At 46.2% G+C, this 112413-nt stretch carries 125 protein-coding genes and 1 other RNA gene (2 of these 126 cut by a window edge); 71 read left to right on the top strand and 55 right to left on the bottom strand.

Going from position 1 to position 112413, the window contains the following annotated elements:
- Positions 1-792: the final stretch of a glutamine-hydrolyzing GMP synthase gene (guaA, locus tag ICN15_RS03755; protein WP_216201296.1), read on the top strand. Its footprint begins 816 nt before the window's first position; the window shows 792 of its 1608 coding nt (coding positions 817-1608); the start codon falls outside the window, past its left edge; its stop codon occupies positions 790-792.
- An 88-nt stretch (positions 793-880) separates the two neighbouring features.
- A complete protein-coding gene (locus ICN15_RS03760) occupies positions 881-1819 on the top strand; it encodes a ChaN family lipoprotein (RefSeq protein ID WP_216201297.1) in 939 nt (312 codons plus the stop codon).
- 22 nt (positions 1820-1841) lie between these two features.
- On the opposite strand, the gene ICN15_RS03765 is transcribed toward ICN15_RS03760, so the two are convergent.
- Complete coding sequence (locus ICN15_RS03765) at positions 1842-2747, bottom strand: LysR family transcriptional regulator (protein ID WP_216201298.1); 906 nt, start codon at positions 2745-2747, stop codon at positions 1842-1844.
- Between the two features lie 181 nt (positions 2748-2928).
- Between ICN15_RS03765 and ICN15_RS03770 the strand changes: the two genes are divergently transcribed.
- The 14 genes from ICN15_RS03770 to ICN15_RS03835 all read left to right on the top strand — a co-directional run bounded on the left by ICN15_RS03770 (position 2929) and on the right by ICN15_RS03835 (position 14364).
- Positions 2929-3954, top strand: coding sequence for a metallophosphoesterase (locus tag ICN15_RS03770; RefSeq protein ID WP_216201299.1), 1026 nt, complete (start codon positions 2929-2931; stop codon positions 3952-3954).
- A 5-nt stretch (positions 3955-3959) separates the two neighbouring features.
- Positions 3960-4460: a c-type cytochrome gene (locus tag ICN15_RS03775; protein ID WP_216201300.1), complete on the top strand. Its 501-nt coding sequence runs from the start codon at positions 3960-3962 to the stop codon at positions 4458-4460.
- A complete protein-coding gene (locus ICN15_RS03780) occupies positions 4460-4987 on the top strand; it encodes a DUF1566 domain-containing protein (RefSeq protein WP_216201301.1) in 528 nt (175 codons plus the stop codon). The genes ICN15_RS03775 and ICN15_RS03780 overlap by 1 nt, the downstream gene beginning before the upstream one ends.
- A 44-nt stretch (positions 4988-5031) precedes the next feature.
- A complete protein-coding gene (locus tag ICN15_RS03785; protein ID WP_216201302.1) occupies positions 5032-5349 on the top strand; it encodes a high-potential iron-sulfur protein in 318 nt (105 codons plus the stop codon).
- A gap of 107 nt (positions 5350-5456) precedes the next feature.
- The gene (gene pufC / locus ICN15_RS03790) at positions 5457-6569 is read left to right on the top strand and encodes a photosynthetic reaction center cytochrome PufC (RefSeq protein ID WP_216201303.1); all 1113 of its coding nucleotides are present in this window, start codon (positions 5457-5459) and stop codon (positions 6567-6569) included.
- Positions 6570-6918: 349 nt separating this feature from the next.
- Positions 6919-7731, top strand: a complete 813-nt coding sequence (locus tag ICN15_RS03795; protein ID WP_216201304.1) for a ferritin-like domain-containing protein — start codon at positions 6919-6921, stop codon at positions 7729-7731.
- An 8-nt stretch (positions 7732-7739) separates the two neighbouring features.
- Positions 7740-9635 carry a radical SAM protein gene (locus ICN15_RS03800; RefSeq protein WP_216201305.1) on the top strand — a complete coding sequence of 632 codons (1896 nt, stop codon included), beginning with the start codon at positions 7740-7742 and terminating at the stop codon, positions 9633-9635.
- 56 nt (positions 9636-9691) lie between these two features.
- Positions 9692-10390 carry a hypothetical protein gene (locus tag ICN15_RS03805; RefSeq protein WP_216201306.1) on the top strand — a complete coding sequence of 233 codons (699 nt, stop codon included), beginning with the start codon at positions 9692-9694 and terminating at the stop codon, positions 10388-10390.
- On the top strand, positions 10366-11094 hold the full coding sequence (locus ICN15_RS03810; protein ID WP_216201307.1) for a hypothetical protein: 729 nt from the start codon (positions 10366-10368) through the stop codon (positions 11092-11094). The genes ICN15_RS03805 and ICN15_RS03810 overlap by 25 nt, the downstream gene beginning before the upstream one ends.
- 28 nt (positions 11095-11122) lie before the next feature.
- On the top strand, positions 11123-11776 hold the full coding sequence (gene queE / locus ICN15_RS03815; RefSeq protein ID WP_216201308.1) for a 7-carboxy-7-deazaguanine synthase: 654 nt from the start codon (positions 11123-11125) through the stop codon (positions 11774-11776).
- A 48-nt stretch (positions 11777-11824) separates the two neighbouring features.
- Entirely contained in the window at positions 11825-12289 is a 465-nt protein-coding gene (queD, locus tag ICN15_RS03820; RefSeq protein WP_216201309.1) for a 6-carboxytetrahydropterin synthase QueD, read from the top strand.
- An 8-nt stretch (positions 12290-12297) separates the two neighbouring features.
- A complete protein-coding gene (tadA, locus tag ICN15_RS03825) occupies positions 12298-12753 on the top strand; it encodes a tRNA adenosine(34) deaminase TadA (RefSeq protein ID WP_216201310.1) in 456 nt (151 codons plus the stop codon).
- The gene (locus ICN15_RS03830; RefSeq protein ID WP_216201311.1) at positions 12750-13691 is read left to right on the top strand and encodes an LD-carboxypeptidase; all 942 of its coding nucleotides are present in this window, start codon (positions 12750-12752) and stop codon (positions 13689-13691) included. Before tadA ends, ICN15_RS03830 begins: the two co-directional genes overlap by 4 nt.
- A 19-nt stretch (positions 13692-13710) precedes the next feature.
- On the top strand, positions 13711-14364 hold the full coding sequence (locus tag ICN15_RS03835; protein WP_255532850.1) for a heme-binding protein: 654 nt from the start codon (positions 13711-13713) through the stop codon (positions 14362-14364).
- On the opposite strand, the gene ICN15_RS03840 is transcribed toward ICN15_RS03835, so the two are convergent.
- The 5 genes from ICN15_RS03840 to ICN15_RS03860 form a co-directional block, all read right to left on the bottom strand.
- Positions 14361-15227, bottom strand: coding sequence for a 23S rRNA (adenine(2030)-N(6))-methyltransferase RlmJ (locus ICN15_RS03840; protein ID WP_216201312.1), 867 nt, complete (start codon positions 15225-15227; stop codon positions 14361-14363). The genes ICN15_RS03835 and ICN15_RS03840 overlap by 4 nt on opposite strands.
- 2 nt (positions 15228-15229) lie before the next feature.
- Positions 15230-16027, bottom strand: a complete 798-nt coding sequence (locus ICN15_RS03845) for a phosphatase PAP2 family protein (protein ID WP_216201313.1) — start codon at positions 16025-16027, stop codon at positions 15230-15232.
- 5 nt (positions 16028-16032) lie between these two features.
- Positions 16033-17292 carry a glycosyltransferase family 9 protein gene (locus tag ICN15_RS03850; protein WP_216201314.1) on the bottom strand — a complete coding sequence of 420 codons (1260 nt, stop codon included), beginning with the start codon at positions 17290-17292 and terminating at the stop codon, positions 16033-16035.
- 18 nt (positions 17293-17310) lie between these two features.
- Positions 17311-18354, bottom strand: coding sequence for a lysylphosphatidylglycerol synthase transmembrane domain-containing protein (locus ICN15_RS03855; RefSeq protein ID WP_216201315.1), 1044 nt, complete (start codon positions 18352-18354; stop codon positions 17311-17313).
- A gap of 82 nt (positions 18355-18436) precedes the next feature.
- Positions 18437-19933 (bottom strand): glycosyltransferase family 39 protein, encoded by a 1497-nt coding sequence (locus ICN15_RS03860; RefSeq protein ID WP_216201316.1) that lies wholly within the window; start codon positions 19931-19933, stop codon positions 18437-18439.
- Between ICN15_RS03860 and ICN15_RS03865 the strand changes: the two genes are divergently transcribed.
- Entirely contained in the window at positions 19925-20788 is an 864-nt protein-coding gene (locus ICN15_RS03865) for a DUF3047 domain-containing protein (protein WP_255532851.1), read from the top strand. The genes ICN15_RS03860 and ICN15_RS03865 overlap by 9 nt on opposite strands.
- Positions 20789-20819: 31 nt before the next feature.
- Here ICN15_RS03865 and ICN15_RS03870 read toward each other — a convergent pair whose 3' ends face one another.
- Positions 20820-23132 (bottom strand): cation-translocating P-type ATPase, encoded by a 2313-nt coding sequence (locus ICN15_RS03870; protein WP_216201317.1) that lies wholly within the window; start codon positions 23130-23132, stop codon positions 20820-20822.
- Positions 23133-23205: 73 nt separating this feature from the next.
- Between ICN15_RS03870 and ICN15_RS03875 the strand changes: the two genes are divergently transcribed.
- Both ICN15_RS03875 and apbC read left to right on the top strand, forming a co-directional pair.
- Positions 23206-23400 carry a heavy-metal-associated domain-containing protein gene (locus tag ICN15_RS03875; protein WP_216201318.1) on the top strand — a complete coding sequence of 65 codons (195 nt, stop codon included), beginning with the start codon at positions 23206-23208 and terminating at the stop codon, positions 23398-23400.
- Between the two features lie 109 nt (positions 23401-23509).
- Positions 23510-24598, top strand: a complete 1089-nt coding sequence (apbC, locus tag ICN15_RS03880) for an iron-sulfur cluster carrier protein ApbC (protein ID WP_216201319.1) — start codon at positions 23510-23512, stop codon at positions 24596-24598.
- A gap of 49 nt (positions 24599-24647) precedes the next feature.
- Here the strand turns inward: apbC and ICN15_RS03885 are convergent, their stop codons facing one another.
- Together ICN15_RS03885 and ICN15_RS03890 are read right to left on the bottom strand one after the other, a co-directional pair.
- Positions 24648-25358 carry an ATP-binding cassette domain-containing protein gene (locus tag ICN15_RS03885; RefSeq protein ID WP_216201320.1) on the bottom strand — a complete coding sequence of 237 codons (711 nt, stop codon included), beginning with the start codon at positions 25356-25358 and terminating at the stop codon, positions 24648-24650.
- Positions 25351-26046, bottom strand: a complete 696-nt coding sequence (locus ICN15_RS03890; protein WP_216201321.1) for an ABC transporter permease — start codon at positions 26044-26046, stop codon at positions 25351-25353. The genes ICN15_RS03885 and ICN15_RS03890 overlap by 8 nt, the downstream gene beginning before the upstream one ends.
- Positions 26047-26112: 66 nt before the next feature.
- Between ICN15_RS03890 and ICN15_RS03895 the strand changes: the two genes are divergently transcribed.
- The 3 genes from ICN15_RS03895 to cls are packed head-to-tail and all read left to right on the top strand — an operon-like array spanning position 26113 to position 28540.
- Positions 26113-26316, top strand: coding sequence for a hypothetical protein (locus tag ICN15_RS03895; protein ID WP_216201322.1), 204 nt, complete (start codon positions 26113-26115; stop codon positions 26314-26316).
- A complete protein-coding gene (locus ICN15_RS03900) occupies positions 26313-27065 on the top strand; it encodes an endonuclease/exonuclease/phosphatase family protein (protein WP_216201323.1) in 753 nt (250 codons plus the stop codon). The genes ICN15_RS03895 and ICN15_RS03900 overlap by 4 nt, the downstream gene beginning before the upstream one ends.
- Entirely contained in the window at positions 27062-28540 is a 1479-nt protein-coding gene (gene cls / locus ICN15_RS03905; protein WP_216201324.1) for a cardiolipin synthase, read from the top strand. Before ICN15_RS03900 ends, cls begins: the two co-directional genes overlap by 4 nt.
- On the opposite strand, the gene ICN15_RS03910 is transcribed toward cls, so the two are convergent.
- Positions 28537-29727, bottom strand: a complete 1191-nt coding sequence (locus tag ICN15_RS03910; RefSeq protein WP_216201325.1) for a CaiB/BaiF CoA-transferase family protein — start codon at positions 29725-29727, stop codon at positions 28537-28539. The two genes, cls and ICN15_RS03910, sit on opposite strands and share 4 nt — an antisense overlap.
- A gap of 11 nt (positions 29728-29738) precedes the next feature.
- The gene (locus ICN15_RS03915; RefSeq protein ID WP_216201326.1) at positions 29739-30908 is read right to left on the bottom strand and encodes an acyl-CoA dehydrogenase family protein; all 1170 of its coding nucleotides are present in this window, start codon (positions 30906-30908) and stop codon (positions 29739-29741) included.
- A gap of 154 nt (positions 30909-31062) precedes the next feature.
- Between ICN15_RS03915 and ICN15_RS03920 the strand changes: the two genes are divergently transcribed.
- Positions 31063-31566 carry a YqaA family protein gene (locus tag ICN15_RS03920; protein WP_216201327.1) on the top strand — a complete coding sequence of 168 codons (504 nt, stop codon included), beginning with the start codon at positions 31063-31065 and terminating at the stop codon, positions 31564-31566.
- Between the two features lie 30 nt (positions 31567-31596).
- On the opposite strand, the gene ICN15_RS03925 is transcribed toward ICN15_RS03920, so the two are convergent.
- The 8 genes from ICN15_RS03925 to ICN15_RS03960 all read right to left on the bottom strand — a co-directional run bounded on the left by ICN15_RS03925 (position 31597) and on the right by ICN15_RS03960 (position 38764).
- Positions 31597-32301: an ABC transporter ATP-binding protein gene (locus ICN15_RS03925; RefSeq protein WP_216201328.1), complete on the bottom strand. Its 705-nt coding sequence runs from the start codon at positions 32299-32301 to the stop codon at positions 31597-31599.
- Between the two features lie 13 nt (positions 32302-32314).
- On the bottom strand, positions 32315-33070 hold the full coding sequence (locus ICN15_RS03930) for an ABC transporter ATP-binding protein (RefSeq protein ID WP_216201329.1): 756 nt from the start codon (positions 33068-33070) through the stop codon (positions 32315-32317).
- Positions 33067-34029, bottom strand: a complete 963-nt coding sequence (locus ICN15_RS03935; RefSeq protein WP_216201330.1) for a branched-chain amino acid ABC transporter permease — start codon at positions 34027-34029, stop codon at positions 33067-33069. The genes ICN15_RS03930 and ICN15_RS03935 overlap by 4 nt, the downstream gene beginning before the upstream one ends.
- A 12-nt stretch (positions 34030-34041) precedes the next feature.
- On the bottom strand, positions 34042-34926 hold the full coding sequence (locus tag ICN15_RS03940; protein WP_216201331.1) for a branched-chain amino acid ABC transporter permease: 885 nt from the start codon (positions 34924-34926) through the stop codon (positions 34042-34044).
- Between the two features lie 88 nt (positions 34927-35014).
- A complete protein-coding gene (locus ICN15_RS03945; protein WP_255532852.1) occupies positions 35015-36250 on the bottom strand; it encodes an ABC transporter substrate-binding protein in 1236 nt (411 codons plus the stop codon).
- Between the two features lie 104 nt (positions 36251-36354).
- Complete coding sequence (locus tag ICN15_RS03950; protein WP_216201332.1) at positions 36355-37593, bottom strand: FAD binding domain-containing protein; 1239 nt, start codon at positions 37591-37593, stop codon at positions 36355-36357.
- 6 nt (positions 37594-37599) lie between these two features.
- On the bottom strand, positions 37600-38058 hold the full coding sequence (locus ICN15_RS03955) for a VOC family protein (protein ID WP_216201333.1): 459 nt from the start codon (positions 38056-38058) through the stop codon (positions 37600-37602).
- A gap of 1 nt (position 38059) precedes the next feature.
- The gene (locus ICN15_RS03960) at positions 38060-38764 is read right to left on the bottom strand and encodes a TetR/AcrR family transcriptional regulator (protein ID WP_216201334.1); all 705 of its coding nucleotides are present in this window, start codon (positions 38762-38764) and stop codon (positions 38060-38062) included.
- Between the two features lie 111 nt (positions 38765-38875).
- Here ICN15_RS03960 and ICN15_RS03965 point away from each other — a divergent pair, with 111 nt between their 5' ends.
- The 6 genes from ICN15_RS03965 (at position 38876) to ICN15_RS03990 (ending at position 44783) form a co-directional block, all read left to right on the top strand.
- On the top strand, positions 38876-39343 hold the full coding sequence (locus ICN15_RS03965) for a CoxG family protein (protein WP_216201335.1): 468 nt from the start codon (positions 38876-38878) through the stop codon (positions 39341-39343).
- Between the two features lie 49 nt (positions 39344-39392).
- A complete protein-coding gene (locus tag ICN15_RS03970) occupies positions 39393-40247 on the top strand; it encodes a xanthine dehydrogenase family protein subunit M (protein WP_216201336.1) in 855 nt (284 codons plus the stop codon).
- Positions 40248-40301: 54 nt separating this feature from the next.
- Positions 40302-40811: a (2Fe-2S)-binding protein gene (locus tag ICN15_RS03975; RefSeq protein WP_216201337.1), complete on the top strand. Its 510-nt coding sequence runs from the start codon at positions 40302-40304 to the stop codon at positions 40809-40811.
- Positions 40812-40828: 17 nt separating this feature from the next.
- Positions 40829-43225 (top strand): xanthine dehydrogenase family protein molybdopterin-binding subunit, encoded by a 2397-nt coding sequence (locus ICN15_RS03980; RefSeq protein WP_216201338.1) that lies wholly within the window; start codon positions 40829-40831, stop codon positions 43223-43225.
- A 105-nt stretch (positions 43226-43330) separates the two neighbouring features.
- Complete coding sequence (locus tag ICN15_RS03985; protein WP_216201339.1) at positions 43331-44107, top strand: 3-hydroxybutyrate dehydrogenase; 777 nt, start codon at positions 43331-43333, stop codon at positions 44105-44107.
- 82 nt (positions 44108-44189) lie between these two features.
- On the top strand, positions 44190-44783 hold the full coding sequence (locus ICN15_RS03990; RefSeq protein WP_216201340.1) for a urate hydroxylase PuuD: 594 nt from the start codon (positions 44190-44192) through the stop codon (positions 44781-44783).
- A 100-nt stretch (positions 44784-44883) separates the two neighbouring features.
- Here ICN15_RS03990 and ICN15_RS03995 read toward each other — a convergent pair whose 3' ends face one another.
- Both ICN15_RS03995 and ICN15_RS04000 read right to left on the bottom strand, forming a co-directional pair.
- Positions 44884-46059: an NAD(P)/FAD-dependent oxidoreductase gene (locus ICN15_RS03995; RefSeq protein ID WP_216201341.1), complete on the bottom strand. Its 1176-nt coding sequence runs from the start codon at positions 46057-46059 to the stop codon at positions 44884-44886.
- A 97-nt stretch (positions 46060-46156) separates the two neighbouring features.
- Complete coding sequence (locus ICN15_RS04000) at positions 46157-46324, bottom strand: rubredoxin (protein WP_216201342.1); 168 nt, start codon at positions 46322-46324, stop codon at positions 46157-46159.
- 204 nt (positions 46325-46528) lie between these two features.
- Here ICN15_RS04000 and ICN15_RS04005 point away from each other — a divergent pair, with 204 nt between their 5' ends.
- On the top strand, positions 46529-47476 hold the full coding sequence (locus ICN15_RS04005; protein WP_216201343.1) for a hydrogen peroxide-inducible genes activator: 948 nt from the start codon (positions 46529-46531) through the stop codon (positions 47474-47476).
- Between the two features lie 77 nt (positions 47477-47553).
- Positions 47554-48654, top strand: a complete 1101-nt coding sequence (locus ICN15_RS04010) for an alkene reductase (protein WP_216201344.1) — start codon at positions 47554-47556, stop codon at positions 48652-48654.
- A 63-nt stretch (positions 48655-48717) separates the two neighbouring features.
- Here ICN15_RS04010 and ICN15_RS04015 read toward each other — a convergent pair whose 3' ends face one another.
- The 4 genes from ICN15_RS04015 to ICN15_RS04030 all read right to left on the bottom strand — a co-directional run bounded on the left by ICN15_RS04015 (position 48718) and on the right by ICN15_RS04030 (position 51064).
- Positions 48718-48894, bottom strand: coding sequence for a hypothetical protein (locus tag ICN15_RS04015; RefSeq protein WP_216201345.1), 177 nt, complete (start codon positions 48892-48894; stop codon positions 48718-48720).
- A gap of 34 nt (positions 48895-48928) precedes the next feature.
- The gene (locus ICN15_RS04020) at positions 48929-49120 is read right to left on the bottom strand and encodes a hypothetical protein (RefSeq protein ID WP_216201346.1); all 192 of its coding nucleotides are present in this window, start codon (positions 49118-49120) and stop codon (positions 48929-48931) included.
- The gene (locus ICN15_RS04025) at positions 49117-49851 is read right to left on the bottom strand and encodes a hypothetical protein (RefSeq protein WP_370625396.1); all 735 of its coding nucleotides are present in this window, start codon (positions 49849-49851) and stop codon (positions 49117-49119) included. Before ICN15_RS04025 ends, ICN15_RS04020 begins: the two co-directional genes overlap by 4 nt.
- Before the next feature lie 67 nt (positions 49852-49918).
- The gene (locus ICN15_RS04030) at positions 49919-51064 is read right to left on the bottom strand and encodes an L-lactate dehydrogenase (RefSeq protein ID WP_216201347.1); all 1146 of its coding nucleotides are present in this window, start codon (positions 51062-51064) and stop codon (positions 49919-49921) included.
- A gap of 145 nt (positions 51065-51209) precedes the next feature.
- Here ICN15_RS04030 and ICN15_RS04035 point away from each other — a divergent pair, with 145 nt between their 5' ends.
- A complete protein-coding gene (locus ICN15_RS04035) occupies positions 51210-52115 on the top strand; it encodes a DMT family transporter (RefSeq protein ID WP_216201348.1) in 906 nt (301 codons plus the stop codon).
- Between the two features lie 10 nt (positions 52116-52125).
- Here the strand turns inward: ICN15_RS04035 and ICN15_RS04040 are convergent, their stop codons facing one another.
- The gene (locus tag ICN15_RS04040) at positions 52126-53079 is read right to left on the bottom strand and encodes a dihydrodipicolinate synthase family protein (RefSeq protein ID WP_216201349.1); all 954 of its coding nucleotides are present in this window, start codon (positions 53077-53079) and stop codon (positions 52126-52128) included.
- A 306-nt stretch (positions 53080-53385) separates the two neighbouring features.
- On the opposite strand from ICN15_RS04040, the gene ICN15_RS04045 reads away from it, so the two are divergent.
- Complete coding sequence (locus tag ICN15_RS04045; RefSeq protein ID WP_216201350.1) at positions 53386-54294, top strand: tripartite tricarboxylate transporter substrate binding protein; 909 nt, start codon at positions 53386-53388, stop codon at positions 54292-54294.
- Here the strand turns inward: ICN15_RS04045 and ICN15_RS04050 are convergent.
- Positions 54291-55253: a tripartite tricarboxylate transporter substrate binding protein gene (locus ICN15_RS04050; RefSeq protein WP_216201351.1), complete on the bottom strand. Its 963-nt coding sequence runs from the start codon at positions 55251-55253 to the stop codon at positions 54291-54293. The genes ICN15_RS04045 and ICN15_RS04050 overlap by 4 nt on opposite strands.
- Before the next feature lie 91 nt (positions 55254-55344).
- Between ICN15_RS04050 and ICN15_RS04055 the strand changes: the two genes are divergently transcribed.
- From ICN15_RS04055 to ICN15_RS04065, 3 genes are all read left to right on the top strand, one after another.
- Complete coding sequence (locus tag ICN15_RS04055; RefSeq protein ID WP_216201352.1) at positions 55345-56283, top strand: fumarylacetoacetate hydrolase family protein; 939 nt, start codon at positions 55345-55347, stop codon at positions 56281-56283.
- A gap of 115 nt (positions 56284-56398) precedes the next feature.
- Positions 56399-57241, top strand: coding sequence for a tripartite tricarboxylate transporter substrate binding protein (locus ICN15_RS04060; protein ID WP_216201353.1), 843 nt, complete (start codon positions 56399-56401; stop codon positions 57239-57241).
- Positions 57242-57295: 54 nt separating this feature from the next.
- On the top strand, positions 57296-58444 hold the full coding sequence (locus ICN15_RS04065; RefSeq protein WP_216201354.1) for an aminotransferase class V-fold PLP-dependent enzyme: 1149 nt from the start codon (positions 57296-57298) through the stop codon (positions 58442-58444).
- Between the two features lie 58 nt (positions 58445-58502).
- Here ICN15_RS04065 and ICN15_RS04070 read toward each other — a convergent pair whose 3' ends face one another.
- The 4 genes from ICN15_RS04070 to ICN15_RS04085 all read right to left on the bottom strand — a co-directional run bounded on the left by ICN15_RS04070 (position 58503) and on the right by ICN15_RS04085 (position 61542).
- On the bottom strand, positions 58503-59483 hold the full coding sequence (locus tag ICN15_RS04070; protein WP_216201355.1) for a DMT family transporter: 981 nt from the start codon (positions 59481-59483) through the stop codon (positions 58503-58505).
- A 6-nt stretch (positions 59484-59489) separates the two neighbouring features.
- Entirely contained in the window at positions 59490-60371 is an 882-nt protein-coding gene (locus tag ICN15_RS04075; RefSeq protein WP_216201356.1) for an NAD(P)H-hydrate dehydratase, read from the bottom strand.
- Positions 60372-60450: 79 nt separating this feature from the next.
- Positions 60451-61257: an ABC transporter substrate-binding protein gene (locus tag ICN15_RS04080; protein ID WP_216201357.1), complete on the bottom strand. Its 807-nt coding sequence runs from the start codon at positions 61255-61257 to the stop codon at positions 60451-60453.
- Between the two features lie 66 nt (positions 61258-61323).
- Positions 61324-61542 carry a hypothetical protein gene (locus tag ICN15_RS04085; protein ID WP_216201358.1) on the bottom strand — a complete coding sequence of 73 codons (219 nt, stop codon included), beginning with the start codon at positions 61540-61542 and terminating at the stop codon, positions 61324-61326.
- A gap of 156 nt (positions 61543-61698) precedes the next feature.
- Here ICN15_RS04085 and ICN15_RS04090 point away from each other — a divergent pair, with 156 nt between their 5' ends.
- From ICN15_RS04090 to ICN15_RS04110, 5 genes are all read left to right on the top strand, one after another.
- Positions 61699-62556, top strand: coding sequence for an LOG family protein (locus ICN15_RS04090; protein ID WP_216201359.1), 858 nt, complete (start codon positions 61699-61701; stop codon positions 62554-62556).
- Between the two features lie 41 nt (positions 62557-62597).
- Entirely contained in the window at positions 62598-63113 is a 516-nt protein-coding gene (locus tag ICN15_RS04095) for an ion channel (RefSeq protein ID WP_216201360.1), read from the top strand.
- A gap of 2 nt (positions 63114-63115) precedes the next feature.
- The gene (locus ICN15_RS04100) at positions 63116-64336 is read left to right on the top strand and encodes an aminoacetone oxidase family FAD-binding enzyme (RefSeq protein ID WP_216201361.1); all 1221 of its coding nucleotides are present in this window, start codon (positions 63116-63118) and stop codon (positions 64334-64336) included.
- A gap of 32 nt (positions 64337-64368) precedes the next feature.
- Entirely contained in the window at positions 64369-65346 is a 978-nt protein-coding gene (locus ICN15_RS04105; protein ID WP_216201538.1) for a tripartite tricarboxylate transporter substrate binding protein, read from the top strand.
- A 149-nt stretch (positions 65347-65495) separates the two neighbouring features.
- The gene (locus tag ICN15_RS04110; protein ID WP_216201362.1) at positions 65496-66023 is read left to right on the top strand and encodes a phasin family protein; all 528 of its coding nucleotides are present in this window, start codon (positions 65496-65498) and stop codon (positions 66021-66023) included.
- Between the two features lie 88 nt (positions 66024-66111).
- On the opposite strand, the gene ICN15_RS04115 is transcribed toward ICN15_RS04110, so the two are convergent.
- The 4 genes from ICN15_RS04115 to ICN15_RS04130 are packed head-to-tail and all read right to left on the bottom strand — an operon-like array spanning position 66112 to position 69251.
- Positions 66112-66348 carry a TIGR02450 family Trp-rich protein gene (locus tag ICN15_RS04115; RefSeq protein WP_216201363.1) on the bottom strand — a complete coding sequence of 79 codons (237 nt, stop codon included), beginning with the start codon at positions 66346-66348 and terminating at the stop codon, positions 66112-66114.
- Positions 66338-66628 carry a hypothetical protein gene (locus ICN15_RS04120; protein WP_216201364.1) on the bottom strand — a complete coding sequence of 97 codons (291 nt, stop codon included), beginning with the start codon at positions 66626-66628 and terminating at the stop codon, positions 66338-66340. The genes ICN15_RS04115 and ICN15_RS04120 overlap by 11 nt, the downstream gene beginning before the upstream one ends.
- A gap of 22 nt (positions 66629-66650) precedes the next feature.
- Positions 66651-68234 carry a rhodanese homology domain-containing protein gene (locus ICN15_RS04125; protein WP_216201365.1) on the bottom strand — a complete coding sequence of 528 codons (1584 nt, stop codon included), beginning with the start codon at positions 68232-68234 and terminating at the stop codon, positions 66651-66653.
- A 39-nt stretch (positions 68235-68273) separates the two neighbouring features.
- The gene (locus tag ICN15_RS04130; RefSeq protein ID WP_216201366.1) at positions 68274-69251 is read right to left on the bottom strand and encodes a tripartite tricarboxylate transporter substrate binding protein; all 978 of its coding nucleotides are present in this window, start codon (positions 69249-69251) and stop codon (positions 68274-68276) included.
- Between the two features lie 159 nt (positions 69252-69410).
- On the opposite strand from ICN15_RS04130, the gene ICN15_RS04135 reads away from it, so the two are divergent.
- On the top strand, positions 69411-69599 hold the full coding sequence (locus ICN15_RS04135) for a hypothetical protein (protein ID WP_216201367.1): 189 nt from the start codon (positions 69411-69413) through the stop codon (positions 69597-69599).
- A 53-nt stretch (positions 69600-69652) separates the two neighbouring features.
- Here ICN15_RS04135 and ICN15_RS04140 read toward each other — a convergent pair whose 3' ends face one another.
- Positions 69653-69946 carry a DUF1330 domain-containing protein gene (locus ICN15_RS04140; protein ID WP_216201368.1) on the bottom strand — a complete coding sequence of 98 codons (294 nt, stop codon included), beginning with the start codon at positions 69944-69946 and terminating at the stop codon, positions 69653-69655.
- Between the two features lie 103 nt (positions 69947-70049).
- Between ICN15_RS04140 and mmsB the strand changes: the two genes are divergently transcribed.
- Positions 70050-70943, top strand: coding sequence for a 3-hydroxyisobutyrate dehydrogenase (gene mmsB, locus ICN15_RS04145; RefSeq protein WP_216201369.1), 894 nt, complete (start codon positions 70050-70052; stop codon positions 70941-70943).
- On the opposite strand, the gene selD is transcribed toward mmsB, so the two are convergent.
- The 5 genes from selD to ICN15_RS04170 all read right to left on the bottom strand — a co-directional run bounded on the left by selD (position 70940) and on the right by ICN15_RS04170 (position 74933).
- A complete protein-coding gene (gene selD / locus ICN15_RS04150; RefSeq protein WP_216201370.1) occupies positions 70940-72019 on the bottom strand; it encodes a selenide, water dikinase SelD in 1080 nt (359 codons plus the stop codon). The two genes, mmsB and selD, sit on opposite strands and share 4 nt — an antisense overlap.
- Before the next feature lie 11 nt (positions 72020-72030).
- Complete coding sequence (locus ICN15_RS04155; RefSeq protein WP_216201371.1) at positions 72031-73320, bottom strand: DEAD/DEAH box helicase; 1290 nt, start codon at positions 73318-73320, stop codon at positions 72031-72033.
- 107 nt (positions 73321-73427) lie between these two features.
- Positions 73428-74018, bottom strand: coding sequence for a hypothetical protein (locus ICN15_RS04160; protein WP_216201372.1), 591 nt, complete (start codon positions 74016-74018; stop codon positions 73428-73430).
- Entirely contained in the window at positions 74019-74459 is a 441-nt protein-coding gene (locus tag ICN15_RS04165; protein ID WP_216201373.1) for a YbgC/FadM family acyl-CoA thioesterase, read from the bottom strand.
- Between the two features lie 27 nt (positions 74460-74486).
- Complete coding sequence (locus ICN15_RS04170) at positions 74487-74933, bottom strand: GNAT family N-acetyltransferase (protein ID WP_255532854.1); 447 nt, start codon at positions 74931-74933, stop codon at positions 74487-74489.
- A gap of 150 nt (positions 74934-75083) precedes the next feature.
- On the opposite strand from ICN15_RS04170, the gene ICN15_RS04175 reads away from it, so the two are divergent.
- Positions 75084-75668, top strand: coding sequence for a hypothetical protein (locus tag ICN15_RS04175; protein ID WP_255532855.1), 585 nt, complete (start codon positions 75084-75086; stop codon positions 75666-75668).
- A 93-nt stretch (positions 75669-75761) separates the two neighbouring features.
- Here ICN15_RS04175 and ICN15_RS04180 read toward each other — a convergent pair whose 3' ends face one another.
- The gene (locus tag ICN15_RS04180) at positions 75762-76586 is read right to left on the bottom strand and encodes a substrate-binding domain-containing protein (protein ID WP_216201374.1); all 825 of its coding nucleotides are present in this window, start codon (positions 76584-76586) and stop codon (positions 75762-75764) included.
- A 220-nt stretch (positions 76587-76806) separates the two neighbouring features.
- On the opposite strand from ICN15_RS04180, the gene modA reads away from it, so the two are divergent.
- The 12 genes from modA (at position 76807) to ICN15_RS04240 (ending at position 85866) form a co-directional block, all read left to right on the top strand.
- Positions 76807-77616: a molybdate ABC transporter substrate-binding protein gene (gene modA / locus ICN15_RS04185; RefSeq protein ID WP_216201375.1), complete on the top strand. Its 810-nt coding sequence runs from the start codon at positions 76807-76809 to the stop codon at positions 77614-77616.
- 56 nt (positions 77617-77672) lie between these two features.
- Positions 77673-77912, top strand: a complete 240-nt coding sequence (locus ICN15_RS04190) for a FeoA domain-containing protein (protein WP_216201376.1) — start codon at positions 77673-77675, stop codon at positions 77910-77912.
- A gap of 2 nt (positions 77913-77914) precedes the next feature.
- Entirely contained in the window at positions 77915-79828 is a 1914-nt protein-coding gene (locus ICN15_RS04195) for a ferrous iron transporter B (RefSeq protein WP_216201377.1), read from the top strand.
- Positions 79829-79836: 8 nt separating this feature from the next.
- The gene (locus ICN15_RS04200) at positions 79837-80613 is read left to right on the top strand and encodes a hypothetical protein (RefSeq protein ID WP_216201378.1); all 777 of its coding nucleotides are present in this window, start codon (positions 79837-79839) and stop codon (positions 80611-80613) included.
- A gap of 24 nt (positions 80614-80637) precedes the next feature.
- On the top strand, positions 80638-80925 hold the full coding sequence (locus ICN15_RS04205) for a SemiSWEET transporter (RefSeq protein WP_216201379.1): 288 nt from the start codon (positions 80638-80640) through the stop codon (positions 80923-80925).
- 60 nt (positions 80926-80985) lie between these two features.
- Positions 80986-81678 carry a fumarylacetoacetate hydrolase family protein gene (locus ICN15_RS04210; protein ID WP_216201380.1) on the top strand — a complete coding sequence of 231 codons (693 nt, stop codon included), beginning with the start codon at positions 80986-80988 and terminating at the stop codon, positions 81676-81678.
- A gap of 57 nt (positions 81679-81735) precedes the next feature.
- A complete protein-coding gene (locus ICN15_RS04215; protein WP_216201381.1) occupies positions 81736-82773 on the top strand; it encodes an alpha/beta fold hydrolase in 1038 nt (345 codons plus the stop codon).
- 182 nt (positions 82774-82955) lie between these two features.
- Positions 82956-83114, top strand: a complete 159-nt coding sequence (locus tag ICN15_RS04220) for a DUF5993 family protein (RefSeq protein ID WP_216201382.1) — start codon at positions 82956-82958, stop codon at positions 83112-83114.
- A gap of 16 nt (positions 83115-83130) precedes the next feature.
- Positions 83131-83694, top strand: a complete 564-nt coding sequence (locus ICN15_RS04225) for a disulfide bond formation protein B (RefSeq protein ID WP_216201383.1) — start codon at positions 83131-83133, stop codon at positions 83692-83694.
- A gap of 18 nt (positions 83695-83712) precedes the next feature.
- Positions 83713-84714 carry a tripartite tricarboxylate transporter substrate binding protein gene (locus ICN15_RS04230; protein ID WP_216201384.1) on the top strand — a complete coding sequence of 334 codons (1002 nt, stop codon included), beginning with the start codon at positions 83713-83715 and terminating at the stop codon, positions 84712-84714.
- A gap of 109 nt (positions 84715-84823) precedes the next feature.
- Entirely contained in the window at positions 84824-85345 is a 522-nt protein-coding gene (locus ICN15_RS04235) for a hypothetical protein (protein WP_216201385.1), read from the top strand.
- Between the two features lie 23 nt (positions 85346-85368).
- Entirely contained in the window at positions 85369-85866 is a 498-nt protein-coding gene (locus tag ICN15_RS04240) for a glycine zipper family protein (RefSeq protein WP_216201386.1), read from the top strand.
- Positions 85867-85881: 15 nt separating this feature from the next.
- Here ICN15_RS04240 and ICN15_RS04245 read toward each other — a convergent pair whose 3' ends face one another.
- The 5 genes from ICN15_RS04245 to trxA all read right to left on the bottom strand — a co-directional run bounded on the left by ICN15_RS04245 (position 85882) and on the right by trxA (position 91452).
- Complete coding sequence (locus ICN15_RS04245; RefSeq protein ID WP_216201387.1) at positions 85882-87273, bottom strand: MATE family efflux transporter; 1392 nt, start codon at positions 87271-87273, stop codon at positions 85882-85884.
- A 3-nt stretch (positions 87274-87276) separates the two neighbouring features.
- Positions 87277-89004, bottom strand: a complete 1728-nt coding sequence (locus ICN15_RS04250) for a glycosyltransferase family 39 protein (protein WP_216201388.1) — start codon at positions 89002-89004, stop codon at positions 87277-87279.
- A 127-nt stretch (positions 89005-89131) separates the two neighbouring features.
- Positions 89132-89482 carry a type B 50S ribosomal protein L31 gene (locus ICN15_RS04255; RefSeq protein WP_216201389.1) on the bottom strand — a complete coding sequence of 117 codons (351 nt, stop codon included), beginning with the start codon at positions 89480-89482 and terminating at the stop codon, positions 89132-89134.
- A 158-nt stretch (positions 89483-89640) separates the two neighbouring features.
- On the bottom strand, positions 89641-90903 hold the full coding sequence (gene rho, locus ICN15_RS04260; protein ID WP_216201390.1) for a transcription termination factor Rho: 1263 nt from the start codon (positions 90901-90903) through the stop codon (positions 89641-89643).
- Positions 90904-91125: 222 nt separating this feature from the next.
- Positions 91126-91452 carry a thioredoxin TrxA gene (gene trxA / locus ICN15_RS04265; protein WP_216201391.1) on the bottom strand — a complete coding sequence of 109 codons (327 nt, stop codon included), beginning with the start codon at positions 91450-91452 and terminating at the stop codon, positions 91126-91128.
- A gap of 120 nt (positions 91453-91572) precedes the next feature.
- Here trxA and ICN15_RS04270 point away from each other — a divergent pair, with 120 nt between their 5' ends.
- The 3 genes from ICN15_RS04270 to ICN15_RS04280 all read left to right on the top strand — a co-directional run bounded on the left by ICN15_RS04270 (position 91573) and on the right by ICN15_RS04280 (position 99056).
- Positions 91573-94590 carry a PD-(D/E)XK nuclease family protein gene (locus ICN15_RS04270; RefSeq protein ID WP_216201392.1) on the top strand — a complete coding sequence of 1006 codons (3018 nt, stop codon included), beginning with the start codon at positions 91573-91575 and terminating at the stop codon, positions 94588-94590.
- On the top strand, positions 94587-98105 hold the full coding sequence (locus tag ICN15_RS04275) for a UvrD-helicase domain-containing protein (RefSeq protein ID WP_370625398.1): 3519 nt from the start codon (positions 94587-94589) through the stop codon (positions 98103-98105). The genes ICN15_RS04270 and ICN15_RS04275 overlap by 4 nt, the downstream gene beginning before the upstream one ends.
- Positions 98106-98216: 111 nt before the next feature.
- Positions 98217-99056 (top strand): tetratricopeptide repeat protein, encoded by an 840-nt coding sequence (locus ICN15_RS04280; RefSeq protein WP_216201394.1) that lies wholly within the window; start codon positions 98217-98219, stop codon positions 99054-99056.
- A 95-nt stretch (positions 99057-99151) separates the two neighbouring features.
- On the opposite strand, the gene ICN15_RS04285 is transcribed toward ICN15_RS04280, so the two are convergent.
- A complete protein-coding gene (locus ICN15_RS04285) occupies positions 99152-100102 on the bottom strand; it encodes a tripartite tricarboxylate transporter substrate binding protein (protein ID WP_216201395.1) in 951 nt (316 codons plus the stop codon).
- Complete coding sequence (locus ICN15_RS04290) at positions 100099-101166, bottom strand: tartrate dehydrogenase (protein ID WP_216201396.1); 1068 nt, start codon at positions 101164-101166, stop codon at positions 100099-100101. The genes ICN15_RS04285 and ICN15_RS04290 overlap by 4 nt, the downstream gene beginning before the upstream one ends.
- Positions 101167-101357: 191 nt before the next feature.
- Here ICN15_RS04290 and ICN15_RS04295 point away from each other — a divergent pair, with 191 nt between their 5' ends.
- The 4 genes from ICN15_RS04295 (at position 101358) to ICN15_RS04310 (ending at position 104166) form a co-directional block, all read left to right on the top strand.
- Positions 101358-101852: a LexA family transcriptional regulator gene (locus tag ICN15_RS04295; protein WP_216201397.1), complete on the top strand. Its 495-nt coding sequence runs from the start codon at positions 101358-101360 to the stop codon at positions 101850-101852.
- On the top strand, positions 101849-103186 hold the full coding sequence (locus ICN15_RS04300; protein WP_216201398.1) for a Y-family DNA polymerase: 1338 nt from the start codon (positions 101849-101851) through the stop codon (positions 103184-103186). The genes ICN15_RS04295 and ICN15_RS04300 overlap by 4 nt, the downstream gene beginning before the upstream one ends.
- A 128-nt stretch (positions 103187-103314) precedes the next feature.
- Positions 103315-103458 carry a hypothetical protein gene (locus ICN15_RS04305; RefSeq protein ID WP_216201399.1) on the top strand — a complete coding sequence of 48 codons (144 nt, stop codon included), beginning with the start codon at positions 103315-103317 and terminating at the stop codon, positions 103456-103458.
- A gap of 165 nt (positions 103459-103623) precedes the next feature.
- Positions 103624-104166, top strand: a complete 543-nt coding sequence (locus ICN15_RS04310; protein WP_216201400.1) for a TIGR00645 family protein — start codon at positions 103624-103626, stop codon at positions 104164-104166.
- 23 nt (positions 104167-104189) lie between these two features.
- Here ICN15_RS04310 and ICN15_RS04315 read toward each other — a convergent pair whose 3' ends face one another.
- The gene (locus ICN15_RS04315) at positions 104190-104846 is read right to left on the bottom strand and encodes a putative quorum-sensing-regulated virulence factor (RefSeq protein ID WP_216201401.1); all 657 of its coding nucleotides are present in this window, start codon (positions 104844-104846) and stop codon (positions 104190-104192) included.
- Between the two features lie 134 nt (positions 104847-104980).
- Here ICN15_RS04315 and ICN15_RS04320 point away from each other — a divergent pair, with 134 nt between their 5' ends.
- Complete coding sequence (locus ICN15_RS04320; RefSeq protein WP_216201402.1) at positions 104981-105343, top strand: hypothetical protein; 363 nt, start codon at positions 104981-104983, stop codon at positions 105341-105343.
- A 61-nt stretch (positions 105344-105404) separates the two neighbouring features.
- Here the strand turns inward: ICN15_RS04320 and ICN15_RS04325 are convergent, their stop codons facing one another.
- The 4 genes from ICN15_RS04325 to ICN15_RS04340 form a co-directional block, all read right to left on the bottom strand.
- Positions 105405-105707 (bottom strand): HigA family addiction module antitoxin, encoded by a 303-nt coding sequence (locus ICN15_RS04325; RefSeq protein WP_216201403.1) that lies wholly within the window; start codon positions 105705-105707, stop codon positions 105405-105407.
- A 55-nt stretch (positions 105708-105762) separates the two neighbouring features.
- Positions 105763-106731 carry a YafY family protein gene (locus tag ICN15_RS04330; RefSeq protein WP_216201404.1) on the bottom strand — a complete coding sequence of 323 codons (969 nt, stop codon included), beginning with the start codon at positions 106729-106731 and terminating at the stop codon, positions 105763-105765.
- A 156-nt stretch (positions 106732-106887) separates the two neighbouring features.
- Positions 106888-107169: a hypothetical protein gene (locus ICN15_RS04335; RefSeq protein ID WP_216201405.1), complete on the bottom strand. Its 282-nt coding sequence runs from the start codon at positions 107167-107169 to the stop codon at positions 106888-106890.
- Between the two features lie 13 nt (positions 107170-107182).
- Positions 107183-107485, bottom strand: coding sequence for a hypothetical protein (locus ICN15_RS04340; protein WP_216201406.1), 303 nt, complete (start codon positions 107483-107485; stop codon positions 107183-107185).
- A gap of 110 nt (positions 107486-107595) precedes the next feature.
- Here ICN15_RS04340 and ICN15_RS04345 point away from each other — a divergent pair, with 110 nt between their 5' ends.
- The 4 genes from ICN15_RS04345 to ICN15_RS04360 all read left to right on the top strand — a co-directional run bounded on the left by ICN15_RS04345 (position 107596) and on the right by ICN15_RS04360 (position 109547).
- Positions 107596-107883 carry a hypothetical protein gene (locus tag ICN15_RS04345; RefSeq protein ID WP_216201407.1) on the top strand — a complete coding sequence of 96 codons (288 nt, stop codon included), beginning with the start codon at positions 107596-107598 and terminating at the stop codon, positions 107881-107883.
- A gap of 301 nt (positions 107884-108184) precedes the next feature.
- Positions 108185-108667 (top strand): helix-turn-helix transcriptional regulator, encoded by a 483-nt coding sequence (locus tag ICN15_RS04350; protein WP_216201408.1) that lies wholly within the window; start codon positions 108185-108187, stop codon positions 108665-108667.
- A complete protein-coding gene (locus ICN15_RS04355) occupies positions 108625-109347 on the top strand; it encodes a nucleotidyl transferase AbiEii/AbiGii toxin family protein (RefSeq protein WP_370625399.1) in 723 nt (240 codons plus the stop codon). The genes ICN15_RS04350 and ICN15_RS04355 overlap by 43 nt, the downstream gene beginning before the upstream one ends.
- Positions 109344-109547, top strand: a complete 204-nt coding sequence (locus tag ICN15_RS04360; protein WP_216201409.1) for a hypothetical protein — start codon at positions 109344-109346, stop codon at positions 109545-109547. Before ICN15_RS04355 ends, ICN15_RS04360 begins: the two co-directional genes overlap by 4 nt.
- Positions 109548-109703: 156 nt before the next feature.
- Here ICN15_RS04360 and ffs read toward each other — a convergent pair.
- Positions 109704-109801: signal recognition particle sRNA small type (gene ffs / locus ICN15_RS04365), an RNA gene on the bottom strand.
- 32 nt (positions 109802-109833) lie between these two features.
- Here ffs and dnaX point away from each other — a divergent pair.
- The 3 genes in view from dnaX to recR are tightly spaced (at most 58 nt apart) and all read left to right on the top strand, a layout consistent with a single transcriptional unit that may run on beyond the window.
- Positions 109834-111516 (top strand): DNA polymerase III subunit gamma/tau, encoded by a 1683-nt coding sequence (gene dnaX / locus ICN15_RS04370; protein ID WP_216201410.1) that lies wholly within the window; start codon positions 109834-109836, stop codon positions 111514-111516.
- A gap of 58 nt (positions 111517-111574) precedes the next feature.
- The gene (locus tag ICN15_RS04375; RefSeq protein WP_046330302.1) at positions 111575-111898 is read left to right on the top strand and encodes a YbaB/EbfC family nucleoid-associated protein; all 324 of its coding nucleotides are present in this window, start codon (positions 111575-111577) and stop codon (positions 111896-111898) included.
- Between the two features lie 25 nt (positions 111899-111923).
- Positions 111924-112413 carry the 5' portion of a recombination mediator RecR gene (gene recR, locus ICN15_RS04380; RefSeq protein WP_216201411.1) on the top strand. It continues 134 nt past the right edge of the window, so 490 of the gene's 624 nt are visible here — the first part of the coding sequence; the start codon lies at positions 111924-111926; its stop codon lies off the right edge, out of view.

Raw genomic sequence — 112413 nt, forward strand, 5'->3', positions numbered from 1 at the left:
GGCGATATGGTCATGGAGATGTTTGCTCGCAATCTCGGTGTCAAAGTAATTCGAGTGGATGCCAAAGACAAATTTATGTCTGAGCTGGCAGGTGTTGCTGACCCTGAAGCCAAGCGCAAAATTATCGGCAAAGAATTTGTAGAAATCTTTCAAACTGAATCAAAAAAAATTAAGAATGCCCAGTGGTTAGCACAAGGCACAATTTATCCCGACGTCATTGAATCTGCCGGCAAAGGGAAGAAGGGCGCGCATACGATTAAGAGTCACCACAACGTCGGCGGCTTACCCGAAGATATGCATCTCAAGTTACTCGAGCCCCTGCGTGAATTGTTTAAAGATGAAGTGCGCGAACTTGGCGTTGCATTAGGTTTACCGAGGGAGATGGTCTATCGCCATCCGTTCCCGGGACCTGGGCTTGGTGTTCGTATTCTCGGTGAAGTAAAAGCAGAATTTGCTAGCTTGCTACAACGTGCTGATGCAATCTTTATTGAAGAGCTGCGCAACACGATCGATGAGGCAAGTCAAAAGTCTTGGTATGACCTAACTAGTCAGGCTTTTGTCGTATTCCTACCCGTCAAATCCGTTGGTGTCATGGGTGACGGCAGAACCTATGAATACGTTGTCGCTCTCAGAGCGGTTCAAACACAAGACTTTATGACGGCGCATTGGGCTCATCTACCTCACGACTTATTAGGCAAAGTTTCCAACCGCATCATCAATGAAGTGCGAGGCATTAATCGGGTGGTCTATGACATCAGTGGAAAACCGCCGGCCACAATCGAGTGGGAATGAAAAACCTCCTCAATGATGATGAGGATTTTTTAGCATTACTCTAATTAAGGGTTCTGCGGCTTCTTTGGTCTATTGATATAGTTCATCAATGATGATCAATATCCTCCCCTTTAGATTTCTTCAAGTATTGCTCGCTTTCCTCTTTACCTTCCATGCCCCTGTATCTTGGGCTGACAAAGTGATGGTCAAAAGTGAGCCGCCAATATTTTCCCTGACTAGTCTTAAGGCGATTTCTAAAGGGGCATTGATAGCGCAACTATCACAAAAAGACGTCATCATTTTGGGTGAGGTTCATGATAACGTGGAGCATCATCGTATCCATGGACAATTAATTAATGAGATTAGTGATTTCCGGAAGGTCGCAAGTGGTGGCAAGAAAGACCAAGTATTCACTAGCATCATCGTAGAGCATTTAGATGCTGGTAATGCAGTTCAATTCGATGCTTCTTTGGAGAGATCACTCACCAATGCAGGCTTTAACCCCCAGTCCTGGGTTTGGCCTACTCATGAACCTTTATTTTCAGCAATTGCTTCATCGGGTCTATCGCTGAGGGGTGGGAGCTTAAGTTCGAGCGCTGGTAAGGAAATCTATAGTAGCAATGGCGCTTCTGCTCCAGCGCATTTAAAGTTATTACTAGAGCGGGCAACCTTATCTGATGCATCTCAAAAAAAACTTCACAAAGAAATACAGGATGGGCACTGCGGGCTTTTTCCTGAAAATAAAATTCCTCAAATGGCGCAAGTACAGCGAGCTCGTGATGCCAGCTTGGCATATGAAGCTATTCAATATGCCCCGTCTATTTTGATTGTTGGCAATGGCCATGCTTGGAATGATATTGGTGTGCCACAAGTAATTAGAGCGAACTATCCGAAGGTATCGCTTGCCAGCGTGATTTATATTGAGGATGAGGGTATTAGCGATCCCCAGAAATTATTAGTGAAAGCCAAACAGCTGTCGAAGAAGGCAGACTATGTCTGGTTTACCTCCACAATGGACAGAAAAGATCCCTGTGAAAAATTGCGTTGATATTGATGGGCTTGATAGAGGACTATTGATTAACTAGGTCTTCTGCTTTTTCCATGATGAAGTGTTTAAAAATTTCCGTCGACGGCGATAATTTTTTTTCAGTTCGATGCATGATGTACCAGTGCCCTACATAAGGTAGTCCCTCTACATTAATGAGTTTGAGTAAGCCCGCCTCTAGCTCTCGACGAACCGCTCTGAGTGAGATAAAGGTCAAACCCATATTGGCTAATATCAATTGCTTAATCATTTCATTGCTATCAATACTCATAAAGACTTCAGGCTTGACTCCTTGATCCCCAAAGATTTTTTCCATCAGCAGTCGTGTGCCCGATCCCTCTTCGCGGGCAATGAATTTTTCATGCTTTAAATCCTCTAGGGTGTATTGAGGCCTGCTTTTGATTGGATATTTCTCGCCTGAGACAATGCCTAAGGGATTGGTGATAAATGAAATGGCGTCATATTCAATCTTATTAGGCGGTCTTCCCATAATTACGAGATCAACTAAATTATTTCTCAGCGAATGGATCATCGTCTCTCGATTGGCAATTTTTAGATCAAAAGTGATGTCCGGGTAATCCTTCTTAAATTCCATGATGAGCATTGGTACAAAATATTTTGTAGTACTCACTATCCCAAGGCGGATATGGCCTTGTTGTAGATTGACCAGGCTAGCCATCGAACTTTCCATCTCACTTAGGCTAGCTATTACCCGTTCGCTGAGAGCAAAAAATATTTTTCCTGACTCTGTGAGCTGAATGGTTCTGCCAAAGGGCTCAATCAGGGGTAGGCCAAAAGCCTCCTCTAATTGTTGGATCTGTTGAGTTACTGCCGGTTGAGTAACAAATAGTGAACTTGCTGCTTTCGAAATCGATTGCAGTGTTGCTACCCGATGAAAAGTCTTAATTTGCTTTAATGTGTACGCAGTCATAGATATATTAGTTAGAACTTATATGAATAACATAACATATTATTAATTTTAATGGTTTATCACTATATTTATTAGCGCCTTCCCCAAGAAAAATACAAATATAGAAAGATAGCTATTTAAGTGCTGCAGAGCAGCATTTAAAGATTTAAATTTTAATGTAATCCTAATAGGGGTAACAAAGATGAGTGATTTTAAAAACAGTAATAACGATAGACGTAATTTCCTAGGATTGACTGGTAAAGCCGGTCTATCTACTTTAGTTGCTAGTGCAGCAGGCATCAATTTAGGTGTTTTTGATTTGGTTCATGCCCAATCAAATACCCAGCCTTTCCGCTTCGCACACATTACTGATTCGCACCTCTATAGCGGTGTGGATCACAAATTTGATCGACAGTTAGAAGATGCTGTTGACCAAGTCAACAGTATGAGAGTCATGCCTGACTTCGTTGTTTTCGGCGGCGATATTGCCCAAAACGGCACTGAAGATCAGATCGTTAAGGGTAAGCAAATCCTATCCAAGTTAAAGCCAAAATTGATCTCTATTCCTGGAGAGCATGATTGGTATGTGGATATGGGTAAAGTCTGGAAAGGCGTGATGGGTCATGATGGTAAGGATTATTGGTCCTTCAATCACAAGGGCGTTCATTTCATTGGCATGAACTCGATTTTAGTTCCTGATTTCTGGACTGCAAAACAGATGTCAGCAAGAGAGCGTATGGAAGCGATGGAGATGTTAGAAGGTCCTATCGGCGGCCTGTGGGGTGTTGGTCCTCAGCAGCTAGAGTGGCTCAAAAAAGACGTCGCCAATTTGCCATCGAATACACCAGTAGTCGTGTTTACTCACTCACCGCTATGGGATTACTACCCACGTTGGAATTTCCAAACAGTAGATGGACCACAGATTCGTGAAATCTTGGGTAAATTTGCTAATGTGACATCGATTCACGGTCACGTGCATCAGACTGTTTACAACAAGATTGGCAATATGACCTCGATTGGCGCGATGAGTACTTCATGGCCATGGCCTTACCCACCAGTTGCCCTCAAATATCCTGAGAGCCAGCAGTATCGTGCTGACCCAGGTAATGAGCAAGATGGTATGGGATCATTATCTGTGGAAGTGCAGGGTGGAAATAAGCCTAAGATCATCACTTATCAGCCATTCGCTGATTCATTGACACCTTTCTTGAAAAATATGAAAGCCTAAACATAATGAATAAATCGATTACTAAGTATGCTTTATCGTCGATTCTTATATCAGCGATTTCAATTGGATCTGCAATCGCTCGAGAGCCCTTTACTAAACAAGAGTTGGAGCAGCAAAATGCCGCTCGTCTGAAGCTGGTTGAGGAAGGTTACAACCTCTGGCATGGAAGTAATCCAACGATGCAGGCAAACGGGCTGGCTTGTGGAAATTGCCACCCTGATGCTGCTGCTTCTAATCCACAAACTTTTCCTAAGTGGAATTCAAGCATGAATAGAGTGGTGACATGGCAACAGATGTCTAACTGGTGCATTCAAAATCCACAAGCAGGCAAAGCATTGAATCCAGATGGAGATGAGATGTTGGCAATGATGGCCTACGCGTTTGAAATGCATCGCGGTAAGCCAGTTGCTCCAGGTTTAGCAACGGCGCAAACTACTCCGATTGCAGTCAAGTACGGAAAAGGTTTCCCATCTAAGCCCTCTGGAATTGGATTTGATACTAAGTGATGAGATCAAAAGAGTGGTTAATCCCACTCTTTTGTTTTGTATTCGTCACGCCTGTCTATGCTCAACAAGTTTGCAATCAACCCACCCCGCAATTTTCAAGTCAATACTTTGAAGACCAAGAGGATGGCACAGTTGTTGATAAAAGAGCGAAGTTAATTTGGATGCGCTGTGCTTTAGGGCAGAGTTGGAAAAATGGAATCTGTGTAGGCAATCCGGAAAAATTGAATTGGGAGAATGCAAAACAAGCAGTGCAAAAAGTAAATCAAGATCCGCAATACTTCTATAACGATTGGCGTTTGCCATCACTAAAAGAAATTGCCATGATCGTTGATCTGCGCTGCAAAAATCCCAGGATTAACTTAAGTGCTTTTCCAGATACAGCACCAAGCGCTTTTTGGACATCGTCTTCTAAGTTAGTTGATGGTCCGGAATTAAAGGCTTATGCGATGGATTTTGGCAGTGGAGGCCTAGTTTTATCGAATGTCAATGCACGGCATTATGTGCGTTTAGTAAAAACAGCAGACTGATCATTAATCAGCTCAAATTTATAGTGAATGAGGAGACAGTAGTAATGGAACAAAAACGTAGAGTATTTATTATGCAAGTAGTAGCAGGTTTAGGAACCTTAACATTGGGCTCCCAATCGTCTTTTGCTGCTTATGAAAAGCTCACTGAAAGTGATAGCTATGGCAAATCTATGGGCTTTCGTTTGAAATCAGAAGATGTTGATTCAGCTAAATACAAGCGCTGGACGGCTGAACAGAAATGCAGTAGCTGCCAATTATGGTCTGGTAAAGGCGACCTATCTTATGGCGATTGTTCTTTCTTTGAGAGATCAGTGCCTTCTACCGGTTGGTGTAAGAACTTTAAGGCTAAAAAAGCGGCTTAATTTCTTACACGCTATTTTTTTTGAATTTCAATTGGTTGACGGAGATCATTTCTGACCATATCGGTGGAAATGATTTTCTTTTTTTAAAGGCTTAGAAAGACGCATCCATGGGAATGATCAAAGTCTTTATTGTTATTGCGGGCATTTTTTTTGGTGCGCTATTTGTAGGATCATTCTTTAATGAAAGCCCCGATACGGTACAGCGCGGCTATCGCGGCACTTCCATGGTACAAATTTACAAAGCATCTGAGCTCGCTGCAGTAAAAGATCTCCATGCAATTCCTGACGCAGATCCCATTGATGATCCAGACCCAAGTTTACCGACGGTTCGAAGCAAATATAAAAATGTACAAGTTTTAGATGATCTAACTGTCCTCGAGTTCTCTCGTTTAATGGGGGCCTTATCAGAATGGATTGCTCCGGAAGAGGGATGTACTTATTGCCACAATACGAACAATATGGCATCGGATGAAAAGTACACCAAGATAGTAGCCCGTCAAATGTTGATCATGACACGTCGTATTAATAACGACTGGAAAAGCCATGTGGGGAACACCGGGGTTACTTGTTGGACTTGCCACCGCGGTCAAGCAGTGCCCTCTGGCGATTGGTATTCTCGAATTAATGAAAAAGAAGTGCCTAAATTTTTGGGGCATAAACGTAATCAAAATACCCCTGGTATTGCGACGAACGCAAACACGTCTTTACCTTACGATCCGTTGTCTGAGTACCTTATTAGAGAAAATCCAATCCGGGTTCAAGGCACTACTCCGTTACCAAGCGGTAATAAAAATGGCGTTCCTAAAGCAGAGCAGACTTATGCCCTGATGATCTATATGGCCAAGTCTTTAGGGGTAAATTGCACTTACTGTCACCATGCGCAAGCTTTTGGAAGCTGGGACCTCAGCCCTCCTCAAAGAACAACTGCTTGGTATGGTATTCGGATGGTACGTGACTTAAACCAGCACTTTTTAATTCCTATTGGTGAGCTGCTGCCAGATAATCGGTTGGGAGAGTTTGGTGATGGTCCAAAAGTTGGTTGTGCAACTTGTCACAAAGGCGCCTATAAACCTTTGTATGGTGTCAGCATGCAAGAAGAATATCCTGAGCTATGGCGTAAGGGCGGACCTTTGGTTAAATCTAAATTTATTTCGCCACCACCAGTTGAAGTCATTAATCCGACCATCCCACCTGCACAATTGATGAATGGAAAGTATTAGGCCCTTGGTGGTCTCATGACCAGGATGGTTTGGTTTTGGTTCAGCGATTGAAGGGTTCGCGCATGACCTTAAGACTGGCAAAAGACTGTTCATGCCATAAATAGCATTGTGAAAAAGAATGTTCGTCTAGCTAAAAATCTATATCTAGCTCGATCGATCAAACATCCCTTTCCTTTTATTGACCTCTTGCATCATTTACAGCTTGAGTTGGTGTAACGCTATCCTACAAATGAGCGGGATAGGGTGCGCTGATTAGCCCTGTGATTAGATCAGCAATACCTGCGTACAATATTGATTTATATGGATTTAATTTATTCGCCTCAATCTCACTCCCTCAATCTCTGTCTCCATGCTTGAGTTGCGGGAAACGACCCTTGGAATACTGGCAAATACGGATCCTCGGTTCAAGGTAAGTCAGCTACATCATTTGTTTGATGAGTATCAGCATCAACGGGTTGCCCTAAATGTTTCTGCAGTATTGGATTGTCAAAGTCTAGAGCTACCTGGTCGCCCAGCCAAACCAGAATTAGTTCCACCTTTGCAGGCCCCCAAGAGAAGAATGGATACAGTTGAAGGCAGGGCAATGCTTTGGCACTCCCTTGCGCATATTGAATTTAATGCCATGAACCTAGCTTTGGATGCAATCTGGCGTTTCCCGAACATGCCCCAGGAATACTATGAAGATTGGTTAAAGGTTGCTAAAGAAGAGTCTTATCATTTCAGCTTAGTCAATGAACATATTCAGTCTTTTGGATTTAGCTATGGTGATTTTCCAGCACACAATAGCTTGTGGGAAATGGTGGAGAGAACCACAGATTCAGTAATTGCCAGAATGGCCTTAGTCCCAAGGACTATGGAGGCCAGAGGCCTCGATGCCGTTCCAGGAATTAGAGATCGATTCAAGCAAATTAAAGATGACCGCGCTGTAGAAATTTTAGAAATTATTCTCCATGATGAAATTGGCCATGTGCTCATCGGTAATCGTTGGTTCAATTACTTGTGCGCTGGCAATGAGGTATCGCCAATTATTGCTTATAGAGAATTAGCCAGAAAATATCATGCGCCAACATTAAGGGGGCCATTTAATCTTGAAGCCCGTCAGCAAGCAGGATTTACCTCTGAAGAATTGAGTTTGCTGGAATCTCACGGCGAGAAACGTTAAAAAACAGCATGAAGATTCTCAGCCTGATTCCGCCGATGACGCAGCTCAATACGCCATATCCCTCTACTGCGTATCTCACGGGTTTTTTGCGCTCACAAGACTTTGATGCGGTTCAGGAGGACTTAGCCCTAGCCCTTGTCCTTGGGTTCTTTACGCCAGAAGGTTTAGCAGAGATTCAGAATACTGCATTACAGTTGCCTGAGGAGAATCGTAGTGCTAGCGTGAACTTCTTTCTGGATTATTTTTCTGATTACCAAAATAGCATTGCATTGGCTATTAGATTTTTACAGGGGCGAGATAGCACTCTGGCCCATCGCATTAATAGTCGCGCCTTATTGCCAGAGGGGCCGCGCTTTGCATCCTTAGATGCCTATGATGAAGAAGAGGGTGGGGATTCATTGGCATGGGCCTTTGGTGCATTAGGTTCTCAGGATCGGGCACGCCATCTGGCAACTCTTTACCTTAACGATTTATCCGATGTCTTACGAGATGCTGTGGACGAGCGCTTTGAGTTTGTGCGTTATGCAGAATCCTTAGCGGGTAGCCAGCCCACCTTTACCCCATTAGCAGACGCCTTAGCTGTAAGTCCAACCTTAATGGACTCGCATCTTCAAGCGTTGACGCAATTAGTGATAGATAAGCATCAACCCAGCTTAGTATTGTTATCAGTGCCATTTCCAGGTGCAATGTATGCTGCTTTGAGAATTGCTCAAACCATCAAACTACATTACCCCGCTATCAAGATTGGCTTGGGTGGCGGGTACGTCAATACTGAGTTGCGTGAGCTCACAGAGCCCCGCATCTTTGATTTTGTGGATTACATCACTCTTGATTCCGGTGAGCGACCCTTGCTTGCTCTGATCGAGCATTTGAATGGCAAGCGTTCGGCTGAAAGGCTGGTGCGGACATTTATCCGCAATGCCAACACAGTAGTACGCTACATAAATTGGCAAGAGCCCGATGTGCCGTTTGAAAATGTGGGCACTGCTACCTGGGATGGTCTTCCACTCAATTCATATTTGTCTCTCTTGGATATGCTCAATCCAATGCATCGCCTGTGGAGTGATGGACGCTGGAATAAGCTTACCGTTGCTCATGGCTGCTATTGGAAAAAATGTAGTTTCTGTGACGTGAGCCTGGACTACATTGCGCGTTATGAGACCGCTTCAGCGAGCCTATTGGTTGATCGAATTGAAGCCATCGTTGCAGAGACTGGCCAGACGGGATTTCATTTTGTGGATGAGGCAGCACCTCCGAAGATTCTGAAAGCCCTTGCTGAAGAGTTGATCCGTCGCAAGGTGATTATTTCTTGGTGGGGCAATATCCGTTTTGAAAAAACCTTTACCCCAGAGCTATCTGAGTTGTTGGCGCAAAGTGGCTGTATTGCTATGTCGGGTGGCCTAGAGGTTGCTTCTGACAGATTGCTTGATCTCATGAAAAAGGGTGTTTCAGTAGAGCAGGTAGCACAAGTGACTAAGGGCTTTTCAGATGCGGGGATTTTGGTACATGCCTACTTGATGTATGGCTTCCCAACGCAAACAGTCCAAGAGACTGTGGATGCCTTGGAATACGTTCGCCAGTTCTTTGAGAATGGCTGTATTCAGAGTGGCTTCTTCCATCGCTTTACTTGTACAGTGCACTCACCAGTGGGCAAAGATCCACGGGACTACGGCATCTCTTTAGTACCGTTGCCAGAAATTAGTTTTGCTAAGAATGATGTGGCATTTATAGATCCGAGTGGCGTAGATCATGATCTTCTGGGGCTGGGCCTCAAGAAAGCCATTTACAACTTTATGCATGGTGTTGGCTTTGAGCAAGAGGTCGATACTTGGTTTGAGATGCCTGATATTCCCAAGGCGACAGTCCCCCGCAATAAAATAGGCAAAATCTTGCGGCTTATTTAAACTTGAATTAATGTTGAATTGCTGTTGAATTTCATTGAATGACTATGGGTAACAATATGAATTTATCTCGCCGTACTTTCATCGCATCCGCTGCCTTGGCGCCTGTGGCCTGTGGCAGTCTTTCTTATGAACACGGCATCCCGGTTGCTCAACCAAAGCCACTTCCTATAGTACGGCCCCCTCGAGTGGGTCAAGAGTGGACCTATATTAAGAAAAATATCTTTGATGGAAAAACGCTAGGTGTGATTAATGAGCGTGTTGCCAGCATTGGCTCGACAATTGTGATCGAGCGTATGAGCAATGACGGTGCTAGATTACCCAGTGAAATTCAGACTTCTTGGGGCATGGTCTCTACCGATACCCAGTGGTCACGTCTATTGAACTTCAGCCCCTCTTTACCACTTTGGCCAGAACAATTGTCCACCTCATGGGCAAAGCAGTTCAATACCAAGTACAGCGTTGCTGGCTACTCCGACTCCAAATTGAATTGGCAGGAATATATGAGCGTGCAAGGCTGGGAAAAAATCACGGTTCCCGCTGGAGAGTTTGTTGTACTCCGCTTTCAGACCTTGATCAATTATGAAAGCGATGATCCGAATAAAGTAGATTGCATTCGTAAAGAAACGGTGTGGTTTGCGCCGCAGATTGGTCGTTGGGTGGCGCGTGAGGCCTCGGGTTCCTATCAAATTCAAGGACAAATTGGGGGAGTGATATTAGAGGGTAGCTATCAATGGCAACTCAGCGCTTACAAATAAACCTCACCCGCAGATTTCTTTTACTGCTGTCGCCACTGTTGCTAGTGGCTTGTATTGCTTCGCAGCCTTACCCTGTCTCAACCCCCTTACCTCAACCCATTAGTCCACCTCAGGTGAGGGCGCCACAAGTGGGTCAGCAGTGGGTTTATAACGTGCGCAATGTTTTTAACCAAGAGTTAGTGGACATTGTTACTGAGAGAGTTGTTTCAGTTGGACCGCAGATTCGGATTGAGCGAAGCGGACTCAAAGCAGGACCACTTCCCGATGAAATTCAGGAGCCTTGGGGTTATGTCCTTCAGGATCCCCATTGGAATCCCCCGCAACGATTTGTCCAGCCTATTCCCTTATGGCCAGAACAGCTGGTTCCTAGCTGGTCTGGTTTTTACCGCACGCGTTATCAGGTTGTTGGCTATCCCGATAGCAGTTATTACTGGGGGTTAAATGTAACGGCGCTGCAGTGGGAGGGCGTCACTGTTCCCGCTGGCCAATTCTCCACATTGAAATACCAAAATGAGGCACCTTATTTCACAAGTAACGACTTTTCTCGGGTAGCCAATATGCGCAATGAAGTTGCCTGGTTTTCACCAGAAATCGGGCGGTGGGTCATTAGGAGAAGCTCAGGGCGGTACTTATGGGCTGGCATATATTGGAATGATGCGCTATGGGAGGACTATTTGGAGTGGGAGCTCGTGTCCTGGAAGTAGGCAAAGGGCTTAAAATCAGTTCTTAGTTATGTACACCGTAAAAGAACTCTTTCCAACCCTTCAAGGCGAGGGCGCCCATGCCGGTCGCGCAGCTGTCTTTTGCCGTTTTGCAGGTTGTAATCTTTGGAGTGGCCGCGAGGAAGATCGTGCTTCTGCAGCTTGCCAATTTTGCGATACCGACTTTGTTGGTAGCGATGGTGATGGGGGTGGTAAGTTTGAAACGGCCACGCAGCTTGCTGATGCTATTGAAGTGGCTTGGAATAGTACCTCTGCTGGACCGCAGCAACGGTATGTTGTGTTTACTGGGGGTGAACCTCTACTGCAACTCGACACTGCTTTAATTGAAGCTTTGCACGAAAAAGGCTTTTCCGTCGCGATTGAGACCAACGGCACAATCAAAGTACCCAAGGGTGTTGATTGGGTTTGCGTCAGCCCTAAAGCGGGGTCTGATCTGATTGTGTTGCAGGCTGATGAGATGAAGCTAGTTATTCCTCAAGTAGGTCATCACTCCCTAGAAACGCTGCTAGCCCGATTTGAGAAGATGGATTACCGTAATCGTTTCTTACAGGCGATGGACGGCCCCAATCTTGCGCAAAACAGTGCATTGGCAGTTCGCCTCTGTCAAAAGCGGCCATTATGGCGTTTGAGTGTTCAGACCCATAAAATGATCGGCATCCGTTAATCCCTTTATTAAGTAATTTTTCCGTAATTCAGTATTTAGAAAAGTAAAATGACCGCCAAGCAAGAAGTAATTTCCATTACCCGACGACTCGAGTTTGACTCTGGCCATCGCATTCCTAATCATGACGGGCAGTGCCGTCATTTGCATGGTCATCGCTATGCTATTGAAGTGACCTTGACCGGTGATGTTAGTAATCATCGCGGTAAAGCAGATGATGGGATGGTCTTGGATTTTGGAGATATCAAGCGTCTCACTAATCAATATGTCGTGGAACCTTGGGATCATGCATTCTTAGTAGCTCAAGAAGACGCGGGATTGGTCGCCTATTTAAATTCGATTCCCAATCACAAGACGGTGGTGATGGAGCAGGTTCCTACGGTTGAGAACTTGGCCAGCGCTGCATTTAAACTACTCCAACCCGTTTTTGAAAAAGCGTTCGATGGACGACTAAAACTCGCTTCTATCCGTCTTTATGAAACTCCCAATTGCTGGGCTGATGTTTCTCATTCATAAGAAGCAATATGCAAGCTGAGCTTGATCGCCAATTTATGCAACAAGCCTTGGAGCAAGCCGAGCTTGCTTCAATCGCTGGTGAGGTTCCGGTGGGTGCTGTGTTAGTGAGAGATGGTCAGGTCATTGCCAGGGGCTTTAACCAACCCATTAGCAATCACGATCCTAGTGCTCATGCTGAGATGATGACCTTGCGAGTCGCAGCCCAAGCTGAATTAAATTACCGTCTTCCAGGTGCCACCCTTTATGTCACATTAGAGCCTTGTACGATGTGTGCTGGAGCAATGCTCCATGCGAGAGTAGGGCGCGTAGTATTTGGTGCTGCGGATCCCAAAACAGGAGCCGCAGGTAGTGTGCTTAATGTCTTTGCAGAAAAGCAGATTAACCACCAGACCCAAGTGGAGGGTGGCATCATGGGCGATGAGTGCGGTCGGGTACTGCGTGATTTTTTTAAGGAGCGGCGTTGAAGCAAATTCATTTAATTGCTCCTTCCGGGGCTAGTTTAGATGCTCACAGTCCTTTGGCTGGCATCGAGTGGCTCAAGCAACAGGGCTTTGAAGTGCAGAATACTGCGTGCGTTAGCCGAGTAGAGCAACGATTCGCTGGAACCGACGCAGAGCGTTTAGCTGAAATCAATCAACTCGCTAATTTATCTCCTGAAACCATCGTTGTAGCGATGCGAGGTGGTTACGGATTACATCGTTTACTTCCGGAGATTGAGTGGAATGCCATAGCCCAAGCGATTAAGAATGGCCTACAAATTTGTGGACACAGTGATTTCACAGTCTTTCAGTTGGCTTTATTGGCAAAGACTGGTGCGATTACCCTGGCTGGGCCCATGCTCAATTTTGATTTTGCTTGTCAAGGCGAGCAAGGTAATGACATTGCCCCCAATGCTTTCATGTGGAAGCACTTTCAACAAGCAATCAACGAGCGCAAACTGGATGCCACTATCAACGCACCACAGCTTTATTTAAGAGCGCCATCTGCTCAAACTAGAGGAATGCTTTGGGGTGGAAACTTGACAGTCTTAACGGGCTTAGTGGGCACTCCTTATTTACCGAGTCAGAAACAGACAGAGGGCGGTATTTTATTTCTGGAGGATGTGAATGAGCATCCTTATCGAATTGAGCGCATGCTGATGCAATTATTGGATGCAGGCGTCCTAGACGATCAAAGCGCAATTCTGTTGGGTGGGTTCTCGGCGTATCGTCTTTACGATAACGATCGTGGATACACTCTAGAAAGTGCCATTAAAGCGATCAGCAAGCGTCTTCCTCAGAATATTCCGGTATTAACTGGCCTGCCGTTTGGGCATCAAGCAGAAAAGCTGACCTTGCCAGTAGGTGCCCAAGCGCACATTCAATATGATGCAGCAGGCTTTACCATTCACTCTGAATGGTGAAAATGGTGAGGAAATCGTCATGAAGAATACTTACCTACAGGTATCAGTATTTTTAATCAGCCTATTGATTGCGAGCGTTGCAATGGCAACTGAAGAGCCTAAGTATGTTCTCTTAGAAAAATCGGAGCCCTTTGAGTTGCGCGCCTATTCACCGCGGATCGTCGCAGAAGTCAAGGTTGAGGGTGATTTAGATACAGCCTCTAGTTCGGGCTTCCGCATTTTGGCTGCTTATATCTTTGGAAAAAATCAGGTAAGCGAAAAAATTGCAATGACTGCTCCCGTCGGAATCGAGTCTAGTGATCAAAGTAAGAGCACTAAGATTGCAATGACTGCCCCAGTAATGATTGAGGGTAACAAGTCATCGGATAAGACTAGCAATAACCAATGGACGGTTTCATTTTTGATGCCGGCAGGATCCACTCTCGATAACTTGCCTAAACCTTTGGATTCTCAAGTCAGGATTAGAGAGCTACCCTCAGAAAAGCGGGCAGTCATCACTTTTTCTGGTTTTTACAATGAAGAGAAAGTGCAAGAAAAAACGCAGTCATTGCGGGAATGGATTAAAACCAAGAATCTGAAGCCCACTGGTGAACCCCAGTTTGCTCGCTACAACCCGCCTTGGACTTTACCCTTTATGCGGCGTAACGAGATTTTGATCCAAGTGTTGGACTAGGCCTCAAAACTCTTTAATACAAATCCAGCATTGCTGTCTTGTCCCAATGCTTTCACTAGGATTGGCAGACTTTCAGCAAGCTGCTTTTCTAATGTCCACGGTGGATTGATGATGAATATCCCGCTGGCCTGAAGGCGACGTTCCTTAGGCGCATTCTCAATCCGTAACTCAGCCTGTAGCCAGGAGCGCTTATGGGTTGCCGCAATCTTTTTCATTCGATCGGGTAGTGCAGCAGCTTCGCGTCTAGAGAGGACTGGGTACCAGATTGCATAGCACCCGGTAGCAAAGCGATGCAGGGCTTCTTCCATTGCCGTTTCAAGATAACGATAGTCTTGCTTATCTTCGTAGGAGGGATCAATTAAGACTAAGCCACGTCTACTAGGCGGCGGCACCAATCCCTTGAGCCTTGCAAAACTATCCTCTGCATAAATATCAATTTGTTTTGCCTGTTTAAGCTCGCTGATGTTATGGCGCAAGATATCAATTTCTTTTGGATGAAGCTCAAAGAGTTTTAGGCGATCTTGAGGTCTGAGTAAGCGTGCCAAGATAAAGGGCGAGCCAGGATATACCGTGGTTTGATCTTCGCCGTTCTCAGCCTGAATGTACTCAAGATAATTAGCAATTCCCGGACTTAAAGGATGACTTTCTGCAAATTTCTGTAAGCGAAAAATACCCTCATCCGCTTCTTTGCTAACAGTAGCAAACCCATCTATTAGGCTGTAGATACCAGCACCTGCATGGGTATCCACCATCGTGAGTGCACCCGGTTTTTCTTGAAGGTATTCCACTAAATGAATCAGAATCAGATGCTTCAGAATATCCGCATGACTGCCAGCATGAAAAGCATGGCGATAACTAAACATCTTTAAATAGCCTTTGGTTTTTGTGCTTTGATAAACAAAGCTAAAGTGATGCTCACTAATACTACACAGGCGTATTGCAAGGATTGATTTAATGGGGAGTCTAAAGTCTGGGTTAGCAAGACGTAGATAGCACCTAAACCACCTAAAGCCAGCAAGCGAGGGCCAATTTTATTAGGAGATAGTTGAGTGTCAGGAATAAGGTTCGCTAATATGGCTCCAAGCATCCCTGACCATATTCCAATAGCAGAGCCTACCAAGACATCGGTCAACCAGTGGGCGCCAAGGGCATTGCGTGATAGTCCCGCTAACCCCGCCACAACGAATACCCACCAAAGAGATGATCTTTTCAGTCTATCGCTAGCAAAGTAGATTCCGGCAATCACTGCAAAAGCAGTAATCGTATGGCCAGAGGGCATCGCTCGGTATAACAAGGGTTCCCCAACAATATAAAAGTCCCCTAATGAGAGAACGCTGGCTGGCCTTGGCATTTGCAGTGAGGATTTAATCAGGAGGCTCACTAGCCCGCCCAACAGGGATGCGAATAATCCAGCGCTCAGTAGTCGAGGTGATAACAATAGCAAGGGAAAGCAGATTGCAAAAATACCCCAACCATTACCCAGAAAAGTGAACCAAGCCCAGAGCGTATCTGGAAGCATTTGGGTATAGCGATTAATGAATAAAAACGTCGAAGTTTGTAGTCCGCCAAAGTAAAGTGCCAATGCTAAACCCAGCGGTATGAGCGGGATACACCAAACCCATAGCGACGCAATTGCAACAGCCGATTTGCGCTGCTCAGCCATCGGAATTAGCGTGCCCGCTCTTGATCGGCTTCATGTAATTGATCAGCCATCCTCTCTAATACTTGAGGAACGGTAATGGCTTGCATACAGACATTGTCATGACATGGTGTTTTGCGGTGATTGGCGGCGCTAACACAGGGAGAGCATGCGAGATTGGCTGTAATGGCAATCGACTTCCCGATGGACCCATAGAGGGCTGGAGTTTCAGGTCCAAACAGAACCACTGTTCTTAATGGCGTTACTGCGGAGAAATGACCAGGACCAGAGTCATTGGTCACCATGACATCGGATAGCGTGTAGAGCGGAGGCAGTTCAGCAAAGCTCACCTGCCCAGCAAAGTTGAGAGCCTGTTTCACATTGGCAACTTTGCGTACTTTTTCTACGTACTCAAATTCGGCAGGGGAGCCCGTGATGAGAATCAGATCACTAGGGTAGTGCCGATTGAGGCCTTGAATCAACTCTGAGAAACGCTGCTGAGCCCAGCGTCTTTGTGGCAACAAATCACTTGCATTTGGATTAACCAAAATGAGGCGTTGCTTCCCTTGAGTAAATTCGATGCCAGCATCTGCACTGAGCTTTTCAATCCGCTTGCGAACGGTCATTAATACTGTGGGATCAATCACTGCTTGCTCTAAAAGAACCTCTGAATCTGCAATCTGGATTTTACTAAAAGGCACTTCAATCTCTTTAGCAAAAGCCGCATGAATCAAGGATAAAAAATTCTTCGTAATATGAATATGCGGGTTGTAATGTACCTTGCGAGTCAACATAAAACCACGCCATAAACCTTCACCATGAAAGATGTGATAACCAACACGACGACGTGCACCACACAGACCTGTCAGCAGTGCAGTAAAGCGGGAAAATAATTCTAAGTCAATCACGGTATCGATACGGTGCTTCCGCGCTACTAAAAGAAATTTAAGCGTATCTTTGATTAACCCACCAAGGCTAGATGAATCAATCGTAAAAATATTTTCAGGCTTGACGGTATTTAACAAAGTTAAGCTGGCGCGATTACTCTTAAAGATCAGGAAAAATAATTCAGCACCGCGAGCTTGTGCATTACGCATCGCTGGATCAACCAAAATAGCACTACCCATTTCTGATAACTCAATAAAAAGCAATTTACGTGGCTCGTCTGGGCTGCGACTAAAAATATTTTTTACGCCATCCATCAGCGCAACTAGCGGGCTTGCGATTGCGCAGAGTGGCACACCGACCCAGTGGTCGATGGCGCGCATGATGTTGACGCTAATACTCATAGTAGGACTTTAAAAGAATTATTTCCGTTTTAATAAAAAGTAAGCGCCCGGCAATACTGAGATCACAGTAATGGCTCCGTAGCTGATGGATGCCAAGACTGTCATTGATGGGTTAACGCCCCACAATGCCAATACAGAAGAGAGTGTGGCTTCACGTAAGCCCCAACCAGAGATGCTGATGGGCAGCATCAAAAGTAGGCTCAGTGCAGGTAGGCCAATCATCAGCGCTTCAATAGGAGCGTCTACCCCATAGGCCTTAAGACAAAACAAGAGCGTTAGAATCGTCAGCGCATGAATACCAATTGCGAAGGCCGCTTGAGCTAGATTCATGGGCCAGGAAAAAGCCAGCTTGATGCCCGGCAGTGCGTGATTCATTTGGAGGCGGTCAAGCAACTTTTGTAAGAGATTACAGGAGGGCCCCCAAGCCAAAATGACTGCAGTCAAGAGACCTGCAAAAATCATGAGGCCGGTGACGGCATAACCCAGATCTTGACCCCAGGCAGCCAAAGTGGCGCCGCCTAGAATGAGGCCAATGCCACCTAAGAGATTGTTTCCTGCTAAACCAAGCAGGCGGTCTACTAAGACCATCGAAAAGCTGAGGCGCAGTTTTGGGTTTGCGTGCTCCAGGTCAAGCGAATGATGAAGCTCTGCGTCTAATTCTTTCTCTGCAGTGAGCTTGCCGCTGCTATTGAGATGAGTGGCAGTAATCGCACGATAGCTATCCCCACCAAGAGTGCTTGGCAATCCTTGGTTAATCAGTCCGCCAGCAAAATAGAGTGCCACAAAGTTGGTGAGACTGCCCTGAAACCCAACCTTGCGCATCAGAAATCCCCAGCGTAATCCGCCACAAATAAAGGCGCTCAGCATAGTTAATCCAGCAGCTAAAAACCACCAAGGTTGCATTTGAATCTGAGAATCGAGTAGCGTGTGCCAATCAATCCCGCTAGTGGCTTTCCAGAGCAGTGCCACGGAAAGCACAATGCGAATCGCCGGCCAAGCCCGTTTAAGGACTGCTTTCCACCCAGATGGGACTTTTGGGATGGCTTGGGGTTGTGAACTCATAGGCGTAAGGATAATGCCTTGAGCGATGAAGGGCCACAAAATGGCCGCAAAAGGGCCCTAAAAGAGTCCTGAGTTTGGGAAATTAATGGGCTACACCAGCGTCTTGCCAGTTGCGACAGAGGCTGTATTCAAAGGTAGATAAGACCTGCCCCAAACGGATGATTTCTAAGCGATCTAGTAGTTGGCAATGCTCAAAGGCCAAATTCCCCCTGACTGGTGAATTAAAGGCCATGCCTGACCAGTTCATGAGTAAAACGCTTGAACCCGCAGGTAATTGCCCAAACCAGAGATCAAATTGATCCTGACGCTGATCCAGCACAAAGACAGGTAAGGGGCTGGCATACCAAGCGGCTCGGCTAGCCAGTGTCCAGTTTTGGACGGCAATACTATTTACTTTGCTTGCTTGAGCTAATTGAGTTGCTTTTTGCCCTGCTAACTTCCATCCATAGAGATCTGCAATCGGATTAGATTTAATCGCTGCAGTCGAGATCCCGCCGGCCAAAACAAAGCCAAAGCCCAGCAAGCAAATGAGCAGTTGTCCAACAACTAACAGTCGAATGAAGACGCGATGCTTCATGACCCATACTTTAGCTAAGCCGATACCGGCAAAAGGCGCCAAGCAAAACCAAGCGGGGGTAGTCCAGTGGGGCAGGCCGCCACCTCCAGACAATGAGGCAAAAATAGCAAAGGGGATCACAAAGAAGCTGAGCAAAGCGATCAGAATCCACTTTTGTACGTGCAGGAAATTCTTAAGAAATATCCATGCGCCCAAAATGATGAGAGGCCCAAAGCACACAATTTGAATGCCAAGAAAAACAGCGACTCTGCGCCATGCCCAAGGACCCCCACTGCCATGGTCAAGTTGATACTTAAATGAGATCCAATCATTGATCCAGTTCCAGTAGAGCACTGGACTAATTACTATCAACGCGATTACTAAAGCCAACCAAAAACCAGTTTTGGTGACCCACGCCTTCTTGGGGGATGCTAAAAAAACCCACAACATGGCGAATGCGGTAAATACAGCAGTATATTTACTCAGACCAGCTAAACCCAATAGCAAGCCGGTAATCACCCAATCCGTGATTGAAAAAGTATCCTTGCGGCTCCAACGCAAAGCCATCAACATGAGTCCAAGACTTAAAGGGGCAAGCAAGGTATCGGGTAGTAGGCCAATAGCTAAAACATGAGGCAGTGGTGCTGCAATAACAGCCAAAACGGCCATGAGGCCACACAAATTAGCTGAAGGTAGCGCAGTCGTTAAATAACTAACATTGCGTCCCTGTATTAAATGATGAATTTCAAGCGTAACTCGATACACTAGGAAAGCAGAGAGCACCCAGAGTAATTCAGGGATTAGCCGAATAATTCCTTCGGATGATGTCAGGGAAACCAAGGGCCACTGTATCCAGCCCACGAGTGGTGGGTGATCAAAATAACTCCAGGCTAAATGTTTTGCATATAAAGCGTAATGGGCTTCATCCACTGAGAATTCAATCGCAAATCCCAAGGCAAAATGCACCAACGCAGCAATGCAGATGCTAATGGCGGCCCAGTTTGAAGGTGATTGATGGCGCATGCCCTGATTTTAGACTTACTCACCCCATTCTTTGGGACAATCAGTCGTATGTCTAAAAGAATTTCTCTAAAAAGCCTCTTACTGTTAACTGCCACAACCCTATTTTTAGGCGGTTGCGCTGGCTTGACTGGTAACTCGTTTGAGAATGAGGCGGGCCAAGCCTTTAATGCTGATCAGTTACCAGCCCAAGAGGACTTACCGAAATTCTCCACTCAGAAAGCGCGCGAGGGCATACCAGAGGGGTGGAGTTTCTATCGGATTGCACCTTATAAGAAAAATACCATTTACCGTCTTGAGAATTATCAGGGTCGTACTGTTCTTTCCGCTAACTCTAAAACTGCGGCTTCGGGTCTGGCGGTAAAACTCCGCCCACGCTCGGCACAAAATTTATGGCTACAGTGGGAATGGAAGGCAGTAGGCGCAATTCTGCAAGCAGACAACGCAGATAGTCAACGTGACGATGCACCATTGCGTCTGCTAGTCGCATTTGATGGCAACAAGTCAACGCTCTCCTTAAAAGAAAAGCTGACCTTTGAAATGGCCAATTTAATTAGCGGTCAAGAGATGCCTTATGCCACCGTAATGTATATCTGGTCAGGCAAGAATGCGCCCAATACTGTTCTGAATAACGCGCACACCTCACGCGTGAAAATGATTGTGGTGGATTCTGGCTGGGATAATTTAGGTGAGTGGCGTAAGCATGAGCGTGACCTTGCTGCTGACTACAAACTGGCTTATGGAGTAGCCCCAGGTAATGTGATCGGCATCGCATTGTTGACCGATACGGACAACACCAAATCGGAGGTTCGCGCTCTCTATGGTGATATCGAGCTATTACGTAAGAATGTAAAGTAAGGTTGTAAGGTAACGCTGCAAAGTAATGCTGCTAACGAAGGCTCGGCCGCCAGCGCTTCAAGAGTAGGGCATTGCTTAATACGCAGAAGCTGGAAAGTGCCATTGCGCTTCCTGCCAGCATGGGTGATAAGTAGCCGAGTGCCGCCATCGGTATGCCAATGGTATTAAATGCAAACGCCCAAAACAAATTTTGACGAATTTTGTTCCAAGTTTTCTTGGAGACATCGATTGCATCAGCCACCAAAGTCGGCTCACCGCGCATGAGGGTAATGCCAGCGGCCTGCATAGCTACATCCGTACCAGTAGACATCGCCATACCAACATCTGCCATCGCCAATGCAGGCGCATCGTTGACACCATCTCCTACCATTGCAACGTAATGCTTTTTACCTTTCGCCACACTTTGTAATTTCTGAATAATTTCTGCTTTATTGCCAGGCAATATTTGGGCAAAGACTTCATCAATGCCAATGGTTTTACCAACGCGAGTAGCGGCGGCTTCATTATCACCAGACAGCATGACTGTCCGAATATGTAATTCATGCAGCGCATTGATCGCTGCTTGCGCATTCGCTTTGAGTTCATCCCCAAAAGCAATGACTGCAATTGGACGAAGTGTCCCTTTATCACTCGAGCCTGTATTTATTAACACAGAAACAGTTTGGCCTTGATCAAAATAGGCCTGCGCTTGTTGCAAAATGGTGTCGTATTCAGCTTCACCTTTAAGGGAGGCTACACTTTGTAAACGTAGTGTCAGACCTGCAAAAGGACCGGCACTTGGAATACCTTCAATGCCAATCCCCGGCAATGCCTTACTGGCTGATGTCGCAACCGGTGAAAGGTTGTTTTCTTTTGCTGCATCAAGCAGCGCCTTTGCTAAGGGATGTTCACTACCTAATTGCAAGCCTGCGGCAGTAGCGAGTATTTGATTTACCTCTATTGAAGATGCATCAAAGGGCGATGAGAAGGGCATCAAGGCGAGCATGCGGGGTTTGCCTAAGGTGAGCGTTCCCGTTTTATCAAAGGCAACAATATCGAGCTTGTGCGCCAGCTCTAAAACCTGAGGATCCTTGATCAAAATGCCAAAGCGAGCAGCTACGCCAGTGCCAGCCATGATCGCGGCAGGCGTCGCTAAGCCGAGTGCGCAAGGGCAGGCAATGACCAGAACGGATACAGCGCGCAAGATCGCAATGGAGCTTGAGTCAAAGTAAAGCCAATTACCGATACCGGCCATGAGTGCCAGCACAATGACAGTCGGAACAAAAATGGCGCTGACTTGGTCAACCAGTTTTTGAATGGGCGCCTTTTGTGTTTGCGCATCCTCAACCAAGCTAATGATTTGTGAGAGCACGCTTTCAATCCCAACAGCATGAGCCCTGATCACGAGAACGCCTTCACCATTCAAAGCACCCCCGATCACTGAGGAATCGATCCCCTTTTTGACGGGTTCGCTTTCGCCAGTGAGTAGAGATTCATCTACATGGCTAGCACCGAAAATAATGACGCCATCTACAGGAATGCGTTCCCCAGGTAGTACCAAGACCCTATCGCCAGGCAGCACTTGATCCAAAGGGAGGTCGCGATATTGGCCGGCACTCACCCCAGCGTTATCCTGCAGTTCGAGGCCAATATTCAATACCTTGGCATGCTCTGGCCAAAGTTTTTGTAGGGCGCGAATCGCTTCACCAGTGTGTTGTTTGGCCCGTGCTTCGAGCCATTTACCTAATAAAACCATGCAGATAATGACGGCCGAACCTTCAAAATACAGTTCATGTACTTGCGCATGAACATGAGTAGGGATCAGCAAGAGGTAGAGGCTAAGTCCGTAAGCAGCACTAGTACCCAGCGCGACCAGCAAGTCCATATTGCCAGCCCCAGCTCTTACGGATTTATAGCCAGCCACATAAAAACGCCATCCCAATACAAATTGCACTGGAGTAGCGAGTGCCAGTTGCCACCATCCTGACAAGGACCATTGCATGCCAAAGGGCATTAAGAACATCGGTAAAAAGAGGGGAGCAGATAATAAAAAACTGAGGATAACCCGACCCAAGCCATCGTCAGCCCAAAATGACTTGGATATATTTTGATTTTGATTGCCACGAGCCGTGCTTTCTTGGGCTTCATAGCCAGTTTTTTGAACGAGGCCAATGATGTCTGAAAGGCTGATTGAGCCAGTCTTAATGCGAATTTTGGCCTGCTCAGTCGCCAAATTGACGCTCGCAGCCTCCACTCCAGGAATCTTCCCCAAGGCCTTCTCTACGCGACTCACGCAAGACGCACAGGTCATCCCGCCGATATCTAGGGTGAAAAATTCAGAATTGGTCGTATCTTTGGCGCTCATGTAGAAGATAATCTACTTGAAGGCGAAAAAATGCCATCAACAATAGTAATTAAATGATTTAAAAGGGGTTGCGATGTTTACTCTCAAGGTCTCAGGTATGACTTGCGGCGGCTGCATTAATGCAGTGACTCGTGCAGTTCAGGCGCAAGATCCTCAGGCTCAGGTGAAAGCGGACCTGGCTACCCAGGTAGTGAGTCTGGAAACCAGCTTATCTGCAGAGCGAGCCGCAGAGCTGATTGCCGATGCCGGATTTCCGGTTTCTGAATAACCCTAAATTTGGATTGAACATTTTTTCGCGGGCGCGGTTAATCTACGCGCTATTGAGATAAAAGAGCTTGGACATCCTTTGATAGGGTTGTTCTTCATAGGAGAAAGTTGTGTCGCTTACTGTAGAAACCGTGCAAACAGCATTAAAGGGTTTTATTGACCCAAATACGCAAATCGATTTTGTCTCGGCAAATAGTGTCAAAAATTTACGAGTAGATGGCGGTGAGATTAGTCTCGATATCGTGCTTGGTTATCCTGCAAAAAGCCAATTCGATTCTATCCGAACATCCGTTATTGAGATCTTGCGTAATTTACCTGGCGTCAAAAATATCAATGTGAATGTCAGCAGTCACATTGTTGCTCACTCGGTACAACGCGGTGTCAAGCTATTACCGGGCGTTAAAAATATTATTGCGGTAGCGAGTGGTAAGGGTGGCGTTGGAAAATCCACTACTGCGGTGAACCTCGCTCTGGCTTTATCCGCTGAAGGTGCGCAAGTAGGTATCTTGGATGCCGATATCTATGGTCCGAGCCAACCAATGATGTTAGGCATCACTGGCAGACCAGAGTCGATTGAAGAAAATACAATGGAGCCGATGGAAGGCCATGGACTGCAAGCTAGTTCGATTGGTTTCTTGATAGATGCTGATGCCCCCATGGTGTGGCGAGGCCCCATGGTCACTTCTGCATTGGAGCAGTTGCTTCGTCAAACACGTTGGCGTGATCTGGATTATTTGATTGTGGATATGCCACCGGGTACGGGTGATATTCAGTTAACGTTGGCTCAAAAGGTGCCTGTTACGGGCGCGATCATTGTTACTACACCGCAAGATATTGCATTATTGGATGCTCGCAAGGGCTTGAAGATGTTTGAAAAAGTCGGCGTACCGATTGTTGGCATTATTGAAAACATGAGTACTTACGTTTGCCCTAGTTGTGGCCATGAAGAACATATCTTCGGCACGGGTGGCGGCCAAAAGATGTGCAAAGAATATGGTGTTGATTTTTTAGGCGATCTACCACTGAATTTATCGATTCGTGAGCATGCCGATGCAGGTCGTCCTACAGTAGTAGCCGACCCGGATGGAGTCATTAGCGATATTTACAAAACGATTGCCAGAAAAGTCGCTATTAAGGTAGCCGCCTTATCAAAAGATATGAGCAGTAAATTTCCTAACATTGTGATTCAGAATACCTAAGCCTTATATGTTTTTCTGTACTCACAACGCCTCACCAGCGGTGAAGTAATTAATCTGCCAACAACTCTTGGTGTAAAAAGCTTTTAGCTGCCTGTGTCTGTGGGCTGGAAAAGAAAGGGCCTACGGGGCCCTTTTCTTTGATTTCACCCTGATCAATAAATACGATGTACTCTGCCAGTCTTTGCACTTGTGCCAGTTGGTGAGAGGTAAAGATTACATCCGAACCTTGTAGCTTGAATTGACGAATAATTTCTTCGACTTGATCAGTGGTGTTCGGATCTAAATTGGCTGTTGGCTCATCCAGTAAGGCCAAATTTGGTTTTTGCAAAATAGCACGACCCAAGCAGAGCTTTTGTCTTTCACCAGCCGAAAGTTTATGTGCGGGACTATCCGCAAGCTGGCTTAAGCCAATTTGCTCCATCACCGCTTCAATTTGAGAGGAATCAATTGAGGAATCTGCATCTCTTACTAAAGAGATATTGACTCTTGCTGATGCTTTAATCATTGGAGTGTGATGCAAGACTAATGCAGATCGAATGGGACCGTTTGAATAGGTGATGCTCCCAGAATGGGGCTTGATTAAGCCATCAAGTAATTTCAAGAAGGTAGTTTTACCGGCGCCATTTGGCCCAATGCAGGCACAAATACGATCAGTAGGAATAATGGCATGGGGGATATTTAAGATGATGCGTTCATTGCTTTTCACGATGACATCTTTGAGCTCGACAAATTGCTTGAATGGCTCTGATAAATTAACCATATCGCCGCTCCGCAATTTGCCGAACGGCAAAGGTAAATAGATTAGCCAGCAGCACAATCCCTAAAAGTACAAGTCCTAAAGCAAGGGCAAGGGGTAGGTCACCTTTGCTGGTTTCCAAGGCAATTGCAGTAGTCATAGTACGCGTGGAGTTGTTAATATTGCCACCGACAATCATGACTGCGCCTACTTCTGAAATTGCCCTAGCTAATCCGGCAAGAACAGCAATGGTGAGGGAAAAACGGCAATCCCAAATCAGCCATTTCAATGCCGAGAATTTGGGCAAACGTAGCGCTCTAAACGAGTCCCGATGAATTTTCCATGAGTCTTCTAGGATCTGCCGACTTAAGGCGGCAATTAAAGGGGTTGTGAGGAGGGTTTGGGCCAGAATCATCCCTTTAGTTGTAAAGAGCCACCCCCACACCCCTAAGGGCCCTGTGCGTGAGAGGAGTAGGTAGACCACGACACCCACAATCACGGTTGGTACTCCCATGAGAGTATTTAGGATAACGATAATCGTCTTTTTGCCCTTAAATTCTTCGGATGCTAGGAGTGCGCCTAGCGGGAGGCCGACGAGGGTGCCAAAGAGGAGTGCTGTCAGGCTTACTTGAAGAGAGACTAAAACAATGCCCATTACTCCAGCATCTAAATGAGAGAGGAGTCTAAAGGCATCCTGAAAGGTTGTAAACATGAGCTCGATTCTAGCAAGGGGATGGCAAAATAGGATGAATGCAAACAATTAACCTTATCTCAACCTATGGCTGAAGTCATTTGCCTCTGTAATGAGATCCTCGATACCGATTTACGTGAATACCTAGACAGTCATTTGATTGAGTCTGTTGACGAGTTGCGCGATCAAGCATCTATTTGCAACAAATGTATGCAATGTCAGGATTTAGTGGAGGGTGAGATCTACCAGGCTCGTATGCGTCGACAACGCGCAATAGGACAGTTTTCATGATGCAAAGTAAAGTGGGGCGCTTTAGCGTAATGACGATCAATATGCACAAGGGTGTTTCCCCTTTGCATCGCAAATCTACCATTCATGAATTACGCCAAAAAATGCGCAGCCATCATCCGGACTTACTTTTCTTGCAAGAGCTTCAGCAAGAGCATCGAGGCAGAATTAGACGATTTGGTCAATGGCCGTTAACTGAGTTGACCCATTTCTTGTCTGAAGATTTTTGGCATGATTGGCATTACGGAAAAAATGTCGAATATCCAGATGGCCATCATGGCAATGCCATTCTCTCAAAGAGACCCTTACACAAGGGCAAAAATTACGATATCTCAGCCTACCGATTTGAAAGGCGTGGATTACTACATAGCGTTACTCAGCTCGAGGGTGTGGCAACACCGATTCATTGCTTTTGTGTCCATCTGGCATTGTTTGAAAGAGGCCGAGAGCGTCAATTAAGTGAAATTATTCATTACATTGATTCATTGGCAGAGGGTGGCCCCACCATTGTTGCTGGAGACTTTAACGATTGGCGCAATCGTGTGAGTGCACCAATGCGCACTGCCGGGTTTAACGAAGTCTTTGAAGTGCTTACTGGAGCCCCTGCAAAAACTTTTCCCAGCATGAAGCCGATGCTCCCAATGGATCGAATTTATGTGCGGGGATTGAAAATTCATTCTGCAGTTATTCTGCATGAATGGTTGAAATTATCTGATCACTTAGGTATTACTGCTGAATTGGAAATTGAATGAGCGATTTATTTGACCTGTTTTTGAAAAATGCTTTTGAGTTAAATTTAAATTGGCTACTCTTAGTCCATTTTTTCTTAGTTACTTATTTTATTGCTGTCATTATTTCTGTGAGAAGACCAGTAGGGGTTGCATTTGCTTGGATCTTTATTGTGATGACTTTCCCGGTAATGGGAATTAGCCTGTATGTATTGATTGGTGAGCGTCCTGTAGGGCGAACATTGACACGTAAGATTAAACGCATGAATCGTGAGTACACTCAAATTACAGAGCAAATGTGTAAAGAGTATGCGGGTGATAGGGCAAAGCTACCGCTTGAGGCACGGGCTTTGAGTATTTTGGCGGAATCAAAAAATGGCACTCCTGTGGTTGCTGGAAACAAGATTGAGCTTCACACCAATTCCCTGACAATTCTTCAGCAATTCATCGATGAGATTAATCAGGCTAAAGAAAGCCTGCATCTAGAGTTCTATATCTGGGCTCTAGGTGGGGATGCTGATCGCGTTGGTGAAGCAGTGATTGCTGCCTCTAAGCGCGGGGTGGCCTGTCAGGTTTTATTGGACTCATTAGGCAGCAAGGACTGGTTTAAATCTAGTTGGCCAAACCGCTTCAGAAATGCCGGAATTCAGGTTACCGAAGCACTACCAATTCAGATCGGACGTTTTCAGTTTCGCCGTGCAGATATTCGGCTTCATCGAAAAATATTTATCATAGATGGCTCTGTTGTATGGACTGGTAGCATGAATCTAGTTGACCCACGTACGTTTAAGCACGATTCCCGAGTGGGCGAATGGGTTGATGCAATGGTGCGTATTGAGGGCCCAGTAGCAGCGCAGTTCGAGCTGACATTTTCTTTTGATTGGAGTGTCGACAATCTTAACATTACCCATTTCAATGATCGATCACCTCCAGCTTCGCCAAGGCAGGGTGGAGCGATTGCTCAAGAGCTTGCTTCAGGACCGGTGTATCGTGACGAAATTTTGTGTCAAGTCATGCTCTCAGCCATCATTGATGCGCGTGAGGAGCTCACTATTACAACGCCTTATTTTGGACCTGATGATGGCATGCTCCAAGCGCTAATGGCTTCTGCAAGGCGCGGTGTCAATGTGACATTGATTGTGCCAAAGCTAAACGACTCTACCTTGGTAGCTTGGAGTAGCAAAAGCTTTTATCAAGATTTAATGACATCTGGCGTCAAGATCGCTGAGTTTAAGGGCGGCCTTTTACATACGAAGAGTTTGTTAATTGATCAGCGCATTGCTATCTTTGGTTCGGTCAACTTTGATCAACGTAGTTTCCGTCTGAACTTTGAAATCAGCTTGCTTGTCTATGATAGGAACTTCTGTGCCAATCTAGAGAAGTTAGTGCAGTCTTATTTAGAGCAATCCGATTACGTGGATCCTGCGGTCTGGGCAAGGCGACCAAGCTGGCAGCGCTATCTTGAGAACGCCGCACATCTCACATCACCGCTACTTTAAATTGCCCCTTGGGCTCTTAGCGCCTCAATTTCGTCGGAGGAGATGCCCATTTCCGACAGAATGGCATGAGTGTGCTCTCCAACTGCGGGGACCGGATCCATGCGATAGTCGTAAGTATCATTCAGTCCAGGGGGTAACATCGCTGCGATGGTGCCTTGAGGTGAGCCTACTTCCGTGAAGCGCTTACGCGCTTTGAGTTGTTCGTGCTTCCAAAGACCTTCCATATCATTCAGATGTGCATTGGCAATCTGGGCTTTTTCCAATCGTGCAATTAATTGTTCAGCTGTCAGCTGGCTAAAGCAGGCATCAATGATTTGAAGTAGTTCAGCGCGCTTTTCATTGCGCTTGAAGTTTCTATCAAAGAGTTCATCCTGAGCAAGTGCAGGATTTTCTAAAACAATTTCGCAAAACTGGACCCACTCACGTTCATTTTGCAGACCAAGCATGACTGTTTTACCGTCACCCGCCTTAAATGGACCATAGGGATAAATAGTGGCATGAGATGCGCCATTCCTAGGCGGTGGGTTAGCCCCTTTGTAGGCGTAATACATTGGAAAACTCATCCATTCACTTAAGGCTTCGAGCATCGAAATATCGATGACCGTACCCTTACCAGTCTTTCCTCTTTGCAATAGGGCAGCCAAAATATTGGTATAGGCGTACATTCCTGCGGCAATATCAGCTATGGAGTTGCCAGCCTTGCTAGGTGTCTCAGGTGTACCGGTAATGGATAAGAAACCCGCTTCGCTCTGAATCAAAAGGTCATAGGCTTTTTTATCGCGATAGGGACCATCACTACCGTAACCAGAGATAGAGCAAAGAATGAGTCGTGGATTATCCTTTTGCAACGCTTCCGCTGTCAGTCCCATTCGAGCAACTGCACCAGGAGCCAGATTCTGTATAAAGACATCAGCCGTTTTGAGTAAATTCTTGAGTATAGATAAAGCAGCGGCTTGCTTGAGATCAAGCGTGAGACTTTCTTTTGAGCGATTCACCCAAACAAAGTGCGAAGAAAGTCCCTCTACCTGAGTGTCATATCCTCGGGCAAAATCGCCTTCTCCAGGACGCTCGATCTTAATGATTCGAGCCCCTAGGTCAGCGAGCTGACGAGTGCAGAAGGGCGCAGCGATCACATGCTCAAGTGCAACTACTGTAATGCCATCTAAGGGGCGAATATTCATACTCATATCTACGCCTGTTAAAAGGAGCGTGGGAGACCGAGAATATGCTCGGCTACATAGGAATAAATCAAGTTAGTAGAAATAGGCGCTACTTGATAGAGGCGGGTTTCTCGGAACTTACGCTCGACATCGTATTCGTTCGCAAAACCAAACCCACCATGAGTCTGTAAGCAAACGTTAGCCGCCTCCCAAGAGGCCTTTGCAGCAAGGTATTTCGCCATATTAGATTCTGCGCCACAAGGCTGTTTGGCATCAAAGAGTTCGCAGGCTTTAAAGCGCATCAGATTAGCCGCTTCAGTTTCAATGTAAGAATCTGCAATCGGAAACTGAATGCCCTGATTTTTTCCGATTGGACGATCAAATACTACGCGTTCATTGGCATAACGCCGTGCCTTATCTACAAACCAATAGGCATCACCAATACATTCTGCAGCGATCAAAGTGCGCTCTGCATTGAGGCCATCCAGGATATATTTGAATCCCTGACCTTCTTCTCCAATCAAATTTTCAGCGGGGATCTCTAAGTTATCAAAGAAGACTTCATTGGTCTCGTGATTCACCATATTAGCAATGGGTTGGATATCCATACCCTTACCTAAGGCATCTTTTAAATTCACGATAAAAATGGACATGCCTTCTGATTTTTTCTTCACTTCTGCGAGCGGAGTGGTGCGGGCCAGCAGAATCATCAAATCAGAATGTTGAATGCGAGAGATCCATACCTTCTGACCATTGATGATGTACTTATCACCCTTTTTAACGGCGGTAGTTTTGAGTTTAGTGGTGTCTGTGCCGGTACTGGGTTCAGTGACCGCCATCGACTGTAAGCGTAATTCGCCAGTGGCAATCTTCGGGAGATAAAACTGTTTTTGAGCATCAGAGCCATGGCGCAGCAAAGTACCCATGTTGTACATCTGACCATGACATGAGCCTGCATTACCGCCTGCAAAGTTAATCTCTTCCATGATCACAGAGGCCTCTGCCAGCCCTAAACCTGAGCCACCATATTCTTCTGGAATTAAGGCGGCTAGCCAACCCGCTTGTGCCATCGTATCAACGAAGGCTTCGGGATAAGCTCGCTCATGGTCTACTTTTTGCCAGTAAGCGGAATCAAAACTGCCGCAAAGGTCGCGCAAGGCTTCGCGCATGTCTTGATATTGGTCTGGCTTGGGGATAGGGTGATTCATCTGTATGAGAGTTAGAAATAGGAGTGAAAAGGGTGAGCGAAGATCGGAAGACCTATAGTTTAAGCAAGATTTCAGAATTGCGGTCAACTAGTAACAGGTGGTGCTTATAACCATAGCCATTAGGCTTTACAGGGGGATGGAGCATACTAAGGGGATGGAGCACACACTTACCCAACTCTTTGACTTCTTTGAGATGCCATCGGTTGGTTTGCCTGCCGTATTTATCAGCGCGTTTGTCTCTGCAACTTTGCTGCCCATAGGTTCAGAGCCGATACTGTTTGGATACGTCTCACTGAACCCGCACTTATATTGGGTTGCGATTGGTATTGCTACGATCGGTAATACATTAGGCGGCATGTTTGATTGGTGGTTAGGATTAGTGAGTCGCAATAGCTTCGAGTCTCTCAAAGGTCCAACCAATGGCAGAATGCAGCGCTGGTTGGAGGAGCGTGGGCCGAAGATGTTGTTGCTAGCTTGGCTTCCTGGCTTCGGTGATCCCTTATGCTTGGCGGCCGGTTGGCTCAGATTGCCTTGGCTTCCTTGCATGGCCTATATGGCAGTCGGTAAGCTGTTGCGTTATCTGACAATAACTTGGCTACTAACACTGGTGCCAGATAGTTTTTGGCACCAATTAGGCCATTGGCTTAAGATCATCTAATACGGCCTCAATTAGTTCAAGCAACGCATTTTAAACAGCGCAATACTTCTGCTGAATCTCTTCATTGTTTAACAAATTCTGGGCGGTATCATGAAATACAATTTCCCCTTGATCGAGAATATAGGCACGGTCAGATATTTTCAGTGCCTGCTGTACGTTTTGTTCAACCAAAAGAATAGTTAATCCCTGTTCTTTGAGCTTGGCAAATAATTCAAACATTTCGTCCACCAAGACCGGCATGATGCCCTCTGAAGGTTCATCTAGCAGGATAACTTTAGGTTTGCCAATCATCGCCCTTGCAATTGCCAGCATCTGCTGCTCGCCACCAGACATGGATGTGCCATCCTGATGCAATCTTTCTTTTAACCGCGGAAAGGTTTCGGCGATTTCATCAACCAGGGCACTCATATCACCACGATTTTTCTTAGCAATCACGCCCAACTCTAAATTTTCTTTGACAGTCAGGCCTGGAACAATGCGACGATCTTCCGGTACGTATGCTAGGCCAAGGTGATAGCGCTCATGAGCGGCAAGATCTAAGAATGAAGTGCCATCAATTGAGGCTTTCCCCTCCCTTTTAGAAAGTAGTCCCATTAAGGAGCGCAAGGTAGTGGTTTTACCGGCGCCATTTCTACCCATTAAAGTAACAATCTCCCCTTTGTTTACTTCGAGGGAGACGCCTTGAAGAATATGACTACGGTCGTACCAGGCATTTAACTTTTCTACGCGCAACATATATACACCTTCATTAACCTTGACCTAGGTACACCCGACGTACCTCCGCATTATTCTGAATTTCTTCTGGAGTACCTTCAGCCAAAAACTCGCCATGATGAAGCACAATGATGCGCTTGCATAAACCCATAATGAGTTTCATCTTATGCTCAACCAAAATCACGGTTCTTTCATTGGCTAGCGTACGGATGAGGTCCATCATGACCAGCGTTTCCTCGGGAGACATTCCGGCGGTTGGCTCATCTAATAAGAGTAGGCTGGGATTGCAGGCGAGGGCCATTGCAATTTCGAGAGCCCGTTGTTGTCCGTGCGCCAGGTCGCCACTTTTCTTATTACGCAGATGCTCTAAGTTAACGCGACGTAAGAGTTGGTCTGCAAGCTCAATGGGTTCCGCATAGCTTTGTGCATTTCGTAAAAAGTTATACCGAGCAGTTTCCATTTGGGCTGCTACGCGAACATTCTCATGAACAGTCAGCTGCTTAAATACATTCGTAATCTGAAAGCTTTTGGAGATGCCAATGCGGGCAAATTCATATTGCTGCATGCCGGTAATGTCTTTGCCATTAAATAAAATTTGACCGCTTGATGGTGGGAATGCTCCACTGAGAACGTTAAAGAAAGTGCTTTTGCCTGCACCATTCGGACCAATGATGGCTGTTAGGGAGCCAGGCATAAAGGTGGTAGAGACATCCTGCAAAGCCTTGAATTTCCCAAAACTCTTGCTGACATTGCGAGCCTCAAGGATGGGGGTTTGATTTGGGCTACTCATGATTTTGAATCCAGGTTCAAATTGAGCTTGCTTAAGATGGTTCCCCAAATTCCCTTCGGGAAGAACAAGACAAAGAACATAAAGACGAACCCAATGACAGCCATCCAGTGTTTAGTAAAGGTGGTAACCACGTCTTCCAGATACAGCATCACTGCGGCGCCAACAAATGGGCCAAAGAAAGTTCCCATACCACCCAAGATACTCATCATGATTGCCTGTCCTGACTGTAGGTAGTGTAGGGAGTCAATTGGCACAATGGAAAGGTGGAGGGCACGTAAGGATCCTGCTAAGCCACAGATTGCTGCTGATAACACAAATACCAGCAGCTTTGTGCGAGTGACATCAAATCCACAAGAAGCAGCGCGTTTTTCATTTTCACGAATCGCTTCCATTACCGCACCCAGTGGTGATTTGAGAATGCGCGAGATCAGCCAAATGGCAATAACGACAAAGAAGAGAATGATGTAGTACTTCACTAGTGGATTCAGAAAATCTACCGGAATTCCCAAGATATTAAATGAGTCAACACGGACACCCCTTAAGCCATTCTCGCCACCAGTCAAGCTTTCTGCTTTATAAAAAATATAGAAAACAATTTGACCTAATGCCAGAGTCACCATGGAGAAGTAGATGCCTCGCGTTCGAATCGCCAAGAAACCCATGAGTAAGCCACCGATAGCTGCACCAATCACACCGATAAGAATGGCAGCGCCCCAGGGCATCGAGTAGTGGACAATTCCAATTCCAGTGAGATAGCTGCCGATACCGAGGAAGGCGGCATGGCCGAAAGAAAGCAGCCCCATATAGCCAAATAAAAGGTTAAAGCCCATGGCAAACAAGCCAAAGATCAAGATGTTGATAGCGAGTGCCTCGTAAGGCATGATGAACGGAAATAACATCAAGAAGAGTGCGCTAACCAGAACGCGATGACGTGCGATCAGTTGGAAAAATGATTTCATAAATATACGGGCTTAACCCATCGCCCCCGCTTTACCAAACAAGCCTTGCGGTCGAATTAAGAGCACTACCGCCATCAAAATAAAAATGGAAAGTTCTGATAGGTCTGGGAAGAAGAGAGATGTCATGCTGTAGACCACGCCAACCAGAAGGCCGGCAAGAACTGCACCTAAGGGGGAGCCCATGCCACCGACGACTGTCACAACAAATGACTCGGCCAAGATGGGGATACCCATCTCAGGATTAACGGAGCGGGTAGGTGAGGCGAGTATTCCGGAGAGACCGGCAATCGCACAGCCAAGACCAAAGACCATCAGCCATACCTTGGCAATATCTACGCCAAGTACTTTGACAATATCTTGATCAACAGCGCCTGCCTTAATGATGAGACCATACCGCGTCTTTTGAATGAAGAACCAGACTGCAAAAATAATGAGCGCTGTAGCGGCAATTAAAAAGAGGCGATATTTTGGAAAGAAGCCAAAGCCAACATCAAGAGATCCTTTGAGCCCATCCGGGGTAACAGAAGGAAGTCCCTCGATTCCGAAGGTGACGCGCATTGCTTCGATCAACACGTAAGATAAGCCGAAAGTGAGGAGTAGCGGATAGTCGAGACCTCTTCCATAGAGAGGGCGAACTAGGAAGCGCTCAGTCAGCAGTCCCAGTCCCCCGGTAACAATAGGAGTCAGAATTAAGCTAAACCAGAAGTTACCAGTGACGCCTAAAAAGTAGACGCCCATGAATGCGCCCACCATGAAAAATGCGCCGTGCGCAAAGTTCACCACATTGAGCATGCCAAAAATCAGGCATAAGCCTAATGCGAGAAGTGCATAAATGCTACCCAGGGCAATTCCCGTGAGTAACTGCATGCAGAGAAGTTCAAATGTAAGGCCGGTCATATAGGTACTCAGAAAAACTCCCCTTGAGCTTTTGGCCTCGGGGGAGAGGTTCAGGGTAAATCACATGATCTACCCTGATAGGTGAGTCTTAAGCCTTATGGCCTAGCTCTGCGCAACTCCGCATATTCTTCTCGGTAGTCGGTTCGATAGTCAGAATATTAAAGACGTCGTACTTGTCTTTCATATTCTTTGATTTGGACTCAACAATAATGACCGTTTGAACAGCTTGATGGTCACACTTACGGTAATACTCGGGGCCTTTGTAAAAGTCGAACTTCATATTCTCTAATGCATTGACCACCTTCATTGTGTCGGTAGATTTGGCAGTCTTAACGGCGGTAAGAACTGTTTTCACGCCGGCATAACCTAAGGCACCATAGTCAGATGGGACTGAACCGTTATACATTTTGCGGAAAGCATCATTAAATGCTTTTGCTGTGGGGATGCGATCTTCAAGGCCCCAATAGTAGGAAGTGCCACCGAGGATTCCTTCGAATGCTTCTGGTCCACCAGCTAAGCGTGCTGTGTAAAGGAGAACTGGAGTCACAATCTTCATACTGGACTTTAAGCCAAAGTCCGTACATTGTTTAGCGGCGTTTACCAGGTCGCGACCAAAATTACAGAGCACTAAGATGTCAGGATTTAAGGCTTTAATCCGTGGCAAGAATGCAGAGTAGTCCGAGGTGCCGAGTGGATGACGGATATCTGCTAATGTCGTTGCACCCATTTCTTTGCCGGCACGCTCAAATGCACGTACCATCTCGTGACCATAGGCATAGTCTGCAGTTAAAAAGACAATCCTCTTACCAAAGCGGGGGATGGAGTAGCGGGCAACTGCTCCAGCTGTCATGGTTGGATTGAGCGCTTCGTGGAATGTGTACACACTCCAATCCTTCGCTTCATTAATTGCATCAGACTGACTAATCGAATTGAAGAGAACCTTACGTTCCTTACAAACGGCATTAATAGACAGTTGAGTTGCAGCGGAAAGTGAACCCACTACATAATTGACTTTATCTTTTTCAATCAATTCAAGGGTTCTGGTTGCAGCTTCACCTGGATTCAGTTTGTCATCACGCACTAAGAGCTCTGCTTTGCGACCATTGAAGCCACCGGCGTCGTTGAATTCTTTGATGGCCAACTCAGCTGCTTTTACTTGATCCTGCGCTTCTGCAGAGAAGGGGCCTGTTAATGGTGTCGGAAAGCCAATCTTAATCGTCTCAGCTTGGGCACTTGCTACATTCATCCAAAGCGGGGTGCTTGCTGCTGCAGCTCCACCAATCAACATCTTTCTTCTCGTTTGATTCGTTACTTTTTGTTTCATGGCTGTCTCCTCCATTTAAAACAGTTTATTAATAAAATACCGTGTTATTTCGTCAATCTTAGCTGAATGTTTCTGGTGATACTGAACTCTACATCTGGGCTTCATTAATACGACTCTGGAACTGCTTTTCCTGCTGCCAATAAGCTGCTGATATCTACAGCAGTTTCTGCCATTACGGTATCTGCATTTCTGCGCAAACTATTGCCATCCCTTGTGCCTTTACTACCTTGCGATTGCATATAACGTCCTAAATATTGGGCTCTGGCAACGACCTGCTGCCCCAGTGTAAGCCGTTCTTGACTATAGGCTTCTAGAGCAGCAGGGGTTGCACCTAATTGAGCTATGTGATGCGCAATAGCCATAGCTTCATCTCCGGCTTTAGTAACGCCCATACCGACGTGCGGCCGACCAACAAAGGCTGCATCACCCATTAAAGCAATTCTGCCAAAGACAATTTGTTCTGACCGCACATCATAAATAGTCTGCAAGAATGGGGATGCTGTCTTCTCTAGAATTTCTGCATATTGAGGTGCCAGAATTTGATGAGCGACTTTCCGCATTTCCGCGATGTGTTTCCATGACACTTTCAGCGGAGGAATGCCAGTCGGATAATAGTGACCATCCGCATCCGTTAAGAGTTTGATGAGCTCCTCATGTTCAGATGCAGGGCGGTACCAAACAAAGTTGTAGCGGCGCTTTCCTGGTCTAGTATCGTTACCAGACCCTGCAACTGGGTAACCTAGCATCTGTTCGCCATTCGGCAGGCAGAATCCAAAATAATTAAAGAGCGTTTCTAGGGTGTAATTGGATAAATGACTCTCATCACAAACACCACGCCACGCAATGTATCCAGCGTACTCCGGCTGAATCTGTGGCGCCACTTGGGCTCGTACTACAGAGCGTATGCCATCGGATGCTATCAACAGTTCAGCTTGATAAGAGCTTCCGTCTTCACACTTAACCTGAACGCTATGAGCATCTTGAGTAACGGTCTTTACATTCTTACCCTGCAAATAACGCTCGCTCGGAAAATGCTCTTTGAGAAGGTGGTACAGCCTGCTCCACGAGGTTAAGGTTTGTGAGAGTGGCATTTCACCTAAGCTTTCACCATCAACGCCGAGAGTGATGCGTTTAGATACACAAACCCCGAGGCTGTCATCAACGGTAATACCAGCTGCACGCAAGGCATCCGCAAGGGCATCATGAGTCACTATCCCAGCACCGCGGCCATCTAGTGAGCCCAGCGTCTTTTCTAGTAGAGTGACGTCGTGTCCTTGGCGCAACAATATATTGGCTGCAAATAAGCCTCCAAGTGATCCGCCGACGACGATGATTTTAGCCATCGTTATTTATGCAGCCTTAGCATCTAGCGCTTCTTTTTCTTCAGCAGGGTAATTTAGCTCAATCACGATCCCATTAGGATCATCTACAAAGATTTGATGTAATTTGATCGCGGGTACAGTGCGCTGTCTACAAGGCACACCTAACTTTTCCAGTAGAGCAATTTTGGCTTCCAAGCCTTTAGCAAAGAAGGCAATGTGATCAACTCCTCCGGAGCCATAGAGTGAGGCGGGATCCCGTTCACCAAGGTATTGTTTGAGGCCATTAGGATCATTCTTATCAATCGCAATTAAATGCAAGACTGCGTTGGCCCAATCGCTGTCATCGCCGTTATATAGCCAGACTCCGGGGAAGGGAAAGTCAGGGCGGGGACCAACGGTCAGACCGAATATTTCGGTATAGAACTTAGTGGTTTTTTCAATCTCTAAACTGCGGATAGAGAAATGATTTAGGCTTAGGTTCGTCATATTATTGTTTACCAGTAGTAAATAAAGTATTTGCTGAAATCAGGTAGGAGCGAATCCGATCCTGAATAATTTCTTGCTCAGTATTGGGATTGCCAGAGTCATAAATAGCCTGACCATAGATCCAGCGGCGCATTCCGATATAAAAAATACCACCATGCAGGCCCATTAAAAACTCTAACTCACGCTGAGAAGGTTTGCTGCGTGAGCTGCGACCACAATATTTACGGGTTTCACGAATGAGGCGAGGCAATAAACGATCACGTAACAACTGGAAGAATCGGTCGCTAATGGAATGATCGCTCAGGCCAGAGAAAATCAGAATGCGCACAAAGTCATAGGTGAGAACCGTATTCGAATAGTCGACATAAAAAGCATTGAGCTTTTCTTCGGGAGATAAATCTTTATCGTCAAGAAGATCTTCCCATTCAGGCTTCCAACGTGACTCAAACACATTTTCATAGACTGCCTTGATTAAAGCGTCTTTAGTAGGGAAGTAGTGATAAAGCAGGGTATGCGTGACACCCAGACCCTTTGTAAGATTTCTGAGTTGCCCATCAATCCCATGCTTAGCGAAATACTGAATCGCACGATCTAGTATTTGACGCTTGCGATCTGTTGTACTCATTCGACGACGAGTAGGCGACGCAATTACAGCCACATCTGTCACGGCATTATTTATAAAGGCGGGGTCTTGAGAAAAACTCATATTCTTCAGGGTTTATCCGAATTTGGCCTTATTGACCAAAAGTTAAATAATGGTACATTGTTGAACAATTGATAGTTAAGACTCTATTCGTATAAACCCCAAGGAGATGCAATGGAACTAAATGGCGAGCAGTTGATTGCCGCTCCAATCCCTGATGTATGGAAGGGTTTGAATGATATTGATGTCCTCGCCAAGTCTATTCCAGGATGCGAAGAAATTAGCCGCGTCTCCCCGGAGGAGATTCACGCCAAAGTCATGTTTAAGATCGGTCCCGTCAGGGCCAGATTTGCAGGAAAACTATTCTTGAGTGATGTCATCCCAGATCACTCCTGTTCAATGGCATTTGAGGGTTCAGGTGGCGCGGCGGGATTTGCAAAAGGCCGCTCAAGAGTTGAATTAAAGGCTGCTGAAGGTGGAACTTTGGTTTCGTATACAACCGAAGCTTCCATTGGAGGTAAGTTGGGGCAAATTGGTGGGCGTTTAATTAGCGCTTCTGCTAAAAAGATTGCAGATGATTTTTTTCAGCGATTTGCAAAAGAATTAGGTGGTGAAGCAACACCTTTGGAGTCAGACGCATAGGCTGAATAAAGTCTGGCGAGATTAATTTAAAAGTAGTGGAGGAGGCTCAATGAAATCAGCAGCATTTGATTATGCAAAACCGCAGGTCCTCAGTGAAGCGCTTGCTTTGCTCACTGAGGCTGGCGAAGATGCGCAATTGATCGCAGGCGGCCAGACGCTGTTGGCCACGCTTAATCTTCGCCTTTCTGAGCCTAGTATGCTGATTGACATTACTAACTTAGATGAGCTCAAGGGCATTGCCGTTATCGGCGAACAATTGCGGATCGGAGCCTTAGTCACCCATACGGAGATTGAAGACTCCAAATTGATTGCACAACATGCACCGCTTCTGAAGGCTGCAGCACCCCATATCGCCCACAGAGCTATTCGAAATCTCGGTACCTGGGGCGGTTCATTAGCTTATGGTGACCCAGCTGCTGAGTGGCCTGCGTGTAGCTTAACTCTGAATGCAACCATGTTGATTGCAGGACCAGATGGTGAGCGCCGCATTTCAGCAGAAGATTTTTTTATTGATCTCTACACCACCTCACTAGAGCCTAACGAAATCCTAGTCGCTACAGAAATACCGATCGCCAATCACAATCAAGTCTTTTATTTCCATGAATTAGCACGTCGTCATGGAGATTACGCTGTTGCCGGAGTGGCAATGGTTGCTCAAAAGCAAGGAAGCATATTGAGCAATTGTGTTTTTACTTTCTTTTCAGTTGGCGCCACGCCCATGATGGCCCTCAAGGCGCAGGCATTGGTCGACGGTAAGCCGCTGACCGATGAAGTGATTGCCAGTGCAGTAGCTGCTGCAAGAGAAGAGCTTGAAGTCATTGCAGACATTACTAACAGCGTAGAAACTAAACAGCATCTCATTGGTGTTTTGTTAGAGCGTGGCTTAAAGCATTTAATTGTTTAATAGATCAATCAACAGATCAATTCATTAAAAGAAAAATCGAGTTCGGAGAGTGCAATGAGCTTAAAGAAAAAAATTACGATGACCGTAAACGGTTTGCTAGTGAATGCAGAGATAGAGCCGCGTCGCCATTTAGTAGACTTTTTACGAGAAGACCTTCATTTGAAAGGCCCGCATTTAGGTTGTGAGCAGGGTGCTTGCGGTGCTTGCACTGTCAAAGTTGATGGCCAAATTATTCGGGGCTGTTTGTACTTAGCTGTTCAAGCCGATGGACGTGTAGTGGAAACGATTGAAGGTTTAACCAAAAGTGGTGCATTGGGAGATTTGCAAGAGTCCTTTATGCGCCATAACGCAATGCAGTGCGGCTTTTGTTCCTCTGGGATGCTGCTTGCCGCTGCTGAATTAATTGAAAAACAGCCTAAAGCAACTCGCAAAGAAGTGCGCGAATGGATTTCCGGGAATTATTGTCGCTGCACGGGCTATCACTCTATCGTGGACGCCATTATGTCCGTGCTGGAAGCTCGCGCCAAAGGGGAAAAAATTAAACCTGTGATTGCTCACGCTTAAGACTGAGGAAGCTGATTATGAATAAGCCAGTAGATCTCAAAGGATTAGTTCTTGATCCAGTAACCAATGATCAACGCTATATTGGTAGTAGCGAGCCTCGTCACCAAGCCCGTCGACTGTTAGAAGGTCAGGGTACTTACGTTGACGATATTCAACTCCCCAGAATGGGTCATGTTGTGTATTGGCGCTCGCCACTAGCCCATATGAAAATTGGCAAAATTCATACTCAGCAAGCTAGCAAAATGCCGGGTGTATTAGCGATCGTAGATGGCGTCAAAATGGCCGAGCTGTGCAAGCCATGGGTGGCTACCTTAGGTCATTTAGCTGGCATGAAATCCGCCCCTCAATATGCCTTAGCGATTGATCGTGCCTGTTGGCAAGGAGAACCAGTAGTAGCGGTTGTTGCGGAAACACGCGCTCAAGCAGAAGATGCTTTGCAGTTTATTGAGGTTGAGTGGGAAGAATTACCCGCAGTCGTGTCTATGGAAACCGCCTTAGATGCAGACACGCCAGTGATTCATCCAGAGCTAGGTGACAACTTATGTTTCACTCGCAGCTTAGACGTTGGTCAGGTAGACGAGGTATTTGCAAGCGCAGACGTGGTTGCGGAAGCTACCTTCGCATTTGGTCGACATACGGGTGTCACCTTAGAGCCTCGCTGCCAAATTGCCGACTTCAACCCAGGCGATCGTCGTCTGACGGTATATCACTCGCAGCAAGCGCCACACATGATGCAAGATTTGTATTGCCGCCAATTTGGTCTATCTGAATCGGATGTGCATGTGATCTGTAAAGACGTGGGTGGATCGTTCGGTATTAAGGTACATGCCTATCCCGATGACTTTGCTACCGTTGGTTTAGCGATGATGCTCGAGCGACCAGTCAAATTTGTTGCGGATCGATTGGAATCTTTTACAAGTGATATTCATGCACGTGAACATCGTATTAAGGGACGCATTGCGGCTAATAAAGAGGGCGATATTCTGGCGTTTGAGATTGACGATCTCACGGCTATTGGCCCTTATTCGATGTTCCCCAGAACCAGCGCGATTGAGGGTAACCAGGTAGTCAATTTAGTTGGTGGTCCTTATAAACATCAACATTACAGAGCCAAACTCAATGTGGTGTTTCAGAATAAAACGCCTACTTGCCAGTATCGTGGTGTGGGGCACCCGATTGCTTGTGCCGTCACTGAGGGCTTGGTAGATTTAGCAGCTCGCAAGTTAGGGATGGATCCCTTGGAGTTTCGTAAACGCAATGTGATTCCCGATGATGCCTATCCTTGCTCTGGCATTTCTGGAATTAAGTTAGAAGTGTTGTCGCACGAGCAATGCTTACGAACCATTGAAAAAATGATGGATTACAAAGCCTTGCTTCAGGAGCAGTCAGAGTTACGCAAACAAGGCATCTATCGCGGCATTGGTTTCGCAACCTTAATTGAGTTAACGAATCCTAGTCCAGCTTTCTATGGTGTGGGCGGTGCACGCATTGCCTCTCAGGATGGCGCTTCTGCGCGTTTAGATCCTAGCGGAGTGGTCTCGATCTTGATTGGTGTTGGCGAACAAGGTCAGGGTACCGAAGGCATCTATGCGCAAATTGCTGCTGATGCAGTAGGCCTCTCGATTAAAGATGTTCGTATCATTACCGGCGATACCGACGTTACGCCTTACGGTGGAGGTACCTGGGCCTCGCGTGGTGCTGGAGTAGGTGGTGAGGCCGTGCTGCTCGCTTGCCAAGCACTGCAAGAAAATATCCTGAAACTGGCCGGAGCAATTCTGAGTAGGCCTCCCGAGGAGTTAACGGTGCGCCGTGGCGCGGTGTTGGATAAGGCGAGCGGAGAATCCCTTTTACCTTTTAGTGAAATTGGCCGGATTGGTTACTTCCGTACGGATACTTTACCGGTAGGATTCTCTGCCGATCTGATGGTGACTCGTCACTACACCCAAAAAGACTATCCCTTTATCTTCACCAATGGTGTTCAGGCTTCGTATGTTGAAGTCGACCCCGATACTGGTTTCGTGAAGCTCTTAAAACATTGGGCGGTTGAGGATTGCGGTCGAGTCTTAAATCCGATGTTGGTGGATGAGCAGGTCCGCGGCGCCATTGTTCAGGGTATTGGCGGAGTCCTTTTCGAAGAGTGCCTCTATGACGAGAGTGGTTTACTGCGTAATGGCAGTATGGCTGACTATTTAGTACCGATGGCCAACGAGATGCCAGATATTGAAGTCGCTCACGTAGAGACCCCAACCCAGTCATCGAAATTGGGTGCAAAAGGGGCAGGTGAGGCGGGTACAGCTGGAGCTCCTGGAGCCGTCCAGAATGCCATCAACGATGCTCTCGCGCCGTTGAATGCAGCAGTATTTGATCAGCCGATTACTTGTGAAAAGATACTGAAGGCGCTTGGGAAGATCTAATCCAGGTTCTATCTGCATCCTGTAACATCGAACTTTAATCGCCTATAAATCCCCTGCAGGGGACTAAGGCTTAACTTGATTTAGCAATTAAGAGCGAATAAGAACATGTCGAATTTAAAAGGTAAAACAGCCCTCGTCACTGGCTCAACTAGTGGCATTGGTTTAGCAATTGCGATTGGGTTGGCAAAGCAGGGTGCCAATATTATGGTGAATGGCTTTGGTGAGAAAGATGCGGCTGTTGCTGCTATTAAGGCTTGTGGAGTTGAGGTGGAATATCACGGCGCTGATATGAGTAAGCCAAATGAAATTCAAGATTTGATTGAGCAAACTGAAAAGCGCTTTGGCACACTAGACATATTAGTGAATAATGCCGGCATTCAGTATGTCGCAAATGTTGAAGACTTTCCTGCGGATAAGTGGGAATCGATTATTGCCATCAACTTAAGTTCTGCTTTTTATACATCGCATCACGCCTTACCTGGTATGAAAAAACGGAACTGGGGACGCATTATTAATATTGCCTCCGTTCATGGTCTCGTTGGCTCCACTCAAAAGTCTGCTTATGTCGCTGCCAAGCATGGGATTATTGGTTTAACCAAGGTAACCGCTTTAGAGAATGCAAAAACAGGAATTACTTGTAATGCGATTTGTCCAGGCTGGGTTTTAACTCCACTGGTTCAAAAGCAAGTGGATGCGCGCGCAGAGCGTGAAGGGATTTCGAATGAGGCTGCTAAGAATGCCTTGGTTTCTGAGAAGCAGCCCTCTGGTGAATTCGTAGCTCCAGAGCAATTGGCTGCCCTGGCAGTTTTTTTATGTGGCCCCGATGCATCGGAAGTACGCGGAGTTGCTTGGAATATGGATGGGGGCTGGACAGCCCAATAAAAACTCTATTTCCAGGTATTTAAACAAAAAAATTAGAATCGTTTATAGTTAGACGCAATTCTTACATTCAGGAGATACCATCATGGCATTCATTTTGACCTCATTAGGGCGCACAGTATTAGCTGGGTTTGTGCTTCTCGTTTTAATTGTCTTGGCTTTAGGTGGCAACTTTGCTTCCCTTGAATTGCCTTTCTTGTTCCGCTGGATTCACGTCACCGTTGGCGTTATGTGGATTGGTTTGCTTTGGTACTTCAATTTTGTGCAGATTCCTTCCATGTCCAAAATCCCAGATGAGCAAAAGCCTGCTATTTCTAAAGTGATTGCACCGACAGCATTGTTTTGGTTCCGTTGGGCAGCCCTAGCTACTGTTGTAAGCGGTTTAATCTTGGCCATCTTGAATGGTTATGCACATCAGGCATTTACATTGCAAGCGCCTTTCCGCGCAATTGGTTTAGGTATGTGGATTGCTATAGTAATGGCCTTCAACGTCTGGTTCATTATTTGGCCAAATCAAAAGCGTGCCTTGGGTATCGTTGCTGTTGAGCCGGATGTCAAAGCGAAGTCTGCACGCCTTGCAATGCTCACTTCACGCATCAACACAGTACTTTCTATTCCAATGTTATTTTTGATGAGTGCTCAGTCACACAACTCCACTTGGTTTGTAGTAGTTAATTAATCAAGCCAATGCATCTCATGAAAAAGGCCCGCAATTGCGGGCCTTTTCTTATCTGATGCAAAATTCAGCAGCAAGTGAATCTAGTATAGATAGTTGCCGATCATTCTGATGACAGTATCGGCGGCAATTCTTTAGTGAATGAGCCGCGTTGAGCAGTAGCGGAGCCTAGCAGGGCAAAGCCGAGAAGCTTGCCATCGCTAGATTCAAAGCGTGCTTCTAGCCCATCTTCAATAGCATTCATTTTCCAGTCACCTACGGCACCCTTAGCTGGCGGCGAGACAATAGTTGGAAGTGCAGGAGTCTTCACCATGACTGGCATGGCCGGATAGGTAAGCATAGTTACTTGCCCAAGTAGGTTGGGGGCTAAGGCCCTTGCTGCCTGCATGATGGGCATGACATAAGGCAGCACTAAGCCATCTACTTCAGCGCAGTCTCCAATCGCATAGACATTCTTTGCGCTGGTTTCTAAATGGCGGTTGACTGTAATGCCAGCACCGGTTGCAATTCCCGCAGCTTTGGCTAAATCCAAGCGGGGTCTTAAACCCACTGCCGATAAAAATACGTCACTGTTAATAACGGATCCGTTTGCAAGCGTGATGGAAAGGACATCGCCATTGCGATCAATCGATTTGACCGTAGTAGAAAAGTGCCAACGCACACCAGCTGCGCTTAATTTTAATTGAAGCATTTGTGCTGCTGCCTCAGGAAGTAAGTGACCTAAAGCTTGTGGGGCCAAATCAATCACATCTACTTCATAAGAACCTGACACCAGATCATTGGCAAACTCGCATCCAATCAGGCCAGCCCCAAGAATCGCAATCCGTTTTTTACCTTCAAGCGCCTTACGAAAATGGGCGTACTCTTCTAGATCGTTTACGGTCATGACTGCGTCGGTAGCATTGCCCTCTAAGGGTAAGCGAATTTGATCAGCGCCCAAACCAAGAACTAGCTTTCCATAAGCAATAGTGCCCTTGGAGGTTTCAATCGTTTGTGAAGCAGTATCAATAGCAGATACATCGGTTTCGCCGAGAATAGTTAGCTCAAGTTGAGCTGCCATGCCCTCGGCATTAGTGGATGCCAATTGTTCCGGAGACTTCTGGCTGGCTAATGCTGTAGAGAGCATGGGCTTTGAATAGAAGTAACCTGGCTCGCGGGTAACTAAAGTGATTGCGGTAGTCTTATCGAGTTTGCGAATCTCGCGAATGACGGTATATCCAGCTAGTCCACTGCCAATAATGACAATGCCCGATTGTGAAGATTGATTCTGATGATCCAAAGCTGGGCTCCCTGATGATGCGGTTAGTTACGACTTGGTTGCAGCTTAGTTACAGCTTGGTAAATACTCTTAAGGGGCCGAATGGCGCTCAACTAAATTAAGATACTTGAACCATTTCAAAGTCAGATTTTGCGACGCCACAGTCTGGGCATTCCCAATCATCTGGGACATCAGCCCAAAGAGTGCCAGCAGGAATACCGTCTTCTGGTATGCCTTTAGCTTCGTCATAGATATAGCCACACACAATACATTGCCAAGATTTCATTATTTCTTCCTTAGAGGTAGTTTTGTTATTTTAAATTTAATTTCATTTTATTTCTGAATATCAAGCTTTAGCTAATGCGTTTGCCGCGTTTAAGGCTGTTTCTAGCGATTTGCATGACCAATGAATTCTGAGCCTCACAGTTAATCAGCCCAATAAATAAGAATGGTATTATTGATCTAATAAATTGATCAAAGGGTCTTCCTGATGGCCGCTCTTCCTTCATTACGTCAGCTGCGCTATTTTGTGGCAATCGCTAAAGAGCTCAATTTCACAAGAGCTGCAGAAATCTGTTACGTCGGACAATCCACTTTAAGTGCAGGTCTGAAGGAGTTGGAAGATAGCTTGGGCGTGCGCTTGGTGGAGCGCGATCGGCAAAACGTAGCGATTACGCCCATTGGTTTTGAGATTCTGGAGAGGGCACAGACCATCTTGGCGGCATCTGAAGATTTAGTGGAATATGCCGACGCTGCTGGCAAGCCGATGGCTGGAACGATTCGCCTAGGTGTGATTCCAACGATTGCCCCTTTTTTACTGCCGAATGTATTGCCAGATATTCGTACGCGCTTTCCAAATCTGAAAATTGCTCTACGGGAAGATCTCACAGCGAATCTATTAAATAGATTAGCGGAACATCAACTGGATTTTATTTTAATTGCCTTACCGTATGAGACTTCAGGTCTGCTAGTCCAGGAGTTATTTGACGATGAGTTTTGGTTGGTAGCCAGAGAGGATGATCCAGCTCTGAAGGGAAAAGAAATTCATTTGCCAGCAAAAATGGCTGAACGTTTACTGCTCTTAGAGGAGGGGCACTGTTTAAGAGAGCATACTCTCCAGGCGTGTAAGCGTTCCGATATTCGTAAGGCGGATGGTATGGAGGCCACTAGTTTGCTAACCCTCTTGCAGATGGTGGACTCAGGCATGGGGATCGCATTGTTACCCGAGATGGCAGTGAGAGGTGGCTTACTCAATGGCACTAGCCTAGTGGCAAGACCCTTAGCGCCTCCTGCTCCGAAGCGAGTGATTGCTTTGGTTGCTCGCTCCTCTACCGCACACATAGAAGAGTTCCAGGTCTTTTCTAATTGCATTCAAGAGCGTTTTAAGAGAAATGCAAAGAATAGTCGCGGAGCAGTCAAGGGTTTGCGTAAAGATTGAGAGGGGCTGGGCAAGAATTGATCTTTCTTGCTACAGTCAGTGGTTAAATTATTTATCAGTAAAACAGAAAGAGTCTTATGTCCGGAAAAGAAATGATGTTTACGCCCGTTAAGCTTGGCGCTATTGAATTGCAGAATCGCCTAGTGATGGCGCCTTTAACGAGAATGCGCGCCATTGATGGAGATGTGCCAAATCCTTTGGCAAAAACATACTATGCACAAAGAGCAAGTGCTGGTCTCATTATTAGCGAGGCAACGCAAATTTCCCCTCTTGGAAAAGGCTATCCTGCCACCCCAGGAATCTATTCAGCAGAACAAACCGCAGCTTGGAAAGAAATTGTTGAGGCTGTACATGCAAACAATGGCAAGATGATCGCGCAGCTATGGCATGTTGGCCGTATCTCTCATTCCTCCTTGCATCCTGAGCAGGGCGTTCCTGAGGCTCCATCTGCCATTGCACCTGCAGGTCAAACCTACGGTGCCGATTGGCAGTTGCACGACTACGAAACTCCCAAAGCGATGACTGCTGAGGATATTGCGGGTCTCTTAAAAGATTTTGAATTGGCTGCCAAGAATACGCATACCGCTGGTTTTGATGGTGTAGAAATTCACTCGGCTAATGGCTATTTATTAGATCAATTTTTGCAAGATAAAACGAACCATCGTACTGATGGGTATGGCGGCTCAATAGAGAATCGGATGCGCTTATTGGGTGAGGTGATCGAGTCTATCGCCAAGGTCTATCCAAGCAATCGTATCGGTGTACGCTTATCGCCCTATGGCAGCTTTAACGATATGGCCGATAGCGATCCGGTTGCCTTATTCAATGCAGTCATTCATAAACTGAATGGCTACGGACTTGCTTATGTTCACATGATTGAGCCACGCTCGACATCTGCTGGTGGTAATGATCAGAATGATGCAGCGGCACCATTGACCTCTGAGATCTTCCGTAAAGCCTACCAAGGCCAATTTATTAGTGCTGGTGGATATGATCAGGCCATGGGTGAAGCTGTTCTAGAGGCCGGCTTAGCTGATGCGGTTGCTTATGGACGTTTATATATCGCGAATCCAGATTTGGCCGAACGTTTCAAGCAAGGTGCAACCCTCAATGCTTATGACCGCGCTACATTCTATGGTGGAGCAGAAGTAGGGTATACAGACTATCCAGCGCTCTAATAGGAACTGCGGTAACCGAGTCTAGCAAAGACTAGTAAGGGCCTCGATCGAAAGATGGAGGCCTTATTTTTTGTCTTCAGGATCTTTCAAGAGATCGAATTGGTTTGCAACCAAGAGGAATGCAATAGACGCACAACCCATAGCAAAAAATTCCCATTGATGCAGCATTGCAGTCCCAAAGACGGTCATTAAGATGGTCCAGCCGATTGCCATTTTGGCTTTTTTGCTCAGTGCTTTCATATGCGTAGATTCTTGTTGAAGTGTTATTTAAAGGTCATTTAACTGTTATGCGCGCTTTTGCACTCAGCTCATTCAGAGTGCCGCGCTTATCTAGTTGAGAGAGCCGCAAGGCCTCTTGTTCAAAGTCAATTTGCGCTGGATGAAATTCAATGTTGTTCAGGTGAATGACATAAGTCCATACTAATTCACGACCTCTGTCTTTAAAGACATCAACGACTCGTTTCATTTTTGATCACCCATAGAGTTGGCCACACTATTTTTAGGGGCGATGTTATGTTTTAAGTCAATGAGATTACGTGGATCGATTCGAATAACGCCCCCTCTGGGACTATCAATATCAGCAATCAAAAAGAAAGCAATTGAAACCATCATCGGGAAAATCATAAAAAGACCGATGTTACTTTTAAAGTTCCTGGCCCCGAAACCCACCAAAATATTGGCACCAATAGCGATGGCAGCCATGAGGCACCAGGCAGCAATTGGGATGCGATTCCACCAAGCGGCTTGAGTATAGCCCCGGGAATTAATCACATCATTCATGCCGGATACGACTAAGGCAATGGCGGGAGTAGATTGGGTCCGCGCTATCGGAAGTAATTCATTCCAGAGTGCTTTCTCTAATTCATTGGTTCTTCGTGTGATTTTTTTAGCCGTCTCTTGATCCTGCTCAGAGTAGAACAAGATGCGTTGGTCAAGATATTCATTCAACAAGCCTTTGATCGTTTCTGCAGTATTACTAGGCAGTAGATCCGCTCTTAAAAACTCCGTACCCACCGCATTGGCTTCCGCTTCTTCATAGTTCTGCCTTAAGTCATAACGCGCAATTGCCATAGAGAAGGTGAAGCCAATAATTAAGCCGAGCAGTGTCAGCGTTGCCGTCTGAATGATTCCCAGATCTGCCGATGTCTCGGTATCTTTAGTGCGGTATTGGCTTAAAACGGCATTACCAAGCCACACTGACCCAGAGAGGGTTACAGCAGAAATGACAAATATGATTTCAGGGGAGTTGGCTAAATTTTGAATATTAAAAAGTTCCTGGATACAAAATATCTTTAGTCACATTTTGAATGTCGCGGTGTCCAGTAAATGCCATAGTGATATCGAGTTCATTATGAATAATCTCCAAGCATTTAGTCACACCCGCTTCGCCCATGGCACCCAAGCCATAGAGAAAAGGGCGGCCAATCATCGTGCCGCGAGCGCCCAGCGCCCAGGCTTTGAGCACATCCTGTCCAGACCGAATGCCACCGTCCATCCAAACCTCAATATCGTTGCCGACTGCATTCACAATCCCGGGCAATGCCTTAATACTCGAAATCGCACCATCTAGTTGACGGCCACCATGATTAGAAACAATCAAGGCATCTGCGCCAGAGTTAGCAGCGAAACGGGCATCTTCTTCATCTAGGATGCCTTTAATAATTAACTTACCACCCCACAGTTTTTTAATCCACTCCACATCATCCCAGCTTAAGCCGGGATCAAACTGTTCAGCAGTCCAGGAGGAGAGGGAGGACATATTGCCGACACCAGTAGCGTGTCCAACAATATTTCGAAAGGTTCTGCGGGGAGTCATTGCCATACCCATACACCAGCGGGGCTTGGTCATCATGTTGACGATGTTGGTCATCGTCAGTTTTGGAGGCGCTGATAAACCATTTTTCAAATCTTTATGGCGTTGCCCCAAGATCTGTAAATCTAAAGTTAACATCAGAGCGGAGCACTTAGCAACCTTGGCCCGCTCAATGAGGCGCTCAATAAAGCCGCGATCCTTCATGACATATAACTGGAACCAAAAAGGTTTCGTGGTTCGTTCGGCTACATCCTCAATAGAGCAAATACTCATAGTGGATAAGCAGAATGGCACGCCAAATTTTTCTGCAGCACGGGCGGCCAAAATTTCACCATCAGCACATTGCATGCCAGTTAATCCGGTGGGTGCTAGCGCAACGGGCATCGCAACTTCTTCACCCACCATGGTTGTCTTGGTGGTGCGATTAGTCATGTTGACAGCAACGCGTTGACGTAGTTTGATCTTCTGAAAATCAGACTCGTTGGCGCGGTAGGTAGATTCAGTCCATGACCCGGAGTCTGCATAGTCATAGAACATCTTTGGGGTACGTTTCTGGTGTAAAACTCGTAAATCTTCAATATTGGTAATGATTGCCACTAAAACCCCTTTATGTGATGCCAATGCCAGTTGCTACTACTAATGTAAGCTCTATCTTAGCAATACCGAGCATTTGTTTCTACAATGCCTAGGCAATGCCCTTATTGGAGGCTAAAAACCTCATTTTTCCTCTAAATCTCTTTTAATGCCCCAATTAACCCTCTCAACTGTTTTTTACTTAACGCTGGCGACCATTTTATGGGCTGCTAATGCGATTGCCGGACGAGCATTGGTTGGTAGCATTTCACCTGTTACCTTAAGTACGGTTCGTTGGGGTTTGGCAGCACTGATATTACTGCCCTTGGGGTGGCGGGTTTTTAGGAGCAGCAGCGCCTTGTGGCAAAACAAGGTTCGCTTTATCGTCTTAGCTCTCTTAGGAGTGGGAAGTTATAACGTCTTGCTCTATCTTGCTTTGCAGACATCGACTGCTATTAATGTCACGCTGATTGGTGCCAGCATGCCCATCTGGATGCTGCTGATTGGCACTTTTTTCTATCAAGTCAAGCCAAGACTGCTACAGCTGGTGGGGGCGATTATTTCCTTGGTTGGTGTCATCGTGGTCTTGACGCGAGGAGAACCTGCTAGCCTGCTCACCATGGAAGTGGTGATGGGTGATTTATTCATTATGTTGGCGACGATTCTCTGGGCCTTTTATAGCTGGATGATTAGCCGCCCTGGTCAGAGTACGGAACGGCAATGGCCTTGGGCAGAGTTCTTAATGGCACAGGTCATGATTGGATTCCTGTGGACCATGCTGTTCGATAGCGTAGAGATTGCTACTGGACATGCTTTTATTGATCTGAATTACTGGACTGGCGCATTGATCCTCTTTGTCGCAATTGGACCATCCTTGATTGCGTATCGCTGCTGGGGTTTGGGAGTGAGTGGTGCGGGCCCAACGGTAGCAGCATTTTTTGCTAACCTGATTCCGCTCTTTACAGCCTTACTCTCGGCCGCCATCCTGGGGGACCCACCCCAGCTATTTCATGGCCTCGCTTTTGCCTTGATCGTTATTGGGATTTTAATTTCCTCAAGTCGAAACCATACTTAGGACTAAGCCACTAATTTTTTAATAATCCTGAGGCAATCAGGCCATGTCTCACATGAGAGCGATGGGTATCCGTAACATCTACGGCTGGGGGTCTAACAAGGGAATTGGGTATCTGCCCAAGCTGAACTAGTGCTTCTTTTACGCAGGCTACTTCACTGGTAGCTGAACTAGGCTCTTGATTCTCAAAAACACCATCCATAATGGGGATGCAGAAATCGCGATGAATTTTTTGTGCCTTAGTCGCATCACCTCGCATCGCTGCATCTATCAGATCCACCCATTGAGGTGTATCGATGACACTAATGCCAATTAAGGCGCCATGGACACCATGCAATAGCATCCCAAGTAGGGGAGGGGAGTCCAGTGCTGCCAAGATGGTGAGTTTGTCATGTAACTTTTCCCAGATTTGCACGTATCGTGTCACCGTTCCGCAGGCAGCTTTTATGGCAACGACATTTCGAATGGAGGCAATTTTTTCGAGGGAGTCTAAAGAATAGGCGCATCCCGATGGATCGGGATACTGAAACACAATCATCGGTAGATCCACTTGCTCATCTAACATTTTATAAAACTGGTAAACCGAATCTGGATTTTGTGCGAGCCTGCGATAGGGTCGTGCATCAAAGGGGTTAAGCACTAACAAAGCATCGGCACCAGCATTCTTTGCGAGAAGACCATCCTTGACAGCCGAAGGCCCTCTGCCCTCAATGCCACTGATGAGAATCTGACCTGGCAACATCACTTCCCGAGCTAAGGCAAGTATTTTTATTTTTTCCTCATCAGATAACTGAAGAATCTCCGCAAGTCCTGCATTAACCGCTATACCTTTGACGCCTGGTGTGCGCGCAGTCTGCTGAAGATGTTGGGCCAGCGCCTCATAGTCCAAAGTTAGGTCGGTCTTGAAAGGAGTGATTGTGGCTGGATATAAGCCGCGTAACACCAAAGACTTTTTATTTTCAAGCATTTTTAACCTTTGAGTACAGATAAATAAACCAGCAAATTTTTTTCTAAAAATAAGCGAGTAATGTTTGTTAGAAATTCTATAGTAAAGTAAGTTTGATTATATAAATAATGAATTCAGAGTCTTAAAATATTTTCCATTGGAATTGCTAAGAATCATTTTTAAAAATCTTGAGTTGTTGTTGGCCCTTCCATGAAGAGGGGGGAAGCTGATAAACCATTAGGGGAGGTAGATATCGTGTGCTTTAGAGATTACAGTCGCCATTTCACCAGATTATTATTTCTGCTATGCTATTTTCTGTTCTCCGGAATGTCCTTCGCTCAGTCCTATCCAAGTAAGCCGATTAAATTAGTAGTGCCATATGCACCGGGTGGTGGCACTGATCTCACTGCGAGATTGATCGCAAAAATACTCTCCGCTAGCTTAAATCAACCTGTTCTCGTAGAAAATAAAGCGGGTGCAGGTGGGATCATTGGTCAGGAATATGTTGCCAAGGCCGTACCTGATGGATACACCTTGCTTTTTAGTGCCGCAGGACCCCTGACTATCACTCCATTCACATACCCTAGCTTGCCTTATGACCCAGTCCAAAGTTTTGAGCCAATAGTGTTGATTTCAGCGCAACCCTTAGTTTTGGTTGTGAATTCTGATTCAAAAATGTATTCGATTGCCGATTTGTTAAAGGAGGGGGCTGGTAAACGCTTGAATTATGGCTCCTTTGGAAACGGTAGCGCAGCACATTTGGCAGGTGAATCTTTTAAGATGGCTAGCAAGTTGGAAATGACCCATATTCCATACAAAGGCACTAGCCCTGCATTAACTGCGCTACTAGGCGGAGATATCGATATGTTGTTTGATACGGTAAGTACTGCTACACCATTTATTAAGTCTGGGAAATTAAGGGCGATTGCATTAACGTCCAAAAGTAGATCCTCGTTACTACCCGATGTTCCAACGATGGCGCAAGCAGGGGTGAGTGGTTTTGAAGCTGGAACTTGGTATGGAATTTTGGCTCCCGTAGGAACTGGCCCAATGGTGATTCAAAAAATAAATCAGGCAGTGAATGCTGGCTTAAAGAGCAAGGAAGTGATTGAGGCATTTACCTCAGAGGGTTCAGTGATTCTTGGGGGTAGCCCAGCTCAATTTAGAAATTTTATGGCCGCTGAGTTAAAAAAGAATGAGCTTGTAGTGAAGGCAGCGGGAATTACTGCAAATTAATCTGGCTGAATATTATTTGTTTTAATGACTCTAGCCCACTTGTCTACCTCTGTTTTAATTTTTAGGGCTGACTGCTCTGGTGTTTGAATATTCACAATAAACCCAAGGGCGGAAAGTTTATTGCGGATATCTTGATCCGTCAGTACTTTATTCACTTCTTGATTGAGCTTTTGAATAATGGGTTTTGGCGTCCCCGCAGGAGCCACCAAAAACTGAATGGTTTCACCTTCAAATTCTGGGTAACCAGATTCAGCTACCGTAGGAATGTCTGGCAAAGATGGATATCTGGTTAAGCTAGTTATTGCCAGGCCAAGTAATTTCCCCCCTTTAATCTGTTGAACTGTTGGGGGTAGTACTGCAAAAGACATGGGGACATCGTTGCTCAAGACGGCTTGAAGAGCAGGACCTCCCCCGTTATATCCAATGTGTTGAATATCTAAATTGGCTCGTAACTTCAGTAATTCCGCTGTAAGTTGCGGGCTAGTTCCAGCGCCTGGAGATGAATAATCATATTTTCCAGGATTTTGTTTAATTAGTGCGACGAAATCTTTAAAATTCTTGGCTGGAAATGCGTTGTTGACGACGATGATATTTGGGGAGCTTGCTGGGAGGGAGATCGGGGTAAAGTCACGGGATGCATCATAGTTGGAGTTCGATATGAGGGAGGGATTAATTACAAATGCACTACTGCATAGCAGCAGCGTGTATCCATCTGGATTCGATTTGGCAACCTGTTGAATGCCAATATTTGCACTAGCACCGGGTTTGTTTTCAATGATGAATGTTTTACCAGTAGTTTCGGCTATTTTCTGAAATAACAGGCGGCCAAAAATATCCGATGGACCCCCAGGGGCGTAAGGAACAATCACTTTAATGGGTTTATTTGGATAATCCTGGGCAAATGCTATGCCGCTGAATATTGTTAGCGCTGTAAATATGATGGTGACAGGCTTGCGCATTTTTCATATCTCCTTACATATTGGTTAGGATATGGTATCAACTTTAGCAATAGAAGTGCATTGAAGTAAATTAAACCCACAAGAGATCATCATGAGACTAATGACATTTACCCGCGGAACATCATCAATCCCAGAGATCGGCGCTCGCATTCTTCATGCAGTTGGTAAGGAGATTCTCCCTTTTGCTGATGCAGCAAAATTACAAGGTATAGAATATTTCCCCATCACGATGAGAGAGTTTCTGCGGGCTGGTAACAAGGCAATGGATCAAGCAAAATCTTGGGTTCAAGAGCTTTCCAAATCCGCCCCCGAATTATTGCTGGGTGTTGACGAAATTACGTATTTGCCGCCGATAACAAATGCTGAAAAGTTTTTATGTGTAGGTAAGAATTATCGCACTCATCTGGAAGAGCTCAAGCGAACCAATCTGATCAAAGAAATTCCACAAGAGCCCACCTCCTTTATCAAGTTAAATTCATGTTTATCTGGTCATAATGCAAAAGTAGTTCGCCCAAGAGGGATTTCGCGACTGGATTATGAACCGGAGCTCGTATTCATAATAGGCAAAAGGGCGCTGGGTGCCAAGAAAGATGAAGCAATGAGTTATGTTGCTGGCGTTACCATTTTGAACGATCTTACTTGCCGAGATTTGCAGTTGCGTGAAGTGGCATCGGGATCGCGTTTTTGGACTGGAAAAAATATTCCTGGATTTGGCCCTCTTGGACCTGAGATTATTACCATTGATGAAATTCCAGACGTGTATGATTTATGGATGACTTGCTCAGTCAATGGACAAGAGCGTATGCGCGTCAATACGCAGGATCAGATTTGGAAGATCTCAGATATCTTGGAGCACTTCTCCCGTTTTATTCCGATTGAAGCTGGAGATATGTTTTCAACTGGTGCCCCTGGTGGTGTGGCTGTCGGTAAAGAGAATGCAGAGGACCTTTACCTCAAGCCAGGTGATGTGGTCGAGTGCTCTATTGATGGTATTTCAACTTTAAGAACAACGATTATTGACGAGTCTTGAAATGAATATGCTGAGGCGTAGTTTAGTATGCTGTCTTACTATTGCTTGTATGCTTTCCTGTGCATCTTCACTTGCTCAGGTTGCTAATAGCTTCCCCTCAAAATCTATCAGAATAGTGGTCCCTTTTCCTCCTGGTGGAGGGGCGGATACATTAATTCGTTTATTGACTCCCTCGATGCTTGAGTTATGGAAGCAATCTTTGGTAATTGAGAATCGGCCTGGAGCAAGTGGATCGATTGGTGCAGAGCTAGTTGCCCAATCTCCTGCAGATGGCTACACCTTATTAATGGGATCTACTGCCGCTATTACTGATAAAAATATCTCATCATTTGTGCCGGTTGCTTTGGTCTCCGCTTCACCCTATCTTGTTACAGCAAGCCCAAGCTTAAATGTGAGCTCTATACGCGGCTTAATTGCTTATGCGAAAGCAAATCCCGGAAAAATTCGTTTCGGCTCCTCTGGTTCTGGCTCAGCCTCCCATTTAGCTGGCGAATTATTTGCATCCATGGCGGGTATTGATTTGCTCCATGTTCCTTACAAGGGGACTGGTCAAGCACTGACAGATTTAATGGCAGGTCATATTGATCTCATGTTTGCGCCTGCTCAAACTGTTATGCCTCAAATTGAAACCGGAAAATTATTGGCATTAGCGCAAACTGGATTAAAGCGCTCAGAAGCTTTGCCAAGCATCCCTACTGTTTCAGATTCTGGGCTATTGGGTTACAACGCAGTTGGTTGGTTTGGCTTGTTTGTGCCTGCTGGAACCCCTAAGCCTATCGTCCAAAAGCTCAATCAGGGTGTCATAGCCGCTCTAAGTCAGGAAAAAAACCGTAAGGCCATGATTGAGCGGGGAAGCGAACCTGCAAGTGGAAGTTCTGAGGATTTTGCGGCTTTTCTGCGTTTAGACCAAGCAAAGTGGGCTAAATTAATTAAAGAAAATCGAGTTGCAGTGCAATAAAACCCTAAATCAGTATCATTTAGGACTAATCACACGATTTTCTAGGAAATTACTATGCCAGGCTTACTTCCACACGTTGATCCAGACGGTCTCATGGAGTTCTCGGTTGTTTATACCGATCGCTCACTCAATCACATGTCTGAAGAGTTCAAAAAAGTAATCGTCGATATTTCCAGCGTACTCAAAGATGCCTACAACGCGAGCTCCGCAGTGATCGTTCCTGGTAGCGGTACTTATGGCATGGAGGCGGTAGCCCGTCAATTTGCTAATAATGAAAAGTGCCTGGTATTACGCAACGGCTACTTTAGTTATCGCTGGACTCAGATTTTTGATTTAGCCAATATTACACAGGACATCACCGTACTCAAAGGCCGGCAGTTGGAAGATTCAGTGCAAGGTGTTTTTGCCCCAGCACCGATCGAAGAGGTATTAGCCTTCATCAAGCAAGAAAAGCCAGCAGTGGTTTTTGCTCCGCACGTAGAAACCTCTGCTGGTATTATTTTGCCGGACGGCTATCTCAAGGCAGTAGGTGAGGCAGTTCGTTCAGTCAATGGCTTGTTTGTGCTCGATTGCATTGCCTCTGGCGCAATGTGGGTAGATATGAAGGCGTGTAATGTCGATGTCCTTATTACTGCGCCACAAAAAGGGTGGAGTAGTTCACCTTGTTGCGCTATGGTTGCCATGGGTGATAGAGCGCGGGAGCGTATTGAATCTACTCAAAGTAGTAGCTTCTCTATAGATCTTAAGAAGTGGCTCCAAATTATGGAAACCTACGAAAAGGGTGGCCACGTTTACCACACGACGATGCCTACTGATGCCCTTAAAGTTTTGCGCAATGTCATGCAAGAAACCCAAACGTTAGGCTTTGCAGCGCTCAAAGAAAGACAGCAGGAATTGGGTGCTAAGGTTCGCGCCTTGCTCGAGTCCCATGGCTATCACTCGGTTGCTGCGAAAGGCTTTCAGTCTCCAGGTGTCGTAGTGAGCTATACCAAGGATCCTGAGATTCAGTCGGGCAAGAAGTTTATCGCTTTAGGCTTGCAAACAGCTGCTGGTGTCCCTTTACAATGCGATGAGCGTCCAGACTATCGCACATTCCGGATTGGTTTATTTGGCCTCGAAAAGTTGGCTAATATTGATCGCACTGTAGATTATCTTGAGGCAGCACTAGAGAAAATTACTGAGACTGAGGCGCAGCCCGCTTAAGTTGCAGTAGTAAAGCTTCCGCTTAAAATTCGGCCTCGCTTTCAAGCTTCTGAGTTTATTAATTCAAGGGACTGCTTGCCTCAAGATCTTTGGATTTTGAGGCTACAGATTCTTTAGATTCCTTTGGCGCATCATTTCGCACCAGCAGCCACATCGCTCCGATCACCAAACCCATGCCGCCAATCTGAATCCAAGTAATGGGTTCAGATAAGACGATCCAACCCATCAGTAATGTTGAGATCGGTCCCAGAATGCCAGCTTGGGCAACGAGTGGCGAACCAATGCGATTGATAGCAACCATGATGAGCAGCATTGGAATAACAGTACATAAACTTGCATTAAGCAAGCTCAGCCAATAGATTTGCTGTACCTGAACAAAAACAGCCGCAGGATCGTAAATCAGAATTTGAATCACACTGAGTAGTGCAGATGCAGAGCTGGCATACACCACCAACCGAACGCTACCCACTCTTTTCACCATTTCACCGGAGCCAATCATGTAGACGGCATACGAGCACGCGCTAGCAAAGACGAGCAACATACCAAGTAATGCCATCGAACCAGTTGAACTAGCATCCTGAATAAATACCACGATTACACCTAAATAGCCCACAAGCAATGCGTACCATTGCAGGCGACTAATGGCTTTTTTTAAAACAAAATAGGAGATCAGCAATACGATGGTTGGAGTGAGGTAAAGCACAATTCTCTCGAGCCCAACGGATATATATTGGAGACCTAAAAAATCTAGGTAGCTGGAAAAGAAGTAACCCATAAATCCTAAGGCAAATATCTTCACTTGATCTAAGCGCGTGAGTGGACTCATGGGTTTTTTGCGGGCTTGCCACCAATAAATCGCCCAAAAAAGAGGGAGCGCCATCAGCATTCGTAAAGCAATGAGGGTTTCAGCATTGGCACCATAGGTAAAGGCGAGTTTGACCAGAATGGCTTTTCCGGAAAACAGCACGGAGCCTAGGGCGGCCATTAAGAGACCGTATACGTAATGGCGCTGAATCAGAATTCGTCGATCTACTTGCATAGGGATTTATAACAGTTTATTGAGCAGACTACGCATCTCAAAAATGACCTCTGTTGGAGTGAGTCCAATCGGGCCAACCTGTTTGGCAACAAGACTGTCGGCTGCACTGGCATGAAGTTGTACTCCAATGCAGCTAGCCTCCCACAGATCGAGGTGATGGCGGATACCTTGAACGGCAATGGCGGCAATGCTGCCAGTCAAGACATCACCCATTCCACCAACAGCCATACCTGGGTTACCTTGATCACATTGCACTACGGCATGAGTCGGCGAAGCGATCAGCGTATGCTGACCCTTGAGCACCACAATCGAATCAGTCATTTTTACCAGGCTGGATAAAGCAGCGATACGATTTTCTTGGACGACTGCTGCAGAGGTATTCAGTAGGTGTGCAGCTTCTCCAGGATGTGGAGTAATCACGCTCATATTTGGGAATGCTTGATTACGTTGCTTTAGAAGTTGAAGTAATTCGTGGGTATCGGCTATCAAGTTCAGCGCATCTGCATCAATCACTATTGGCACTTTGGGGTAATGGAGTGCTGCTAATAGCCATTCTCTAGCGAGAGCAGAAAAACCTAAGCCAGGGCCAATTGCAATTAAATCTGGTTTAGTCACTGCCAATTGCTCTTGAGCATTAAAGCTAGCTAAGCGCACCATCAGTTCGGCTTGCTCAGTTACAGCATGAGCGGCAGTGGGATCGAGCATCTCTAAAATCGTCCAGCCAGCACCAAGATGAAGAGCGGCACTGCCCGAAAGGATGAGGGCGCCAGACATCCCAGGCGCTCCACCAATGAGCAAGACCTTACCTGCACTTCCTTTATGCTCAGCAGGATCTCGCTTCAGACGGGGAATTAACTCCAGTGCTTGTAATGGGGTTGGAGCGGTCATGCCAACAGTATCGCTCTAATTCAAGGAAAGATGTCCTAGTAAGGCGAGATCTATTGACTTAATGAAGGTCCATCAGAATTTACTCGGCTACCTTGGCTCCCTCAATGCCGTGGCGTTTCATCGCCTGCGCAATAAATCCAGAAGCCTTGAGTTCGGTGATGATTCCACTTAAGTAAGCAGTAGTTTTGTCTACTTCAGGGCGTGTTTTAGATATTCCGATGGCTTGATTGATTACCATAAAGCATCCTGGAAGTAGGCGAAGATCGGCATAGCGTTTTATATCCGCCTCTAATTGCTGCCTCACTCCTGCAGCTACATTTCCCTTGCCGCTCACAAAGTCATCTACGACCGATTGCGAGTTAGCGGCACGAAGTAGAGCGGCATTTTTTATTTCACGTGTGAGATAGAGGTCATAGGCACTCCCTTTGCCGACCACGATTTCATTTCCGTCTACATCAACCTCTGCATTATTCTTTAAGGGGGAAGATGCTTTCACTAGATAAGCCCCTTCGATCTGAATATAAGGCGGGGTATAGCTGGTATCAGCACCACGAACAGGATCGATGGCAACAAAAATCAGATCAAGCTGATTGGCTTTAAGGGCCTCTACAGTAGCGCTAGCACTTTGATAGGAGATGAGTTCAATGGGTAGCTTAGATTGAATGCTAATTTCTCGAGCGATATCAATCGATATTCCCTTGGGTTGTGGTTCACTTTTATCAATTGAGCCGGCTAATACTGGGTTGCCGATATTAATTCCAACGCGCAGTGTACCGGTTGGTGCAAAGGATTTCATCATAGCTACATCACTGTGGTTGGTGATATTTGGACTAGCAAATATCCATTGAGAAATACAAATCAATCCAATGCCAAGGTAATTTTTCATATGTTTGATTTAGTCGAGCTATAAAAAAACCGCGGCGGACCGCGGTTTCGCTTTCTCCAGAGGAGATTATTTCTTAGCCTCAGTTGCTGGAGCTGCTGCTGGTGCCGGAGGGGTAGTTGGAGCCATCGGAGCTGCGGTAGCATTTTTCTTCGCATCATCGACATGAACTGCATCGGCACCATGCTTCTCACCGCCCATATCAATATCGCCATCGCCCTTAATTAATAAATAGGCTGTGGCACCAATTAACACTAGTACCATAATGATGATTGAACGATTACTCATTGCTTTTCCTTCGATTTGATTGATATTCTCTTATATTAACTCCTAGTAGGCAGACGGTAAATCCGAATAAGCCCTAGGCGTCAAATTAATGCAATATTCTAGGTAGTACTACTAATTTGGCTAAAGATCAGCCGTCATTTTTTTAAAGATTGTGACATGAGCCCTAAGTTACCCGTAAACAACTCGCAAACAATCACTGATTTTCTGAATCTTCAAAAGAGTCAGCTTGCAGAAGACACTTCTGAAGACTCCTATAAATTTGCCTTTGATGATCAAGCTTTTTTAGCTCGCCGAGAAACACTAGGACTGCGCTTTCAATTGGAATTACTAAAGCCAGAGATTTTGCTGGGTGAACATGGGGTGGATCACACCATTACGGTATTTGGCTCGACCCGTTTTGTTAGCAGTCAAACAGCCCGGGAGATGGAAAGTAATGCAAGGACACCGGAGGAGATTGCGGAGGCCAAAAACGCATTACTGCACTGCCAGTATTACGATTCAGCAAGGCAGTTCGGTTCAATCGTCGCTGCCTATAACGCCAGGCAATCTAAAATCCAAGATAAGTTGTATATCGCAACAGGTGGTGGTCCCGGCATTATGGAGGCCGCTAATCGTGGGGCTTTTGAGGCTGGCGATAAGACGATTGGTTTTAATATTAGCCTCCCAAGGGAGCAGCAACCCAATGCCTACATTACGCCGGGTTTAAGTTTTCGCTTCCATTATTTTGTCATTCGTAAAATGCATTTCATGCTGAGGGCTAGAGCCATTGTGGCCTACCCAGGCGGATTTGGCTCGATTGATGAGCTCTTTGAAGTGTTGACCTTAATGCAGACGAAAAAGGCGGAGCGCTTCCCGATCATCCTTGTGGGAAAGGGCTTTTGGCAAGAAGTAATCAATTTCAATCAAATGCTTGCTCATGGCGTGATCGATCAGACCGATATGGAATTAATGCATTTCGTAGAGAATGCAGAAGAAGCCTGGGAAGTCATACGGAACTGGTATCAATTAGCTTAAGGGTACCCCTAGTAGGCCTGTAAAATACTCACCAAGACATTATGACTATTCCAAATACCTTGATCCTCACCACTGAATTAGATTTGCCAGCCTATGTATTTGGTATCGCGATGCTCCTGATCGTGATGTTGATTCATGGACTTGTTTTGCTCCAAATTGCTAAGCGCTATGAGGTGAAGTCATTCCTTTATCTATCGGAACATAAATACTCTGCTGTAGCCTTAGTGTTTTACTTCAGTGTCATGTGCCTCTTTCTACTCCATATCTTTGAAATCATTCTCTGGGGTATTGCCCTATGGCTATTTAAACTTCTGCCCAACTTAGGAGATAGTATTTTATTTAGCGGCAGCACCTATACAGCAATGGGCTTCATGGAAGATGTGCTGCCAAGTGGCTGGAAGATGCTCGCTATCATCATCGCTTTTTCAGGAATGTTTGCTTTTGCTTGGACGGCATCGGTCATGATCTCAATGACAAAAAACTTCCGTCAAGCCTACACCCGTTCGCATATGCAAAAACTCAAATTGCCGCCTGAAGTTATTGAGCGCTTCAAGTAAGCATGAGTAAAGCTTGGGATGCAATTGTTATTGGCGGCGGGGCGGCGGGACTTTTTTGCGCTGGTATTGCTGGCCAATTGGGTAAAAAAGTATTAGTGCTGGATCACGCAGATGTCTTATGTGAAAAAATTCGGATTAGTGGGGGTGGTCGATGTAACTTCACTAACTTACACAGCAGTCCAGCTAATTTTCTTTCTCTTAATTCTCATTTTGTTAAAAGCGCCTTAGCCCGCTATCCCTCAATTGAATTTATTAAGCTGGTTCAGTCTTATCGCATTGCGTATCACGAGAAACATCAAGGACAGTTATTTTGCGATGATTCTGCCAAGCAAATTATCGAGATGCTGCTTGAGGAGTGCGCTAAGGGGAAAGTCGTGATTCGCCATCCAGTAACTGTGCAGTCAGTTTCTAATGTAGCGGGGGAGTGGATTGTTCAAACCAATGCGGGATTAGAGTGCTCAAGATCGCTAGTAATGGCAACAGGCGGTTTACCAGTTCCTGCAATTGGTGCAACCGCCTACTCATTGGATATTGCCAAGCAATTTGGTTTAAAGGTGATAGATCCCCGTCCTGCACTAGTACCGCTCTCATTTACTTCAGGAGAGTTTGACAATCTGACTGAATTATCTGGCCTCAGTTTGCCGGTGCGGATTGCTTCCGGATCAAAAGGCAATCGTTATGGTGCTAGTCGTTTTAATGAGGACCTGCTGCTAACGCACAAAGGCTTATCGGGGCCAGCAGTGTTACAGGCCAGTAGTTACTGGGCTGAGGGAGAGGCTATTCATATTGATTGGTTAGGTGCAGTGGAAGCCAATGGACGGTTTAATTGCGATGAACTGTTTAATAACGAAGATAACCGCCTGAAGTTGACTGAGAATATCTTGTCCTCAGTCATGCCTTTACGACTGGCAAAAGCCTTTGCTGAACAAAAAAACCTATTAGGAAAAAAATGGGCTGAGGTTTCTAAAAAAGATCGACATGCCCTGAAAGAGCTGATCACGAATTGGTCAGTGAAACCTGCTGGAACGCTAGGCTGGAAAAAAGCAGAAGTGATGTTGGGCGGTGTAGACACCAAGGAGCTCGATGGCCAAACCATGATGGCCCGCAATCATCCCGGCCTCTATTTTATTGGTGAGTGTGTTGATGTCACCGGACACCTAGGAGGCCATAATTTCCAGTGGGCCTGGGCCAGTGGCTTTGTTTGTGCTCAAGCACTTAATTAAATCGTATTTTCGAATCATTCCTCTGATCCATGATGAATAGAATCTTCCGTATTACCAGCCAGTTCACCATAATCTTTTTGAGTTTAGGCTTATGTTTTGGTGTACAAGCTGCCTACCCGGAAAAGCCGATTAAAGTCATCATTGGCTTTCCTGCGGGAGGTCCACTAGATGCGCATATGCGATTATTAGTTGAAAAACTCCAAGCGACTTTAGGTCAAACAATCATTATTGATTACAAGGCAGGTGCGGGTGGAACGGTAGGCGCTCAGTATGTGGCTCAATCTCCTGCCGATGGATATACCTTGCTTTTAGCCAATACTGGAACGATGGTGATTAATCCTGCTGTGTACACAAAAACGTCTTACGACACGCTGAAAGAATTTCAAGCGATTGCAAGAACAGCTCAGCAGCCTTTGGCGTTAATAGTGAATAAAGATGTGCCTGCTCAGACTTTAAAAGAGTTTGTAGCTTATGCAAGAGCTAATCCAGGTAAATTGAATTACGGATCTGCTGGTAATGGAGGTATCTCACACCTTGTGCCAGAAATGCTGAAAAATGAGACTGGGATTTTTATGGTGCATATTCCCTTCAAGGGAAGCGCTCCAGCTTTTACAGATTTGATTGCGGGTCATGTTCAATTCATGGCCGAATCTGTTCCTCAGGCTGCTAACTATGCAAAATCTGGGAAGGTGCGGGCTTTAGCTGTTACGAGCGCAAAGCGTAATCCTGCACTCCCCAATACTCCAACAGTCATTGAGACTGGTGTTGCAAACTTAGAAGTAGTTGGCTTTTACGGCATCCTCGCCCCCAAGGGCACTCCACCTGATGTTGTTAGCAAACTGAATCAAGCTTTTAAGGAGACCCTAGAATCCCCGGAGATTCAGAAGAAAATGCTTGAGCAGGGCGCTGACCCAGCTTATCTCAATGCAGATCAATTTACAAAATTTCTGACTGGAGAAATGCCTCGCTGGGCCAAGGCAGTAAAGCAGGCTGGCGCAAAGCTAGATTAGCTCAGCTCAGAACAGATTGTCCTAACTCCCCAAGACTGAATTTGCTTATGAATAATGTAGGGGAATTGGCAAGCCCTGAATTTGGGTATAAAGTAGAAGCGTCAGTTTGTTCATGCATGAAAACGTATTTAACTTAGGGGGGAAATCGAATGGATCCGAAAGAGATACAAGCTTGGCAGCAAGAAAAGGCGAAAGAGTTATTTGACTATTCTCAAAAATTATTGGATGCCGCTAAAGATCTGAGTGAACACCATCTGGCTGAAATTCAGTGGGGTATGAAAAATGCGATGGAGACAGCTAAATCTGTAGCCAAAAATGATCTGGCTAAGCTTAAGGAATTACAAGCATCAGCTACCAAAGAGGCTGCAAAACGCACGACCCTCTATCAGAAGAAAGTACAGTCTGTTCTGAAAGAGATCGGCGATGACGCAGCTGATGGCACAGAAAAGCATCTAGAAAAGGTTCGTAGCTCCATGGTGAACTGGCTAGAGGATGCTGAAAGCAAAATGCCAGGCCATGCTGATAAGTTATCTAAGGTAGTGCATGAGATGTCTACAGCGGGTCAAAAAATGTTTAAAGAAGGCCGCAAAATTGTGAATCAAGTTGCGGAAACTGTAGAAAAAAATATTGAAGAGCACCTCAGAAAATCTGCTGACACCAAGAAGGATAGTAAGTAAGCGTTCCAAGCGTTCGAAATGTCCGCAAGGTTCGAGTTATTCATTTCCTTACAAAGAGCCGCCTAAGCTTTATCGATAGGCGGCTTTTTTATACCCAGCCCTGTAGCCAGATTTCAGCATTCTTTAACTCGCGCCAAGGAATGGTTCTGATCTGTTGATCAAAGACCGCTTCGAGTTCTACAAACTCAATAGCGCCATCGGGTAATTCCGGAAGAATGACCTTGCTCACTAAAAAGTGTTTCCGCTTGTGAGTGGGTTGCACTGCAGTCCATTTACTCAGTAGCAGTTTCTTTGGATTGAGGGGGTTTTGTTCTTTAGAGGGCATTGCACTGAAATTCTTTGCCGTTGCTAACGAGCTTACCAGAGTCAGTCGTGAAGACATGACTAGCATCTTGGATTCGAACAGTGCACTTCGCATCAAAATAGCTCTGAGGACCCAAACTACCGCAGTAATCATATTGTCGATCCTGAAACTGCATCACCGCTTTTTTGAGAACCATCGTGAATTTTGAATCAGGACTATTGCTACATGACCAAGTAGTGTAGTCTTGTCCACAACCTATGAGTCCACAAGACAAGATCAAGCAAGTTATTACTTTGTTCATATTGTTTTAGGCGTCCGCGATGCTATAGCACCCAAAAGTGGTGAGTACCATCCTTACCCAGTTGCTCTACCAGACCAAATTCCCAATCCAGATAGGCCTGCATGGCAGCAGGATCTACGCTAGTACCCTCATAAGGGCGTTTGTAACGATCCAGTGGAGGGGAAGCTAAATGGGTGGCACCTTTTTCTAAGGGAAGATCTGCTTTAGTCCAGGCTGCATTACCACCTGATAAAACGACTATCTCTGCTTTCGTCAGTGCTTGGATTTCTTTTGCGGCAAATAGGGCTAGTTCACCTGTGGTGCTAGTAAGGACATAGCGATCCGCTTTGGGTAGTATCTGCAAAGCATTAGCAAATTGCGATCGAAGGGCAAACCAGCTTCCTGGGATATGCCCTTTTACATAATTCGCATGGGTACTTAAGTCAACAAAGATCGTACCGCTATCATTCTTCAACCATATTGCAGCAGTAACAGCATCTACTGTTGGAATTTTAGGGGTTGATGGAAGGGGTGGTTTCCATAATCCTTTTTCCGTCAGATCTGCTGCCTTGACATCATCAATGACATAAACATCCCAGGCCATTTGGGCGAGCCATGATGCGGGCATGTTTGCCCTAACGCCGCCTGGATCAGACAAGACGATACGTGCGCCACGAACGGGAGCAACCATCTCCGTTTCTTGAACCAGTTGACCGCCTGGGGTTGAGCGAAAACCTGGTAAATGACCTGCTTCATATTCTTCTGGGGTTCTGGGGTCAAAGAAGTAGGTTGTCCGATCGGTCTGGGTTTTCCATTGCTCAATATCCGCAAGACTGACGCGCTGCACTCCCGCTTTATTGGCAACATTGCGGGCTCGTTCGGCTGCTTCGCTGGCAGTGCTGTCACTGACTTCTTTAAATTTTCGGCTTTGGCCCTGATCGAGCTTTTGGCCAGCTAAGGTCCAGCCAATGGTGCCGTTGCGTAATGCATTCACTTCATTGGGGATGCCGGCATTAATTAAGGACTGAGTGCCGATGATGCTGCGGGTTCTCCCAGCGCAATTCACAATGACTTTAGTCTTTGGATTAGGGGCAATCTCCGGTAAACGTAAAACCAGTTCAGCCCCTGGCACGCTGATGCCAGTTGGGATGCTCATGGTTTGGTATTCCTCAAAACGGCGAACATCCACCACCACCACATCTTCATGGTTATCGATGAGTTGCTTTACTTCCTGGGCGGATAGGGAGGGCGTATGTCTTTTGGACTCCACAAATTCCCCAAAAGATTTGCTAGGCACATTCACATCTTTAAAGACTTCGCCACCAGCCGCTTTCCATGCGGTAACGCCACCTTTTAAAACACTGACATCGAGGTAGCCAAGCGCAATCAGGCGTTGGGCAGCCAGTTGTGCATCACCTTCTCCATCATCTAGCGTAACAATCGGCACATCCTTTCTTGGAAGCTTGCTGAAGGCATCGACTTCAATACGCGATAGTGGCATATTTGCGGCAAATAAAGGATGCTCCTGAGCATGCGGATCTTCTTCGCGAACATCTAGTAAAGCAATCTCTTCTTTTTTAAGCAGTTTATTGCGGACAAATGCGTAGTCTTGATATTGAATCGACATGAATTCTTTTCTTAATGTTTGCTGTTATGATTTTGTGTATTAATCGAGCTTAGCGTTGGATTTTTTTACTACTTCGCCCCAACGAACAATCTCTTGATTAATGTAGGCTGCCAATTCTGGGCGACTCATTTTGGGGACCGTGGCACCCATTGCTGTCCAACGCTCCTTGATATCAGGGGTGGCAAGGGCGATTTGAACTTCTGCACTCATCTTGTCAACGATCTCTTTTGGAGTGCCTTTGATAGCCCACATGGCATACCAGCTGTACACCACATAGTCCTTGATGCCGAGCTCTAGTGCAGTAGGAACATTGGGGAATGCCTCCACACGTTTTTGAGTTGTCACAGCCACGGCAATCAGTTGCCCACTTTTGATGAAGGGTGCTGCACCAGCCAAAGTGTCAAACATCATGTCTACTTGACCTGCTACTAAATCTTGTAAGGCGGGTCCAGTTCCGCGATAGGGGATATGGGTAATGAATAATTTGTTTTGCATCTTAAATAATTCACCCGTTAAATGCTGAGAGGTGCCATTCCCGGTTGATGCGTAGTTGTACTTTCCTGGGTGCTTGCGAATTTCTTGAATGATGGACTGCAGATCATTTTTAGGAAACTTAGTTGGGTTCACCACGATCACATGGGGGACACTGCCAATGATGGCCACTGGCTCAAAGTCTTTGGTAATGTCATAAGAGAGGTTGGTGTACATACTTGGCGCAATAGAGTGGTGAACTGCGCCAAGAAGCCAGGTATAGCCATCAGGAGCCATTTTTGCGGCTACTGCTGCCCCAACAGTACCCCCGGCACCACCTTTGTTATCGACAATGATTGAGGTTCCCAATTGTGTTCCCAATTGCTTTGCTAATGGGCGTCCAAAGGCATCGACTGCCCCTCCTGGCGGGAAGGGGTTAATAAAGGTGATGGGTTTATTTGGGGTGGGCCAATTGCTGGCTTGGGCAAAGACCTGCAGGCTGGCGAGGGCGCAAGCCAATAAAACAAGACAATTTCTGATTTTCATGAGGGTCTCCGTCGATTTCTGATCGTTTGAGCTATTTTGGAGGATTTGCAGAATCTAAGAGTTATCCCTGATACTACCCCCGAAATTCTCTAGTTTTTATGGGGATATACTCATTCTGAGTTTAGTACTCATACATTGATCAGAAATTTAGGAGACTCCATGTCACAACACGAAACATTGTTGGCTGCTTTTGAAAATTACAAAGCTGAAAACGAAAAGTTTATTGAAAAAGGTGTTAAGGCATCTGCTGCACGTGCGCGTAAGGCTTTGCAAGAAATTGCTGGTGCATGCAAAGAGCGCCGCAAAGAAATTACTGCCACTAAAGAGGCGATGGAAGCCAAGAAGTAATTCTTCTTGCTCTACAGATAAGCCTAGCTTCCAAAAGAAGCTGGGCTTTATTTTTAAGTGGTTGCGGAAAATAAAGTCAGCTTCATGGCTTTATTCCGAATGGGTAGCAAGCCCAGGTACTCTGGGCTAGTAGCCCATGCTTGTGAGTGCCCTAAGTCCGGAAACTCCAGCTCCACAAAGGCATTAAAGGATTTGCACTCCAGCTCATTCCAGAGGAATTGATTAAAAGCGCCTCGAGAGATAATATTTCCCTTATACAGCGCTACCGTATCTCCAACTTGACTGCGATATTCTTCAAAGGCCTCAAGATCATTTAGTTGAATCAGGCCGATTACTTTAATTGTCATGTTATCTCCCAGAAATTAATCTCGTTAGTTTATCTGTAGGTATACAAACTATAGGCAGGCTATAGTGAGGCATTAAAACTTCATCATCAAATGCGAGGTAGATATGAAAGTAGCATTTATCGGTTTAGGGAATATGGGCTTACCCATGGCCGTCAATTTAATGAAGGCAGGTCACGAGGTTCTGGGTTTTGACTTGGTGCAGACTCAGCTCGACGCTTTTAAAGCAGCGGGCGGCATCCCAAAACAGAGCGTATCAGAGACTGTCCATGATGCGGACGTCATCATCAGCATGCTGCCTGCATCTCGCCATGTGGAGGCCTTGTATTTGGGTGATTCTGGTTTGCTTGCTACGGCCAATCCCAAATCCCTGCTAATAGACTGCTCTACGATTTCTCCTAAGGTAGCCCAGGAAGTGGCTGCAACTGCCAAGTCTAAGGGCTTTGTCATGATGGATGCCCCCGTTTCTGGCGGGACTGCAGGAGCCCAAGCTGGCACCTTGACCTTTATGGTTGGTGGTGATGCTGCAGATCTTGAACGAGCTCGACCACTACTCGAGAAGATGGGGAAGAATATTTTTCATGCAGGTGCTAGTGGTAGCGGGCAGACAGTGAAGGTCTGCAACAACATGCTACTTGGCATACAGATGCTGGGGACGAGCGAGGCTTTGCGTTTAGGGATCGCCAATGGCATGGACCCCAAAGTTCTCTCAGACATTATGTCTAAGAGCTCAGGGCGAAATTGGGCTCTGGAGCTTTACAACCCTTGCCCTGGAGTCATGGAAAATGTGCCATCCTCAAAAGGGTATGTGGGTGGCTTTGGGGTCGATCTGATGTTGAAGGATTTAGGCCTGGCGACAGAAAATGCCCACGATCTAGAGGCGAGCGTCCCCTTGGGAGAATTATCACGAGCACTGTATGAGGCACACAGTAAAGCGGGTAATGGGCAGCTCGATTTTTCGAGCGTCTTTAACCTAAGTACAGGTCTAAAGCCAGATTAAAGCAATACGGTGACATACTGTGCTTGCTTGCTGGTCATTTGCCCAATGACACAAGCATCTAAGAATTGATGTTCTTTAAAGATAGCTAAAACATCATTCACAGCATCGGCACTGCAAGAGACTAGTAAGCCACCGCTCGTTTGAGGATCAGTTAACAAGGCTTGCTGAGCAGGGCTAAATTGCTCTGGTAGCAATACATCATTGCGATAACTTTCCCAGTTACGATCTGATGCGCCAGTAATGATGCCTTGTTCAGCTAGGTTCTGTACGTTGGAGAGTAGGGGAACTTGCTGCCAATCAATTTGCGCCGTGAGATGGGAGCCTCGCGCAAGTTCTAAAGTATGTCCAGCTAAGCCAAACCCAGTCACATCCGTGAGCGCATGCACGCCAGCGAGTTTTGCAAGTGCTGGGCCTGCAGTGTTTAGCTTGGTAGTGTTGGCAATCATCTCTTGATAGCCTTCAGCACTCAGGAGATCTTTCTTGAGGGCGGCAGACAAGATGCCTACGCCGAGGGGCTTACCTAAGATCAGAATATCACCAGCTTGTGCAGCTGCATTACTTTTGACGCGTTTAGGATCAACTATCCCAATCGCAACCAGGCCATAAATTGGTTCAACAGAATCAATAGTGTGACCACCCGCAATCGGAATGCCTGCTGCTCTACAAGCTTCAGCGCCACCTGCCAAAATGCGTGCAATCGTTTCATTAGATAAGACTTTAATGGGCATACCGACGAGGGCCAGCGCAAATAGCGGCGTGCCACCCATGGCATAAATATCGCTGATGGCGTTAGTAGCAGCAATCTTGCCAAAATCAAATGGATCATCCACGATCGGCATGAAAAAATCAGTAGTGGCAACAATCGCCTGCGAGTCATTGATCTGATACACGGCAGCATCATCAGATGTTTCAATACCAATAAGGAGTTCTTTGGGAAACGGAAGTTGTGGAACGCTTTTCAGAATCTCAGACAAAACACCGGGAGCAATTTTGCAGCCACAACCGCCGCCGTGGGACAAGGAGGTCAGACGGGGCTCTGAAGTAACAGAAGTGTTTAATGAGATATTCTGATTCATAGTAATGTGGGTTAGCGATTAAAAGTCCGCTTGGGAGGACTACTTCTTTTTGCTGCAGGCTTTCCACCACCACTATTGCCCCCGCCAGCAGTACGCGGTTTCCTAGATTGTTGATGTTGTTGGCTTCTCAATTGAATGGGTTGTGCCACTGCGTTTGGATCAGGTTCAAATCCAGCAATCACTTCCTGAGGTAATTTTTGCTTAATGAGTTTTTCAATATCTCTGAGCATTTGATGTTCATCTACGCACACTAAGGACACCGCTACACCGTTAGAACCTGCTCTTCCAGTACGACCAATGCGGTGAACATAGTCTTCGGAAACGTTCGGTAAGTCGTAATTGACTACATGGGGGAGTTGATCAATATCAATGCCGCGTGCAGCGATATCAGTCGCAACTAAGACGGTAATTTTTCCGTCTTTAAAATCCGCTAATGCTTTAGTACGTGCGCTTTGACTCTTGTTGCCATGAATCGCCATAGCAGTAATGCCATCTTTTTCTAGCTGAGTTACTAATTTATTAGCACCATGTTTAGTGCGAGTAAATACGAGTACTTGCTGCCACTGATTGCTTTTAATCAGATGCGCTAATAAAGGATGCTTCTGCGTTCTATCTACCGGGTGAATCAATTGAGCAATCGCTTCATTGGCGCTATTACTACGGGCGACTTCAATTAGCTCTGGAGAGTTCAGCAAGCCATCAGCCAAGGCCTTAATCTCTGTCGAGAAGGTTGCTGAAAAGAGCAAGTTCTGACGTTGCTTTGGCAATGCAGCCAAAATCTTTTTAATGTCACGTAAGAAACCCATATCCAACATGCGATCGGCTTCATCAAGCACGAGGATTTCAATATGGGCAAGAGAGACGCAGTTCTGTGACATTAAGTCTAGTAAGCGACCAGGCGTGGCTACTAAGATATCCAGTCCTGCGGCAATCGCCTTGATCTGTGGATTGGCGCCAACACCACCAAAAATCACAGCGGATTTGAGGCCGGTATATTTTCCGTAGGTGACGACGGATTCTTGAACTTGCGCTGCTAATTCACGGGTGGGCGTCAAAATTAATACCCGCAATTTTCTTTTGCCACCAGCGCTACCAGCTTGAGTGGTAGCGCTTAAGCGCTGCAGAATAGGCAAGGTAAAGCCAGCTGTTTTACCGGTACCTGTTTGGGCAGCGGCCAATAAGTCGCCTCCCTTTAACACTGCAGGGATGGATTTTGCTTGAATAGGGGTAGGGCTGGTATATCCCTCCTCGCTAATCGCGCGAAGAATGGATTCTGATAAACCAAGATCTGTAAATAACATAGGGGCCAAATAAATATTGGCCCGTATTCAATTAAACGACTATCCCGGCCAATGGGGTGAGCTGCCACACTTACAGTGTTTGCAGAAAGAGACCTTATTTTAAGCCATCAAACCGGATTAGGCGTGGTATTCCAGAGATTAGGGGTCACGGTATTGGCATAACCCGAGATAAATAGTTTTTCAACACCGGTAGCTGGGTCAAAAACAGCCCGCTGAATACGTCCAATGTTGCCACCGTATACATGGATGCTAATTGAGGTTTGATCATGCAAGGCATTTTCTACAATATGAATATCGTGCGTATTGGGCGAAACACTTGCTACTTGACCGGGTGTACAAACGAAGGATTCATCCGCTGCGTAACTACCATCCGCTTGTTGGTAATAGTTGGAACTGCGTTCTTGGCCTCGGAGTTGACCGATCATTCCCCAAACCGTATGGTTATGAAGAGGTGTTTTTTGACCAGGACCCCACACAAAGCTGACTACGGAGAAACGATCGAGTGGGTCTGCATAGAGTAAGTATTGCTGGTAATACTGAGGATGCGGCTTGCAGAACTCGTGAGGAAGCCAATCATCTTCGCGAATTAAATTCTCTAAAAGTTTGCCGCCTTGAGAGAAAATTAGCGCTTCGCTTGGATTCGTTTCCAGAAGCGTAGCTAGACTTTTTACAAACGTCAGTAATTTACCTTCTTGCATTTAAGCTTCCAAATCAGGTGATGATTGTTCAGCAGCAAAGAGCCAATCAGGCAGGCCTTTGGGTTTAAGGCTTGTAGTGTCAACACAAACTATATGGAGTAGTGCACTGGCAATAAGCTCAGGCTCAGCTCCCGCAGTAATACGCTTCGCTGTTTGCTTGACAGCAATTTGAGTCCGACCGCGATGCTCAATGACTTGATCGATGCTGAGTAAATCATCAAGACGGCCTGGTCGATGAAAGTTCATGGTGATTTCACGAACCGGTAACAGGATGCCGAATTCATTGATCAGTTTGGTGGGACTTAATCCTCTTTGCTGAAGCCACTCTGAACGGCTGCGCTCAAAGATTTCTAAATAGCGCGCGTGATAGACGAATCCCGCCGCATCAGTGTCTGAGTAGCAAACACGAAAGAGAAAAGGGGGGTTGGCTGTTTGGGTCATGAATAATGAATAGGTAATGAATGGATATTAGATAAGTAAGATCATATCGCGATGCGCAATTCCGGCTTCATCATAAATATCTCCCTGTGCGATAAAGCCAAACTGCTCATAAAAGGGAATAGCGGATAGCTGGGCATGTAATGTGAGGCGAATGAGGCCTTGGCTTTTACTGCGCTCTAACAAAGCACGGAGTAATTGCTTCCCAATACCTTGCTTTCGAAAGGCGGGCAATACTGCCATTCGACCTATTCTTCCCTCCTGACCGGGTAAGGCGATGAGCCGGGCCGTTCCAATGCAGTTTCCCTCTTGATAGGCTAGAGCATGCTCTGCAATAGGGTCGAATTCATCGAGCTCCATTGCCTCTGGAATCCCTTGCCCATCAATAAAAACAAGCTTACGGATAGGGTATGCCTCTTTTTCAGCCTCTAGCCAGGGTTTAATCAGTATCACGGGGTCCATTATCAAAGGCGCCATTACAGGGATTGATCCCTAATGTAACAAATACAGCCTGTTATGGTTTAAAGAGTCACTTTAAGTCTTATAAGTAACTTATTTCATGGTTAAAATGATTTTCGTGACGCTGTTTCCATGGCGCCCCTCACAAACCTTTATCTAGGAGTTATCTTGAAGAAATCCTTACTTGCCACATTAGTTGCCTCACTCGGTTTAGTTGTTGCTAGCGCAGCATTCGCTCAAGCACCAGCAAAAATGTTGCCTTTGGCTGCTGAAGCTGTTGTTTTGACTGCTACTGTTGATTCAGTAGATGTCCAGAAGCGCATCGTTGTATTAAAAGACGCCAGTGGTAATTTAGTGCAAATGAATGTATCCAAGAAGATCAATGATTTGGATAAAGTAAAGAAGGGTGATGTTTTTGTTGTTGAGCATGCTCAAGCGATCGCAGTTGGTCTAGTTGCTGCCCCTAAAGACGCGAAGCCAGGTGTTTCTGGTGTGCGTTCAGTTGTCATTGCTGGCAAAGGTTCTGCTAAGCCATTTGAAGAAACTACTGATACTGTTTTTGCAACCGTCAAAATCACTTCAATCGATGCGAAAACTCGAGTTGTGACATTCACTTTGCCATCTGGCGAAAAGCAAAGAGTGAAAGTGGATCAAAGCGTATTAGGTCTTGAGAAATTCAAAGCTGGTGATGACGTCATGGTTGAGTTTGTTGACGACACTGCCATTGGTTTCGTAACGCCTCCAAAGAAGTAAATATTGAGTGAGTACTTAACACGCAGTATTGCTTAATACTGCTGTAGAAAAAAGGCCCGCAATGCGGGCCTTTTCTTTAATGAAGTAAGTCTGCTATTGCTTTGCATTCGGGAAGAAGAGTTGCTCACCACCAATTTGATAGCTCGCAATTACGTCCTGACCATTCTTAGAGGTAATCCAATCAATAAATGCTTGGCCTTCTGCTTTTTTCACATGAGGAAATTTAGCGGTATTCACTAACATCACTCCGTATTGGTTAAATAGCTTGGGGTCACCTTGAATCAGAATAGCGAGATCACCACGATTCTTAAAGGCCAACCAGGTAGCGCGATCAGCCAAGATGTAGCCATTCATGGCGGATGCTGTATTTAAGGCGGGACCCATGCCTGAGCCAGTTTCCTTATACCAAGCGGGGATAGAAGCTACGGCTACACCAGAATCTTTCCAGTAACGCAGCTCTGCTGCATGAGTGCCACTTTTATCACCACGAGAAACGAACGGCGCTTGTGCTGTCGCTATCTTTTGGAAGGCGACCTTAATATCTTTTCCACCGGCAATTTTTGCTGGATCTGACTTGGGTCCAATTAATACAAAGTCGTTGTACATGACTTCGATTCGCTTGGTGGCATAGCCTTCAGTCACAAACTTTTCTTCAGCTGGTTTGTCATGGACAAAAACGACATCTGCATCGCCACGACGGCCAATATCTAAGGCCTGACCCGTACCTACAGCAACCACCTTCACATCAATACCCGTCTTCATTTTAAATATAGGCAACATGAAGCCCAATAAGCCAGATTGCTCTGTGGAGGTGGTAGAGGACACCACAATACTTTTCTCTTGTGCAAAAGGGGTGCTGCTAAATACCGTAGCGGCTGTGAAGGCGGTAGCCAATATAGTATTTAAGGATAATTTCATGTGAGTTCGATTTTTTTGGGATATTCAGTAAAGGTCACCTATATTATAAAATATCAGTACATGAATCCGGTTTTTTTAGGACGATGGGTAAAGAGTTGAGAGGTAATAAAGAGCTCGGTAGGCTCATTCTGGAAAATTCAAGTGCTCTCTACTCAGACTCCAGGCCATAAATTAATTGGTCTTCAGGGGTAGATAGTAGGTTGGCTATACACTCGTTCCTATGAGGAAAATGATTTTCATATTGGGATTTCTGGCCAGTAGTTTTTTGGCCCCTCTCTCTTTTGCGCAGTCGGCCACTCAATCGGCTACCAAGCTAGTCACTATTGCTGTGGCCAGCAATCTCAAGCCAGCGTTCGAAGAGATCTTCAAAGGTTTTAAACAGACTTATCCTCAAGGCCAAAGTATGCGCATTGTGTATGGATCGTCGGCTAACCTGGCAAGTCAGATGAGGCAGGGTGCGCCATATGATTTATTTATCGCTGCAGATGAATCCTATCCGTTGCGATTGGTTGAAGCTGGTCTTACTCGTGATCGCGGTGTGATTTATGCGGTAGGGCATTTAGCGCTCATTACTAATGCCGTTGCTACAACCACTACCGGACTATCCTTAAATGCAGACCCAGAGAGTATTAAAGCCTTGCTAAGAAGTGCCAAGAAAATTGCGATTGCCAATCCCGATTTAGCGCCTTACGGTAAAGCCTCCGTTCAATATCTTCAGGCAATCAAGATATGGGGCGATGTTCAAGATCGGTTGATATTTGCGGAAAATATTTCTATTGCGACTGTGTACGTCAGCACTGGAGCTGCTAAGGTCGGCATTACCGCCTTATCCTTGGCAAAGTCCCCTGAGCTCTCTACCAAGATTCAATATGTCGCTTTACCAGATGCTCTATATGCACCGATTCAGCAGCGCATGGTTCTGAGGCGAGATCCAGCACCCAGCGCCGTAGCACTATATGACTATCTTCAAGGTGCTGTTGCTAAACAAGTCTTGGCGAATAACGGTTACTCTATTCCCCGGGCAGACTAAGTTTCTCCTTTTAAAGAATGATATTCATTCTCATTTAGGTGTATACTGATTCCATCGTGAACCTACAAGAAATCCCTCTCGGGATCAGAGCTCGTGTCAGTCAAATTGCCCCTCTAGACAATCAGCAGCATGATATTCGCTGTCAGCTGGAAGATATTGGCTTTTTACCAGGCGAACAGGTTGAGGTATTGCGCAAAGGATTACTCGGTCAAGGACCTATTTTGGTCCGGGTTGGTTCATCGACATTTGCCCTTCGAGAGTCTGAGGCCCGCATGGTCCAGGTAGAAATACTTTAATCATGTCAGAAGCGAAGATTCATTTCTTTCCCAGTGAGCCCTTAGTTGCCTTACTGGGTAACCCCAATTGCGGTAAGACAGCCCTATTTAATTTGCTGACAGGGAGTCGTCAGAAGGTGGCTAACTATTCAGGCGTAACCGTAGAGAGAAAAGAAGGGCGTCTCACTCTCGACTCTCACAAAGTCATCCGCATCCTCGATTTACCTGGTGCCTATAGCTTATATCCACGTTCCTTAGATGAGCGAGTAACCTGCAATGTCCTTCATGGCAATGCGCAAGGAGAAAAGCGACCAGACCTAGTCTTATGCGTTCTCAATGCGATGAATCTGAGGCGTAACCTGCGTCTGGTCTTATCAGCTAAACGTCTAGGACTACCTTGTATCGTTTTGTTAAATATGGCGGATGTAGCTAAGCGTCAAGGCTTAGTCGTGGATGCTCAAGCCCTATCTCAAGAGTTAGGCTTGCCCGTGATTGCCACAGTGGGTATTCAGTCTGATGGGGCTGATGAGCTCAAGCAATATTTGAGTGAGATCGATTGGAAAAACCTCTCCGCTTTGAGTGCTAGCAATATCGATGAAGGTGTTGAAACCCCAATAGATCATTCGGCACACACGGAGTCTGACAATGTTCAGGTTCAGCAGATCTTGCAGAACCTGCATTTAGATCAGATCATTCCAGATCGATTCAGCGATCGTTTGGATGCGGTATTACTACACCCAGTCATGGGCCCAATGATTTTGGCGGTGGTGCTATTTCTGATCTTTCAAGCCGTGTTTGCTTGGGCAACATTGCCCATGGATATGATTAAAGCGAGCGTAGATTGGCTTGGTGTATTACTGACGCAAGTACTGCCAGATAATTGGTTACGCAGTTTATTGGTTGATGGCATTCTGGCTGGTGCTGGCGGTGTTTTGATTTTCTTGCCCCAGATTCTGATTCTGTATTTCTTCATTCTGATTTTGGAGGAATCCGGTTATCTTCCCCGCGCGGCCTATTTATTGGATCGCTTAATGGGTCGGGTTGGGTTATCAGGAAGATCTTTTATCCCGCTGCTATCTAGCTTTGCCTGCGCTATCCCCGGCATTATGGCGACTCGGAGCATTTCTAATCCACGCGATCGTTTGGTCACGATTTTGATCGCACCAATGATGACGTGTTCAGCACGCCTGCCTGTTTATGCCTTATTAATTTCTGCATTTATTCCCGAGCGTACTTTATGGGCTGGCATGGATTTACAAGGTCTAGTACTTTTCTTACTCTACGTTGCCGGCATTGCAGGTGCGATGGCAGTGGCTTGGACATTAAAGCATTTGATGAGTGAAACATTTCAACTCAATGCCTTGATGATGGAGTTGCCCAGTTATCACTGGCCACGCCTGGGTAATCTGGCGATTGGCTTATGGCAGCGCGCAGAGATATTCTTACGTCGTGTAGGTGGAATTATTCTCATCATGACGATTTGTCTATGGGCGCTTTCTAGCTTTCCGCTTCCCCCAGAAAATGCTACTGGCTCGCCTATTCAATACAGTATTGCCGGCATGATGGGCCAAGCTTTGGCAGTGATCTTTGCACCGATTGGCTTCAACTGGCAAATTAGTATTGCCCTGGTTCCGGGTATGGCGGCACGTGAAGTCGTTGTCAGTTCTCTGGCCACGGTATATGCGCTCTCTAACTCAGGCATTGATGCTGCGGATGCTTTAGTGCCTTTAATTTCGCATAGCTGGAGCTTGGCAACAGCACTATCGCTATTGGCGTGGTTTGTCTTCGCACCACAGTGCTTATCAACGATTGCAGCGGTCAAAAGAGAAACCGGTGGCTGGAAGATCCCAGCGATGATGTTGACTTATCTATTCGTCTTAGCTTACTTAGCTGCATTCCTTACTTATCAAACCGCGCTGTATTTTGGGCTTTCTTAATATTGAAGATGAGATGCTATTCCCGCGTATTGCTGCTGACCATCTTCTTGGGTCTTTTCCCCGTGCTGGGTCATGCTGTATTGCAAGATGAAATCCAAGTCTATGACGATGCGATTAATGCAAAAGGGGAGGCGAGTTTAGAGGTACATCTCAATAGCACGCCACGTGGCGTGCAGACCCCATCTTATCCAGGTGAGGTGATGAACAATAACGGGGTGCGTGTAACTCCAGAACTTGCCTATGGCCTTGGAAATAATCTGGAGGCTGGCCTCTATATTTCTTATGCGAACCACGATAATAAGTTCCAATATGCCGCTACTAAAGTGCGCCTGAAATGGTTGCCCTATCAAGAAGAGCATGGCGATGCCTTATTTGCTGGTGTCAACTTTGAGGTCGCTAATGTGCAGCCGCAATTTGATCAATCTCGCTATAACGGGGAGGCCCGTTTTATTATTGGCAAGCATTTTGATGAATGGCTGATTTCATTTAACCCGATCGTTGGGATGCCGCTCTCTCAGCCCGACATTCATCAGGCACCGTATTTTTCTACTGCAACGAGAATCTCGAGAGAGGTTCATCCCGATCTCGCTCTAGGCGTTGAGTACTACTCCAGCCTCAATCAGATAAATCAGCCGATTAATTACCAAAATACGCAGCAACTAGGTTTTTTGATGGTGTACTACGATGGCAAGCCCATCGCCTTTCAGGCGGGGGTAGGGAAGGGCTTTTCTAATAGCACTGATTCTCTTACACTTAAGGCAATTCTCTCCTTTCCATTGCCTTAAAAAATCATCTTTCTTGATCAATCCATGAATCTTGTTTCATATGAACTGATTGGCTATTGCGCTGCGTTTTTGACGACAATTGCTTTTCTGCCACAAGCGATTCAATCCTGGCGCACACGGGATCTTTCCGGGATTTCAGTAGGGATGTACAGCTTATTTACCAGCGGCGTTGGTTTGTGGCTGATCTACGGTCTCATGATCGAGAAGTGGCCATTGATTTTAGCCAATGCCTTAACCTTTCTTTTGGCGCTGAGTATTTTGGTGCTCAAGATACGCTCTACTAGCAATCCTGACAAACGGACATTGAAGTGATGCCATAATTCATTTAGTAAAAATACTATAAAACGAAACTTTAGATAAAAAAGAGGATTCATGAGTACTACATATGTAATTGACCCACCTATTGTTCCTTCGCTTCCGGTAGTGGGTGATGCCCGTCGTTTTGCTGTAAACCGAATTTATTGCGTTGGCCGCAACTACGCTGACCATGCGCGGGAGATGGGTCATGATCCCGATCGTGAGCCACCATTTTTCTTCATGAAGCCAGCGAACTCTGTTGTGGCTGATGGTAAAGATATGCAGTATCCGCAACTCTCCAGCGATGTCCATCACGAGATTGAGATGGTAGTTGCGATTGGTAAGGGCGGCGCTAATATCCCCGCTGATCAGGCTTTAGATCATGTCTATGGTTACGGTGTTGGTCTCGATATGACCCGTCGTGACTTGCAGGGTGAAGCGAAGAAGATGGGACGTCCTTGGGATACTGGTAAGGCCTTTGATCAATCTGCTCCTTGTGCTGCTATTACCCCTGCTACCCAATGTGGCCATCCTAGCAAAGGCACAGTGAAGCTATTGGTGAATGGTGAAGTTCGTCAAGAAGGGGATTTAAATCAATTGATTTGGAATATCCCCGATACCATTGCCTACCTCTCGACTCTATTTACGCTGGAGCCTGGTGACTTGATTATGTCAGGTACGCCTGCTGGTGTTGGCCCCGTCAAAAAAGGCGATGTACTTGAAGGATCAGTTGAGGGTCTGACGCCGCTTAAAGTCAAGATCGTATAAGTGTCACAATAAAAAAAATTAGTCACCAGGTAAAAAAGTTTAGGGATGAGGTTAACAATGCGCTTCAGTAATTTAATGGTGATCTGTATTGGCGGCATGCTGTTAAGTGCTTGTACTACGGTGCATCAAGTTCAGATTGAGGCCCAACCTCAAAGTCGCTATGCCAATGCGAGCCCCTTAGATCTTCGCTTAAGTGCATGGCCTTATCCTTATCCTACGAAAGAATTTAAGACCTCGCTACAAGGTCAGCCAGCAACGATGGTCTATATGGACATTCCTGCAGTTGACAAACAGAAGGGCGTCGTGGTGTTATTTCATGGGAAGAATTTCTCTAGTGATTATTGGGCGCCTACGATTGCAGGCTTAACTGCTGCAGGCTATCGAGTGATTGCTCCGGATCAAATTGGATTCGGAAAATCCTCTAAGCCGGATGTTCCTTATCACTTTGACGATCTTGCGCAAAATACACAGGCATTACTTAAATCTCTGGGGATTCAGAAGGTATCCGTGATTGCCAATTCGATGGGCGGCATGGTGGGTATTCGGTTTGCCCGTTTGTATCCGCAGGTGGTGCAAAAACTCGTACTGGAGAACCCGCTCGGACTTGAGGACTACAGCAAAGATATCCCACCTCAAACCAATGATAATTTGCTCAAGTTAGAAATGGCCCAAACTGAAAGTAGTTATCGTCGCTTTCTGCAATCTTATTTCCCGGTATGGCAGCCTGGCTTTGAACAGTTTGTAGAAGTCTATGTTCGAGTTCAAAAGGGCCCCGACTATCCTGCTTGGGCAAAGACCTCAGTCTTAACGTATCAGATGATTGCTGAGAAACCGGTAGTTGCTGATCTACCGCAACTGAAGATGCCAGTGCTGTTAGTGATTGGTCAAAAAGATCGTACTGTTTTTGGTCGTCGCTTTGCGCCACCTGAAGCAGTGAAGTCTTTGGGCAATTTTCCAGAATTAGGTCACAAAGCTGCTCAGGCCATTCCGAATGCCAAATTAGTTCCTCTGGATAACGTGGGACATATTCCGCACATCGAGGCACCAGAGATCTTTATTCAGACGGTAGTGGATTTCTTAAACGCTAAATCTTAAGGGATCCTTTTATCGCCGACGATCATAATTTAGCACGCAAAAACACAATACAACTTAAAGGCTCAGCGACCGCTATCGGTCTTGAATTCAGCCGTTTAAAGCCAAAGAATGAAAAGACCCTTCTAGGCGCCTACTTATAGCGCCTTCATAAGCCTACAACAAACCTGCGCTAGAATTCATCTATGTATATGTTCCTCCCTTTCCTGACAGCCTTTATCGGCTTAGTCCTCGTGTGGTTTGAGAAACGTCTGGCAGGTTTAGTGATGCTTGCGATCACTGTCGGCATCTTAATGTTTTGGTTCCGTGTTCACGCTACTGATCATCTCAATATTAGCCTGTGAAGAACTGTAAGTAAACATGAGCAAGTCTTCCTTTCCTTCTCTAGCAGGCCTTGGTAATCAGCTCGCCTTGGCGGCGATTATCGGCATGTTGTCCTATGCTTTTGTTGATCAAATTTATTTTGGCGAACTACCTTGCCCATTATGTCTAATGCAGCGCATGGGTTTTGTGATCATTGGTTTTGCATTGGTATTAAATATTCGTTGCGGTGCTTATTCTGCTCATTATGGTTGGGGCATCATTGGCGGCTTAGTAGGGATGACAGTTTCTTTGCGTCAGGTGCTCTTACACATCCTACCTGGTGATAAAGGATTCGGAACAACCTTCCTAGAGCTCCATTTTTACACCTGGGCTTTTGTTGGCTATGTTGGTCTGATCGCTGGTCTTGCTATTTTGCTGATGCTACCAAACCGTGAGGTACGCTCACGATCACTCTTGGCCAATCTATTAGTGATCCTATTTATCATTTTAGTCTTTGCTAATCTCGCTTCGACTCTACTGGAGTGTGGCCTAGGTCCTTGTGCTGATGATCCTGTGAAGTATGAGGGATGGCTTTGGCTACGCTCACGTTTTGGTTTTTAATTTAGCGTTAGTAATTTCATGATGATTGCCTCAAGGGCGGCGAAAAACTTAGTAATAGCGCTTGTTTTTTTATGCTTCCATGGCGCTACCCAAGCCCAGAGTAATCAATCCAAAACAACTTGGCCTAAACAGGCTATTCGGATTATTGTCACCTTCACCCCGGGTGGAGCACCCGATATTTTGGCGCGCGTGTTGGCTGAGAGTTGGCAGCAAAGCTTAGGTGTGCCAGTACTCGTTGAAAACCGTCCTGGCTATGGTGGCAATATCGGTGCGGACTTGGTAGCTAAGAGTGAGCCCGATGGTTACACCTTATTAATTGGTACGGTGGGTATTCATGCGATTAATGGTGCTCTTTATGACAAGTTGCCTTTTCATCCGATCAATGATTTCACGCCCATTAGTTTTCTAGCTAGCACTCCTAATGTATTGGTAGTGAATAAGAAATTAGGCGTGATAAATGTCTCCGAGCTGATTGAGTTAGCAAAAGCAAAACCCAATGAACTGACTTTTGGTTCCTCTGGCGTCGGCACCTCCTTGCATATGTCGGGCGAACTCTTTAAAGAGATGACGGGAGTACAGATTCGGCATATCCCTTACAAAGGGAGGGCGCAATCTTTGCCTGATCTGATTAGTGGACGTATTTCGATGCTCTTTGATAACCTCTCTTCATCCTTGCCACTCATTAAGGCGGGAGAAGTACAGGCTTTGGCTGTCACCTCCTTAAAGCGCTCTCCAGCAGCTCCAGAAATCCCTACCATGGCAGAGCAGGGTTTGACTGGATTTGAGGCAAGCTCCTGGTTCTCACTCATGGCCCCAGCAAATTTGCCGCCCGCCTTGCAAAAACGTTTAAATAGCCTGACGCGCCAAACGCTGAACCAAGCCAGTATTCGAAACAAGCTCCTGGTAAGTGGCTTAGATCCCGCGCCAGGAAGCCCTCAAGCGCTCTCCCAACTGATCCAAGCTGAGACTAATAAATGGGGTAGAGTAATTTACCGATCGGGCGCAAAATTAGAGCAGTAGTGTACTAAGGTAAATCAATAAATATTCCAATAAAAGCCCAATTCCTGTCAGCCTGGATTTGGCTCAAGCGTTAAAGATGGTAGGAAGTAGTTAATTAATGGGGTCCAATATGAATTCAAGTCAACAGCATTGCAAACCAGGTATTGCTAAAGTCATTCTGACGCTCATAGCAACGGCGGCTGTATTGACGGCCCCTGTGACTGCTCAAGCAGGTAATGTGGGTTGGGCTGTCTCTGTTGGTGGTGGTCATGGAGGCGGATACGGCGGTGGCTATGGCGGCGGTTGGCGTCCAGCAGCCTACGGACCTGGATGGGGTGGTGGCTACGGCGGCGGTTGGAGGGGAAGCTATTACGGACCTGTTAATGGCTATCCATATGTTTATCCTTATGCAGCAACTTACTACTCACCACAGGTGGTTTACGCAAATCAACCTGTAGTCACTTATGTGACACCTCAGCAGCAGATGGTATTGGCATCGCAACCCCAACCTCCAGTTTGGTATTTCTGTGAGGCGAGCGGGCAATATTTTCCTTATGTGCAAACTTGCACATCGGGTTGGCAGGCTCAGCCAGCAATACCGCCCACTACTACAACCATTAGCAATACCCCAAGGCGTAATCAGAACCAATGAAATCACAGATTAGAGGATTGAATATGAAACGTGCTGTACTGACCCTGATCGCGGTAAGCTCTTTAGCTGCCTGCGTGTCGGCGCCTACTGGTCCAACTATTGCGATCATGCCGCGTGAAGGCAAGCCTTTTGAGGTTTTCCAGCAAGAAGATCAGCAATGCCGTGAGTTTGCTGCAAATGCCATTAAAGATACTAGCAATGCCGCACTAAAAGAGGGCGCTACAAGCGCGCTCATCGCTGCCGCTCTCGGTGCAGCCGCTGGTGCAGTGATCCAAGGGGGCAGTGGTCAGAACATCGGTACGGGTGCAGGTATCGGCTTACTGGGTGGCGCGGGTATCGGTGCCATGAACGCTTCTGGTAAGCAAAATCAGGGCCAAGTTCAGTACAACATCGCTTATCAGCAATGCATGTATTCCAAAGGCAATCAAGTTCCTAGCTACCCAACACAAAGTAACTCCAGTTATATGCCACCACAAGGCAAGCCTGCGATGCCCTCAAATGGATCTAAGCCCATTCAGTAAAACAGTTTTCAGGATTTAAACTTCGACCGGCGGATGCGTTTTCTCAAAGCGCGCCGCTGTTCTTCTAAAGAGGTAGAGCAGTAACAGTGCAGCTAAACCGAGGCTCATGCTATTGCCAGCCCAAAAGCCATTGGCGCCTTGTAAAAATTCAGGCGTATTGCCGAAAACATTAAAGCCCATCAGGTAGCCGCCACCTAAACCCACTCCCCAAAGTGAGCCTGCGTAAATCAGCATGGGCCAGAAGGCAACGCGATAAGCCCTCAGAATAAATGCCGCAGTAATCTGTAAGGCATCAAAGACTTGGTAAAAAGCAATAAACAAAAAGAGTGGAATAGAAAATAACTTCACCGCTTCTGGTGGATCATAGAGATCCAATAGAGTGACTCTAAAAATCCATACCGCTACACCAATCACAATACATAAACTGGTTGTAAAGAAAACTGATGACCAACCAATTTCTTCAGCACGCTCTTGTTGGTTGGCGCCAATCGATTGTGAAACTAAGGTCATCGTTGCAATCGACAGTGATAAGGGAACCATATAAATGACTGTACCTAGATTAGCCACAATTTGATGGCCCGCTAAAGCTGTAGTCCCTAGGCGCGCAATAAAGAGCGACATAAAGGTGAATGAGGTTACCTCAATCAAATAGCTAAAGCCAATCGGCGCACCTAATTTGAGGAGAGTCCAAATGCGATGCCAGTCAGGCCAACTAAAGCGAGCAAAGATCTGGAATGGCTTGTAGAAGCGATCAAACAATACAAAACCCAGAGTAGAGATCAACCAGAACCAGCTGATGATGACCGTTGCTACGGCGCAACCTGGCCCGCCCATACCCTCGATACCAAGACCACCATAAATAAAGAGGAGATTGAGTGGCAACTTTAAACCAAGGCCAATGAGTTGAACTACCGTAATCACAGTAGGTCTAGAGACGGCATTGTGCAAAGCGATTAAGACGCGCATCGCCATACTTGCGGGCAATCCAATCGCCAGAATGCTGAGATAGAGGCGCGCTTTTCCTTCAATATCAAGAGTGACCTGCGAAATCTCCAATAGAAGATCTGCATTAAGCAGAATCACGCATCCCAGCAGCGTCAGGCCCAATGCTAGCCAGGTCGCTTGCCGAACCTCCTCACCAATCTCGCTAAACCGTTTAGCGCCAAAGAGTTGACCAGCAATTGGTGCAAGCGCAGAAATCACGCCAGTAACACCTACATAAATACTGATAAAAATCGCGGAAGCCATTGCTAGAGCAGCCAAATCATCGGCAGAGTAACGGGCTGTCATCGCAGTATCTAGTACGCCAAAGGCAATGACCGCTAATTGACCAATGAGTATGGGGCCCGCTAATTTCAGTAGGGAGGGGATATCCTCGCGCAAACGCGATAGCTTAAAGTGCAACACGATTTATTCTTTATTAGCGGACGTAATTTGGTAAAGACGTAAACGCTCATCGCGGTCAGCTGCGCGACGATCTTCCCAAAGTAATTCAATCTGCTTGTTATTCAGCCTGGCGTATGCCTTAGCTTCAAGTGAGCTGTGCGTTAACATGAGATTGCAGCTAGGATCATCGCGCAAAGGCAGTTTAGTAAAGTAGCTAAATGAGGCCAACTGAGCAGGACCTAAATTACTGGTATCAATGCATCCTGGTGTGTTGGCAATCATATTTACTAAGCGATCAGATACATAGCGATACGTCTTGGCGTAATTAATCGTCGGTAACCAAAGCGTCATTAACAATACCCACATGAGGGTAGTGCCAGAGGCAGAGATGATGAGGCAACGCCAGATTTCTTTTGGAGCACGTGAAGTTCTCCAGCGCACAATCGCCATCCATACGCCAGTAATGGCGATGGCAATCACCAGGCTAAAGTAATCAAGCTGCGCCTGAAAGCCTGGCAACAGTCGCGCTAAATTAGCTGCGGTTGATTCTGGATAGCCCGTGACTTTTGCTAACCAAATAATCCAAATAGCCAAAGCAATTAGGGTAAAGCTAAACATCGCAAACCAATCAATGAAGCTAATGAGATTTCGCTTGAGAATCGGCAGGCTAAATGCAGCAATAATGGAGAGGCTCGGAATCAGAATAATGAGATCATGTTCATTGGCCTCCAGCCTGAATACAACATAAATCAAGCAAGCGATAAATAAACTGAGCGGAATACAAAGATGGGGGGCACGCCATTGACCTGCTTTTTTAGCGCGGCCCCAATGGGCGAGAGAGATAATTGCCAATGGCCACACCGGCCAAGCGTAAGCCCAAAAGTTCACACCTAAAAATCCCAGCGATTCAATTGAAGGGGTAGCGCGCATTTCTGGCATATTGCGCCAGCCTTCTTCAGCAATATGACGCCACTCGGGAGTGAGGTTGCCGAGATACCAAAGTGACGGCCAAATAGCAAAGCCAATTAAGCCTAGAAAGGTGCTGGTTAAGGTCCAACGGAAACGGAGCTTAGCATTACTTGCGATCACAGCAATGATGGTGGAGCTCACAATCAGTAAGCTCAGCGTGAGATTGCTCGAGAGCGCCACGATGGCAATGCCAAGGCCAGTCCATAAACCGCCTTGCCATGGTTTATCCAGGCCACGGACAGTGCCGTACAAGACAATAGTGATGCCCATGAGTTGCGCCATCATGGGTGTAGTTTCATGTGTGCGTTGTGCAAGACCGACACAAGCTAAGAAAATCAGTAATGCGCCATCAGCGAGTGTCATGCCATAGTTTTTGCGACCTGGTTGACCACCCACAGCCAATGCAATCGGCTGCACTTCTTGACGACGACCCAAAAGATAGGTGGCATACCAAATTGCCAAAGCGGCTGCAAAGAAGCAGACTGCTGAATAGAGCCGCGCAGCATTGGCCATACCAATGAATGGGCCAAACCAATCCATGAGGGTTGCGCCTAACCAATACGGGAATGGCGCTCCAAGAGAAACATCACGTCCTGCTAGATGCGGAACAATCCAATCTAAGGCTTTACCTTGTTGCAAAGTCCACATGCCACCAAATCCGATGGCATCTTCATTCTTCCAAGGATCGCGCGCAAACAGACCGGCAAGACCATAGATCAAGGTCAACGCAAAAATAATCATGCGAGGAATCGAGGTGGTGGCAGCGGCGGTGAGTTTAACCATGCGTGAGGTTCAAGTAGAGCAATACAAATGAATACAGAGAAAACAAGAAACAAAAAAGGCAGCAAACGCTGCCTTGATTATCTCGCAGGGGAGGGTGAATGCCCAGCCCCTATATTGAGTAAGTCTATTAAGAAGCCTTCTTCTTAGCTGGCTTTTCAGCCGCCTTAGCTTCTGCAGCAGCTGCTTTTTTCTCAGCAGTTTTAGCAGCACCATCACCAGCTGCTTTAGCAACGGCTTTAGTACCGAATTTCTGACGGAATTTCTCAACACGACCGGCAGTATCCATAATCTTCTGGGTACCAGTGTAGAAAGGGTGTGACTCAGATGAAGTCTCGATCTTGGACAAAGGATATTCCTTGCCATCTTCCCACTTGATTGTCTCTCTAGTAGACATAGTGGAGCGAGTCTTGAAGCTGAAGTTATTAGAAACATCTACAAAGACGATTTCACGATATTCGGGGTGAATGCCAGGTTTCATTATTAAGTCCTATTAGCAGGCAGCCGTGAGGGGGAGGTATAGAAACACCAGACCCAAATACTTACCCAAGTTAAATGCAAATTAGTACAGCGATAAAGGCGAAATTATGCCATGAAATCAACAACAAAGCGCACTTTAACCTACTCTGAGAGGCTAATTTAGCCGCCCTTGCGCATTAAATCGAAGAATTCACCATTATTTTTGGTTGATTTGAGCTTATCCACAATGAAGTTCATCGCCTCAATATCGTCCATATCGGCCAATAATTTACGGAGAACCCAGATTTTCTGGAGGTTTTCTGCCTTAACCAACAACTCTTCACGACGGGTGCCGGACTTATTGAGGTTAATCGATGGATACACACGGCGCTCTGCCAAACGACGCTCAAGGTGTACTTCCATATTGCCAGTGCCTTTGAACTCTTCGTAAATCAAGTCATCCATACGGCTACCAGTTTCAATCAAAGCGGTAGCGATGATGGTGAGTGAACCGCCTTCTTCCACGTTACGGGCAGCACCAAAGAAACGCTTAGGGCGTTGTAGAGCATTGGCATCCACACCACCAGAGAGTACTTTTCCTGAGGAAGGGATGACGGTGTTGTAGGCGCGAGCGAGACGAGTAATGGAGTCGAGCAAGATGATGACGTCTTTTTTCATTTCCACCAAACGCTTGGCTTTTTCAATCACCATCTCGGCTACTTGAACGTGACGTACGGCTGGCTCATCAAAGGTAGAGGCAACCACTTCACCGCGCACGGAACGTTGCATCTCAGTCACTTCTTCAGGGCGCTCATCTACTAGTAAGACGATCAAAATCGCATCCGGATTGTTTGCGGCAATGGCATGCGCAATGTGCTGCATCATCACGGTCTTACCGGATTTAGGTGAAGAGACGATCAAGCCACGCTGGCCATAGCCAATCGGGGAGATCATATCGATGATGCGGCCAGTAAGATTCTCTTCTGCCTTAATATCGCGCTCTAGTTGAACCACGCGATTCGGATGTAAAGGCGTTAAGTTCTCGAACATGATGCGGTTCTTCAAAGCCTCTGGAGGCAAACCATTGATCTTGTCTACCTTGACCAGCGCAAAGTAACGCTCGCCATCTTTAGGGGTGCGAACCTCGCCTTCAACGCTGTCACCGGTGTGCAGGTTAAAGCGACGGATCTGCGCAGGGGAGATATAAATGTCGTCTGGAGAAGCCATGTAAGAGGCATCTGGAGAGCGTAAGAAACCAAAGCCATCTGGCAATACTTCTAAAGTACCGTCACCGAAAACCGACTCACCTTCCTTGGCGCGCTTTTTCAGAATGGCAAACATCAATTCTTGTTTGCGCATGCGCTGGGTGTTTTCGATCTCCAGGCTAGCTGCCATTTCTAGTAGGGCGGATACGTGGAGTACTTTAAGTTCGGATAATTGCATGTGGTTCTCGGGTGTTGATTAGGAGTTAGATGTGTTTTGGGATATCGCTGTCTAGATGGATATCAGACAGATTTGGGGAAAAACAAGAATTTGGGGGGAATTTGCTAAGAAAGTGAGCACTGTAAGTGCGTTGAAGTACTGATGAACTAGATACTACACTAAAAAACAATAAAGGAAAGCGAAAACACAGGCTCACCCAGTGAACCTGTGATCGAAGATGATTTACAGATGACTATCAATAAAGGCGGTCAACTGGGATTTGGCCAAAGCGCCTACTTTTTGAGCAGCAACGGTGCCGTTCTTAAAGAGGATCAATGTCGGAATGCCCCGAATGTTGAACTGGGCGGGAACGCCTTGGTTCTCATCGACGTTCATTTTGGCGATTTGGATCTTGTCACCATATTCGTTAGAGAGCTCTTCGAGGATAGGGCCGATCATCTTGCAAGGGCCACACCACTCAGCCCAGAAGTCGAGCAATACCGGTTTATCGGATTTGAGAACATCTTGCTCGAATGAAGCGTCAGTTACATATTTAATGCCGGCACCCATGAAAATTCCTTATTTAGTCTTATTTGGTTATATCGTTACAAAGCTTATATTAGCAATAAGCGACGCTTTCTGCCCAAAACTTGAAAAACTGCTCCAAAACTACACCCCAATCTTGCCTGCATGAATCACCCATTTCCGACCCTTTCTGATCAGCAGCAGCCTCATGCTTGGGCCATTACGCCCAATGCAGATGCCTTGGAGGAGCTCGCCAAGGGTATTTGGGATTGTGCAAAGCAAACGAATCAGCGCCCCTTAGTGGTGCTCAGTACTGCTGGTCCCTTAATGGGGGTCAGAGCCGCTCTGGAAAAGTATCGACCCCAGAATCTGCCAAGCCAAATTGCTTTCCTTCCGCAGGTGATGAGCTTTAACGATTGGTTAGAAGCAGCACCAGGCGCGTGGAAGTTTCCTAAAAAACAAACGGATCTCGAGCGCTGGCTAGCGGTATATCTCAACGTGCGCAAACATCCTACTTTACAAAGTTGGTTTAAGGCCGAGAGTGAATCCGGAGCTTGGGGTTTAGCGCAAGCCGTGATTGATGCCTGTGATGCCTTATCCGAAGCAGTGGTTCCACAGATGCAGGGCGAGATCAATGCTTTAGTGCAAAGTCGCACGCTCGATGCAGATGCTTGGGTTAAGAAAGTGGAAGTGCTGCTAGATCAAGCGATCGCAAAAGCTTATGTAGGCCTTTCTCGTAAAGTCGTTGATCAAGAGTCAATTGTTTTGCTCGCGTTCTGGCGCTTCCTCAGTAGCCCTGGCAATCCGGTGATGCGAAAACATTTCGCTCTAGCGGCGCATCTTGAGGCGGCTAGTGCGAATCAAAGTCAATCTCAAGATCAGCCGCGACCATTAATCTGGGTTCAAACAGCAGACCCCAAACCCATTGATCAAGAGACGATCTCTCAATATCTTGCGGACTATGCGCAATTTGCACCGGTAGTTCATGTAGGGGTAGATTGGCATTCAGTTGCACTCTGGTCTGAAGCCTTGGTTGGCTTAGATACTGGCGCAGATACAGAAGGGCAACTACTACCAGCAGATGAAGCGCAGAGTGCGCTCATTAATCGCAATATTCAAGCGAGTGCTCATGAGGGGTGGCGCTTGATTGCCGCTAGTCGTTTTGAGGAGTTAGCCTGGGCTGCAGCTAAATCTATCGAGACCCATTTAATTGCTGGTAAGACCAATATCGCGCTAGTTGCGCAAGATCGTTTAGCGGCTCGAAGGGCGCGTGCATTATTGGCACGCTTTGGCCCTAGTCTGCGCATCCGCGATGAAACCGGTTGGAAGCTATCCACCACGCGTGCTGCGGCAGCACTCAATAGTTACTTAGAATTAATCCGCTCGCCCAAGGAAGGACCGAGCGCTAGCGCCTTACTCGACTTTTTACAAAACCCGTATTTTGATATTGCCCATGCTTTGCAAAAGACCCCTGAGTCCTGTATTAGTTTGATCGCGCAATTGGAAGACATCTTGATTGCCAGTCAAGCCAAGTCAGGTTGGGAAACATTTAGGATGGCGATTGAGCGTGCTAACGCTAATGCCTCATCACAAGGTAGCGTGCCGTATGAGGCACTCTTGCAACTGATGAACTGCTTGCAGAAACAACATACTCAGTGGCAAGCACTCAAACTCGATTGCGCTAACGCCTATGCACTTTTGCAAACCCATTTGCAGGATATGGGAATGGCGCAGCAACTAGAAGCTGATTCTGCTGGCAAGCAATTACTCGAAGTCTTGAAGTCATTCGATCTGGATGCGGGCCCTTATCAGAAGGTCACGATGCGTTTACCAGAATGGCTGAGCTTACTCAAGACGGTCATTGAAGAAGCCTCGTATCAAGAGGCTGGTACTGAGGCGCAAGCAACTTTGAGTATTTTGCCCTTGAGCTCAACGCGTTTACGGGAGTTTGATGCGGTCGTATTGGTCGGTTGCGATGAACAGCAGTTGCCGGCGTTCTCAGAGCCGCCATTATTTTTCTCAGACGCACTCAATCGCTTACTCAAAGCATCCACCATCACCGCGCAGTACATTCAGCAGGCAAGAGATTTGTCCCAACTACTAGTCTCTTGTCCACAAGTCGATTTGCTCTGGCAAAGTAAAAGTAAAAGCGGTGAGCCACTCAGGCCATCAGCGTGGATTAGTCGTTTGCGCACTCAACTTCCGCATTGGCCCATCTTAGAAGCTACACCGGATACTCATGTGGACCAGTCAAAGCCATTGCAAGAGGCAGTGACTACTGTGAGTGCAGAGATTGCTTTACCGGTGAGTATGTCACCCAGTGCTTATAAGGCTTTGAGAGATTGTCCTTATCGCTACTATGTGCGGAGTATTTTAGGTTTACGGCAGGCAAAAGAATTCGAAGAAGGTTTTGATGCGTCATTAGCTGGACAGGTGTTGCATTCCTTGCTGAAGAACTTCTTTCAGGCCTTAAAAATCGAAGAGCAAGAATCCCATTCGAATATTGATCAAGATGTGGATGCACGAAGACTTTGGATGCAAGAGCACCTCACCAAGCATTCAGAAAAAGAATTTGAGCGCTTGATCAAAGGTGATGCCAGAGTAATGGGTACTTTGCGAGATTGGCAAAAACAAATCCCTAGCTTTATTGATTGGCAATTAAAGCGTGAGGCAGCAGGTTGGCAATATCACAATGCCGAGTTATCGGTAGGTTTCATGGTGACGTTGACTGATCCCGATGGAGTGCATAGAGAGATTCAGATTGCGGGTCGCGCTGACCGCTTTGATGTGAACTCGAATGATCCCGCTATCGCAGCAGTCATGGATTACAAGAACCAAGGCATGACCAAAATAAAGAAGCGGGCAGAGCGTTTATTGGATGATCCGCAATTACTCATCTATGCCCGCGCTATTAATGAGGGCGCATTATCAGCCCATCTTCCTGGGCGTACTATTGAACAGGCGGAGTGGGTTTCATTAAAGGCAGACATTAAAAAGGCGGATGACAAGATCGTCAGAGTCCACTCGGTTGAGAATATGCCAGAGATGATGGCGCAATTTTCAGAGCAGCTTAGTGAGGATCTGGAAGTGCTGTGGGCGCGTAAGCCCATGAAAGCCTTTGCACCCGATAGCGTTTGTCAATATTGCGAAGCCAGAGGCATTTGCAGAAAGGGGATGTGGTGAGCGAAAAGTTTGATTACTCCGTCGCCTGTAACCCGAACAACTCGGTCATTGTGTCCGCCTGCGCAGGTAGTGGTAAGACCTGGTTATTGGTTGCCAGAATGGTTCGCTTATTGCTGGCGGGCGCGAAGCCTCAAGAGATCCTAGCGCTGACTTTTACCCGTAAGGCGGCGCAAGAGATGCGTGAACGCTTATACAGTTTACTAGAACAGTTTTCTCAATTGAGTGATGCACAATTGATTCATGAGCTGACAATTAGAGGCTTGGATGAAGAAGAAGCTCAGAAATTATTACCGCAAGCAAAGGGGCTTTACCTCAAAGTATTGATGAGCCCGCAATCGATTGTGATAGATACCTTTCATGGTTGGTTTGGCAGACTCCTTGGGGCAGCGCCGATCTCCGCTGAGGTGCAGCCTGGCTTTAATCTGCGTGAAGATGCCAAGCGCTTACAAGAAGAGTGCATGCAAGACTGGTGGGGAGACTTACCTGCGGATCTCAAAAAACACTATGACGTCTTACTCAAAGAGTTTGGCGCCTTTGAGACCGATAAGTTCTTAATGGGTAACTACAGTCTCTTCAAACAAAGAGGGGCATGGACATTCTTCTTGGCTTCTTGCAAAGCCAAAGGCATTACGCCAGCTGAGGCGCTAGCCCAATTCCTGCCTGATCTTGCATTACCAAACCCCTTAGAAGAATTCTGGCGTCGCCCGGGTGCAAAAGCAGATTTACAAGTGATGCTGGAGTGCTTTAGTAATGGCACTCCCACTCAACAGAAAAGAGTGCCGCTCATTCAGAAAGCGATTGCCCTGCATGCAGTCGATGGATCAATTCTCGAGATTGCCAATGTGTGGCAAAGCTGCTTCCTCACCCAAAAAGGGACCCCGTTGGAAGATATCGCAAAAATCTCTGCACCAATGCAGAAATACCTTGCTGCGACTGGTGGCGACCCGATACAGATCACCTCCATTCGAAATAGCTGGATAGATGCCTATCAAGCCTGGTTCATCTGGCAAAACAACCAAGATGCTGAAGCGGTCAATACTGCCTGGTTTGCCATGAGCGAAGCCATGCTCGCGCATTTGCAAAAGACCAAAGACGCTATGCGAGTGCGCGACTTTGACGATTTAGAAATTGGCGTAAGTCAGCTGATGGCCGATCCTGCTAATGCCGCTTACCTACAAGCCAGACTAGATGCCAAGTACAGCCACATTCTGATTGATGAGTTTCAGGACACTAATCCATTGCAATGGCAAATTTTGCGTTCTTGGTTAGAGGGTTATGGCCAAGATGGATCGCGGCCTAGCGTCTTTATTGTGGGAGATCCTAAGCAGTCGATTTATCGCTTCCGCCGTGCCGACCCTAGGTTGTTTACTAGTGCAACCACTTTCCTAGAGTCAACCCTGCAGGCGAAGCCTTTGCAGAAGAACACCACTCGCAGAAATGCCACAGCAATTAATGATACTGTAAACAAGATCTTTTTAGGCGAATCAGTGCCATCAACTTATCAGTTCTCTAAGCAAAGTACGGATTGGAAAGCGCCATTAGAGGGTATTGCAAAGGAAGAGTTTGCCTTTCAAGGTGAAGCTAAGTTATTGCCGCTGATCGAGCGTATCGAAGCAGTGCAGGCTGATCGCACTGGCAGTGCACTCGATAATCCAATCGAAGATGCTGGGCTCACCGTAGCAGTGCAGCAACGCTATTGGGAAGGTCAACAAGTAAGCCGCTTAATTGCGCATGTGTTGGCAACGCGTCAAGTGATTGATCGGAAAGATGGCATTGAGTACTGGCGCCCGGCAAGAGGAAGTGATTTCATTTTGTTGGTTAAACGCCGTGCTTATTTATCCCAATTTGAGCGAGCGCTGCGTGAAGCTGGTCTAGCGTATGACAGTTCACGCTTAGGCGGTTTACTCAATACTTTAGAGATTGATGATCTCATTGCTTTGCTGACGGTCTTAGTTTCACCAAGACATGATTTGCCTTTGGCACAAGTACTCCGTAGCCCTATCTTTAGTTTGACTGAGCAGCAAATGCAAATGCTGAGTAGCCAAGTGGGAGATACCTATAACCAAACTCAAACTTCTTGGTGGGATGCGTTGCAAAGTAGTTCCGATGGCGCTCTCCAAAAGGCGGCGCGTTACTTAGAGCGCTGGCGAGGTCTAGGCGAACTCTTACCCGTACATGACTTACTTGATCTGATTTATCAAGAAAGTAATTTGCGCGTGAGTTATGCGGTTGCTTCTCAAAATTTAGCGCGTGCTCAAGTGTTAGCCAATTTGGATGCGTTCTTAGAGCTCGCCTTAAATCAAGATGGCGGTCGCTATCCCAGCCTGAGTCGCTTTATAGATGAGATTAATGCCATGCGGCGGGGCGATGATGATGAAACGCCTGATGAAGGTGATGCAGATGCAGGAGGCGAGACCGAAGAAGAGATTGGTGAAGTAGATTTTGATAGTGAAGTATCGGAAGAAGATCGGCACAAGCGCGTCCGCCTCATGACCATCCATGGCGCCAAGGGATTGGAAGCCCCATTTGTCATCATGCTCGATACCAACCATACCGAATGGAAGGCGCCAAATCGTGGGGTGTTACTCGATTGGTCACCCGATGAGACTAGCCCCAGCCACCTTTCTCTTTATACCGCTAAATCGCTCACGGCAAAACGCGAAGTTATCTATCAAAAAGAAAATGAAGTCAGCCAAAACGAAAATTGGAATGTCCTTTACGTTGCTATGACTCGGGCACAACAAGGTTTGTGGATCAGTGGCGTGCAATCCCATATTAAGGAAGGAATCCATGAAAAATCTTGGTATGGCAGAGCGCTTGCTGCCGGTATAGAAACGGTCGATATTGCGGAGTGGGGTGATGATCAGCCTACGCAGAAGCCAGAGTCCACAGCACAAGGGAGTGAAGCATTTCAGATCAATCACTTCCAGCTATCGTGGGATGCCGCTAAGCAATCCCATCAAGAAACGATTTCTAATATTGAGAGTGGTGCGCTAGCTGCGAGCACCAAGGCAAAACAGCAGGCGCAACTAGCAGAGCAGTCTGACCCAGAAATCCTGGAAGAGGGAACGCATTTCCATCAATTGCTGGAGTTCTTAACCACGAACTCAGGCACTCGAGTAAACGTATCTATGCCAAGCGAGCCAGAGCTCATGAATTGGCTCAGCATTGATCAAGCGCAGGCGAAAAAACTAATAGAGCGTGTGCAACTTGTATTGGATACGCCCACACTAAAGCCTTACCTCACCGAAGGCCAGTGGCTGCAAGCTTGGAATGAGCTTGATATTGCTGACCAGTACGGTAGAGGCTACCGCATCGATCGCTTAGTTGAGTTTGACGATCACCTCGCCATTCTCGATTACAAGCTCACCATTCCAGAGGAGGGGAGTGAGGCGTACAACAAATACCGCAAGCAACTGAATAACTACAAACAAGAGCTGGGCAGAATTCGTCCGGACAAGCCAGCTAAAGCCTTTTTAATCTCTGCCAAAGGTGAAATTTCTGAAGTGGTTTAGGCCCTTACCCCCTTGAAATCCCCTATAAAACCCCCATATAACTAGGGAATAGTAAAAACCCCAAAAATAGGGATAATGAAAATCTGAAGCAACATCCTACAAGGAGTCGTGATGAACATTCGTAAAGTACTTAATCTATTTATTAGCGTATTCGCTGCGGCGGTATTGCTAACTAGTAATGCCGCATTTGCTGAGGCAACTTTGACAGAGGTCTATCAAGCGGTGCAATCTGGGCAGATGGCTAAAGCCGATGCCATGATGAAAGAAGTGCTGCAAAACCACCCTAATAGTGCAAAGGCGCACTATGTAGCGGCTGAGCTTTCCCTGAAAGAGGGTAAGGTGGATGTAGCACGCAATCATTTCATGACAGCGCAAAACCTCGCGCCAGGCTTGCCTTTTGCTCAACCAGAATCTGTGCAAAAACTCCAAGTACAACTGGCTAACACTGCAACTGCAGGTGGTTCGGCTGCTAGCGCATCCTCCTCCATCTTTAGCAATCCACTCTTCTGGGGTTTGATCGCTGTCTTGGTAGTAGGCGTCATCATTGTGATGAGACGTCGTAAAGCTGAAGCAGTACAGGTCTATAACGCACCAAGCGCTGGTTACCCCGGCACCCCAGGTGGTCCTGCTGGACAGCCTGGCGGTCCTTATCCTGGTGGCCCTGGTTACCCTGGAGCTCCAGCTGGTGGTATGGGTAGTGGCTTAATGGGTAGTCTGGCAACTGGCGCAGCTTTAGGTGCTGGTATGTATGCTGGCCAAGCATTGGCGAGCAATCTGATGGGTGGCCACGATAACGGTCATTCCAACACCAATGCCAACCCGAACATGAATCAAGTCGGCGGTCCCGCATCTACAGATCCTAATTTCGGTGTACGCGATGCCGGCTCTTGGGATGATGGTGGATCCAGCTCATGGGATGACGGCGGTGGCGATTTTATGAGTGACGTGTAAGCTCACCAGTAGAAATAAAAAACCACCGAAAACAACGGTGGTTTTTTATTGCCAAAGAAGAGTTACATCAGCAGCATTACAGCGAATCCAGTCTCTTACTTAATCATGCCTGCATTCTTGGCATCTTCCATTGCTTGAGGAGTCTTCTCTTTCATAAAGGCGGGCATCTTTGCCAATGGGATATCGACCAAGATAAATCCAGAGTCCTCTAACTTCTTCTTGGTTTCAGGATCGGCATTGAGTTGTGCAAAGTAGTCAGACATCTTTTGCTGCAATACCAGTGGAGTTGCTTTAGGTACGGCAACACCCCGATAAGCACCATCTACCCAATTCAGGCCTAGCTCTTTAAAGGTGGGTACATCCGGTAGGGCTGGATTCCGTTTCTCAGTAGCGATCGCTAGGGTGCGCACTTTGCCTTTTTGCTGAATCGCCAGCGGTAAGTAGCCCATCGCACCATCTACGTGCATTCCAATTAAGGCGGTAATTAAATCTCCCGTACCCTTAAAAGGAACGTAATTAATTTTGACACCGGCTAATTTATTCAAGCGCTCTACGGCCATATGGTTTGCCGAGTATTGTGCAGAGCCTGCCAGATTGAGCTTGCCAGGTTCTTTCTTAGCGGCTGCAATAAATTCTTGATAGGTCTTATAGGGGCTATCAGCAGAGACCATCAAGGCATCTGGAGTGAAGTGGTAGTAGTAGATGGCATTGATGTCATCAGTTTTGTACTGAATGCCTTCTTGTAATGGCTGCAAGATGGTATGAGGAATATTGACTCCGACTACCGTAGTGCCATCAGCAGGATAGGTATTTAGAGCACTCCATACCAAAGCACCGCCAGCGCCCGCACGATTAATCACTACCATCGGTTGCTTGAATTTCTTGGCGGAGATCTCTGCTTGATAGCGCGCTACTAGATCAGATTCTCCAGCAGGTGGAAACGGGATGATGTACTGAATGGTCTTATCAGGAAATGGCTGAGCATGCACAACAGAGATAACGCTCAATGCTAGTACAGCAACTTTAACGAATGAAAACACCTTCATTTTGATATCTCCTGAATTACTGCATTAGTAACATCACTCATCATTGCTGTTCCCCCTAAATCACGGGTGTGCAACTGCGGATTAGCGGTGACAGTTTCAATGGCTTTCATTAACTTAGTAGCCATCTCTTTTTCTCCTAAGAAATCGAGCATCATGACGGCCGACCAAAAAGTACCAATCGGGTTAGCAAGACCTTGACCCATGATGTCAAAAGCGGAACCATGAATCGGTTCAAACATGGAGGGGTAACGCCGCTCTGGATCTAAGTTAGCGGTAGGTGCAATACCTAAACTACCAGCTAGTGCTGCTGCTAAATCGCTCAGTACGTCCGCATGCAGGTTGGTAGCCACAATCGTATCTAAAGACTCAGGGCGATTCACCATCCGAGCAGTAGCGGCATCGACTAACTCTTTATCCCAAGTCACATCCGGAAAGTCTTTTGCAACGATCTTGGCAATGTCATCCCACATCACCATGCCATGGCGCTGGGCATTGGATTTAGTAATGACGGTGAGGTGCTTGCGAGGGCGCGACTGCGCGAGCTTAAATGCAAAGCGCTGAATCCGTTCTACGCCCACACGCGTCATGATGCTCATATCGGAAGCCACTTCAATCGGATGGCCTTGATGTGCTCTGCCACCGACACCAGAGTATTCCCCTTCAGAGTTCTCGCGCACAATAACCCAATTCAGTTGGTGCGGTTTGCAATGGCGTAGTGGGGTTTCAATTCCGGGGAGAATGCGAGTGGGTCTGACATTGGCGTATTGATCAAAGCCTTGGCAAATCTTTAGGCGCAAACCCCACAAAGTAATGTGATCAGGAATATCCGGATCGCCAGCCGATCCAAACAAAATGGCATCTTTAGACCGTAGAGGTTCAAGACCATCATCGGGCATCATGATGCCGTGCTTGCGGTAGTAATCTCCACCCCAATCAAAGTGCTCAAATTGAAAGGCTACTTCAGGATGTTTGTTGCTTAAGGCATTCAAGACCTTTTCGCATTCAGGAATTACTTCTTTGCCGATACCGTCGCCTGGAATAGAGGCGATTTTGTAAGTCTTCATTGCTCTCCTAATACTGTGTTTTTTATGTGTAAATCGGCTTTAGCGCTGATTTCAAGGCTCATTATGTGGTTCTTCCCCCGCTAAAGAACTTGGGGTTTATGAGTAGAAACAGGCACCATAGGTAGCAAAACAACAAAAATAGAGTCGTTTTGGTGGTTTTTACATATACTGTATGGATATACAGTATATTAATGACTATGACGACTCAGATGACCCCCTTAAAAGTGACCTTAAGCCAAGCCCCACAGGCCTTGGCAGCGAATTCTGCCTATGAGTTCACGCTCTTAAGTCACCGGATTTCAGCGGGATTTCCGAGTCCAGCGGCGGATTATGCTGAGGAAGGTCTCGATCTCAATAGCTATTTAGTTAAAAACAAGCCAGCGACCTTCATGTTCACCGTACAGGGTGATTCGATGATGGGTGCGGGTATTTGTGATGGCGACAAGGTAGTAGTCGATAAAGCCCTCAAGCCAAAACATAAAGACATCGTGGTGGCGGTAGTGGACAGCGAGTACACCATCAAGCGCCTGTATCAGTTGCGTGGCAAAACAGAGCTCCAGCCTGAGAACCCGAACTACGAAGCCATTACCTTTAATGAGAACAGCGAACTCCAAATTTGGGGTGTCGTGGTCGGGGTAGTGCGCAAGTACAGCCACGCCAGCAGCAGAAATGGGAAATCATCATGAGCAACATGAACGCCATGAGTACCCTCCATCAAGCAGGCCAAACTCAGCAGCTCTTTGCGCTCGTCGATGTCAATAACTTCTATGTATCGTGCGAGCGGGTCTTTGCTCCGAAATTAGAGGATGTGCCAATGGTGGTGCTCTCTAATAATGATGGTTGCGCTGTAGCGCGTAGTGCTGAAGTCAAAGCACTGGGTGTGAAGATGGGTACCCCTTGGTTTCAGATAAAAGATTTGGCCAAGCAGCATGGTATCCAAGCCTACTCTTCGAACTACACCTTGTATGGTGATATGAGCAGCAGGGTGGTCGAGGTGTTGCAGAAGTTCACACCCAATTTAGAGGTCTACAGTATTGATGAGAGTTTTCTGGCAATTGAGACTGTGCTCAAGCAATATAAAGATCCCACTAGCCTAGGCCAAATAATCAAACAAGCGGTTAAAGATACGACTGGCTTGCCAGTCTGCGTTGGTGTTGGTGCCAGTAAGACGCTTGCCAAACTCGCCAATCACTTAGCTAAAAAGAATCCACAGTTTACTGGCGTGTGCGACATCAGCTCCATGCCTAAAGCAATGCTCTACCAATGGATGGCAGAAACAGCAGTGGGTGAAGTGTGGGGTATTGGAGGCAAGACTGCTAAGAAACTCAAAGAGCTCAAGATCCATAGCATCTTTGATTTAGTGCAAATCTCGCCACAGACTATGCGCCAACAATTTGGCGTAGTGATGGAGCGGATCTGCTATGAATTGCGTGGCGTCTCTTGTTTACAGTTAGAAGAAGTAGCGCCTGCTAAACAGCAAATTATTGCCTCACGCAGTTTTGGTAAGCCAGTGACATCTATGGAGGAGGTGGCGGAGTCTGTCGCTACCCATACTGCTAGAGGTGCCGAGAAACTCAGAAGTCAAAAGTCTGTCACGGGCGCGCTCACTGTTTTTGTGCAAACCAACCCACACAAACCGTTTGAGCCACAACACTATCAAAGTATTACGGTTGCTTTAGCAGATCCGAGCGATAACACCTTAACGCTGACCAGTGCGGCATTAAAGGGTCTCCAGCAAATCTACAAGACTGGCTTTAAGTACAAGAAGGCAGGCGTCATTTTTAACCTCTTGGCTGATAAGCCCACTATGCAGCAATCCCTATTTGATGACATGGAAGTCAAGGGTAAATCCGCCGGCCTCATGAAAGCAATGGATTCGATTAATAGTCGCTTTGGTAATGCCGTCATCAGATCTGCAGCAGCAGGCACTAAAGAAACCAAGCAAGACTGGCAAATGCGATCAGGCAATAAGTCACCCAACTACACCACGCAGTGGGATGAGTTGCCGGTGGTGAGGTAGAAGCGCGAGATGAAAAAATACCAAAAAATAAGCAATCAAAAACTCATTTTCACTAGCTCATTTCATGAGCTTTTGATTGGCTATTCTGAATTCGTAGCAGTCATTTAAAGACATCACAGGAGAAATATATGAACACACTAAATAACTTGATGAACAACTTCAATGGCATCTCATTGCTAGTAATCATCGCTCTGTCCTATTGCGCAGTGTTGAAAAACACCAAGCGTCATGAAGGTGAAACAAAGACCGTCTTTAATCATCACTATCGCTAAAGATTAGTCTGCAGTAATTAATAAAGCAAGACTCAAAGATCAAGCAGCAGGCCTGGAAGGGGGATAAGGAAATCACGGATTCCTTATTCCCTAGTAAAGGCGAGCATCAGGGATAGCCTTTATTCCGTTACAGCTATCTGCCACAAATATCAGTAAAATACTGGCATGACTGAAGATAAACAAACCTTCCTAGATAAACAACTACGCCCCTTACCGCGTTGGATATTTATGTCCCGCTGGTTGCAGGCGCCGCTTTATATTGGTCTGATTGTTGCCCAAGGCGTATATGTCTGGCAGTTTTGGTTAGAGCTTGTCCATCTTGTTTCGAAGATGGCAGACAAGTCCATGAACGAAACCGCAATCATGCTGGTGGTCTTAGGATTAATCGATGTAGTGATGATCTCTAACCTATTGGTGATGGTCATTATTGGAGGATGGGAAACCTTCGTCTCTCGTTTGGAATTGGAGAACCATCCCGATCAGCCCGAGTGGCTCTCTCACGTGAACGCAGGTGTGCTCAAAGTAAAACTGGCAACTGCGATCATTGGTATTTCATCGATCCACTTGCTCAAGACCTTCATCAATGCAGCATCCTATGATGAAAAAACGCTCATGTGGCAAACCTTAATCCACGTTACCTTTGTGCTGTCAGCCGTTGCGATTGCCTATACAGAAAAGCTGGTAACTTCGGCTCATAAGCAACACTAGGCAAGCATTAAATAAGGTTAAGCTTAAGCCTCTAAAGCTTTGCGTAAAAAGGGTGACAAATTATCCTGACGTAGCATCCACTGTTTATAGTCAGATGGCACTTGGCTAATCAGTTCACCCTTGTGTTTACCAAAAGGCATGATAGTCGGAATGCGTGCCTTCTCTGACATTTCCCATAAAGCATCTAAAGAAGCAGGGTGCAAACGATCAATGATTTGACCCAAAATTTTGGAGCAGATCCATACATCCGCTAATGCACTATGGGCATTACGTAATTGTTCTTTAGCAGTGGCGCGCTCAAAGTAATAAAGCAGGGCGCTTTGAGTATGACTATCTAACTCAGGCCAAAGGCTACGCGCCAGTGCCAGCGTACAAATCCGTTTAACTTCAGGACTACCAATCGCTTCCCAGTCAAAATCCACGTTATGACCAATGATATAATTGGTACCAGCAGGCAATCGAAATGAGCTGCTGGCAGGGCAATTAATCAATTCCTCATCGAGGATATGGTGGGTTGCCAAAGCACCTAAGCTAATCGGCTTACCAGGGTTGTAACGCTGTACCCAAGGATTGTCAACAGCGAGTGGGTTGATAGAAGTAATATCTAAAGATGCCGCTTCAATAATGACCGCATCGTTTTTATCGGTTGCTTCAACATCAAAAATAATGGCTTGGGACATGAGTGCTCTTAATAGTTCAAATTAGATTCCATTGTGCCCGCATTTTTATATTCAAGCACTTAAAAATGACGAGGCTCAATCTATGAGCTTATCGATTTTTATACTGAATTTATCCAATCCACAAAGGAGAAATCATGCGTGATTACACATACTTGGGCGGTGCCCGTTTTACGATCAACAATATCTTCCGTAGCTTGCGCTTTGATGTGGATAGGCTTGATCTAAGCTGGTCCGAAGATCAGAAGCCTGATTTTATTAGAGGGTTTCGTATCGTCGATAACGAAGAGCCCAATACGGTGACCCTTGAAGGAGAAGATGCGGATAACCTGGTCTTTAGTTTGGCTTATGCCTTCAACAAGCAAGATGGCTTTGAGGCCTTTAGAGCAGCTGTTGATGACTACCTAAAGGTTGCTCTGACAACCAAGCAATATCTAATTACTGGTCAAAAAAAAGATCCAGCAGGAAAGGCAGAAACATCTGAGTCAGTAATTCATTAGATTTTTAAAGAAGATAGGGTGGGGCTAAACCGAATTACTAAGCTTTGAAGTGTTCGTTGAATTAGACCGCTAGGAAACCATTAAATAAGGGAATTTTTGGCAATATCTTTTTGAGCTTCAGCCCTGCATGAAACAAATCATATTTGGATTGCATTTCAATCCAAAGTTGTGGTCCATTGCCCAAGAAAGTACCCAGCCTTAAGGCAAGCTCCGGCGTAACACCACTTTTTTCTGAGAGAACAGCATGCAGAGTTTGTCTTGAGACTCCAAGATGTCTTGAGAATTCCGTGACAGAGATTCCTAAGGTTGGGAACACATCCTCTCGCAGAATGGCTCCAGGGTGGGTCGGTGATCTTTTATGCATAAGTAAGTGTAAGGCGGTACTTTACACTTGTAAATACTTAGAAAGCAAAGGTTTATTAGTAGCTGCTTAACGCCTTCGCTAATTCCGCCTTCACCTTTGACTTGAGACTAGCCGGCCCAATCACCTCAACACCAGAGCCATGCTTCATGATGTCCCGAATGAGTTCTGGATCTTGGTCAAAATCAAACTCAAGGGTGTAGTAACCATTTTTATCAAAGCTACCTACTTGTTGGCCATGCCAATGCTCTCCCGCTACCCAACGTGAATGCTCGGGAGTAAAGCGCAACTTCGCTCTTTGAGTGGCCTTACCAGAGAAGATGCCGTAGCTCTCAGCAAAATGTTCGTGACATTCTTTCTCGCTGAGTTCTTGCGCTTTTTTATTGGTGAGCACTGCATCCCGAATGCCATCAATCGCAAAGCTGCGTAAGTCATTCCGTAAATGGCAATAGGCATCAAGATACCAGTTCTCACGGTAATAGATTAGGCGCTGAGGCGAGATCTCGCGAGTCGTGTCCTCATCCTTCCCCTTGGAGTAGTAAGCAATATCCAGACGATTACGCTTAAGTAGGGCGGCACCAATCTCAGAGAAGTTCTCAATGGAGTTCTTACGCGAGCCCATGCCAATGACTTTGATCCGTTTGCGTAGTTCTTTTGCAGAGGTTTCGCTTTGACCCAAAATGCCATCAATGATTACCGTCAGAGGTTCGATGTGGGGGCCGATTAAGCCACCTTGATCTAGCGAGGAGAGTAAGTGCTGCATCAACACCAGGGCAGTAGCTTCTTTTTCAGAGAACCAGAGTCCAGGCATCTCAATCTTATTGATGTCGCTACCTTCCTTAAACCGATAACCGCCTAAAAAGCGGTCATACTCAATCTCGGCCTTAGAGCGTGATCGTAAGTACTCTAAGTCACGTTTAAAAGTCGCCTTCGAGATCTCAAGCTCATCTAAGAAGACCTCAATTGGCACACATTTACGCTGCTGAATCAGGTACTTAATACGGTGCAAGCGTTCCGGATCACTCATAAGGACTCCAAAAGGTGTTTTTATAGTTTTAAGAACTATAAGTACTTTATAGCTCATTTAATGAGCTTGGAACTCATTAATTTATAAAAATAGCAAAAACACAACAAAGCCAAACGAGGAGGTGTAGACGATCAAATTCACCTGCGTAGGTTTGCATTATTTAGCAGGTGAGTAACCGATCCGATTGCCAGTGTTATCAAAGACATTGGTTACGCCTTGGGGAGACTGGTTCTCGAAGCCAATGCGCTTACCGCTGTTGTCATAAACCCCATTAGAAGAGTTCCAGTTATTGGGACTGTTCTGCCAATTGTTCGGGCTGTTTTGCCAGTTATTCGAAGAGTTATTCCAATTATTGGGTGAGTTGCTCCAGTTATTGGCTTGAGCTAAACAGACGCTACAAAATAGGGAGCTCAATAAAAAAGCAAGTACGCGTTTCATGATTACCAACCTTTCAGGTGGGGGTTTGTGGAGCTTGACGTGGCGCATTGATAGTGGAATTAGGTGCTGCATAAATAGGCGCGGTAGAAGTGCCTTGATAAGCGCCCCCAGGACTATAGAAATTAGTCTGCCCGTTATCCGTCTGAAATGACTGTACGTTTTGACCTGTGGCGTTGTAGACATTGGTTACACCACTTGGAGAGCTTTGGCTGTAACCCAAGTAGTTGCCAGTGGAGCTATAAACGGCTTGGGCAGAGGTACTGCGTACGAATAAAACAGCCTGAGCAATTAAAAAGAGGGCAATAAGGTATTTCATGGGGATCTCCAAAAAAGATTTCATGAAGTCAGAATAAAAACCCCAAAGCTCACCTAATGAGCTATCTGCTCTAGAAAATGAAATAACTCATTAATTTCATAAAGAGCTCCATGCTAAGTTCCCTAGTCTTTATTACCATCCTGCCATTGCAGATATCGCCCAACGGTCATTCTCCTACGCCAATCACAAGACCGTTAGCTGTAGCTGCCTTTGTCGATAGCGCCAGTATTATTGGATTACCTAAGTTCAAACTCAGGGATGCCAAAGGTAATTTGTACTTCCCGCACAAAGCCATGTATCAAGAACCTTCAGCCACCGTCCAGCAGCATGCTGGTGTGCCCATGGTGAGTGATGTGACCGTACGCAAGGCTTATATCAATTCGTATGTGCGACGTTAGGAGCTCTGAGGAGGAGATCTAAAACTGTTTGTACAAGATCTCATGGTGTTCTCTAAAGGCATGAGCAAAGGCCATTCAGTAAAGAATCTATTTGATCTTGATTGGGATCGTGGCGAGGTAAGACCAGCGTTTGTTGATGAGATGAAGTTGACTACTTTATGCAGGTTTGCATCTTAGGTATTTAGAAGCCATATCCATTAAAACAATGGACATTCTTTTTTTAGGCTCGAATTTAGGAGTTTTTCTTTAATTTTCCTAATTAATGTGTAATATATTACACAATTTATGCGATAATAAATCTATGAACTTACGTGAAATTGGTCTCAAAGTCGGGCAGCGCCGCACTGATCTGGGTTTATCTCAGGATCGGTTGGCAAAGCTTTGCGGTCTTTCAAGATCGACTATTCATCATTTGGAGAAGGGTACTTTGAATGATTTGGGTGCAGCCAAACTACTAGCCTTGCTATCTTTGTTGGGGTTGGATGTCATCACGCAGGAGCACAGTAAAAAACATCATGGTTTAGATATGGCTAGTAAAACTGCCAGTGTTAGCTACAAGACCAAGCTTCAAAGTAACGATTTATCCCATTCCTTAGCGAGCGGAGAATTACCAGAAAGTATTTATCCACATGTAGCAACATTGCTTGATGAAGCGCCATTAGCAATTATTGTATCCGCGGTTGAAGAGGCGGCAGCAGATAACCACATTCCACCTAAGCTCATTTGGAAGAATATTTATCGGTGGACACAAGAGATGTATTCACCAAGATCAGCCTGGGCTTAATGATGAATAAGGTGATTGAGCGTGATTTACCCAACGGCGTGTGGAAAGATTTACTTCCTCATGCACTTTCTATTATTGAAGATATCAAGAGTTATGGAAACTCTAATCCATTTTGGACTTTTGGTGGTGGTACGGTATTGATGCTTCGCTATCAACATCGTCTTAGTAAAGACATTGATATCTTTGTTCCCGACCCCCAATATTTGGGTTTCGTTACGCCACGTCTAAGTGATGTTGCTGCAGCAGTTAGTACTCAGTATGTTGAAGATCAAAGCTCTTATGTCAAGTTAATTCGCCCTGAAGGTGAGATTGATTTTGTAGCCTCGCCTAACCTAACTGACTACCCATTTGAGATGTGGAATATAAATGGACAACATATTCGAGTAGAAACTGCTGCAGAAATCGTCGCTAAGAAATTATGGCATCGTGGTGATAGGGCTACGGCTCGCGACCTCTTTGATCTTTCTTTAGTGATTGAGCAAGAACCAGAAGCCCTTATTAAGGCAGCCAAGTTTTTACTAAAGCATGCTGATTTATTCATCGATCAGATTACTAGCAGAAAGATCGTATTAGAAAGACAGTTTGCTGAAATTGATACCCTAACTTACAAGCCAAGATACGATGATGCTGCTGGGAGAGCAACTACATTCTTGAGATCACTTCAAAAAGCTGAGACATGAAAATGACCAAACGTATCTTATTTAATGAGATCAACGAAGGGTTTGAGCGCCTTAATAAGGCTCGCCTTGGGAAGACAATCTTACGCTCGGTAGAGCGAGACTTTAAACCCGCGGTAATAATTAATGCTGAGGAGGTAGTGGCGATTAGAGAGCAATTGATTCAGGTACAGTTAAGAAAATTACCTCAGTCTAATCGGTAGCTCGACTGATATGTATCTTCTTAGCCATCATAGCCTTGGTCGGATCTTGCTTAATCATTTCTTGTTCAATTTGCCAGGCCATGATTCTCTTGATCGCCACTGCACTGTTTTGTTTTGTAAAACTAAATCTAATCTAAACAAAGACTTATAAATAGGGTGGATGAGCCTGACCCCCGGCACTGACAGAATTGGGTTTGGCTGCTTCGTTCCCGACCTGACCAGGTTATCCAAACCGCCATGCGAGGAGGCCCATCCAATTCCATTTTAGCTTGTTAGAATGTAATACATGACAGCATTGGCTCTAGCCCGTTCGTGGCGCCCTAAAACTTTCCCTGAATTACTTGGCCAAGACCATGTAGTAAAGGCCCTTAGTCATGCTCTAGATCAGGGCCGCCTACACCACGCTTGGCTCTTTACAGGCACTCGTGGGGTTGGCAAGACGACAATCTCACGCATTATGGCCAAGGCCCTCAATTGCATTGGTGAGGATGGCTTGGGCAAGATGACTTCAACACCCTGTGGAAAATGTCCAGCCTGTTTGGGTATAGATCAAGGTCGTTTTGTTGATTATGTTGAGATGGATGCTGCGAGTAATCGCGGAATTGATGATATCCGTGATTTGCTCGAAAAAGCCGCCTATGCCCCAGCAAATGCCCGTTTCAAGGTCTACATGATTGACGAAGTACATATGCTTAGTAAAGAGGCATTTAATGCGCTTCTGAAAACCCTAGAAGAGCCTCCCGAGCATATCAAGTTCATTTTGGCGACTACCGATCCCCAAAAAATCCCTGTCACTATTTTGTCGCGTTGCTTGCAGTTCAACCTCAAGCAAATGCCCGTACCACTCATTGTTGAGCACCTAGAAAAAGTCCTCGCCGCAGAAAAAGTTGATTACGAAACTAATGCACTACGAGTATTAGCAAAAGGAGCGCAAGGCTCCATGCGCGATGCCTTATCACTCACAGATCAAGCCATCGCATATGCCGCTGGTAAAGTCTCTGAAGAAGCAGTGCGCGGTATGCTGGGCACCTTAGATGATGCGTACCTCATTCGGATATTAGATTCATTGATTGCTAAAGACGGTGCTACCTTGCTTGCTATTAGCAATGAGATGGGCGAACGCAGTATGTCTTTCTCATTAGCGCTGGCTGATCTATCTAGCCTCATTCAGAAAATTGCTGCTGCACAAATAGTTCCTGAATCCGTTTTAGAAGATTGGCCTGAAGCAGCGGAGATTCATCGCTTGGCAAGTGCACTTACCAAAGAAGAGGCACAACTCTTCTACCAAATCAGTATTACGAGCCGGCCTGATTTATCTCTAGCGCCCGATGAGCAAACCGGCTTTGCAATGACGCTCTTACGCATGCTGGCCTTTCGTCCCGGAAATGAAACGCCGAGTAGAGTAGGCGCTACAGCTGGTGGTTCAGCCCCACCAGTAGCATCAGCACCTAAAGCATTTAGTCCAGCCAATCAAACTGCCGCTCCAGCTAGATCTTCTGCTTCACCATCAGCTGCCGTAAAGCCTGCAGTTGCTGCATCAACCCCAGTATCTTCTCCACCAGCATCTATAACAGCAACTGCAGCCGACCGCCCAGACTGGCATGCCTTGATGCGTCAGCTACCGGTAAAAGGTTTGGTACAGCAGTTAGCCTTTCAGACAGAATTGCAAGATTGGGATGACGCGCCAGCAGGTGTGCGTGCAACCGTAGTAACGGCTATGCCACAACTAGCCTCTGATGCCTCCGTTGGGAGACTTGCTGATGCATTGACTGCGCACTTTGGTAAGCCAGTCAAAGTAATGATTGAGAAGGGAACTGCTGAAGCTAAAACGGTAGCTAAAGTGGATGCCCAGGTTCATCAAGAGAAAAGACAAAATGCAGAGCAAATGATTGCTCAAGATCCCTTCATATTGCAATTAGAAAAAGAGTTTGGTGCCAAGGTCGTTGGCGGCTCTGTGAAGCCTCTCTAACTGCATTTCACTAATAACTGTTCACTATTAACACTGATTCATAAAAGGAAATAAAGCAATGATGAAAGGCGGCCTTGCTGGTTTGATGAAACAAGCCCAGCAGATGCAAGAGAAGATGAAAGTAGCGCAAGAGCAGTTGGCTGCGCTCGAAGTGACTGGCCAAGCCGCTGGTGGTTTAGTCAAAGTTACTATCTCTGGTAAACACGAAATGAAACGCGTACAGATCGATCCAGGTGCAATGGATGATCGTGAGATGCTCGAAGATTTATTAGTAACTGCCTATACAGAAGCGTTCAAGCAAGTTGAAGCGGCTAGCTCACAAGTCATGTCTGGAGCAACAGCGGGTATGCCGATGCCTCCTGGATTTAAGTTGCCGTTTTAATCATTAATAGAAAACGGTTTATTTAATGGCGCGCCATGAAGCCCCACAAGATGCCCTTGGTCGTTTGATTGAGGCTCTCAGAGTATTGCCAGGAGTGGGCCCCAAGTCTGCACAACGCATGGCGTTTTACTTACTTCAGCATGACCGCAATGGTGCCGCCATATTAGCCAAGTCATTAGGTGAAGCAGTAGAGACTGTAGGCCACTGCGCTCGTTGTAATACTTTTTCAGAAACCCAAATCTGTATCACTTGTATTGATGATCGCCGAGATTCATCGCTGCTTTGCATTGTGGAAACACCGGCTGACCAAGTGATGATGGAACAGACGCTGAGCTTTAAGGGAAACTACTTTGTCTTGATGGGTCGTATCTCACCCCTCGATGGCATGGGTCCAAATGAAATTCATTTTGATCGACTGCTCAATCGTATTGAAGCACCCGATACTGGATTGCCCGTAAGAGAAGTGGTGCTGGCAACGAATTTCACAAGTGAAGGTGAGGCTACAGCCCACTACA

The sequence above is a fragment of the Polynucleobacter sp. CS-Odin-A6 genome (assembly GCF_018882095.1).
Lineage (GTDB): Bacteria > Pseudomonadota > Gammaproteobacteria > Burkholderiales > Burkholderiaceae > Polynucleobacter.

Coding starts and splice junctions, on each gene's coding strand:
- ICN15_RS03760 (WP_216201297.1), top strand. CDS start 881: ATGATGATCAATATCCTCCCCTTTAGATTTCTTCAAGTATTGCTCGCT.
- ICN15_RS03765 (WP_216201298.1), bottom strand. CDS start 2,747: ATGACTGCGTACACATTAAAGCAAATTAAGACTTTTCATCGGGTAGCA.
- ICN15_RS03770 (WP_216201299.1), top strand. CDS start 2,929: ATGAGTGATTTTAAAAACAGTAATAACGATAGACGTAATTTCCTAGGA.
- ICN15_RS03775 (WP_216201300.1), top strand. CDS start 3,960: ATGAATAAATCGATTACTAAGTATGCTTTATCGTCGATTCTTATATCA.
- ICN15_RS03780 (WP_216201301.1), top strand. CDS start 4,460: ATGAGATCAAAAGAGTGGTTAATCCCACTCTTTTGTTTTGTATTCGTC.
- ICN15_RS03785 (WP_216201302.1), top strand. CDS start 5,032: ATGGAACAAAAACGTAGAGTATTTATTATGCAAGTAGTAGCAGGTTTA.
- pufC (WP_216201303.1), top strand. CDS start 5,457: ATGGGAATGATCAAAGTCTTTATTGTTATTGCGGGCATTTTTTTTGGT.
- ICN15_RS03795 (WP_216201304.1), top strand. CDS start 6,919: ATGCTTGAGTTGCGGGAAACGACCCTTGGAATACTGGCAAATACGGAT.
- ICN15_RS03800 (WP_216201305.1), top strand. CDS start 7,740: ATGAAGATTCTCAGCCTGATTCCGCCGATGACGCAGCTCAATACGCCA.
- ICN15_RS03805 (WP_216201306.1), top strand. CDS start 9,692: ATGAATTTATCTCGCCGTACTTTCATCGCATCCGCTGCCTTGGCGCCT.
- ICN15_RS03810 (WP_216201307.1), top strand. CDS start 10,366: ATGGCAACTCAGCGCTTACAAATAAACCTCACCCGCAGATTTCTTTTA.
- queE (WP_216201308.1), top strand. CDS start 11,123: ATGTACACCGTAAAAGAACTCTTTCCAACCCTTCAAGGCGAGGGCGCC.
- queD (WP_216201309.1), top strand. CDS start 11,825: ATGACCGCCAAGCAAGAAGTAATTTCCATTACCCGACGACTCGAGTTT.
- tadA (WP_216201310.1), top strand. CDS start 12,298: ATGCAAGCTGAGCTTGATCGCCAATTTATGCAACAAGCCTTGGAGCAA.
- ICN15_RS03835 (WP_255532850.1), top strand. CDS start 13,711: ATGAAGAATACTTACCTACAGGTATCAGTATTTTTAATCAGCCTATTG.
- ICN15_RS03840 (WP_216201312.1), bottom strand. CDS start 15,227: ATGTTTAGTTATCGCCATGCTTTTCATGCTGGCAGTCATGCGGATATT.
- ICN15_RS03845 (WP_216201313.1), bottom strand. CDS start 16,027: ATGGCTGAGCAGCGCAAATCGGCTGTTGCAATTGCGTCGCTATGGGTT.
- ICN15_RS03850 (WP_216201314.1), bottom strand. CDS start 17,292: ATGAGTATTAGCGTCAACATCATGCGCGCCATCGACCACTGGGTCGGT.
- ICN15_RS03855 (WP_216201315.1), bottom strand. CDS start 18,354: ATGAGTTCACAACCCCAAGCCATCCCAAAAGTCCCATCTGGGTGGAAA.
- ICN15_RS03865 (WP_255532851.1), top strand. CDS start 19,925: ATGGCGCATGCCCTGATTTTAGACTTACTCACCCCATTCTTTGGGACA.
- ICN15_RS03860 (WP_216201316.1), bottom strand. CDS start 19,933: ATGCGCCATCAATCACCTTCAAACTGGGCCGCCATTAGCATCTGCATT.
- ICN15_RS03870 (WP_216201317.1), bottom strand. CDS start 23,132: ATGAGCGCCAAAGATACGACCAATTCTGAATTTTTCACCCTAGATATC.
- ICN15_RS03875 (WP_216201318.1), top strand. CDS start 23,206: ATGTTTACTCTCAAGGTCTCAGGTATGACTTGCGGCGGCTGCATTAAT.
- ICN15_RS03885 (WP_216201320.1), bottom strand. CDS start 25,358: ATGGTTAATTTATCAGAGCCATTCAAGCAATTTGTCGAGCTCAAAGAT.
- ICN15_RS03890 (WP_216201321.1), bottom strand. CDS start 26,046: ATGTTTACAACCTTTCAGGATGCCTTTAGACTCCTCTCTCATTTAGAT.
- ICN15_RS03895 (WP_216201322.1), top strand. CDS start 26,113: ATGGCTGAAGTCATTTGCCTCTGTAATGAGATCCTCGATACCGATTTA.
- ICN15_RS03900 (WP_216201323.1), top strand. CDS start 26,313: ATGATGCAAAGTAAAGTGGGGCGCTTTAGCGTAATGACGATCAATATG.
- cls (WP_216201324.1), top strand. CDS start 27,062: ATGAGCGATTTATTTGACCTGTTTTTGAAAAATGCTTTTGAGTTAAAT.
- ICN15_RS03910 (WP_216201325.1), bottom strand. CDS start 29,727: ATGAGTATGAATATTCGCCCCTTAGATGGCATTACAGTAGTTGCACTT.
- ICN15_RS03915 (WP_216201326.1), bottom strand. CDS start 30,908: ATGAATCACCCTATCCCCAAGCCAGACCAATATCAAGACATGCGCGAA.
- ICN15_RS03920 (WP_216201327.1), top strand. CDS start 31,063: ATGGAGCACACACTTACCCAACTCTTTGACTTCTTTGAGATGCCATCG.
- ICN15_RS03925 (WP_216201328.1), bottom strand. CDS start 32,301: ATGTTGCGCGTAGAAAAGTTAAATGCCTGGTACGACCGTAGTCATATT.
- ICN15_RS03930 (WP_216201329.1), bottom strand. CDS start 33,070: ATGAGTAGCCCAAATCAAACCCCCATCCTTGAGGCTCGCAATGTCAGC.
- ICN15_RS03935 (WP_216201330.1), bottom strand. CDS start 34,029: ATGAAATCATTTTTCCAACTGATCGCACGTCATCGCGTTCTGGTTAGC.
- ICN15_RS03940 (WP_216201331.1), bottom strand. CDS start 34,926: ATGACCGGCCTTACATTTGAACTTCTCTGCATGCAGTTACTCACGGGA.
- ICN15_RS03945 (WP_255532852.1), bottom strand. CDS start 36,250: ATGAAACAAAAAGTAACGAATCAAACGAGAAGAAAGATGTTGATTGGT.
- ICN15_RS03950 (WP_216201332.1), bottom strand. CDS start 37,593: ATGGCTAAAATCATCGTCGTCGGCGGATCACTTGGAGGCTTATTTGCA.
- ICN15_RS03955 (WP_216201333.1), bottom strand. CDS start 38,058: ATGACGAACCTAAGCCTAAATCATTTCTCTATCCGCAGTTTAGAGATT.
- ICN15_RS03960 (WP_216201334.1), bottom strand. CDS start 38,764: ATGAGTTTTTCTCAAGACCCCGCCTTTATAAATAATGCCGTGACAGAT.
- ICN15_RS03965 (WP_216201335.1), top strand. CDS start 38,876: ATGGAACTAAATGGCGAGCAGTTGATTGCCGCTCCAATCCCTGATGTA.
- ICN15_RS03970 (WP_216201336.1), top strand. CDS start 39,393: ATGAAATCAGCAGCATTTGATTATGCAAAACCGCAGGTCCTCAGTGAA.
- ICN15_RS03975 (WP_216201337.1), top strand. CDS start 40,302: ATGAGCTTAAAGAAAAAAATTACGATGACCGTAAACGGTTTGCTAGTG.
- ICN15_RS03980 (WP_216201338.1), top strand. CDS start 40,829: ATGAATAAGCCAGTAGATCTCAAAGGATTAGTTCTTGATCCAGTAACC.
- ICN15_RS03985 (WP_216201339.1), top strand. CDS start 43,331: ATGTCGAATTTAAAAGGTAAAACAGCCCTCGTCACTGGCTCAACTAGT.
- ICN15_RS03990 (WP_216201340.1), top strand. CDS start 44,190: ATGGCATTCATTTTGACCTCATTAGGGCGCACAGTATTAGCTGGGTTT.
- ICN15_RS04000 (WP_216201342.1), bottom strand. CDS start 46,324: ATGAAATCTTGGCAATGTATTGTGTGTGGCTATATCTATGACGAAGCT.
- ICN15_RS04005 (WP_216201343.1), top strand. CDS start 46,529: ATGGCCGCTCTTCCTTCATTACGTCAGCTGCGCTATTTTGTGGCAATC.
- ICN15_RS04010 (WP_216201344.1), top strand. CDS start 47,554: ATGTCCGGAAAAGAAATGATGTTTACGCCCGTTAAGCTTGGCGCTATT.
- ICN15_RS04015 (WP_216201345.1), bottom strand. CDS start 48,894: ATGAAAGCACTGAGCAAAAAAGCCAAAATGGCAATCGGCTGGACCATC.
- ICN15_RS04020 (WP_216201346.1), bottom strand. CDS start 49,120: ATGAAACGAGTCGTTGATGTCTTTAAAGACAGAGGTCGTGAATTAGTA.
- ICN15_RS04035 (WP_216201348.1), top strand. CDS start 51,210: ATGCCCCAATTAACCCTCTCAACTGTTTTTTACTTAACGCTGGCGACC.
- ICN15_RS04040 (WP_216201349.1), bottom strand. CDS start 53,079: ATGCTTGAAAATAAAAAGTCTTTGGTGTTACGCGGCTTATATCCAGCC.
- ICN15_RS04045 (WP_216201350.1), top strand. CDS start 53,386: ATGTCCTTCGCTCAGTCCTATCCAAGTAAGCCGATTAAATTAGTAGTG.
- ICN15_RS04050 (WP_216201351.1), bottom strand. CDS start 55,253: ATGCGCAAGCCTGTCACCATCATATTTACAGCGCTAACAATATTCAGC.
- ICN15_RS04055 (WP_216201352.1), top strand. CDS start 55,345: ATGAGACTAATGACATTTACCCGCGGAACATCATCAATCCCAGAGATC.
- ICN15_RS04065 (WP_216201354.1), top strand. CDS start 57,296: ATGCCAGGCTTACTTCCACACGTTGATCCAGACGGTCTCATGGAGTTC.
- ICN15_RS04070 (WP_216201355.1), bottom strand. CDS start 59,483: ATGCAAGTAGATCGACGAATTCTGATTCAGCGCCATTACGTATACGGT.
- ICN15_RS04075 (WP_216201356.1), bottom strand. CDS start 60,371: ATGACCGCTCCAACCCCATTACAAGCACTGGAGTTAATTCCCCGTCTG.
- ICN15_RS04080 (WP_216201357.1), bottom strand. CDS start 61,257: ATGAAAAATTACCTTGGCATTGGATTGATTTGTATTTCTCAATGGATA.
- ICN15_RS04085 (WP_216201358.1), bottom strand. CDS start 61,542: ATGAGTAATCGTTCAATCATCATTATGGTACTAGTGTTAATTGGTGCC.
- ICN15_RS04090 (WP_216201359.1), top strand. CDS start 61,699: ATGAGCCCTAAGTTACCCGTAAACAACTCGCAAACAATCACTGATTTT.
- ICN15_RS04095 (WP_216201360.1), top strand. CDS start 62,598: ATGACTATTCCAAATACCTTGATCCTCACCACTGAATTAGATTTGCCA.
- ICN15_RS04100 (WP_216201361.1), top strand. CDS start 63,116: ATGAGTAAAGCTTGGGATGCAATTGTTATTGGCGGCGGGGCGGCGGGA.
- ICN15_RS04105 (WP_216201538.1), top strand. CDS start 64,369: ATGAATAGAATCTTCCGTATTACCAGCCAGTTCACCATAATCTTTTTG.
- ICN15_RS04110 (WP_216201362.1), top strand. CDS start 65,496: ATGGATCCGAAAGAGATACAAGCTTGGCAGCAAGAAAAGGCGAAAGAG.
- ICN15_RS04115 (WP_216201363.1), bottom strand. CDS start 66,348: ATGCCCTCTAAAGAACAAAACCCCCTCAATCCAAAGAAACTGCTACTG.
- ICN15_RS04120 (WP_216201364.1), bottom strand. CDS start 66,628: ATGAACAAAGTAATAACTTGCTTGATCTTGTCTTGTGGACTCATAGGT.
- ICN15_RS04125 (WP_216201365.1), bottom strand. CDS start 68,234: ATGTCGATTCAATATCAAGACTACGCATTTGTCCGCAATAAACTGCTT.
- ICN15_RS04130 (WP_216201366.1), bottom strand. CDS start 69,251: ATGAAAATCAGAAATTGTCTTGTTTTATTGGCTTGCGCCCTCGCCAGC.
- ICN15_RS04135 (WP_216201367.1), top strand. CDS start 69,411: ATGTCACAACACGAAACATTGTTGGCTGCTTTTGAAAATTACAAAGCT.
- ICN15_RS04140 (WP_216201368.1), bottom strand. CDS start 69,946: ATGACAATTAAAGTAATCGGCCTGATTCAACTAAATGATCTTGAGGCC.
- mmsB (WP_216201369.1), top strand. CDS start 70,050: ATGAAAGTAGCATTTATCGGTTTAGGGAATATGGGCTTACCCATGGCC.
- selD (WP_216201370.1), bottom strand. CDS start 72,019: ATGAATCAGAATATCTCATTAAACACTTCTGTTACTTCAGAGCCCCGT.
- ICN15_RS04155 (WP_216201371.1), bottom strand. CDS start 73,320: ATGTTATTTACAGATCTTGGTTTATCAGAATCCATTCTTCGCGCGATT.
- ICN15_RS04160 (WP_216201372.1), bottom strand. CDS start 74,018: ATGCAAGAAGGTAAATTACTGACGTTTGTAAAAAGTCTAGCTACGCTT.
- ICN15_RS04165 (WP_216201373.1), bottom strand. CDS start 74,459: ATGACCCAAACAGCCAACCCCCCTTTTCTCTTTCGTGTTTGCTACTCA.
- ICN15_RS04170 (WP_255532854.1), bottom strand. CDS start 74,933: ATGGCGCCTTTGATAATGGACCCCGTGATACTGATTAAACCCTGGCTA.
- ICN15_RS04180 (WP_216201374.1), bottom strand. CDS start 76,586: ATGAAATTATCCTTAAATACTATATTGGCTACCGCCTTCACAGCCGCT.
- modA (WP_216201375.1), top strand. CDS start 76,807: ATGAGGAAAATGATTTTCATATTGGGATTTCTGGCCAGTAGTTTTTTG.
- ICN15_RS04195 (WP_216201377.1), top strand. CDS start 77,915: ATGTCAGAAGCGAAGATTCATTTCTTTCCCAGTGAGCCCTTAGTTGCC.
- ICN15_RS04200 (WP_216201378.1), top strand. CDS start 79,837: ATGAGATGCTATTCCCGCGTATTGCTGCTGACCATCTTCTTGGGTCTT.
- ICN15_RS04205 (WP_216201379.1), top strand. CDS start 80,638: ATGAATCTTGTTTCATATGAACTGATTGGCTATTGCGCTGCGTTTTTG.
- ICN15_RS04210 (WP_216201380.1), top strand. CDS start 80,986: ATGAGTACTACATATGTAATTGACCCACCTATTGTTCCTTCGCTTCCG.
- ICN15_RS04215 (WP_216201381.1), top strand. CDS start 81,736: ATGCGCTTCAGTAATTTAATGGTGATCTGTATTGGCGGCATGCTGTTA.
- ICN15_RS04220 (WP_216201382.1), top strand. CDS start 82,956: ATGTATATGTTCCTCCCTTTCCTGACAGCCTTTATCGGCTTAGTCCTC.
- ICN15_RS04225 (WP_216201383.1), top strand. CDS start 83,131: ATGAGCAAGTCTTCCTTTCCTTCTCTAGCAGGCCTTGGTAATCAGCTC.
- ICN15_RS04230 (WP_216201384.1), top strand. CDS start 83,713: ATGATGATTGCCTCAAGGGCGGCGAAAAACTTAGTAATAGCGCTTGTT.
- ICN15_RS04235 (WP_216201385.1), top strand. CDS start 84,824: ATGAATTCAAGTCAACAGCATTGCAAACCAGGTATTGCTAAAGTCATT.
- ICN15_RS04240 (WP_216201386.1), top strand. CDS start 85,369: ATGAAACGTGCTGTACTGACCCTGATCGCGGTAAGCTCTTTAGCTGCC.
- ICN15_RS04250 (WP_216201388.1), bottom strand. CDS start 89,004: ATGGTTAAACTCACCGCCGCTGCCACCACCTCGATTCCTCGCATGATT.
- ICN15_RS04255 (WP_216201389.1), bottom strand. CDS start 89,482: ATGAAACCTGGCATTCACCCCGAATATCGTGAAATCGTCTTTGTAGAT.
- rho (WP_216201390.1), bottom strand. CDS start 90,903: ATGCAATTATCCGAACTTAAAGTACTCCACGTATCCGCCCTACTAGAA.
- trxA (WP_216201391.1), bottom strand. CDS start 91,452: ATGGGTGCCGGCATTAAATATGTAACTGACGCTTCATTCGAGCAAGAT.
- ICN15_RS04270 (WP_216201392.1), top strand. CDS start 91,573: ATGAATCACCCATTTCCGACCCTTTCTGATCAGCAGCAGCCTCATGCT.
- ICN15_RS04280 (WP_216201394.1), top strand. CDS start 98,217: ATGAACATTCGTAAAGTACTTAATCTATTTATTAGCGTATTCGCTGCG.
- ICN15_RS04285 (WP_216201395.1), bottom strand. CDS start 100,102: ATGAAGGTGTTTTCATTCGTTAAAGTTGCTGTACTAGCATTGAGCGTT.
- ICN15_RS04290 (WP_216201396.1), bottom strand. CDS start 101,166: ATGAAGACTTACAAAATCGCCTCTATTCCAGGCGACGGTATCGGCAAA.
- ICN15_RS04295 (WP_216201397.1), top strand. CDS start 101,358: ATGACTATGACGACTCAGATGACCCCCTTAAAAGTGACCTTAAGCCAA.
- ICN15_RS04300 (WP_216201398.1), top strand. CDS start 101,849: ATGAGCAACATGAACGCCATGAGTACCCTCCATCAAGCAGGCCAAACT.
- ICN15_RS04305 (WP_216201399.1), top strand. CDS start 103,315: ATGAACACACTAAATAACTTGATGAACAACTTCAATGGCATCTCATTG.
- ICN15_RS04310 (WP_216201400.1), top strand. CDS start 103,624: ATGACTGAAGATAAACAAACCTTCCTAGATAAACAACTACGCCCCTTA.
- ICN15_RS04315 (WP_216201401.1), bottom strand. CDS start 104,846: ATGTCCCAAGCCATTATTTTTGATGTTGAAGCAACCGATAAAAACGAT.
- ICN15_RS04320 (WP_216201402.1), top strand. CDS start 104,981: ATGCGTGATTACACATACTTGGGCGGTGCCCGTTTTACGATCAACAAT.
- ICN15_RS04325 (WP_216201403.1), bottom strand. CDS start 105,707: ATGCATAAAAGATCACCGACCCACCCTGGAGCCATTCTGCGAGAGGAT.
- ICN15_RS04330 (WP_216201404.1), bottom strand. CDS start 106,731: ATGAGTGATCCGGAACGCTTGCACCGTATTAAGTACCTGATTCAGCAG.
- ICN15_RS04335 (WP_216201405.1), bottom strand. CDS start 107,169: ATGAAACGCGTACTTGCTTTTTTATTGAGCTCCCTATTTTGTAGCGTC.
- ICN15_RS04340 (WP_216201406.1), bottom strand. CDS start 107,485: ATGAAATACCTTATTGCCCTCTTTTTAATTGCTCAGGCTGTTTTATTC.
- ICN15_RS04345 (WP_216201407.1), top strand. CDS start 107,596: ATGCTAAGTTCCCTAGTCTTTATTACCATCCTGCCATTGCAGATATCG.
- ICN15_RS04350 (WP_216201408.1), top strand. CDS start 108,185: ATGAACTTACGTGAAATTGGTCTCAAAGTCGGGCAGCGCCGCACTGAT.
- ICN15_RS04360 (WP_216201409.1), top strand. CDS start 109,344: ATGAAAATGACCAAACGTATCTTATTTAATGAGATCAACGAAGGGTTT.
- dnaX (WP_216201410.1), top strand. CDS start 109,834: ATGACAGCATTGGCTCTAGCCCGTTCGTGGCGCCCTAAAACTTTCCCT.
- ICN15_RS04375 (WP_046330302.1), top strand. CDS start 111,575: ATGATGAAAGGCGGCCTTGCTGGTTTGATGAAACAAGCCCAGCAGATG.